Source organism: Shewanella sp. NKUCC05_KAH, assembly GCF_019345585.1.
GTDB lineage: Bacteria > Pseudomonadota > Gammaproteobacteria > Enterobacterales > Shewanellaceae > Shewanella > Shewanella oncorhynchi.
Map to the genome: position 1 here is coordinate 57672 of NZ_JAHKQZ010000004.1, position 115343 is coordinate 173014.

General features: G+C 46.0%; 101 protein-coding genes, 3 tRNA genes and 2 pseudogenes (2 of these 106 cut by a window edge). 69 read left to right on the forward strand and 37 right to left on the reverse strand.

Translation table 11 applies throughout. From position 1 onward, the window contains the following. The 10 genes from sirA to KO533_RS05215 form a co-directional block, all read left to right on the forward strand. A protein-coding gene (gene sirA, locus KO533_RS05170; protein ID WP_105250351.1) for a dissimilatory sulfite reductase SirA crosses the window boundary here: on the forward strand, positions 1-233 show its end. 1831 nt of this gene lie to the left of the window's left edge; the window shows 233 of its 2064 coding nt (coding positions 1832-2064); the start codon falls outside the window, past its left edge; it ends in the stop codon at positions 231-233. Positions 234-295: 62 nt separating this feature from the next. Further along, positions 296-736, forward strand: a complete 441-nt coding sequence (locus KO533_RS05175) for a rhodanese-like domain-containing protein (protein WP_028761786.1) — start codon at positions 296-298, stop codon at positions 734-736. A gap of 85 nt (positions 737-821) precedes the next feature. After that, positions 822-1604, forward strand: a complete 783-nt coding sequence (locus tag KO533_RS05180; RefSeq protein WP_105250349.1) for an FKBP-type peptidyl-prolyl cis-trans isomerase — start codon at positions 822-824, stop codon at positions 1602-1604. Positions 1605-1638: 34 nt separating this feature from the next. Then, positions 1639-2319, forward strand: coding sequence for a nitrite reductase (locus KO533_RS05185; protein ID WP_251073358.1), 681 nt, complete (start codon positions 1639-1641; stop codon positions 2317-2319). Positions 2320-2408: 89 nt separating this feature from the next. Continuing rightward, positions 2409-2900 (forward strand): nitrous oxide reductase accessory protein NosL, encoded by a 492-nt coding sequence (locus KO533_RS05190; RefSeq protein WP_219253156.1) that lies wholly within the window; start codon positions 2409-2411, stop codon positions 2898-2900. Between the two features lie 10 nt (positions 2901-2910). Further along, positions 2911-4200: a nitrous oxide reductase family maturation protein NosD gene (nosD, locus tag KO533_RS05195; protein ID WP_219253325.1), complete on the forward strand. Its 1290-nt coding sequence runs from the start codon at positions 2911-2913 to the stop codon at positions 4198-4200. After that, entirely contained in the window at positions 4197-5237 is a 1041-nt protein-coding gene (locus tag KO533_RS05200; RefSeq protein WP_219253158.1) for an ABC transporter ATP-binding protein, read from the forward strand. The genes nosD and KO533_RS05200 overlap by 4 nt, the downstream gene beginning before the upstream one ends. Then, a complete protein-coding gene (locus tag KO533_RS05205; protein WP_219253160.1) occupies positions 5234-6106 on the forward strand; it encodes an ABC transporter permease subunit in 873 nt (290 codons plus the stop codon). Before KO533_RS05200 ends, KO533_RS05205 begins: the two co-directional genes overlap by 4 nt. 221 nt (positions 6107-6327) lie before the next feature. Beyond that, the gene (locus KO533_RS05210) at positions 6328-7611 is read left to right on the forward strand and encodes a winged helix-turn-helix domain-containing protein (RefSeq protein WP_173496241.1); all 1284 of its coding nucleotides are present in this window, start codon (positions 6328-6330) and stop codon (positions 7609-7611) included. A 235-nt stretch (positions 7612-7846) separates the two neighbouring features. Beyond that, positions 7847-9961, forward strand: a complete 2115-nt coding sequence (locus KO533_RS05215) for a M13 family metallopeptidase (RefSeq protein WP_219253162.1) — start codon at positions 7847-7849, stop codon at positions 9959-9961. A 52-nt stretch (positions 9962-10013) separates the two neighbouring features. Here KO533_RS05215 and KO533_RS05220 read toward each other — a convergent pair whose 3' ends face one another. After that, complete coding sequence (locus tag KO533_RS05220) at positions 10014-12407, reverse strand: fatty acid cis/trans isomerase (RefSeq protein ID WP_219253164.1); 2394 nt, start codon at positions 12405-12407, stop codon at positions 10014-10016. Between the two features lie 255 nt (positions 12408-12662). On the opposite strand from KO533_RS05220, the gene KO533_RS05225 reads away from it, so the two are divergent. After that, on the forward strand, positions 12663-13292 hold the full coding sequence (locus KO533_RS05225) for a flavin reductase family protein (protein WP_012588671.1): 630 nt from the start codon (positions 12663-12665) through the stop codon (positions 13290-13292). A 417-nt stretch (positions 13293-13709) separates the two neighbouring features. Here KO533_RS05225 and KO533_RS22600 read toward each other — a convergent pair whose 3' ends face one another. Beyond that, positions 13710-15536, reverse strand: a complete 1827-nt coding sequence (locus KO533_RS22600) for a DUF4209 domain-containing protein (RefSeq protein ID WP_251073359.1) — start codon at positions 15534-15536, stop codon at positions 13710-13712. Positions 15537-15792: 256 nt separating this feature from the next. Between KO533_RS22600 and KO533_RS05240 the strand changes: the two genes are divergently transcribed. Continuing rightward, entirely contained in the window at positions 15793-15939 is a 147-nt protein-coding gene (locus tag KO533_RS05240) for a hypothetical protein (RefSeq protein WP_219253168.1), read from the forward strand. Positions 15940-16024: 85 nt separating this feature from the next. Here the strand turns inward: KO533_RS05240 and fre are convergent, their stop codons facing one another. Together fre and ubiD are read right to left on the reverse strand one after the other, a co-directional pair. Further along, positions 16025-16735 carry an NAD(P)H-flavin reductase gene (gene fre, locus KO533_RS05245; RefSeq protein ID WP_063883664.1) on the reverse strand — a complete coding sequence of 237 codons (711 nt, stop codon included), beginning with the start codon at positions 16733-16735 and terminating at the stop codon, positions 16025-16027. Positions 16736-16849: 114 nt separating this feature from the next. Beyond that, a complete protein-coding gene (ubiD, locus tag KO533_RS05250) occupies positions 16850-18331 on the reverse strand; it encodes a 4-hydroxy-3-polyprenylbenzoate decarboxylase (RefSeq protein ID WP_219253169.1) in 1482 nt (493 codons plus the stop codon). Between the two features lie 159 nt (positions 18332-18490). Between ubiD and KO533_RS05255 the strand changes: the two genes are divergently transcribed. Next, positions 18491-19300: a hypothetical protein gene (locus KO533_RS05255; protein WP_219253170.1), complete on the forward strand. Its 810-nt coding sequence runs from the start codon at positions 18491-18493 to the stop codon at positions 19298-19300. A 130-nt stretch (positions 19301-19430) separates the two neighbouring features. Further along, positions 19431-20654, forward strand: a complete 1224-nt coding sequence (locus tag KO533_RS05260; protein ID WP_219253171.1) for an MFS transporter — start codon at positions 19431-19433, stop codon at positions 20652-20654. A 54-nt stretch (positions 20655-20708) separates the two neighbouring features. Here KO533_RS05260 and KO533_RS05265 read toward each other — a convergent pair whose 3' ends face one another. From KO533_RS05265 to arfB, 4 genes are all read right to left on the reverse strand, one after another. Beyond that, positions 20709-21386 carry an SDR family NAD(P)-dependent oxidoreductase gene (locus KO533_RS05265; protein ID WP_219253173.1) on the reverse strand — a complete coding sequence of 226 codons (678 nt, stop codon included), beginning with the start codon at positions 21384-21386 and terminating at the stop codon, positions 20709-20711. A gap of 81 nt (positions 21387-21467) precedes the next feature. After that, complete coding sequence (gene accB / locus KO533_RS05270) at positions 21468-21917, reverse strand: acetyl-CoA carboxylase biotin carboxyl carrier protein (protein WP_219253175.1); 450 nt, start codon at positions 21915-21917, stop codon at positions 21468-21470. A 36-nt stretch (positions 21918-21953) separates the two neighbouring features. Continuing rightward, positions 21954-22394 carry a type II 3-dehydroquinate dehydratase gene (gene aroQ / locus KO533_RS05275; protein ID WP_219253177.1) on the reverse strand — a complete coding sequence of 147 codons (441 nt, stop codon included), beginning with the start codon at positions 22392-22394 and terminating at the stop codon, positions 21954-21956. A 288-nt stretch (positions 22395-22682) separates the two neighbouring features. After that, positions 22683-23114, reverse strand: coding sequence for an alternative ribosome rescue aminoacyl-tRNA hydrolase ArfB (gene arfB, locus KO533_RS05280; RefSeq protein WP_011787977.1), 432 nt, complete (start codon positions 23112-23114; stop codon positions 22683-22685). Between the two features lie 136 nt (positions 23115-23250). Between arfB and KO533_RS05285 the strand changes: the two genes are divergently transcribed. From KO533_RS05285 to KO533_RS05315, 7 genes are all read left to right on the forward strand, one after another. After that, entirely contained in the window at positions 23251-23616 is a 366-nt protein-coding gene (locus KO533_RS05285; RefSeq protein WP_105250333.1) for an STAS/SEC14 domain-containing protein, read from the forward strand. Between the two features lie 36 nt (positions 23617-23652). After that, positions 23653-23862 carry a DUF3012 domain-containing protein gene (locus KO533_RS05290; protein ID WP_076498649.1) on the forward strand — a complete coding sequence of 70 codons (210 nt, stop codon included), beginning with the start codon at positions 23653-23655 and terminating at the stop codon, positions 23860-23862. Between the two features lie 209 nt (positions 23863-24071). After that, positions 24072-24515: a hypothetical protein gene (locus tag KO533_RS05295; RefSeq protein ID WP_198572034.1), complete on the forward strand. Its 444-nt coding sequence runs from the start codon at positions 24072-24074 to the stop codon at positions 24513-24515. Positions 24516-24842: 327 nt separating this feature from the next. After that, positions 24843-26336, forward strand: a complete 1494-nt coding sequence (locus KO533_RS05300) for a TolC family protein (RefSeq protein WP_219253179.1) — start codon at positions 24843-24845, stop codon at positions 26334-26336. Between the two features lie 10 nt (positions 26337-26346). After that, on the forward strand, positions 26347-27612 hold the full coding sequence (locus tag KO533_RS05305) for an efflux RND transporter periplasmic adaptor subunit (protein WP_219253180.1): 1266 nt from the start codon (positions 26347-26349) through the stop codon (positions 27610-27612). Positions 27613-27641: 29 nt separating this feature from the next. Continuing rightward, the gene (locus tag KO533_RS05310) at positions 27642-30866 is read left to right on the forward strand and encodes an efflux RND transporter permease subunit (protein WP_219253182.1); all 3225 of its coding nucleotides are present in this window, start codon (positions 27642-27644) and stop codon (positions 30864-30866) included. Positions 30867-31037: 171 nt separating this feature from the next. Further along, the gene (locus tag KO533_RS05315; protein WP_025008611.1) at positions 31038-31361 is read left to right on the forward strand and encodes an antibiotic biosynthesis monooxygenase; all 324 of its coding nucleotides are present in this window, start codon (positions 31038-31040) and stop codon (positions 31359-31361) included. A 76-nt stretch (positions 31362-31437) separates the two neighbouring features. Here the strand turns inward: KO533_RS05315 and mscL are convergent, their stop codons facing one another. Together mscL and KO533_RS05325 are read right to left on the reverse strand one after the other, a co-directional pair. Further along, positions 31438-31848 carry a large-conductance mechanosensitive channel protein MscL gene (gene mscL, locus KO533_RS05320; protein WP_105250328.1) on the reverse strand — a complete coding sequence of 137 codons (411 nt, stop codon included), beginning with the start codon at positions 31846-31848 and terminating at the stop codon, positions 31438-31440. A gap of 202 nt (positions 31849-32050) precedes the next feature. Continuing rightward, positions 32051-32995 (reverse strand): LysR family transcriptional regulator, encoded by a 945-nt coding sequence (locus KO533_RS05325; RefSeq protein ID WP_173496249.1) that lies wholly within the window; start codon positions 32993-32995, stop codon positions 32051-32053. 94 nt (positions 32996-33089) lie between these two features. Between KO533_RS05325 and KO533_RS05330 the strand changes: the two genes are divergently transcribed. The 5 genes and pseudogenes from KO533_RS05330 to KO533_RS22605 all read left to right on the forward strand — a co-directional run. Next, complete coding sequence (locus KO533_RS05330; protein ID WP_219234765.1) at positions 33090-34148, forward strand: HlyD family secretion protein; 1059 nt, start codon at positions 33090-33092, stop codon at positions 34146-34148. 1 nt (position 34149) lies between these two features. Then, positions 34150-35778, forward strand: a complete 1629-nt coding sequence (locus KO533_RS05335; protein WP_173247733.1) for a DHA2 family efflux MFS transporter permease subunit — start codon at positions 34150-34152, stop codon at positions 35776-35778. A 162-nt stretch (positions 35779-35940) separates the two neighbouring features. Further along, on the forward strand, positions 35941-36396 hold the full coding sequence (locus KO533_RS05340) for a GNAT family N-acetyltransferase (protein WP_131524255.1): 456 nt from the start codon (positions 35941-35943) through the stop codon (positions 36394-36396). A gap of 99 nt (positions 36397-36495) precedes the next feature. Continuing rightward, positions 36496-36822: a putative quinol monooxygenase gene (locus KO533_RS05345; protein ID WP_113939190.1), complete on the forward strand. Its 327-nt coding sequence runs from the start codon at positions 36496-36498 to the stop codon at positions 36820-36822. Between the two features lie 28 nt (positions 36823-36850). Beyond that, positions 36851-36949: pseudogene (locus KO533_RS22605) on the forward strand (radical SAM protein); the annotation flags it as partial. Positions 36950-37223: 274 nt separating this feature from the next. Here the strand turns inward: KO533_RS22605 and KO533_RS05350 are convergent. Then, positions 37224-38861: a lactate permease LctP family transporter gene (locus KO533_RS05350; RefSeq protein ID WP_219253184.1), complete on the reverse strand. Its 1638-nt coding sequence runs from the start codon at positions 38859-38861 to the stop codon at positions 37224-37226. A 566-nt stretch (positions 38862-39427) separates the two neighbouring features. Here KO533_RS05350 and KO533_RS05355 point away from each other — a divergent pair. From KO533_RS05355 to KO533_RS05365, 3 genes are all read left to right on the forward strand, one after another. Further along, positions 39428-39664 (forward strand): thioredoxin family protein, encoded by a 237-nt coding sequence (locus KO533_RS05355; protein WP_028761824.1) that lies wholly within the window; start codon positions 39428-39430, stop codon positions 39662-39664. Positions 39665-39997: 333 nt separating this feature from the next. Further along, the gene (locus tag KO533_RS05360) at positions 39998-40867 is read left to right on the forward strand and encodes a DUF2927 domain-containing protein (protein WP_219253186.1); all 870 of its coding nucleotides are present in this window, start codon (positions 39998-40000) and stop codon (positions 40865-40867) included. Positions 40868-40984: 117 nt separating this feature from the next. Beyond that, on the forward strand, positions 40985-42424 hold the full coding sequence (locus tag KO533_RS05365) for an MBL fold metallo-hydrolase (RefSeq protein WP_173247626.1): 1440 nt from the start codon (positions 40985-40987) through the stop codon (positions 42422-42424). Positions 42425-42618: 194 nt separating this feature from the next. Here the strand turns inward: KO533_RS05365 and KO533_RS05370 are convergent, their stop codons facing one another. Continuing rightward, entirely contained in the window at positions 42619-43974 is a 1356-nt protein-coding gene (locus KO533_RS05370; protein ID WP_105250320.1) for a flavohemoglobin expression-modulating QEGLA motif protein, read from the reverse strand. A gap of 541 nt (positions 43975-44515) precedes the next feature. Next, positions 44516-44692 carry a hypothetical protein gene (locus KO533_RS05375; RefSeq protein WP_006079984.1) on the reverse strand — a complete coding sequence of 59 codons (177 nt, stop codon included), beginning with the start codon at positions 44690-44692 and terminating at the stop codon, positions 44516-44518. 324 nt (positions 44693-45016) lie between these two features. Between KO533_RS05375 and KO533_RS05380 the strand changes: the two genes are divergently transcribed. The 4 genes from KO533_RS05380 to rimK all read left to right on the forward strand — a co-directional run bounded on the left by KO533_RS05380 (position 45017) and on the right by rimK (position 50410). Then, positions 45017-47170 carry a CHASE domain-containing protein gene (locus KO533_RS05380; RefSeq protein WP_173247621.1) on the forward strand — a complete coding sequence of 718 codons (2154 nt, stop codon included), beginning with the start codon at positions 45017-45019 and terminating at the stop codon, positions 47168-47170. Beyond that, on the forward strand, positions 47167-47601 hold the full coding sequence (locus tag KO533_RS05385) for a response regulator (RefSeq protein WP_105250317.1): 435 nt from the start codon (positions 47167-47169) through the stop codon (positions 47599-47601). Before KO533_RS05380 ends, KO533_RS05385 begins: the two co-directional genes overlap by 4 nt. Before the next feature lie 9 nt (positions 47602-47610). Continuing rightward, entirely contained in the window at positions 47611-49326 is a 1716-nt protein-coding gene (locus KO533_RS05390) for a GGDEF domain-containing response regulator (protein ID WP_219253188.1), read from the forward strand. Positions 49327-49504: 178 nt separating this feature from the next. Further along, positions 49505-50410, forward strand: coding sequence for a 30S ribosomal protein S6--L-glutamate ligase (gene rimK / locus KO533_RS05395; RefSeq protein ID WP_113939182.1), 906 nt, complete (start codon positions 49505-49507; stop codon positions 50408-50410). A gap of 58 nt (positions 50411-50468) precedes the next feature. Here the strand turns inward: rimK and KO533_RS05400 are convergent, their stop codons facing one another. From KO533_RS05400 to KO533_RS05415, 4 genes are all read right to left on the reverse strand, one after another. Next, positions 50469-51161, reverse strand: coding sequence for a TorF family putative porin (locus tag KO533_RS05400; protein ID WP_105250314.1), 693 nt, complete (start codon positions 51159-51161; stop codon positions 50469-50471). 290 nt (positions 51162-51451) lie between these two features. Continuing rightward, the gene (locus KO533_RS05405; protein ID WP_006079990.1) at positions 51452-51724 is read right to left on the reverse strand and encodes an HU family DNA-binding protein; all 273 of its coding nucleotides are present in this window, start codon (positions 51722-51724) and stop codon (positions 51452-51454) included. Between the two features lie 159 nt (positions 51725-51883). After that, complete coding sequence (locus KO533_RS05410; RefSeq protein ID WP_105250312.1) at positions 51884-52681, reverse strand: response regulator; 798 nt, start codon at positions 52679-52681, stop codon at positions 51884-51886. An 82-nt stretch (positions 52682-52763) separates the two neighbouring features. After that, positions 52764-53144 carry a hypothetical protein gene (locus tag KO533_RS05415; protein WP_219253190.1) on the reverse strand — a complete coding sequence of 127 codons (381 nt, stop codon included), beginning with the start codon at positions 53142-53144 and terminating at the stop codon, positions 52764-52766. 127 nt (positions 53145-53271) lie between these two features. On the opposite strand from KO533_RS05415, the gene KO533_RS05420 reads away from it, so the two are divergent. Continuing rightward, on the forward strand, positions 53272-53781 hold the full coding sequence (locus KO533_RS05420; protein WP_219253192.1) for a DUF4240 domain-containing protein: 510 nt from the start codon (positions 53272-53274) through the stop codon (positions 53779-53781). Positions 53782-53794: 13 nt separating this feature from the next. Here the strand turns inward: KO533_RS05420 and KO533_RS05425 are convergent, their stop codons facing one another. Together KO533_RS05425 and KO533_RS05430 are read right to left on the reverse strand one after the other, a co-directional pair. Further along, positions 53795-54109, reverse strand: coding sequence for a hypothetical protein (locus tag KO533_RS05425; RefSeq protein WP_219253194.1), 315 nt, complete (start codon positions 54107-54109; stop codon positions 53795-53797). A 135-nt stretch (positions 54110-54244) separates the two neighbouring features. Further along, entirely contained in the window at positions 54245-54553 is a 309-nt protein-coding gene (locus tag KO533_RS05430) for a hypothetical protein (RefSeq protein WP_105250308.1), read from the reverse strand. 278 nt (positions 54554-54831) lie between these two features. Here KO533_RS05430 and KO533_RS05435 point away from each other — a divergent pair, with 278 nt between their 5' ends. Next, positions 54832-55356, forward strand: a complete 525-nt coding sequence (locus KO533_RS05435) for a DUF3016 domain-containing protein (protein ID WP_173247611.1) — start codon at positions 54832-54834, stop codon at positions 55354-55356. A 43-nt stretch (positions 55357-55399) separates the two neighbouring features. Here the strand turns inward: KO533_RS05435 and KO533_RS05440 are convergent, their stop codons facing one another. Together KO533_RS05440 and KO533_RS05445 are read right to left on the reverse strand one after the other, a co-directional pair. After that, positions 55400-57157: a GGDEF domain-containing protein gene (locus tag KO533_RS05440; RefSeq protein WP_131523945.1), complete on the reverse strand. Its 1758-nt coding sequence runs from the start codon at positions 57155-57157 to the stop codon at positions 55400-55402. A gap of 165 nt (positions 57158-57322) precedes the next feature. Further along, positions 57323-57631 carry a prephenate dehydrogenase gene (locus KO533_RS05445; protein ID WP_105250305.1) on the reverse strand — a complete coding sequence of 103 codons (309 nt, stop codon included), beginning with the start codon at positions 57629-57631 and terminating at the stop codon, positions 57323-57325. A 48-nt stretch (positions 57632-57679) separates the two neighbouring features. Here KO533_RS05445 and KO533_RS05450 point away from each other — a divergent pair, with 48 nt between their 5' ends. Next, positions 57680-58582, forward strand: coding sequence for a TraB/GumN family protein (locus tag KO533_RS05450; RefSeq protein ID WP_173247609.1), 903 nt, complete (start codon positions 57680-57682; stop codon positions 58580-58582). Between the two features lie 33 nt (positions 58583-58615). Here the strand turns inward: KO533_RS05450 and KO533_RS05455 are convergent, their stop codons facing one another. Next, positions 58616-59389 carry a methyltransferase domain-containing protein gene (locus tag KO533_RS05455; protein WP_173247606.1) on the reverse strand — a complete coding sequence of 258 codons (774 nt, stop codon included), beginning with the start codon at positions 59387-59389 and terminating at the stop codon, positions 58616-58618. 678 nt (positions 59390-60067) lie between these two features. On the opposite strand from KO533_RS05455, the gene KO533_RS05460 reads away from it, so the two are divergent. Beyond that, complete coding sequence (locus KO533_RS05460) at positions 60068-60898, forward strand: MaoC/PaaZ C-terminal domain-containing protein (protein ID WP_081729006.1); 831 nt, start codon at positions 60068-60070, stop codon at positions 60896-60898. Positions 60899-60978: 80 nt separating this feature from the next. On the opposite strand, the pseudogene KO533_RS22835 reads toward KO533_RS05460, so the two are convergent. Then, positions 60979-61077, reverse strand: a pseudogene (locus KO533_RS22835) (oxidoreductase); the annotation flags it as partial. 167 nt (positions 61078-61244) lie between these two features. On the opposite strand from KO533_RS22835, the gene KO533_RS05465 reads away from it, so the two are divergent. After that, on the forward strand, positions 61245-62957 hold the full coding sequence (locus KO533_RS05465) for a formate--tetrahydrofolate ligase (protein WP_219253196.1): 1713 nt from the start codon (positions 61245-61247) through the stop codon (positions 62955-62957). An 84-nt stretch (positions 62958-63041) separates the two neighbouring features. On the opposite strand, the gene KO533_RS05470 is transcribed toward KO533_RS05465, so the two are convergent. Then, a complete protein-coding gene (locus KO533_RS05470) occupies positions 63042-64700 on the reverse strand; it encodes a mechanosensitive ion channel family protein (protein WP_219253198.1) in 1659 nt (552 codons plus the stop codon). Positions 64701-64934: 234 nt separating this feature from the next. On the opposite strand from KO533_RS05470, the gene KO533_RS05475 reads away from it, so the two are divergent. Beyond that, entirely contained in the window at positions 64935-65264 is a 330-nt protein-coding gene (locus KO533_RS05475; RefSeq protein ID WP_113939169.1) for a hypothetical protein, read from the forward strand. Between the two features lie 146 nt (positions 65265-65410). Here the strand turns inward: KO533_RS05475 and KO533_RS22750 are convergent, their stop codons facing one another. Next, positions 65411-65536, reverse strand: coding sequence for a hypothetical protein (locus KO533_RS22750; RefSeq protein WP_105250299.1), 126 nt, complete (start codon positions 65534-65536; stop codon positions 65411-65413). 288 nt (positions 65537-65824) lie between these two features. Between KO533_RS22750 and KO533_RS05480 the strand changes: the two genes are divergently transcribed. The 6 genes from KO533_RS05480 (at position 65825) to rraB (ending at position 70698) form a co-directional block, all read left to right on the forward strand. Continuing rightward, positions 65825-66115, forward strand: a complete 291-nt coding sequence (locus KO533_RS05480) for an ABC-type zinc uptake system zinc chaperone (RefSeq protein ID WP_219253201.1) — start codon at positions 65825-65827, stop codon at positions 66113-66115. Between the two features lie 81 nt (positions 66116-66196). Next, positions 66197-67381 (forward strand): hypothetical protein, encoded by a 1185-nt coding sequence (locus KO533_RS05485; protein ID WP_105250297.1) that lies wholly within the window; start codon positions 66197-66199, stop codon positions 67379-67381. Continuing rightward, positions 67365-68273: a zinc ABC transporter substrate-binding protein gene (locus KO533_RS05490; protein ID WP_173913152.1), complete on the forward strand. Its 909-nt coding sequence runs from the start codon at positions 67365-67367 to the stop codon at positions 68271-68273. The genes KO533_RS05485 and KO533_RS05490 overlap by 17 nt, the downstream gene beginning before the upstream one ends. 4 nt (positions 68274-68277) lie before the next feature. Continuing rightward, on the forward strand, positions 68278-69078 hold the full coding sequence (locus KO533_RS05495) for a metal ABC transporter permease (RefSeq protein ID WP_219253202.1): 801 nt from the start codon (positions 68278-68280) through the stop codon (positions 69076-69078). Between the two features lie 162 nt (positions 69079-69240). After that, positions 69241-69984, forward strand: coding sequence for a 1-acylglycerol-3-phosphate O-acyltransferase (locus KO533_RS05500; RefSeq protein ID WP_219253204.1), 744 nt, complete (start codon positions 69241-69243; stop codon positions 69982-69984). A gap of 306 nt (positions 69985-70290) precedes the next feature. Further along, positions 70291-70698: a ribonuclease E inhibitor RraB gene (gene rraB, locus KO533_RS05505; protein ID WP_113939164.1), complete on the forward strand. Its 408-nt coding sequence runs from the start codon at positions 70291-70293 to the stop codon at positions 70696-70698. Positions 70699-70780: 82 nt separating this feature from the next. On the opposite strand, the gene KO533_RS05510 is transcribed toward rraB, so the two are convergent. After that, positions 70781-71755 carry a sensor domain-containing diguanylate cyclase gene (locus tag KO533_RS05510; protein ID WP_131523954.1) on the reverse strand — a complete coding sequence of 325 codons (975 nt, stop codon included), beginning with the start codon at positions 71753-71755 and terminating at the stop codon, positions 70781-70783. 18 nt (positions 71756-71773) lie between these two features. Next, the gene (locus KO533_RS05515; protein ID WP_028759518.1) at positions 71774-72769 is read right to left on the reverse strand and encodes a response regulator; all 996 of its coding nucleotides are present in this window, start codon (positions 72767-72769) and stop codon (positions 71774-71776) included. Between the two features lie 562 nt (positions 72770-73331). Between KO533_RS05515 and KO533_RS05520 the strand changes: the two genes are divergently transcribed. After that, positions 73332-74138 carry a crotonase/enoyl-CoA hydratase family protein gene (locus tag KO533_RS05520; RefSeq protein ID WP_131523955.1) on the forward strand — a complete coding sequence of 269 codons (807 nt, stop codon included), beginning with the start codon at positions 73332-73334 and terminating at the stop codon, positions 74136-74138. A 35-nt stretch (positions 74139-74173) separates the two neighbouring features. On the opposite strand, the gene KO533_RS05525 is transcribed toward KO533_RS05520, so the two are convergent. Both KO533_RS05525 and rapA read right to left on the reverse strand, forming a co-directional pair. After that, positions 74174-75076, reverse strand: coding sequence for a DUF3530 family protein (locus KO533_RS05525; RefSeq protein ID WP_219253206.1), 903 nt, complete (start codon positions 75074-75076; stop codon positions 74174-74176). A 222-nt stretch (positions 75077-75298) separates the two neighbouring features. Then, complete coding sequence (rapA, locus tag KO533_RS05530; protein WP_219253208.1) at positions 75299-78205, reverse strand: RNA polymerase-associated protein RapA; 2907 nt, start codon at positions 78203-78205, stop codon at positions 75299-75301. 406 nt (positions 78206-78611) lie between these two features. Here rapA and KO533_RS05535 point away from each other — a divergent pair, with 406 nt between their 5' ends. The 3 genes from KO533_RS05535 (at position 78612) to KO533_RS05545 (ending at position 86475) form a co-directional block, all read left to right on the forward strand. Beyond that, the gene (locus KO533_RS05535; protein WP_105250289.1) at positions 78612-80006 is read left to right on the forward strand and encodes a PhoH family protein; all 1395 of its coding nucleotides are present in this window, start codon (positions 78612-78614) and stop codon (positions 80004-80006) included. Positions 80007-80221: 215 nt separating this feature from the next. Continuing rightward, positions 80222-83938: a response regulator gene (locus KO533_RS05540; protein ID WP_173496262.1), complete on the forward strand. Its 3717-nt coding sequence runs from the start codon at positions 80222-80224 to the stop codon at positions 83936-83938. Between the two features lie 128 nt (positions 83939-84066). Beyond that, positions 84067-86475, forward strand: coding sequence for a zinc-dependent metalloprotease (locus KO533_RS05545; RefSeq protein ID WP_219253210.1), 2409 nt, complete (start codon positions 84067-84069; stop codon positions 86473-86475). 20 nt (positions 86476-86495) lie between these two features. Here KO533_RS05545 and KO533_RS05550 read toward each other — a convergent pair whose 3' ends face one another. Next, on the reverse strand, positions 86496-88304 hold the full coding sequence (locus tag KO533_RS05550; protein WP_105250286.1) for a protein kinase: 1809 nt from the start codon (positions 88302-88304) through the stop codon (positions 86496-86498). Between the two features lie 249 nt (positions 88305-88553). Here KO533_RS05550 and KO533_RS05555 point away from each other — a divergent pair, with 249 nt between their 5' ends. After that, complete coding sequence (locus tag KO533_RS05555) at positions 88554-88895, forward strand: hypothetical protein (RefSeq protein ID WP_105250285.1); 342 nt, start codon at positions 88554-88556, stop codon at positions 88893-88895. A 102-nt stretch (positions 88896-88997) separates the two neighbouring features. Continuing rightward, positions 88998-89654 (forward strand): thiopurine S-methyltransferase, encoded by a 657-nt coding sequence (locus KO533_RS05560; RefSeq protein ID WP_219253212.1) that lies wholly within the window; start codon positions 88998-89000, stop codon positions 89652-89654. Between the two features lie 276 nt (positions 89655-89930). Here KO533_RS05560 and KO533_RS05565 read toward each other — a convergent pair whose 3' ends face one another. Beyond that, positions 89931-90122 (reverse strand): bacterioferritin-associated ferredoxin, encoded by a 192-nt coding sequence (locus KO533_RS05565; protein WP_076498521.1) that lies wholly within the window; start codon positions 90120-90122, stop codon positions 89931-89933. A 262-nt stretch (positions 90123-90384) separates the two neighbouring features. On the opposite strand from KO533_RS05565, the gene KO533_RS05570 reads away from it, so the two are divergent. Continuing rightward, a complete protein-coding gene (locus KO533_RS05570) occupies positions 90385-91959 on the forward strand; it encodes a PAS domain-containing methyl-accepting chemotaxis protein (protein WP_219253214.1) in 1575 nt (524 codons plus the stop codon). 86 nt (positions 91960-92045) lie between these two features. Here the strand turns inward: KO533_RS05570 and KO533_RS05575 are convergent, their stop codons facing one another. Beyond that, on the reverse strand, positions 92046-92981 hold the full coding sequence (locus KO533_RS05575) for a D-2-hydroxyacid dehydrogenase (protein ID WP_219253216.1): 936 nt from the start codon (positions 92979-92981) through the stop codon (positions 92046-92048). 92 nt (positions 92982-93073) lie between these two features. Here KO533_RS05575 and KO533_RS05580 point away from each other — a divergent pair, with 92 nt between their 5' ends. Then, on the forward strand, positions 93074-93409 hold the full coding sequence (locus KO533_RS05580; RefSeq protein ID WP_131523965.1) for a DUF3392 domain-containing protein: 336 nt from the start codon (positions 93074-93076) through the stop codon (positions 93407-93409). Positions 93410-93429: 20 nt separating this feature from the next. Here KO533_RS05580 and KO533_RS05585 read toward each other — a convergent pair whose 3' ends face one another. From KO533_RS05585 to rsgA, 5 genes are all read right to left on the reverse strand, one after another. Then, a complete protein-coding gene (locus KO533_RS05585; protein WP_219253218.1) occupies positions 93430-94152 on the reverse strand; it encodes a glycerophosphodiester phosphodiesterase family protein in 723 nt (240 codons plus the stop codon). Positions 94153-94166: 14 nt separating this feature from the next. Beyond that, positions 94167-97370 (reverse strand): mechanosensitive ion channel domain-containing protein, encoded by a 3204-nt coding sequence (locus KO533_RS05590; RefSeq protein ID WP_105253001.1) that lies wholly within the window; start codon positions 97368-97370, stop codon positions 94167-94169. Positions 97371-97438: 68 nt separating this feature from the next. After that, on the reverse strand, positions 97439-98320 hold the full coding sequence (locus tag KO533_RS05595) for a DMT family transporter (RefSeq protein WP_219253220.1): 882 nt from the start codon (positions 98318-98320) through the stop codon (positions 97439-97441). A 6-nt stretch (positions 98321-98326) separates the two neighbouring features. Next, a complete protein-coding gene (gene asd, locus KO533_RS05600) occupies positions 98327-99205 on the reverse strand; it encodes an archaetidylserine decarboxylase (protein WP_028761759.1) in 879 nt (292 codons plus the stop codon). Between the two features lie 62 nt (positions 99206-99267). Beyond that, positions 99268-100332, reverse strand: a complete 1065-nt coding sequence (gene rsgA, locus KO533_RS05605) for a small ribosomal subunit biogenesis GTPase RsgA (RefSeq protein ID WP_105250279.1) — start codon at positions 100330-100332, stop codon at positions 99268-99270. A 112-nt stretch (positions 100333-100444) separates the two neighbouring features. On the opposite strand from rsgA, the gene orn reads away from it, so the two are divergent. From orn to KO533_RS05685, 16 genes are all read left to right on the forward strand, one after another. Beyond that, entirely contained in the window at positions 100445-100990 is a 546-nt protein-coding gene (orn, locus tag KO533_RS05610; protein ID WP_006080044.1) for an oligoribonuclease, read from the forward strand. Between the two features lie 190 nt (positions 100991-101180). Further along, positions 101181-101256: transfer RNA gene (locus tag KO533_RS05615), tRNA-Gly, on the forward strand. Between the two features lie 42 nt (positions 101257-101298). Further along, positions 101299-101374 (forward strand) — tRNA-Gly (locus tag KO533_RS05620). Positions 101375-101416: 42 nt separating this feature from the next. Continuing rightward, positions 101417-101492: transfer RNA gene (locus KO533_RS05625), tRNA-Gly, on the forward strand. A gap of 923 nt (positions 101493-102415) precedes the next feature. Beyond that, positions 102416-102871 (forward strand): hypothetical protein, encoded by a 456-nt coding sequence (locus tag KO533_RS05630; protein ID WP_028761762.1) that lies wholly within the window; start codon positions 102416-102418, stop codon positions 102869-102871. Positions 102872-103139: 268 nt separating this feature from the next. Further along, the gene (locus tag KO533_RS05635) at positions 103140-104624 is read left to right on the forward strand and encodes an NAD(P)H-hydrate dehydratase (RefSeq protein ID WP_219253222.1); all 1485 of its coding nucleotides are present in this window, start codon (positions 103140-103142) and stop codon (positions 104622-104624) included. Between the two features lie 102 nt (positions 104625-104726). After that, on the forward strand, positions 104727-105185 hold the full coding sequence (gene tsaE, locus KO533_RS05640; protein ID WP_028761764.1) for a tRNA (adenosine(37)-N6)-threonylcarbamoyltransferase complex ATPase subunit type 1 TsaE: 459 nt from the start codon (positions 104727-104729) through the stop codon (positions 105183-105185). Between the two features lie 8 nt (positions 105186-105193). Further along, the gene (locus tag KO533_RS05645; protein ID WP_212599647.1) at positions 105194-106651 is read left to right on the forward strand and encodes an N-acetylmuramoyl-L-alanine amidase; all 1458 of its coding nucleotides are present in this window, start codon (positions 105194-105196) and stop codon (positions 106649-106651) included. Positions 106652-106661: 10 nt separating this feature from the next. Continuing rightward, positions 106662-108578 (forward strand): DNA mismatch repair endonuclease MutL, encoded by a 1917-nt coding sequence (mutL, locus tag KO533_RS05650; protein WP_219253224.1) that lies wholly within the window; start codon positions 106662-106664, stop codon positions 108576-108578. Continuing rightward, positions 108571-109497, forward strand: a complete 927-nt coding sequence (miaA, locus tag KO533_RS05655) for a tRNA (adenosine(37)-N6)-dimethylallyltransferase MiaA (protein WP_219253226.1) — start codon at positions 108571-108573, stop codon at positions 109495-109497. Before mutL ends, miaA begins: the two co-directional genes overlap by 8 nt. A gap of 92 nt (positions 109498-109589) precedes the next feature. Next, positions 109590-109862: an RNA chaperone Hfq gene (gene hfq, locus KO533_RS05660; RefSeq protein WP_006084207.1), complete on the forward strand. Its 273-nt coding sequence runs from the start codon at positions 109590-109592 to the stop codon at positions 109860-109862. A 23-nt stretch (positions 109863-109885) separates the two neighbouring features. Beyond that, complete coding sequence (hflX, locus tag KO533_RS05665; protein WP_028761769.1) at positions 109886-111193, forward strand: ribosome rescue GTPase HflX; 1308 nt, start codon at positions 109886-109888, stop codon at positions 111191-111193. Between the two features lie 36 nt (positions 111194-111229). Beyond that, complete coding sequence (gene hflK / locus KO533_RS05670; protein WP_028761770.1) at positions 111230-112369, forward strand: FtsH protease activity modulator HflK; 1140 nt, start codon at positions 111230-111232, stop codon at positions 112367-112369. Positions 112370-112372: 3 nt separating this feature from the next. Beyond that, positions 112373-113266: a protease modulator HflC gene (hflC, locus tag KO533_RS05675; RefSeq protein WP_105250275.1), complete on the forward strand. Its 894-nt coding sequence runs from the start codon at positions 112373-112375 to the stop codon at positions 113264-113266. A 370-nt stretch (positions 113267-113636) separates the two neighbouring features. After that, positions 113637-114227: a ubiquinol-cytochrome c reductase iron-sulfur subunit gene (gene petA, locus KO533_RS05680; RefSeq protein WP_006080059.1), complete on the forward strand. Its 591-nt coding sequence runs from the start codon at positions 113637-113639 to the stop codon at positions 114225-114227. Then, positions 114227-115343 carry the 5' portion of a cytochrome bc complex cytochrome b subunit gene (locus tag KO533_RS05685; RefSeq protein ID WP_105250274.1) on the forward strand. Its footprint extends 98 nt past the window's final position, so 1117 of the gene's 1215 nt are visible here — the first part of the coding sequence; it begins with the start codon at positions 114227-114229; the stop codon falls past the right edge of the window. The genes petA and KO533_RS05685 overlap by 1 nt, the downstream gene beginning before the upstream one ends.

The following is a 115343-nucleotide window of genomic DNA, read 5'->3' on the forward strand; positions in this document are numbered from 1 at the left end:
TTATTAGCATCGATAAGTCGCCCAATATGGCGAAGTTATCGGTAGAAGATAAGACACAAGTGCTGTTGTTGACCGATAAAGCTCAAGATGTCCTCAAGCTGATTAAAGCCGATGGTTCATGGGGGGTTCATGGTGCGCGTTACTCACAAAAACGCTTAGATGCCGCCTTGACCTATGTGACCCAAGCCCAAGCCATTATTGATGGTAATGCGCTGAGTGCGAAGAAAATATAGTTTAACTTGAGTCCTAGTCATCCCCGACACCTTTGGGTGTCGGGGAATATGAGAGCCTAATTATGCATAACATGCTTCGTCAAAGTGTAAGCCGAATATTGATGGTGTTGGCCTTAGGCGTGACTGCGATGCCAGTCATCGCCGGTGGTGGCTCAGAAATGTCTGAAGTGCCCTATAACGAAATCCAATTAAATCCCATTTCGATGATGGAAGCGGAAACCTTAGTCGGCAAGCAAGGCGTTTATTTTTTCGACGTAAATACACTGGAGATATGGGCAGAAGGTTTTATCCCCGGAGCAGTTTTTTTCAATGTTCAGAATTGGAGAGAGTTACTTCCAAAGAATAAAGATGCAGTCATGGTGTTTTACTGCGCTAACCGCCTTTGCACTAGCAGCAATATGGCGGCGAGAGAAACCATGAAGCTAGGTTACACAGGTGTGCGTCATATGGCCGATGGTATTTATGGCTGGCGTATGTCAGGTCGAGTAACAGAAAAACCTTAGTAACACACAGAACCGATGTTTTATCGGTTTGGTTTGCAGGGCCAAAAGGCGAAACCCACAGGGTTAACATTGTAGAGAACATAAAATGAAAACACGTATGCCAACTTCTTTTATCCCCAAAAGCATCACAGTGGCGACCTGCGCCGCATTATTTGTTTCGGTAGCCAGTTTTGCCGGCACAAGTCTGAAAACCGATGCAGATAAAACCTCTTACAGCATTGGCGCTTCCATTGGTAATTACATTTCTGGTCAAGTCTACAACCAAGTTGAATTGGGTTCAGAGGTGAATGTCGACTTAGTCGTGCAAGGTTTTGTGGATGCGCTTAAAGATAAACAGCAATTAACCGACGAAGAAGTGCTGACCTACCTGAACCAAAGAGCAGAACAACTCAATGCCGCAAGAACTGTCGTTGCTGAAAAACAAATGGCAGAAACTAAAAAGGCAAGTGCAGCATATCTTGCTGAAAATCAAAAAAAGTCTGGCGTTAAAGTTACCGCCTCTGGTCTTCAATACGAAGTCTTAACCCAAGGTAAAGGTCATAAACCCAATCCAGAAGATGTGGTCACAGTGGAATATGTTGGCACTCTTATCGATGGGACTGAGTTTGAAAATACGGTTGGGCGTAAAGAGCCCACTCGGTTTGCATTAATGTCGGTGATCCCCGCTTGGGAAGAGGGATTAAAGTTGATGCCTGTGGGGTCTAAATACCGTTTTGTGGTACCAGCAAGCCTTGCCTATGGCACTGAAGCCGTAGGTATTATTCCTCCTGAGTCAGCACTTATCTTTGAAATTGAACTGAAAAATATTGAGAAACCCAGCGAAATGAAAGAGATGAAAAATAAAAAGATGATGCCTGCACACGGTTAATCAGGCTCCTAAAACGAGTTGTTTGGAGAGTGAAATGGAGACTGGAATGGTGAGCTTAGGACTAGGCATTGGCATCAGTTTACTGTTGTTTATTGCTTACATTTACTGGCAGCACATGCGTCTAAACCTAGTCATGGGAATCGCACAGTTGCCAAACATGTCGAGCAAGGTGCCCTTTGCGATGGGAATCGTCCTAGTGCTGCTGACCCTTGCTATCTACAGTCAAACAGGCCGTTTTAGGGATTGGGATCAAGGTCGGATTGATGAAAATATTGATTATTTAGTCGCGGCCGAGATCACCAAAGCCAGTCGTTGGGCTCAGAGTGAGCCGCAAAACACCTTGGCACTTATGTCATTAGCTCTGGCTTACAATGCGGGAGGTTTGTACTCAGATGCGGTGCTGACCTTGGATAAATTACTCGAAATAGGGGGAGAAGATGCCGAAGTGTTAGGGGCAAAAGCTAACGCGCTTTATTACCGCGAGCTTCGGCAAATGACACCTGAAACCCAAGAGGTGATTGCCAAAGCATTAGCACTCTCTCCCTTTGAGCCTCAAACCCATATGTTACTCGCGGGAGATGCTTACTTGCATGCTCGTAACCAAGAGGCCATTGACCATTGGCAGCTCCTGCTCAAACACAATGGCGACAGTATCAACCGTGAAGCAATCGATAATGCGATTGCAAAAGCACAAAGCAAAATGAATGAAAGATGAAACCCGTTTCTATCAACCCTCGCCGTAAAGATCTGTCCCTGCAAGGAATCTGGCGAGGCGTTGATATTTTTAATAAAAGGATAAATAGGATGAAGAAATACTATGCATTGTTGCTGTTAGTGCCCTTGCTATTTGGCTGTAATAAAAGCGAGGCCACAGACCATGTTCATAAAGCCGAGATGATCCACGAGCATGACCGTTGCCATTTATGCGGCATGGTGATCACTAAATATCCCGGACCTAAAGGGCAAGTGCATCTCAAGGCTGAGAAAACGGTACCTAAGTTTTGTTCTAGCCGCGATATGTTTAACTTTGCATTACAGCCTGAAAATAAAAGACAAATTGATTACATGATGGTGCATGACGCGGGCACGACCGATTGGGATCAGCCTGACGATGGCGCCTTTATTGATGCTCAAAATGCCTTCTATGTTTACGGTACGACTAAGAAAGCTGTGATGGGACCTGCCGTTGCCCCTTTTAGTACCAAAGCTGCCGCCGAAGCCTTTGCTAAGGAATACGGTGGCCGAGTGCTGAGATTTGATGACATCACCCTAGAACTGCTCGCGGGTGATAAATAAGGTTGTGATGATGAAGCTGCATCTCGTCCTTATCTGGCTGCTGTGCTTTGCCTCTTTCGGTACTTGGGCAGCACTCATTCGGGTAACAGATACAGATTCACTCACCCTTGCTCTTAACAAAGCTCAAGCAGGTGACACCTTAGTGCTAGCCACTGGGGTGTATGAAGGCTCCTTTAAGGTGACGCAATCCATTTCGCTAAAGGGGGAAATAGGCGCGACATTAGATGCACTGCGCCAAGGCAGTGCGTTGGTCATTGAGGCGCCGCAGGTGAGTATTGAGGGGCTCAATATCCGCCACTGGGGACGGGATCTGTATTACCGTGATGCCGCCATTTTACTCAAAAAAGGGGCGGATAATGTGCTGATTAAGGGAAACCGCTTGGTGGGTGAGGGTTTTGGTATTTATGGCGAACAGCTAAACTCGCCCACCATCTCGGACAACAGTATTAGTGGCAACGGCGCCATTCATGTGCTTGATCGGGGTGATGGCATTTATCTTAAGCATGTTAATTCGCCACAAATTGACCGAAATCAGCTGATTTTTGTCCGTGATGGTGTGTATTTAGAGTCCGTTACCCACAGCCGCATTTATGAAAATCAATTCACTAAGCTGCAATATGGTATTCACTATATGTATACCCAAGCCGACGAAGCGTGGCAAAACCAAGCGATTGCCGTCGATGGCGGTTATGCCCTAATGAATTCAACCCATATTTACCTGCACCACAACCGTGTGACTCAGGCGCGGGACTTTGGCATTTTGCTCAACATTACGGAGGCATCCCATGTGCAAGCCAATGTTGCGAGTCAAATCCATAACCCTAAGGGCACTGTGGAGCTTGGCAATGAAGGGAAAGGTATTTTTATTTACGCCGCTCAACATAACCGTATTCAAGATAACGAGTTTAGCCACAGCGATACCGGGATCAGTATGGCCATGGGCGGAGAGGAAAATCGCCTTTGGCATAATCGTATTATGGCCAATCAAACCCAAGTCAAATATGTCGGAGAAACTCAACTTGAATGGAGTTATCAGGGGCAGGGGAATTACTGGTCGGAATATCAAGGCTGGGATCTGAATGGCGATGGATTCGGGGATATTACCCATAGGCCGAATGACAGTTTAGATAAACTGTTTTGGCTTTATCCTGAAGCCAAACTGTTGATGGAAAGCCCCGTTGTGTTGTTACTGCGCTGGGTGGAACGCCAATTTAAGCCACAAGTGACGAGCGGTATAAGTGATAGTTTTCCCCTAATGCAAAGTGGCGCGCACGTACTGATTGATGGAGGTTCGCGATGAATCATCAAACTATGACCTGCTCAGCAAATAAGCCTGTAGTGAATGCTGATGTGGTTGTTAAAGCGACAAATATCAGTAAATGCTATGGCAAGTTTAAGGCACTGGATGATGTGAGTTTTGAGGTGTTAGCGGGTCAAGTGATCGCACTCCTTGGGCATAATGGTGCGGGTAAATCTACGTTACTCAAGCTTATTTTGGGATTACTTACCCCCACAAGTGGTCTGCTCCAAGTTCAAGGTCATAGTGTGAGCTCCCAACAAGTGCGGCAGAGTTTGTCCTTAGGCTATTTACCTGAAAATGTGAGTTTTTATGACAATATGACCGCCAATGAGCTACTGCGATATTTCGCTAAGCTTAAGGGCGTTGCCTTGCCTAAAGTACATGAATTACTTGCTGAATTTGGTTTAGAGGCCGCTAAAGATAAGCGCTTGAGTACTTTTTCTAAGGGGATGCGGCAACGTCTTGGATTGGCGCAGGCGATATTGGCTGAGCCTAAGGTACTGTTACTCGATGAACCGACAGTTGGCTTAGATCCCTTGGCATCGGCCTTCCTGTATCAAAAAATTGCTCAGCTCAGGGCGCAGGGCTGCGCCATTATTATCAGTACCCATGAGTTGGGATTAGTACAAGATCAGATGGATCGCGCTTTGATCTTAGGTCGAGGGCGAATGTTGGCTTCGGGAAGCTTAACCTCCCTGAGGGCGGCGACTCAGTTGCCAAATCATATCTTGTTGCATTTTCTATCTAATACTCAAAGGCAAGCATTGTTAGCGGATCCTATTTTAGCGGTATGTGTTAAGACAAATGCGGGGCAGGGACTCATGCTCGTCGTGCCACAGGAGCAAAAGTCAGCCGTGTTAAATCACTTATTACAAAAAGTGCCCGCGGGGGATTTTTCTATTGAACCTCCTAGTTTGCAGAGTGTGTTTCATCATTACATGGAAAGTCTTTGCCCCCTTCAGTCGTCAAAAATGCCCACAAAGACTATTAACAGAACAGATATAAATCAGGCGATTAATTTGGAATCAGTCCTATGAACCGTTCCGAGGTTTTGCACCATCGTTTAAGTGCTCTGAGCATAGTGAGCACCATAGCCGCCAAAGAGTTTAAGGATAATTTACGTAATCGTTGGTTATGGATGATGGCGGGAATCTTGTTGCTGCTATCTCTGTGTGTGAGTTTTATGGGCAGCGCAGTGTCCGGCAACTTAGTGGTATTTGAGCCTGCCCAAATCCTTTCTGGGTTAGTCACTTTATCGGTATTTATGCTCCCTTTAGGTGCGATTTTGTTGAGTTATGACAGCTTTGTTGGTGAAAAAGAATCCGGCACTCTGTTGTTACTGCTGACCTATCCATTAGCACGTTGGCATCTGGTGTGCGGCAAGTTTTTAGGCCATGCCTGTGTGATGACCATTGCCTGCATTTTGGGCTTTGGTTTAACAGGATTAATACTGATATCACTGGGCGATACTCAGGCCCAGCTATCCATAGCGATCGGGTTTACCCATTTGATTATGAGCAGTATTTTACTGTCATTAGTGTTCGTGCTCTTGGGTTATTGGGTTAGCTTGTGTGTGCGAGAAAAAGCTAAGGCACTGGGGATATTACTCATTTTATGGTTTGTGCTTGTGCTGGTTTATGATCTGATTTTACTCAGTGCAGTGGTTGGAATGAGTGAGATGTTTAATCGTACTGTATTCAATCTACTGATTTTGTTGAACCCCACTGATCTGTTCCGTGCTTTAAATTTACTCGCGACTCCCTCGGATACACTCGCGGCTAAAAGTAGTCTCACTCTGCTTGCTCAAACTGGGCTTGGCTTACCCTTAATGTATGGTTTGCTGGGTGGCTGGATTGGTGCATTACTTTTGTGTTGTTCTTGGATCTTTAAATACCAAGAAATCTAGTTTAGCGACCTCTGTATTAGTCTAACTTTGTACTTATTAAACAATGACTAAACTGAGTATAGAGTCACACTCTTATATGTTGTTAAAAGGTAAAATTAACCATCTTGACTTGGTGATTGCATATCATCGTTTTCTTGGAAAGAAACAATGTCACATGATGATTGCATGTTGTTAGTGTAATCAAACTTTATCAGTATTGGCTGATCTTTCAGGCGTTTAACATGCATAAAATCACATCTTATTTAATGTTAGATGAACAGGCTAAGGAATTAGTCGATCATGTGAATGGGACAACCATCAGCCTGACTTTTTCCGAAACGGCCTTATTAGTGCTGCTGTTATCATCCACGAATGCCATTTTTACTAAGGAAGAATTGCTGCAGGTCGGCTGGCCTGAAAGGGTGGTTGCTCCTACCTCTTTAACACAATGCATCAGTACCTTACGTAAAAAGCTCGAACCCTATACCGAAGTGCAGCTTAAAACCGTGGCACGCCGCGGTTATCAATTGCATATCTCTGAACAATCCCATGTAAAGATGCTGGCGATCAATGATGCGAATGCAATTCGTGATGCCTTAGTGGGGGTGTCGGTTTGGACTAAAGTTGCTGGTATTGCCCTCTTGTGCGCTATCTTGGCAATCGTTTGGTATGTGAGCGACCATCATGCGGTGGTTAAACAGGTGGCTAAATGGCATGCCGATAAATATATCAGCCTCAATATTGGTGGCACGCTGGGGACGGCGCGAACCTTCTATATTGGTGATGAGGATCGTTTACATCCTTCATGGTGGCAAAAACATTTAGCGCCAGAGGGAAATCACATCAATAACCTTAATTACTTCAGTGCATTTACCTCAACAGATGGCAAAAATTATTCGATGGCGATTTGCCCTGAGCTGGACGCCGATGCCTGCAGTGGTCACGGCATCATCAATATCACGGCGATAGATGCAAAACCCGCAGGATTAAATATGGCGGAGTTTATTCCGCTGAGCCAAATAATGGAGCAGCGCATTCGCTATAACCGTATTGTCCTCCCTGCGGATGATAAAGGAATGGGTGAGTTACTTGAGCATAATTACCATGCGGATATTTATTTTCCCGTCGCGGGCGAACTCTTAGTTCGTAACGATCTCAGTATGTCTCTGGTCTATGAAGGGCAAAATAAGGGTAAGTTTTATTCAACCTCCTGTATTACAGATCAAGATTGTTTAACGACGCCGATTAAATACACTATCCGCGGTGAGTTTGAGCAGTACCAGACCACAATTGATGACCTTAAAGTCGATGTTTTTCACGTTAAAGTGTTACAAAAAGAACTGACAAAACCGGATGAAGTCAGCCATTCTGCTATGCAGTTCTACCGTGAAATTCGTAAGCATGATATCCGTGATGAAGATTTATTTTATTATCGTGTTTATCAAAATGAGCACACGGCAGTATGGATCATTCCTCAGATGGGACAAGTGCTTGCGTGGACTCAGTACACTCAGATCAAATTATAAAGTAGTCGTTAGCCAAACTTGATTAAGCCGACATAGCGTCGGCTTTTTTGTGCCTGCAGTTGAGCGCGGTCGTGATGATGCTAAGCTGCGTGTTTAAGCGTCTGGCTCAAATTGTTTGCATTAACTTTCTATCATAAAAATTGGCTTTGTTTTACTTCTTCATTCAGTGCCAGTTACACTGCCAAACTTAGCAATCACACTATAAATACAATAATAAAAAAGAGAGGAGTCATTCATGTCGGACCGTCTTATTCCCGTGCTGTTACTGTCAACTTCAGTATTGGCTGGGCTCACTGCTTGCAGTGATAACACCACAGAAAACACCGTAAAAACCAGCGAAAATGCACCAAAAAGTCAAGACATTGCGGCTCAAATGCCGATTGGCATTAATGTCGCGGCTATGACGCCAACGGTAAAACCAGGGGATGATTTTTATACCTACGCCAATGGCGAATGGATGAAAACAACGATGATCCCAGCAGATCGCTCCAGCACTGGCGCTTTCCTCGTTGCCTTTGAAGCAACCGAAAAGCATAAAACCAGTTTGATTGCCGATCTGGTGAAAGCGCAACATGCGGTGGGGAGCGACGAAGCGCGTATCGCCGATTTCTACAAGGCTTACACAGATACCGCCGCTATTGATGCCGCAGGAATGAAGCCTGCCGAGGCGGATATTGCCCGTTATGAGGCCATTGCGAGCAAGCAGGATTTATCTGCGGCGTTAGGCGGAAATCTGCGCGCCGATGTCGACCCTCTCAACGCGACTGACTTTTATACCGAAAACCTATTTGGGATCTTCGTCACCCAAGGTTTAGCCACGCCTGGCGAAGTCTTACCTTACTTTTTACAGGGCGGTTTAGGCTTACCTGAGCGTGAATATTACCTGTCTGCCGATCCTAAAATGGTCGACATTCGCACCGCTTACCGCGCTTACATTGAAACCTTGCTCAAAGATGCGGGTGTGAGCGATGCCGCTGTCCGTGCCGATCGTATTTTTGCCCTTGAAAACAAGATTGCCGCAGCCCACGCCAGCCGTGAAGCAAGCGAAGATTTTACTCAGTCTTCGGGTGTATGGAGCCGTGCTGACTTTGATGCCAAAGCACCGGGCATCGATTGGACTGCCTTTCTAGCGGCGGCGCAACTGGGCAATCAGCCTAAATTTGCGGCCTACCATGCAACGGCGATTACGGGACTTTCTGCGCTTGTGGCCTCTGAGCCTTTAGAAGCATGGAAAGATTGGCTCGTGTTCCACCATATCAACAGCCATGCTGATGTGTTGCCATCGGCTATCGACAACGCTTCGTTTGCCTTTAATGGCACTAAGCTTTCTGGCACGCCAGAGCAGCGCAGTCGCGATAAACGTGCCTTAGCGGCACTCGACCAATATTTAGGTGATGCCGTAGGCCATGCCTATGCCGAGCAATATTTCCCCGCTTCGGCCAAAGCAGAAGTCAGCGCTATGGTGGATAACATAGTGGCCGCCTTCGGTCAGCGAGTGGAAAAACTCGATTGGATGGACCCTTCAACCAAGAAAGAAGCCCTTGCAAAAGTGGCAACTATGGCGGTGGGCGTGGGTTATCCCGATAAATGGCGCAATTACGACAGCTATGCAGTGACTGCGACCAATGCCTACGCCAATGCCATCAATGGCGAAAAAGTAGAGTACAGCCACCAGTTAGCCAAGATTGGTAAACCAATGGATAAAGGCGAGTGGTGGATGACGCCGCAAGTGGTGAATGCGGTGAACTTACCGGTGCAAAATGCGCTTAACTTCCCTGCGGGTATTTTGCAACCGCCATTCTTCGATGCTAAGGCCGATGCCGCTTACAACTATGGCGCGATTGGCGCTGTGATTGGCCATGAAATCAGCCATAGTTTTGATAACAATGGTGCGGCCTTTGACTCGACTGGTGCTATGCGTAACTGGTGGACGCCCGCTGACTTTGCTCAATTTGATAAGCAAGGCGATGCGTTAGTGCAGCAGTTTGATGCTTATGCGCCTTTCCCTGATTTACACGTGAATGGCAAGTTGACCTTAGGTGAAAACATTGCCGACGTAGCAGGTTTAGCCGCCGCTTATGATGCTTACCACGCCTCGCTTAAAGGCAAAGATGCCCCAGTGATTGGAGGCTTTACGGGTGATCAACGCTTCTTTATCGGCTTTGCGCAAACCTGGGCCACTAAGATGCGTGACGAAGCCCTGCGTGCTCGGGTGGCAACCGATGGACATGCCCCCGGCATGTATCGCGCGCTGACCGTGCGTAACTTAGATGCTTGGTATACTGCATTCGATGTTAAGCCTAGCGACAAGCTGTATTTGGCTCCAGAAGATCGCGTTAAGATCTGGTAAGTTTACTGGGTTGATTTGAAAGGAAGGGGAACGCTAGCGTTCCCCTTTTTTATTAACGATTTTGCAGTCGGTTGTAATCCAGCCACCCACTTTCTATCGGGTGATTGTCGAAAAAGATCTGATTGAGTTCGTCACTAAAGGCCCAAAACTTCGGATCAGTACGGCGTACACCCACCATATCTAACAGTGCCTCATAGTCTTTTTCAGTTTGCATTTTCTCAACTGTCGCCACGACGTTAGGCAAGTCCTGTTCTTTCACTCGCCAAAATGCCTCAGGATAACTGCCCAATAAGCCATGCACTAAAGTGACGTCATCTTTAGCGGGTTCGCGGTTACTCGCCTCATTAAACAGGCTAGAAATATTCCGATGGGCGCTATTGCGAACTAAGGTAAATATCTCAGCTTTACCCGCTTTTTCAGGTTCGACCATGATCATGGTTAGTTCAGGTAACAGGGTCGCTTGTGTGCCTTTTAATCGATCTAATGTGTGTAAAAGTGCTTTGCTATGTATTTGCAAGCTGCTGTTTTCTATGTGATATCGATTGGGTTGAACCTTAGCAACCTTCTGTCCGAGTTTTTGATACAGCTCGCCCTTTAGATCGTCGCTAAAGTAGAGTACGCCTGTAGGCTGATGAAAGGTGTTGATATCCCCTGCGATAAAGGCCGTGAGCTGAGTACCAGCCCCTTGATACCAATCACTCAACTGCTTGCGTCTTTCCTCCTGCGGCAACAGGGTCAGGAAATTCGATTCCCCCTCCATGCGTAAAAAATCCATGTATAAGCGAGTTAATAGCTGGTGGCCGTAGTTACCATAAACATCGAAACCCGCGACCAATAAATAGTGGATACGCTCCAGCAAGGCATAATCGATAATCCAAGCCGTTTTGGGCGGTTCGCCGACTAAGCCTTTGACCACAGTGGCATTGTCGAAATGGCGAAATACTGTCAGGCTGGCATTATCATTGGTGTCGTCGCCATCCCAGAGTCCGTCTATGGTAAGGTGCTGACCGTTTTTGAATTTCTCGTTCAAGAACTGATTACGCGCCCGCATATATTTGCCTTGCTTGGCGGCATATTTCACCCAAGTTACTGCGAGTGCAGTGCTTTCTTCCTCTGCAGGCATACGTAGGTTTTCAAGTTGGGAATGGTAAAAAGCGCTAAAGTCAGTGTCGTCCATATAATCTGGAGTCACAAAGTACACCCAGAATCTATCGTTAATGACATTGAGCGCCACCTGACCACGGCACACTGGGCCTTTGATAAAGCCCATAATGGTATCTTGGGCGCGGGTCAGCATAAATCGATAGCGCGCACTGGCAGGAATTTGAATAAAAGCTTCAAAGGGATTGGCCGCAACGCTCGGCTTGTAGCTCGGCAGTTGAGTGACTGAGTAATCCGCATCAATAAACCATTGTTGCCAGTTATTGAGCAAGCCGGTATTCAAAGCGTAGGGGATATGGGTTTTATCGACTATGGTTGCCCGATAAGGCCGAAAGCGGTAATAGACTCGCTCCACCTTAGGATCATCGAAGGGACGACGGGAGGCGATAATATCTAGCGCTTGCCCCGGCGGCGTCCGAGAACGCACTAACTCGAAGAATAAAGGCTGGGCGTTCGGTTGATTTAAAGACTCAAAATATAAGTGGAAGGCAAACAAATGCTCATAGATGTAACGTGCACTTAATTGGCTTTTTAAACTGTCGCCGTTTAAAAATGTCTCCCAGAGGGTTATTTCTGCAATAAATTCAGGTGTAAGCGCTTGTGCAAACGGCAGTGGCGCACCTTGCTCGAGCCAGTGCATCAACACTTGATGTTCATTCGCATTCAGTGCTGGCAAGCCATAAGGCATACCTGCAAGGGGCTGGCTTTGCTCGTATTTGTCCATTTCCTCTAAGCTGGCGCATTGCTGAACTCTGTCTAGGCTGAAATCAAAACGCTTATCTAAAATCTTGTCTTCGGGCAGGGGGTGCATTTGCTTAAGCGTGAGCATTCTGGCTAATACTGAGGCTTGGGTATTGGCTTCTGGGGTTTGATCGCGCTCGTTTAGCATGGGGTAAAACCCGCGTTGACGCCAAGCTTCTGGGGTAAAGGCATCGACAAGTAAGCGATTAGGTGTGGCAGCGACTAAGCGTGTGCCTTGGTAAACCTTTTCCTTGCTCGCCCCACGCTCTATACCTTCGCTCGAGGTCATTTTTAACTGACAGGGGGCATCGTAACAGGCATGACATACCACGCAGCGGCTATTGAGAATAGGTTCAACTTGTGTGTGCACAAACTCGGCTTGTTGAATAAATTGGTCGTTCAGCTGTGCATTTTCGACACGTTTTTGCGGTGAGCTAGTGCCAAACAGAGCATTGAAATCGATTTGCGCTACGCTGGCACAACCCGTCGCCAACAGCACTGCGACCAACAACAACCTCTTCCATCCCCCTTTTATCGCGTCCATTCACCGCTCCTTCATTTGCCGCATGCTATTTAGCAGAGTTAGGCTTTTTAGCCCACTGATAAGTATCACTTTAGCAGAAGAGTGTGTTGGATTTGAAATTTGCAGCCAGATGTTGTTCAAGGAGCTGACTTAAGTTGCCCTACAGACTTTTGGTCGCTGCTCGAAACTTGGGTAAGATAGCGGCTATAAAAGCGTACCTGTGATGGCTGTATTAATTGCACCAGTATTGTTGTGGCAATAACAAAAGGATGAAGTATGACTGCTGATAACCGCTATTTTTACGAACCGAGCAAAGGCCATGGCCTTGCACACGATCCTTTAAATGCGATTGTGGGGCCTCGACCAATTGGCTGGATTTCATCGCGGAATGCCGAGGGGCAACGCAATCTCGCACCTTACAGCTTTTTCAATTGTTTCAACTACAAACCACCCATCATCGGCTTTGCCAGCACAGGTTGGAAAGACAGTGTCGCCAATATCGTCGAAACAGGGGAGTTTGTGTGGAACCTCACCACTCGCGGCTTAGCCGAGCAGATGAATCAAACCTCCGCCATGCTGCCACGCGGTCAAGATGAGTTTAGTTTTGCAGGACTCACGGCTAAAGCTGGCACCATTGTTAAGGCCGATTTAGTGGCTGAAAGCCCAGTAAACTTCGAATGCAAATTGTCCCAATGTATTCAACTCACCGCCGCCAATGGCGACAAGATTGATACTTGGTTAGTGTTAGGTGAAGTGGTGGCCGTGCATATTGCTAAGCATTTACTCAATGCCGAGGGGATTTATCAAACTGCCCTTGCCGAGCCCGTATTACGTGCCGGCGGCCCATCGGCCTATTATGGGATCTGTGAAGATCTGCGTTTTGATCTACATAGACCACAAGTGTAAGGGGCTGCTCAGGTGCCGCAGGGCTGTGGGTTTCCAAACTTCGTTTGAGTTTTTGACTTATGAGTTTTGGTATCTCATGGCAGAGCAATCTAAAGCTTTTTTTAAAATCAAAGTCAACGTCGTGGGGCTTCACCCCACACCCGACCAAGGAGGACTGCTCGTCCTATCCTCCTTGGATTCTCCAAGACGCCCTTAGCGAAGTTACATGCATTAGATGCTAGCTTCGTGCTTATTCGAAAATAGCTAACGCTTCCGATGGGGCGTCCCTTCCCCCCGAAAGCTACGCAGACGTCCTGTCTGCGTCACGCTATTTTCTTCAACGCCCTTCAGCAACTTCGCAGGGAAGGTGTATCCCTTGAAATCTGGCGTTGTCTTCTATTTATTAAAGCAAAAAGAGTTGTGAGTTTCCCGTCTATTCTATGAATTTTCAGAGCTTAGAAGTAAAGATTCGACAACTAACTTTAATGTTCTCCACCATACATAAATTGCGGCATTACTTGATGATGAACCATCACACAAAAGTCCATGAGCTAGATCATTTCTCAAGTTTGGGCCTCTTGGATCTGTTAATAAAACTTTAAACTCAAAAAGTAAGTTTTCATCAAAAATATCCGTAGCCTCCTTTTTGTCTAATAATGTGCTTAGCCCAACTTCCATTTCTATACCATTCAGATCTAGAGTTGTCGTTAATATGTCATGTGATTTAAGGATAACTCTAACCAAGTTTTCTAATTGAGGGGTCAAAAGATATATTGCTGATGAGAAATCGAATTCAAATCCTTCGTGCAAAGACTTCGCAAATAAATACTGTCTATTACTAGGTATTAATGGTGATTGATGACACAAGTCTAGCAGTAAACCAAATGGTATTCTATGCTCACTTAAAAGTGTTTTTAGTGCTGGTAATATCTGTATGTCGATAATAAAGTCAATTTTATTGTATATATTTTGAAATACTTGATTCATAACTGAATCATCTGAAGATTCGCTATCCTTGCAAAATTCATAAGCTGTTGTTTTTGATATTATTCTCGCATCATTTGAGAACAGTGTACTTGGCATTAGGCTTGTAAGTATGTTTTGTGACATAATTTTTTTTGTTTCATCAATAATATTATTTCTTTTAAAGCTTTCTGCAATAGTTACAAATTTATATATAGCCTCTACTACACTGTCAACATTACTTACATAACTTGAGCATGTGCTTGCAATGCTAGACATCTCATGAATATCTTCTTGTGAAAAAGTATGGCTTATCCTAACCATCTGGTTTATAGCATTCGTATTAGCTTCATTAATGCCTAATCTAAGCTTGTTTATTTCATATTCAACACCTAATTTATCACGATATATAATTGGTATTTTTCTAAGGACTTGAATCGCATTGTTGTAAAATTCACTAGCAATAGCGCCTGAATCACTGAGCCTATTATTACCTTCTTTTGCCCATGATTTCGCAAGATGAAATAAGGAGTTATTTGATTTTTCTGATTGATCAGATGATGCATATAATCTTGATGATAGCTCTAAGTATGCCCTTGCTGAAAGGTGGTTAGAGAGAGCTAAATATTCGAGACCTTTTGAATATGTTTTATCTGCAAAATATTTTATTCTTGAGTTATTGAAGCCAAGATCTAAATAAAAGTCACATAGCCAAAGATACATAAATCCGTCTTTTTTCTCATATTGTAACAAGGCTTTAATTAGCTTTTCTTCAATTACAGATAACTTGTCTTGACCACTGCTTCTTAACTGGATAGCTAATCTTACTCCTCGTTCATAAAAGTGGTTCACTCCAAATTTCCATGATTTTTCATCAATTTCTCCTGAAGAGTAACTATCTATAGCATCATAGGCATAAGTTAAATTTTTGGGGCGAATTAAAAGCCATAAGATATCAGTAATTCGAGATTTTAATTCTGGGATTACAATGGGTTTCAATAAGTATCTTAATAAAGTCAAGTCATTATTGGTTAGGTTTTCTATGCTAAATGACTGATTGAATAGTGGGGCGTATGGTGCATTTATACTGTTTGGTTTGAGTTTTAATGAACTGATAGAACCTAATAGATATAGTATTTTTGCAGATCTTAGATCTCCTTCTTTTTCCGCGCATTCTGCTAATTGATATAATTTGTAATACTGTGAATCGATTATTATATTTTTAGGAATGATTTCAAATTTGAAATTATCAATAAATTCGCTAGATACATCTAGCTCGTCTGCATATTTACGAGTGTCCATTCAAGCAGTCTCTATATTTTTCTATTTATGATCTAGCTAGACTTTATCACAATCTTGCTTTAATCGTATTTAAATAGAAGATACAGTTACTGATAGTATTGGCTGCAGGTTACACCAATCCCCTGGGAAGTTGCTGCGGGGCGTTGGAATAAATTGCGTGAGTCCGGTCATGGATGACCGGCTAGCTTCCGTAGGTACAGGGACGTTGCCTTCGGAAGCGATAGCAATTTATCCATAAGACCAAGGCTAGTATCTAATGCATGTAACTTCGCTAGGGGCGGCAAGGGAGTTCCAAGAGGGGATTGCTGTTGATCCCCTCTTGGTCGGGTGTGGGGTGAAGCCCCACGACTTTAATCCAAACGAAGTTTGGGTAAACTCAATCGACTGCCATCTGCAAGATTGAAAAACAAAACCCCAGTAAAAACTGGGGTTTATTATTTAAGCCTATGCTGGCAAACGTTAGCCAGCCAAGCTAACCAATTATCGCGTTATTTGATAAACGCGAACGCATCACCGTAGAGATGCGCTTCCTCTACACCAATCTCGCGGAAGATTTCCCGTGCTGCACCCACCATATCGAAACGGCCGGCGATGTAGATGTCGTAGCCATTTAAGCTGACAAAATCTTGTTTGATTTGCGCTAACAGATTGGCGGTTTTGCCTTGCCAATTTGCGGGCGCTTCTTCGATGACTGGGACGAAGTGTAACCAAGGGTGAGCGTCGTGCCACTCGCGGGCGATGGTTTCAAAATACATTGCATCTTGGGTGCGACAACCCCAATACAGCATAGTTTCAACTTGTTGGCCGAGGGCGATTTGGTGCTCGATGATACTTTTAATGTAAGAGAAACCTGTGCCGCCGGCGATTAACAGACGAGGGCGAATGCTTTCGTGACGCAGGTGGGCTTCGCCGCCTGGGGCTTCGATGTCGATAGTGCTGCCATCAATGGCGCAGGCTTTCAGGCGCTCGACCACTTGCATTGGGTAGCTTTCACTTACAGCGGCGCCAATGTGTAATTCGATCAGCTCGGCGTTTGGCGCTGATGCGATAGAGAAGGGGCGTTTATCTTTTTCACCCATGACAACACATAAGTATTGCCCCGCTTGGAAATCGAAGGCGGTTTCAGGCCTTAACAATACTTGATATACGGCATCGTTAAATGGGTTAACTTTCTCTATCTTACAACGTATGGTTTTCATCAAACTTCCTTTGCACCTTTCTTCAACAGTATGTGTCTAGGTGTCGCTTTAGAGGCCTGTTATTGGCCTATTCTCTTGGCTTAAGCCGATACTTGAGTAATGGCTTAAGCTGAATTATAGGGTTGGGCTGTCGTCTATGCCTAACTCATCCCAGATTGAGTCGATCTTTTGTTTTACTTTTGGATCCATCACGATTGGCGTGCCCCATTCGCGGTTGGTTTCACCTTCCCACTTATTGGTGGCATCGAGTCCCATTTTTGAGCCTAAGCCCGCAACGGGTGAAGCAAAATCGAGGTAGTCGATCGGGGTGTTTTCGATCATCACAGTATCGCGTTTAGGGTCCATGCGGGTGGTGATCGCCCAGATCACATCCTGCCAGTCACGACAGTTCACATCTTCATCCACTATGACAATAAACTTAGTGTACATAAATTGGCGCAGGAAAGACCAAGCGCCCATCATCACTCGTTTGGCATGTCCCGGATATTGTTTGCGAATGGAGATCACTGCCATGCGGTACGAACAGCCCTCAGGTGGCAGATAAAAATCAACGATCTCAGGATATTGCTTACGCAAAATCGGCACAAACACTTCGTTTAATGCGACCCCCAGCATGGCGGGCTCATCCGGTGGACGGCCAGTGTAAGTGCTGTGGTAGATGGCATCTTTACGCTGAGTGATGTGAGTAACGGTAAATACTGGAAACTTATCGGTTTCGTTGTAGTAACCCGTGTGATCGCCGTAGGGGCCTTCTTCCGCCAGTTCCTCAGGATCGATATAGCCTTCGAGGATGATTTCACTGGTGGCGGGCACTTCTAAGTCACAGCTTAATGCCTTACAGACTTCGGTACGTTCACCGCGCAGTAAACCGGCAAAAGCGTATTCGCTCATGGAATCGGGGACTGGGGTGACGGCACCTAGAATGGTCACAGGATCGGCGCCGAGTGCGACCACAACAGGATAACGCTCACCGGGGAATTGTTGTTTAAAATCAGCAAAATCTAACGCGCCGCCACGGTGGGACAACCAGCGCATGATCAGCTTGTTTTTACCCAGTAATTGTTGGCGATAAATGCCTAAATTCTGACGACTCTTGCGCGGGCCTTTGGTGATGGTTAAGCCCCAGGTCACCAGTGGCGCGACATCGCCAGGCCAGCAATGCTGAATAGGCAATTTAGTTAAATCGACCTCATCGCCGGTTTTGATCACTTGTTGGCAAGGCGGATTACGCACTGTCTTTGGCGGCATATTCAAGGCTTGCTTGAACATAGGGATCTTAGCGATCGCGTCTTTAAAACCCCGAGGTGGTTCGGGTTCTTTTAAAAAGGCTAACAGTTCGCCTACTTCGCGCAGGGCTAATGGGTCGTCTTTGCCGAGTGCCATGGCCACACGTTTTGGCGTACCAAACAGGTTTACCAACACGGGCATGTGATGATTTTTGGGATTTTCAAATAATAGCGCAGGGCCTTGAGCGCGTAATACGCGATCGGCGATCTCTGTCATTTCTAAATGAGGATCAACTGGGTAGCTAATGCGTTTGAGTTCGCCATTGGCTTCTAAGTGATCAATAAAGCTGCGTAAATCCTTAAAACTCATGTGGAAATAGCCTCTGCAGTGAAAATCCATGTGGCGCGCACTATAGCATTTTTCTGTTTTAGGGTTAACCAATTCAGTGATCTTCAAGCTTAGGAAGCGTAAAATGGTTACCAGTAAGTCGCGATAGATCTCGCTTACGCCCTTTATTTCGAGGTTTATATGAATATTCCTGTATGGTTTGCTCAAGAAAAGTGTGTTCAAAGTCAATCACATGGCGCGCATAAGCGGTCGCTAAAGTGCTTGGTTTTATCGCTTGCCGTGGGGATCTCACTTTTGGGGGCGCTCAGTGTGCCGACTGTGGCGGTGGCCGGAAATAGAGGCTATTCGGATCAAGACGAACGTCACGGTCATCGTGATAGCCACAGTCGTGGCGATAGTCATTACAACAATCGTCATGACAATTATTACGACAACCGCCATGTGCGTAAAGATAATCGCCATTATCGTCCCTATTATCGACCTTATTACCCTTGGGGTTTAGGACTGGGTTTAGGGCTCGCTACGGGGTGGGGATCGGGTTGGAATGTCGGTTATGGTGTGAACACCCATTGGAACAATGATTGGGGTTGGAATACGTCGCGTGACGCCTACGCTCGAAATTACTGGAACTCGCCCTATTCGGGCATAGGTTTGTCGATTCCTATGGCCTACGACGATGAACCTGTGGCCATTTCTGCACCTGTACGGGTAACAACCAGTATGCAGTATTCTGCGAGTGAAGGCCGTATGGTGTCGAGTATGCCTGTAAATATGGCCGGACAATCGACTGGGCAACTGGTGTCGCAAACTAGTAACGGCACAGGCAAAACAGCTGCGACTCCGCGCCCACGCGCACCGCACAGTGTGTCTAGCTTGCCGAGCAATGCTAGGGTTGTGCAGCAGGATGGTCGTACACTTTACGAGTGGCAAGGCACGCTTTACGCCTACGACTGGAACAGTCAAACCTATCAAGAACAGTTAGTCAGATAGATTTACATTACGTAAATGACTGAGAAATTGGAGCCCCTTAGTGGGCTCCAATTTATTTATCATCTTTTATTATCTTTTTATTAGTTATTTATCAGCTAGTTGTCGTTTTATAGCATAGCGGAGAAGAGGTTTGAATACTGTTAGAAATCAGGCTACCCAAAATCAGCATAAGGGCGCCAGTACATTATGGGTGTTACTTGCTTTAGCACTCGGAACATTCGCTTTAGGCACCACAGAATTTGCTTCCATGACCTTAGTGCCTTATATCGCGAGCGATTTAGGGGTAGAGGTTGCCCATGTGAGTTATGCCATTAGTGCCTATGCGTTGGGGGTTGTGGTCGGTTCGCCGATTATCATGGTGCTGGCCGTTAGGGTCAGACGGCGAACACTCTTGATTGCCTTAGCCGGTTTAATGGCGGTGGCCAATGGCTTAAGTGCGTTAGCGCCATCATTGAATTGGTTAATCTTTTTTCGTTTTCTCAGCGGCTTGCCCCACGGCGCTTATTTCGGCGTGGCTATGTTGCTCGCCGCCTCTTTAGTGCCGCCAGAAATGAAGGCCCGCGCCGTATCGCGGGTGATTATTGGTCTTACGCTGGCGACGATTATCGGTGTGCCGTTTGCGACTTGGATGGGGCAAACTGTGGGCTGGCGCTCGGGCATTGGCATAGTGGCGATTTTAGCGACCATTACCGCGATAATGGTGTATTTTTTAGCACCTAATCAAGCCGTGCCCGCTGATGCGAGTCCCAAAAAAGAGCTACAAACCCTTAAAAATCGTGAAGTCTGGCTGACGCTAGGCATCGCGGCCATTGGCTTTGGCGGTATCTTCTGCGTGTATACCTATCTGGCTGAAACCTTAATCCAAGTGACGCAAGTCGAGCCGTTTAAGATCCCAATCATGATGGCGGTATTTGGTATTGGCGCAACACTTGGGACCTTAGTGTGTGGTTGGGCGGCGGATAAGTCGGCCTTAGCGGCGGCGTTTTGGTCGTTAGTGTTAAGCACTGTGGTGTTGGCGATTTACCCGAGTTTGACCGGACATTACTGGGCGCTGATGCCCGTGGTATTTTTTGTCGGTTGTGGGTTAGGGCTTGCCACTATTGTGCAAGCCAGATTGATGGATGTGGCACCTGATGGACAGGCCATGACAGGCGCTTTAGTGCAATGCGCCTTTAATCTTGCCAATGCAATTGGGCCTTGGGTAGGCAGTTTAGTGATACTGTCTGGACAAGGCATTGCCGCGACAGGTTATGCGGCGTCTTTGTTGTCATTGGGAGGACTGCTGATGTGGTGGTTGACCCACAGAGAAAGCCGTCGCGTCGTTACTCTAAACACAGCGAACTGCGCCGACTAGCGAGTGCTAAGGAAGAGACGCAGTGGTCATATTCTGCGTCTCGAATCCGCACATTTAGCCCCTTTGTATGGTGATATCGGCGATATAACCATGCTCTGTGGCAACTAAGGCTTGTTTGAGCATGCCTGCCGCTTCATCGGCGGACATAAAGCTTGAGGTATCTAAAGCCTTACCGCTACTGGGCCAAAAGCCTGTGTCCATGCCGCCGGGATACACGGCAATCAACTTCATTGGGCTTTGTTTAAGCTCTAATCGCACCGACTCGATAAATCCCCGTACCGCCCATTTTGCCGCGCAGTAAGTGGATTCTCCCGCCTTGGCGGCCAGTGCTGCGGTGGACATGACCACAACCACAGTGACCGCTTGATCTTTATAGCGTTTCACTAATTCCCGCACTAACAGAATCGTCGAGGTGACATTGTTATTGAGTAGGTTTTGGATATCGCTCGCCCCTTGGGTTTCAATCGCACCAAAGTAGCCGCTGCCCGCACAGTGGATCACGGTCTTAGGGGCTTGCGTTAGGCCATCGAACAAGGCTTCGAGACTCGATTGACTGGCGAGATCGGCGGTGATCGCGGCGATCGTTTTGTTGGAGAAGGGCGTTAATGCATTGGCGACGGTTTGCAGGCGCTCGGCATGGCGACCTGTGAGTGTCAGTGCTTCATTCTCTTTGGCGTAGAGCGATGCGAGCGCCGCGCCTAAACCACTGCTGGCGCCGGTAATTAATATCATAGTGACCTCGGTTAATGCTGTCTTGGTTTGAAAACCGCATCTTAAATCTAAGTGCGCTTCAATTCATGGGAAGGCGAGCGGTTAGATTAAGGTAAATAGTGGCTGATCGAATGCCACTTCATCGCCGTCTTTGGCCCAAATAGTGCTGACCACGCCATCGCGCTCGGCTTGGATGGGATTCATCATTCTCATCGCTTCGATAATGCAGATCACTTCACCTTGGCTCACTCGTTGACCGACTTTAACCAGCGGCACATCATCGAGTTCTGCCGCCGCATAAAAAGTGCCGACCATAGGCGAGACTTGTACAAAACCTTCTGTACTTGGCGAAATGCCTGTTTGCTTTGCCTGTTCACTCAAAGGCGCGACTCGTGCTCTGGGTAGCGTTTGCTGTGATTGCACATTGGCTGGCATAGGGCTGTAGCGGGTGATGCGAATTGATTCTTCACCTTCAGTGATCGCCAGTTCTGCTATGTCAGATTCTTGTACTAACTCAATGAGTTTTTTAATTTTACGAAGATCCATTGCCATTTATCTGCCCTTGCAAAGCACGCTATTGAATAGAATTTACTGTGGCTGGTTGAGCCGCTTAATGGCCGCCGCCAGCGCAAACTCATAACCCTGTGAACCGAAACCGCAAATCACACCTATCGCCTTATCGGAAAAATAGGAATGGTGGCGAAAGGCTTCACGGGCGTGCACATTGGATAAATGCACTTCAAAGAACGGAATCGCGACGCCAAGCAGGGCATCACGCAGGGCGACGCTGGTGTGGGTAAAGGCGGCGGGATTGATAATAATCATCTGGGCATCAGTCGCATGAATCGCATTGATTAGCTCAAATTCGGCGTTGGACTGAATATGCTCGAGCTTAACTCCCGCCTGTTGTGCTTGCTGGTTTAACTCCGCCACTATGTCGGCTAAGGTCTGATGACCATAAACGCTGGGCTCGCGGCGGCCTAAGAGGTTGAGATTGGGGCCATTGACGAGCAAAATTTTGTGACTCATTGCGCTTTCCTTTACGACATGCCTTGGGATTAATGCTGGGATTAAAGTTGGAATAAATTTATTTCAGTTTTCTACATAGGCCACTAACTTAACCTGTTCAAATCGATTTTGCATTATCCGTTAGTCGATTGTGTGCGAGCTGATCATGTGCGAGCCGATTATACCTTTGGCATCTTGTGCCATTGTTGGCTGGGTTCAACTGCGGTTATTTCTCTGGTACTGAGTTAGCAATTGCCTAAGTTGGCTGTCAGTTGAGTTCATTGTCACCTAAGTTAACTATCATCTAAGTTAATAGTCACTCTTCTGTTGACGCATGGCCTTAGTGGCACCTTTTTGTTTCTTGGTCTCTAATCGTCGCGTTTGGCTGCCTTTAGTGGCGCGGGTGGGGATGCGTTTTTTCTGCACTTCACCGACACTGGCGACTAAGGCGATAAATTGCTCCAAGGCTGTTTGGCGGTTGGCATCTTGGCTGCGACTCGCTTGGCATTTGATAATGATTTTGCCGCTTTTAGTGATGCGGTGATCTGCCTTGTTGAGCAAGCGTTCTTGGTAAAACTCGGGTAATGATGAGCTTTTAATATCGAAAATCAGCTGCGCAGCGGTGGACACTTTATTTAAGTGCTGGCCGCCTGCACCACTCGAACGGATAAATTGCCACTCGATTTCATTTTCCTGAAGTTCCACACGGTTTGAGATTTTTATCATGGCAAACTTAGGCATTTTTCAGCATGGATTGAGAAGCCATCAATAATGACTTATGGCTTTCCAATAGATTTGTTATCATCGGGCGCATTCTTTGCCGCTGCATTGGCTAAAGCCATTGCCTGCAAAAGTGTTCTCGATTCGGAGTGCCTCTATGTTATGCCAAATCCCCGATATTGCTAAGGGTGTTATCAGTCTTTTTGCCAGTGGCCGACTATCCTCCACCGATTATCGGACCCGTTTACAGCCTGCGATTAAGAGTTATCGTAAGGATTGGGGCCAAGTTTGCCTGTATATTGAGGCGGATGTGTTACTCGAAGGCTGGGAATTTGAGTCGCTGACCGGTAGTGGTGAAGTCCAGTTACCGAATTTTGAAGCCTTAGTGTTTGTGGGCGGCCCTGATTGGGTGGGAAATGCGGTGCGCTTACTCGGGCCTTTTATGCAGGGCGAAGTGGCTTGGTTTCCACTCGAACAGAAAGCCAAAGCGATTGCTTGGATCACTAAGCGTTCGAATATTTAATGGTCTAATTTAGGCCATATTTACAAGGAATTAAGTATGTCATTATTGAAATCGGGCTCTGTTTCTTCGCTGACCGTTTCTAAGGTCAGTGCGATTGCGTTAGTGTTGGCATTTACCGCTGGACTGAGTGCCTGCGCGCCAGAAGTGGGCAGTGATGCTTGGTGTAAACAGATGAAAAATAAACCGTCTGGCGATTGGACTGCTAACGAAGCCGCTGATTATGCTAAGCACTGTGTGTTTAAATAAGCACTGGGTGTTTAAATAAGCACTGAGTGTTTAAGTCAGCGTTAGCCTTTAGAGATCACAGCTTGAAAGACTTTGCTTGCGAGCTGTGAACTTATGTTTATCATACGGGTCAGATGTTCCGTTATTCGTTATCCGTTATCCGTTATCCGTTATCCGTTATTTGCTATAGGTGATATTTGAATTCTACCGCTAAGCCATTTTTTACTCGAATGGTGACCCTACTGATAGCCATTATCGTGCTGCAATTTGCTGGCGCGAATTTGGGTGCGCATCAGTTACATGCGGGCAATGGTGCGGAAGAAGCTGAGAATCATCCCCATCTGCAATTTAGTGCCCAAGTGACCACTTTGGCCCAATGTGTCGATTGCGTTTGTCCAAGCGAGCAAGCCTTAGGCTTTGCGGACTCCACGGGTGTCACCAGTAATCACGCGGGTGAGAACCAAAGCAACGGATTTCATTCCCACTTAGTGAAAACCACTGAAATACAAGATTTTGACTTATGCCTCGACTGCCAATGCCATGGCGGTCATGTAGCGCTGTTATCTCAGGCAGTGAGTCAGCCTGTACAGGCGCTAGAAAGCGTCTATCTGCCTACCGATGTATCCTATTTTCCGCCTGAAAATTTACCTAAATACCGCCCTCCTATCGCTTAATTTCCAATATTTGGCTTATTTCTCGGCCTAGGACGATTGATTCATCTGATTGGATCTCATTCTATTTTGCCGCGTGATAAGCCCGTTATGTTCATCCCCCAAAAGATACGCTTGAACTGATGCTCGCAGCGTTAACTGTTGGAGCCGTCATTGGCTTTTTAGCCGTAACTGTATTGCTTGGCGGGATGATTCGATCGGCGCTTATTTGCCATGTCCAGAACGATATGATTGCTTTGCATTGAGCTATTTAAATGAAGCTCACATCTAGCCGTTTCGCTTTGGGCGCAAAAGCCAACCGATCCACATTCGATATTGTTAGGATTTGCGATGAAAAAAACGATTCTCGCCCGTACTTTAGTTTGTCTGTTTAGATCGGGCTTGTTTAGCTGCGGGTTAGTATTGGCCGCCGGATTGGTAGCCTTTGCCCTCGCGGCAGAAAATGACTCTCTTGAAGTCAATGTCCTTGAAGTCAAGGTCCTTGAAACCAAAGCCTCTGAAGCTAATGCCCCTGAAATCAATGCCTCTGAAGTTGAGGCATTTAAGGCGCAATCACTGGGTTTACCCGCCAAAGAAACCGACACGGCACATGTCAACTTTGGCCAATGGTTGCCTGAGTTACTCACACAGTTCAATCAGTTACCTGAAGTTCAGGCGCAACTTGTAAGGCAGCAACAGGCCAAACTGGCCATTCAGGCGGCAGATCGCGCTGTGTATAACCCAGAACTTGGGCTTAATTATCAAAATGCTGATACAGATGCCTACAGCTTAGTGCTGAGTCAAACCCTCGATTGGGGCGACAAGCGCGGCGTGGCGACACAGCGTGCCGAGCTTGAAGCACAAATCCTGTTAGCGGACATAGGGTTAGAGCGTAGCCAAATGTTGGCCGAACGCTTACAGGCCTTGGCAGAACAGGCGCAAAGCCGTAAGGCGCTGACCTTTGCCGAGCAGCAATTAAGGTTCACCAAGGCGCAGCTTAATATTGCTGAGCAGCGATTGGCGGCGGGGGATTTATCCAACGTCGAGCTGCAATTGATACAACTCGAAGTCGCCTCTAATACTGCCGACTACGCCTTAGCCGAGCAGGTGGCCTTAGTGGCCGATGGCAAAGTAATTGAATTACTTGGGGATAATAATTTCGCTTTTAGTGAGTTTATCAAGGAGATCCATTTCTTTGTGACTCAGGCTAAGCAAGCGCCAGCGGCCGAGTTGGGCACTTCTAAATCAGCCTTGCCAGCCCTGGCGAGTGCTTATCAGCAAGTGCTGCTCGCCAGAGTTAATGTCATGCAAGTCAAAGCGGAAGCTTCAGCTGACCCGACTATTAGCCTAGGCGCTGAAAAGGAAGGCACGGACAATAAGCTCGGTGTCGGCGTGTCGATTCCTCTACAAGTTCGCAATAACTACAGTGAGTTGCAAGCCGTAGCCGATAAGGGCATCGCTATCGCGGAGCAAGGCTATCTTGCCCGTGAGCGAGTGCTTACCGCTAAGCAGAAACAATTCCTCTATGCGTTACCGCGTTTACTCGAACGTTACCAAGACTGGCGCGAGTTAGTGCAAGTGTCAGGTGCTAAAGCCGCTAAATCCTTAAGCCAACAATGGCAGGCGGGGGATGTGAGTACTAGCGAGTACTTACAGAGCCGTCGTCAGTTAGCCGCCAGTTATTTGGTGGGCTTAAACCTAGAAACGGCTATCTATCAAAGTTGGTTAAATTGGATGGGCGAAAGCGGCCAGCTTATGCCTTTTATCGAAAAGCTCATTATAGAAAAGCTAAATGCAGTCCCTTCGATAACATCTAATACCGCCGTACGCACAGTAAACCCATGAGGTCACAATAATGAATTCAAATACTCACCATGAAAATGTCCTTCAACTGGATGCTGTAACGACGTCTGAAAAGCGTCGGTTTAACCTATCAAAAATCGCTCTCGCATTATTCGTGCTGAGCACGCTGGCATTTCTCGCTCAGCCTGTATTGGCTGGCGGTGATCACGCCCCCGTCGCTAAGGAAAGTGGCGATTCGGTAACGCAAATGGCGTCGACGGATGAACACGGCGAACAGGCGCTGAAATTGACCGAAGCGCAGCAAGCCTTGGCGGGGATTAGCTTATTACCTTTGTCGAGCGATAGCTTGAACCTAGCCAATTTGAATCTCGATATTAGGGCGACGGCGACCTTAGTGGTGGATCGCGATCGAACCGCGACCCTTGCGCCGCAGCTCGATGTGCGTGTGTTGGCGCGCCATGTGGTGCCGGGACAAGAAGTGAAAAAAGGTGAGCCTTTACTTACCTTGGGTGGCGCCGCCGTTGCGCAGGCACAGGCGGACTACATTAATGCCGCTGCCGAATGGAGTCGAGTCAAACGCATGAGTGAAGGTGCGGTTAGCGTCAGTCGGCGGATGCAGGCGCAGGTGGATGCCGAACTTAAACGGGCAATTTTAGAGGCCATTAAGATGACGCCCGCGCAAATTCGTGCACTGGAATCGACGCCCGAAGCCATAGGCAGTTATCAACTCTTAGCGCCAATTGACGGCCGAGTGCAGCAGGATATCGCCATGCTAGGTCAAGTGTTTAGCGCGGGCACGCCCTTAATGCAACTGACCGATGAATCCTATTTATGGGTCGAGGCGCAGTTAACCCCAACTCAAACTACGCATATCCAGGTTGGCAGTTCAGCTTTAGTGCAAGTAGGGGATAAGACGTTGGCAGGTAAGATTATCGGTCGCTCCCATGAACTCGACAGCGTAACGCGCACCGAGCAAGTGCTGGTGAGTATGCCCAATCCTGATCATGTGTTGCACGCGGGGCAATTTGCCGAACTTTACTTTGCTGGCTCTACTACCGATCCAAACGGCAGTGGCATAGTGCTGCCCGATGCAGCGTTGACCCGTGGCGGCGATGGCGATTGGCAGATTTTTATTCAAGATGAGGATGGCTTCGAGTCCATTGAGGTAGAAGTGGTGCAGCGTCAACGCGGCTTGAGTCTAGTGCGTGGACCTGAGCTTGAAAAAGCCCAACAGGCACAGCTCAAGGTTGTGGTGGCTGGCGCGTTCTTCTTGGCATCCGAGCAGGCGAAAGCGGGCTTTGATATTCACGCCCACTAATATGAGCGCCCTCATTTTGGAGATTTTCTATGTTGCAAAAGTTAATCGAAGCCGCGATTAAAAATCGGCTGTTAGTGGTATTGGCTCTGCTCGCCGTGATTGTGGGCTGTGTGGCCATGTTGCCTAAGTTGAATCTCGATGCCTTTCCTGATGTGACGAACGTGCAAGTGACCATCAATACTGCGGCCGAAGGCTTAGCCGCTGAAGAGGTAGAAAAACTCATCAGTTATCCGGTGGAATCGGCCATGTACGCCTTGCCAGCTGTGACTGAGGTGCGCTCGTTATCGCGCACTGGCTTGTCGATTGTGACTGTGGTATTTGCCGAGGGGACGGATATTTACTTCGCCCGTCAGCAAGTATTTGAACAGTTACAGGCGGCGCGGGAGATGATCCCAAGCGGCGTTGGAGTGCCTGAAATCGGCCCCAATACCTCGGGATTAGGGCAGATTTATCAGTATATTCTGCGTGCAGAACCTGACTCTGGCATTAATGCCGCCGAATTGCGTAGCTTAAATGATTATCTGGTGAAGTTGATATTGATGCCCGTGGGCGGCGTGACTGAAGTCTTGTCTTTTGGTGGCGATGTGCGCCAATACCAAGTGCAGGTCGACCCGAATAAACTGCGTGCCTATGGCTTGTCTATGGCGCAGGTGACCGAAGCGCTAGAGAGCAATAACCGCAACGCTGGCGGTTGGTTTATGGACCAAGGCCAAGAGCAACTTGTGGTACGCGGTTACGGCATGTTGCCCGCAGGAGATGCGGGATTGGCGGCGATCGCGCAGATCCCTCTGACTGAAGCCAGGGGTACGCCAGTGCGTATTGGCGATATCGCTCAGGTGGATTTCGGTAGCGAGATCCGTGTCGGGGCAGTGACTATGACGCGCCGCGATGAATCGGGCCAAGTGCAAAATCTCGGTGAAGTGGTGGCTGGTGTCGTGCTCAAACGCATGGGGGCAAACACTAAGGCGACGATTGACGATATTGGTGCGCGGGTGAGCCTTATTGAGCAGGCATTGCCCGATGGCGTGTCCTTTGAGGTGTTTTACGACCAAGCGGATCTGGTCGATAAGGCTGTGACCACAGTGCGCGATGCGCTGCTAATGGCCTTTGTGTTTATCGTGGTGATCTTGGCGTTGTTCCTCGTCAATATCCGCGCGACCTTGCTGGTGCTGCTGTCGATTCCAGTGTCTATCGGGCTCGCACTTATGGTGATGTCCTATTATGGTCTGTCGGCAAACCTAATGTCGCTCGGCGGTTTAGCTGTGGCGATTGGTATGTTAGTCGATGGCTCTGTGGTGATGGTAGAGAATATTTTCAAACACTTAACCCAACCGGATCGCCGCCATTTACCTGAGGCGAGGGCGCGTGCCGATGGTGAGGACGATCCCTATCACAGCGAGGAGGATGGCGCTAAAGCCAGTGGTGATGTCAGCGAATCGAATATGGTTATTCGGATAATGCTCGCGGCAAAAGAGGTGTGTAGTCCAATCTTCTTCGCCACCGCCATTATTATCGTCGTATTTGCGCCGCTGTTTGCACTCGAAGGCGTTGAAGGCAAGCTGTTCCAGCCGATGGCGGTCAGTATTATTTTGGCTATGATGTCGGCGCTGCTGGTGGCGCTGATCGCCGTGCCAGCCCTTGCCGTGTATCTGTTTAAGCGCGGTGTGATGCTTAAGCAAAGTGTTATTTTAGCGCCACTGGATGCCGCTTATCGCAAGTTACTGACGGCAACGCTTGCTAGGCCAAAGGTGGTGATGTTCAGCGCCTTGGTGATGTTCGGCTTGAGTCTATTATTGCTACCAAGGTTGGGTACCGAATTTGTGCCTGAACTGGAGGAAGGCACGATTAACTTGAGGGTGACGCTGGCACCAACGGCGAGTTTAGGGACTTCGCTCCAAGTCGCACCTAAGCTTGAGGCTATTTTGCTAGCATTTCCCGAGGTGGAATATGCCCTGAGCCGCATTGGTGCGCCTGAACTGGGCGGCGATCCCGAGCCTGTGAGTAATATTGAAGTCTATATTGGCTTGAAACCGATAGCAGAGTGGCAGTCGGCAAGCTCGCGCTTGGAACTGCAACGCTTGATGGAGGAAAAACTCAGCGTGTTCCCCGGACTCTTGTTGACCTTTTCGCAGCCGATTGCGACTCGGGTAGATGAATTACTTTCGGGGGTAAAAGCCCAGCTAGCGATTAAAATCTTCGGCCCTGATTTAGCGGTATTGTCACAGAAAGGCCAAGCACTTACTGATCTCGTTGCGAAAATCCCTGGTGCCGTGGATGTGTCGCTTGAGCAAGTGAGCGGCGAGGCGCAATTAGTCGTGCGGCCCAAACGCGAGCTATTGGCGCGTTACGGCATCAGTGTCGATCAAGTGATGAGCCTCGTCAGCCAAGGCATTGGCGGCGCGAGTGCAGGGCAAGTGATCGATGGCAATGCCAGATACGACATCAATGTGCGACTCGCGGCCGAGTTTCGCCAAAGCCCTGATGCGATTAAAGACTTATTACTCAGTGGTACAAATGGCGCCACAGTGCGCTTAGGGGAAGTCGCCAGCGTCGAAGTGGAAATGGCGCCGCCGAATATTCGCCGTGACGATGTGCAGCGCCGTGTTGTGGTGCAGGCCAACGTGGCGGGGCGCGATATGGGCTCGGTTGTAAAAGATATTTATGCCCTAGTGCCAAAGGCGGATTTGCCAGCGGGATATACAGTGATCATTGGCGGCCAATATGAGAATCAGCAGCGAGCGCAGCAAAAGTTAATGCTAGTGGTGCCGATTTCTATCGCCTTGATTGCCTTGTTGTTGTACTTCTCCTTTGGTTCATTCAAGCAAGTGTTGCTCATCATGGCGAACGTGCCCTTAGCTTTGATTGGCGGCATAGTGGCCCTGTATGTCAGTGGCACTTATTTATCTGTGCCTAGCTCTATTGGCTTTATCACTCTATTTGGGGTTGCGGTGCTCAACGGTGTGGTGCTGGTGGATTCGATTAATCAGCGCAGGCAAAGCGGCGAAGCACTCTATGATTGTGTTTATGAGGGCACGGTTGGGCGTTTGCGACCCGTATTGATGACGGCACTGACCTCGGCCTTAGGTTTGATCCCGATTTTATTGTCATCGGGTGTCGGCAGTGAGATCCAAAAGCCCTTGGCAGTGGTGATTATCGGTGGCTTGTTTAGCTCGACGGCGCTGACCTTACTTGTCTTGCCGACCTTGTATCGCTGGCTATATCGCGGCGATAAGCGCATTGATGAGCTCGGTTAATCACAAGTAAGCCGTCATCGTGGGCAATAACTTATTATGTTTCGGGTTATTGCCTTTCGTTGTAGGCAGGGTTATCACATAGACTAAAACTCTAAAAATCAGTGAGCTAAAGAGTGATAGATGGGCTAGTCTTAGAGTCGACATTAAGGACATTCATTTCTGGAGAACATTATGATTGCGGTAATTTTTGAAGTCATCCCGACAAAGGAAGGGAAGGAAGAGTATCTGCACGTGGCCGCTGAAATGCGCCAATATTTAGAAGGCCGCAAGGGATTGATTTCGATCGAACGTTTTCAGAGCTTAACCGACGATGGCAAAGTACTGAGCCTGTCGTTCTGGGAGGACCAAGCTTCCATCACCCAATGGCGTAATCAGATGGCCCACAGCATTGCTGAGCAAACGGGTATAGTGCCCTGTTTGTTTAACTCTTATCGCATTCGGGTGGCAGAAGTAGTGCAAGATTACAGTGAAACTGTGCATGTTGAAGCTGAGTAATCACTTATCTCGCTGATGTAAAAACAAAACCCATCTCTAGAGATGGGTTTTTTATGCGTGACACTTAAGTTTGAGATTATTTTTCTTGTTGAGCTTTCAATAGATCGCGGATTTCAGACAGCAACTCTTCTTCTTTGGTCGGTGCTGGTGGCGCTTTTGGCGCATCTTCTTCCTTGCGTTTTAGGGTGTTAATGGCTTTTAAACCCATAAAAATGGCGAAGGCGATAATCGTAAAGTCGATAATAGTCTGAATGAATTTGCCATAGGCAATGACCACAGAAGGCGCATCGCCTTGAGCTGCCTGTAGCACTATGCTCAAATCACTAAAATTCACACCACCTAGGATGATACCAATCGGTGGCATGATGACATCAGCCACGAAGGACGAGACGATTTTGCCGAATGCGGCACCTATGATGATACCAACGGCCATGTCGATCACATTGCCACGGGACGCAAAAGCCTTGAACTCTTTAATTAAGCTCATTAGGTTTCCTCCAAAATTGAGATTAAATGTTAAATTTTATTGTGCAAACTGTATCAGGAAAACCTAAGGTCTTTTGCAGCCTGTTACCTTGCCAAGCTTATAGGGGCTTATGGATTAAGGCAATTCTGACATAGAGGATTTTCCTCAAGGCAATGATTTTCACTTTACAAAGTAACAATTGTTACTGTTTTGGGTGTTCGATTTATTCATCTAGATCGGCATGGCCGATAAAATCAGGGACTTCTAAGACTTGCGATCCCCAACGTTTAAATAGGGAGCTATAGATGAATTCGATAAAGACGCGGTATTTTCGCGGTAGATATGCCCGCTGTGGATAGCTAAGCACTACCTTAGTTTGCACCATTGGATAGTCATCTAGTAGCGGGATTAAATCGCCTTTTTCTAATGCGACTTGGGCTATGATGGATGGCACCGCTGTGATCCCAAGCCCCGCTATGGCTGCCTCGCGAGCGAGGGTGACATTGTTTACCGTCAGTTGAGTCTTAGGCTCGGCGACAATCCAAGTTTTGCCATCGAATAATTTCCACGCACCTTCAATATGCGCCGACTGCAAGCGAATCGCTTTATGTTTGGCTAAGTCCTGTGGCACCTTGGGCGTTCCATGGGCAGCTAAATAAGCTGGGCTTGCCATAAGCGATTTATGGGCGTTGACTAAGGCATAGCTTTGCAGACGAGTGTCGCCAGAATCGGCAATTTGAAATAACAGATCTATGCCTTCTTCTATCACATCAACCTTTCGATTGGTGAGTTCAGCCTCTATGGTGATTTCGGGATAAAGCGTTAAAAACTGCGCGAAAATCGGCCCTAAAAACAATTGGCCTAATTCAATTGGGCAGACAATTTTTAGATTGCCTTTAATCAATTGCTGTTGGGCGCTGAGCTGATTTTCTGCGCTCTGCAGATCGGTGAGGATCTTATTGATCCTGTTGTAATAACTCGATCCTGCTTCGGTGAGTTTTAGGGCTCTGGTGGTGCGAAACAGCAGTTGTGTGCCGGTATCGGCTTCGAGCTCGGCTATCTTGCGACTGACGGTTGCCTTAGTGAGCCCAAGGGCTTTAGCTGCGCCAGTAAAGCTACCTTGCTCGACCACTTGAGCGAAAATTTGCACGCGATTGAGATCCATCATTGTTACACCTGTGAAACAGTGGGTTGATTTTTTACTGACTAATAAACTTGGTGAGACAGTAGTACACTAGATATCACTAATCAAGGAGTCATTCATGTCCAAAAGTAAACTCATTATCGCCGTTCCACTGTTACTCGCTGCAGTTGCGGGAGGCGGTTATTACTGGTGGACACAGGTACGTTTTATCGAAACCACGGATAACGCTTATGTTGAGGCCGATATTTCCCATATCAGCGTTAAAGTGCCTGGCTACGTTGTGTTAAGCGATGTAACCGATAACCAGCATGTGCAAAAGGGTGAGTTATTAGCTCAGCTGGAAGATAACCAATTTAGTGCCAAAGTAAGTCAAGCCGAAGCCTCACAGGCGAGTGCGAAGGCGGACTTGCAAACCTTAGCCGCAAAGGTGGAGTTGCAACGGGCGTTAATCACTCAAGCCAGCGCAGGCGTGGTAGCGGCAAAGGCCGATAAAATACGGGCACAGCAACAATTGAGCCGTTCGAAAAAGCTTAAAGTCAGTAATTACAGCTCCCAAGATGATGTCGATCAACTGCAAGCAGGATTTGATTCTGCCGCCGCCCGTCTCGATGAAGCTCAAGCCGTGTTAGTGGCAAAGCAACGTGAGTTAGCGGTTTTTAATGCCCAATTAGATCAGGCGGGTTCTGTGGTTGAACAGGCCAATGCGACTTTAGAACTGGCGAAAATTCAGTTAAATGATACCCGCGTGACCGCACCTTTTTCTGGGGTGATTGGTAAACGTGGCGCTATGGTGGGGCAGTACGTGCAGCCCGGCCAAGCACTCTACAGTTTGGTTCCGGATGGGGCTGTGTGGATCACGGCGAACTTTAAAGAGACCCAGATCCAACATATGCAACCAGGACAGTCGGTGCAGGTCAGTCTCGATGCGTTTCCCGACAAAACCTTTATAGGTGTTATCGATAGTCTGTCACCGGCGTCCGGAGCCAAATTCAGTCTACTGCCTGCGGAAAACGCCACAGGTAATTTCACTAAAATCGTGCAGCGTATTCCCGTGCGTATTCGCTTAGATTTGTCTGAGGAAGAAGCACACATGCTACCGGGCTTAAGTGCGGTCGTGAAAGTGGATACGGCGTCGGGTACTGCAATATCGGCAATCGCTGCAAATACAGGTCGTTAGTATGAGCGCAACTGGCTCTATCACTGCGTCTGCCGATATGGAGGCGCAGGGCATCAGTGTACCTAGAAAGCCTACCGATTATGAGCGTGGCAGTCGCCGTTCATGGATTGCGGTATTTGGTGGTTTGATCGGCGCCTTTATGGCGATCCTCGATATTCAAATCACCAATGCATCGATGAAGGAGATTCAAGGCAGCCTTGGGGCAACGCTCGAAGAAGGCAGTTGGATTTCAACCGCGTATCTGGTGGCTGAGATGATCGCGATCCCGCTTTCTGGCTGGCTCAGTACGGGATTGTCGGTCAGGCGTTATCTGTTATGGACCACGGCCGCCTTTATCTTTGCTTCCGTACTTTGTTCTATGGCGTGGAACTTAGAGGCCATGATCGCCTTTCGGGCGCTACAGGGCTTCTTTGGCGGTGCGCTTATTCCGCTGGCCTTTAGGCTTATCCTTGAGTTTTTACCCGATAACAAACGTGCCGTCGGCATGGCGTTATTTGGCGTGACTGCCACATTTGCGCCTTCAATCGGCCCGACCTTAGGCGGTTGGTTGACTGAGCAATTTAGCTGGCATTATCTGTTTTATATCAATGTGCCACCGGGTTTGTTGGTGATGGCCATGTTGGCCTACGGTTTAGAGAAGCAGTCGGTCGTTTGGGATAAGCTAAAGAATGTCGATCTGGCGGGCATAGTCACTATGGCGCTGGGGATGGGTTGCCTTGAAGTGGTGCTCGAAGAAGGTAACCGCAAGGACTGGTTTGGTTCAGAACTCATTCGTAATCTGGCCATTATTGCCGTCGTGAATCTGGTGTTATTTGTTTGGATCCAGTTAAGGCGTAAAGAGCCGTTAGTGAATTTGCGCCTGCTCGGTAAGCGTGATTTTGTGCTCTCTACCGTGGCGTATTTTTTACTGGGCATGGCATTATTCGGTGCTATTTATTTGATCCCGCTTTACCTATCACAAGTCCATGATTACACACCGTTAGAAATTGGTGGTGTGATTATGTGGATGGGATTTCCGCAGCTATTGGTCTTGCCCTTAGTGCCGAAACTGATGGAGCGCTTCGATAGTCGTTATCTCGCTGCCTTTGGCTTTTTAATGTTCGCTATTAGCTATTACATGAATAGCCAGATGACCGCAGATTATGCCGGACCGCAGATGATCGCCTCGCAAGTAGTGCGGGCATTAGGTCAGCCTTTTATTCTGGTGCCAATTGGAATGCTTGCGACCATGCATTTAAAACCCCATGAAAATGCCTCGGCATCGACGGTATTAAACGTGATGCGTAACTTAGGTGGTGCTTTTGGTATCGCGCTGGTGGCGACCCTGACTGACACTTTGTCGCGCGGGCATTTGGCTCATATTAAGGAATCTTTACCCGCAGTGAGCACACAAGCACAGGATTATTTAACCCAAAGCGCAAGTATGTTGCAGGCGGGAGGTTCAGATCCCTATACCGCCGCCGCGCAGGCGAAAGCTTTGCTGGGCAAAACCATGAGTCAGCAAGCCTATATTCAGGCCTATAACGATGTGTTTTACATCATGGGCGCTCTGCTACTCATCGCCGTATTCGCTGTGCTGCTGATCCGTAAACCGACAGGGCCAGTGGCCCACGATGCCATGGTCGAGTAATAACGTTTTTCGTTATCCTGTTGTCGCCATAGATTTCCCCAGATCTATTGGTTTGCGCAACAGCTTTGCGCCTTAGTCCTCACGGATTAAGGCGCTTTTTTATGGTCTTTATGCTGTGGTAGACTCAAAGCTCTTTTTCGATGATTTGCAGAGGGATATCGTTTGCAGTGGCAAAATCTTACATTCAATCAATTAAATGCCAATAGGCTATACGACATATTGAAGCTAAGAGTCGATGTGTTTGTGGTAGAGCAGGCCTGTGCGTATCCAGAGCTTGACGATAAGGATAGGCATCCAGAAACCCAGCATTTGATCGGTTTATCGCCAGACGGGGAACTGCTTGCCTACGCGCGTATTTTGCCGCCGGGATTGAGTTATCCAGAGGCGAGTATCGGTCGTGTGGTGGTATCGCCAGCGGGACGAGGCAAAGGGCTAGCCATGCCTTTAATGCAGCACGCCATTGAATCGGCACTGACGACTTGGCCCGATGCGGGGATCCAAATCGGTGCTCAAGATTACCTCAAAGCTTTCTATCAAAAACTCGGCTTTGTCGCCTGCTCTGAGATGTATTTAGAAGATGGTATTCCCCATTTAGATATGCGCTACCAATCAGCATAAGCGGCTATCAATATGAGTTATCTACATCAATTATCAACATAAGCGATCAACAAAAGCTTGGCACATAAACATTCAACATTAAGCCAATAAGGAACTGAGATGTCGACTTCAACGGACTATAGAATCAATCAACAACAAATTGCCTGCGTGGCGAGTTTTCTGGCTAAAGAGGGCAAAACCGAAGCGCTAATCGCTGCGCTCGCGAGCCTTATTCCTGATACGCGCCGCGAAGCGGGTTGTATTCGTTACGAACTCAATGTGAGCCGTGATGAACCACGTCGCGTGACGTTTGTAGAGAAGTTTGTCGATATTGCCGCCTTTGATGAGCACTGCGCTAAAGATGCAATTCAACACTATTTCCACCAAGTGATGCCCGAATTAGTCGAGTCATACCATGTGGAAACCTATCATCAAGTGATTGTTTAGCCATGAGATAAACGATTAGGAGCTTGCAGTGTTGATTAATGCTATCGAGCCAGTATTTAGATCTCTATCCGAATGGATCTCATTGATACTGCAAGTGACTAATGGCCGCAGCTGGAACCATTGCACTTTAACTCTTTAGTGCTAAAAGGCGTATTAGGTAAGGATAAGGCGAAATTGCTGGCTTAAGTTGCATTTGTCATCAATGTACCTGGTATTTATCTACGACAAGAATGACAAGCTGGACTTTGATTGTTTGACTTCACTGGGATTAATAAAGCTGCCTTGCTACTTTGCTTAATTGAACCCATTTTAACTTCATCGCAGAGTGAGTTTTATATCCATTCCAATCTAAAAAGCCGAGTGGTTTATCACTCGGCTTTTAATATATCTTAGATATCGTTTTATTTAGTGAAAAACACTAATGTCCAAGGGACTACGTATGCTTGGAGTACTGTGATCACGCCAATGAAAGTACAGAAAAATAGACTGTGCTTTAGCGTAAAGCGGAAAAGATCTGATTCTTTACCCGCCAATCCCGTTGCAGCGCAAGCAACGGCAATAGATTGTGGCGAAATCATTTTGCCCGTTACTCCTCCCGTAGTGTTTGCGGCGACTAATAACTCCGGTGTTACACCTATTTGGTTTGCTGTATTGGCTTGCAGCGCACCAAATAGGGCATTTGATGAGGTGTCTGAACCTGTTAAAAACACACCTAACCAACCTAAGAATGGCGAAAAGAAGGGGAATGCTACGCCAGTGCCTGCGAGCACGAGTGCTAAGGTTGAAGATAGACCTGAATAGTTTGCGACAAAGGCAAATGCTAATACTAATCCAATTGACAATATCGGGAATTTTAATTCAATTAAAGTGTCTTTAAAGGATGTCAGTGCATTACTTACTGACATTTTAAGGACCACAATTGAGATCATTGCTGCGATTAAAATTGCTGTTCCAACAGCGCCTAATAAATTAAGTTTATATATTGCTGCATAAGGGGTTTCCTTAGCGACAATAGGTGCACTTTTGATAACGAGATTATGTAAGTAAGGTACTTCAATACTGATAGTGGCAAAACTTAATGCCAGTTGTACATCTTTAAGACTCCACAGGGTTACAATCGCTGTGAGAATAATAAAGGGAGACCATGCTTTAAATATCTGGCTATTAGAAAAAGTAGATTTAGGGGTAGTAACTCTTTGTTTCATGCCTGAGAAAGTGAATATTTCTTTTGGTTGCCAGACTTTTAAAAATAACGTTAAACAAATTAGACTGACTAACGCCGAAGTAATATCGGGTAATTCGGGGCCGATAAAGTTTGAGGTTAAAAATTGGGTGATCGCAAATGAAACGCCTGCTACTAATGTTGCGGGCCAAGTTTGACGTATTCCCCTGATGCCATCCATCATTGCGATGAGCCAGAAGGGGACAATAATCGATAATATTGGCAACTGACGGCCAGCGAGTTGTCCAATATGGAATGGGTCTAGTGATGAAACCTGACCTGCTACGATAATTGGGATACCCATAGCTCCAAAGGCGACGGGTGCCGTGTTTGCGATTAAGCAAAGTCCTGCTGCATACAATGGATTGAATCCAAGCCCGACAAGTAACGCAGCTGTAATAGCAACAGGTGCACCAAAACCAGCAGCACCTTCGAGGAAGGCTCCAAATGAAAAGCCAACCAATAGCATTTGTAATCGTTGATCTTCCGTGACTGAGATGACTGACGAGCGAATAACCTCAAATTGACCTGTTTTAACGGTGATTTTATATAAAAATACTGCGGTAATAATAATCCAAGCAATTGGCCATAGCCCATAACTAAAACCATATATAGCAGAAGCAAGCGCGATACTAATAGGCATTTTGTAGGCGAGTATCGCGACTGCTAAGGCTATTAATAAGGTTAATGCCCCAGCGATATAGCCTTTAATTTTTAACACAGTTAAGGCTAGGAAGAAAAACACAATAGGCAGTAAAGCAACCATTGCGGTTAGCCACAAGCTACCGAGTGGCGTGTATGTTTGGGTCCAGGTCATAGGGAGGTTTCCGTATTGTTATAATATGTTGATAAATCGTATTGCAGTCGCAACATAGCAGATACTAGTGTTTAGTGATGTAGGATCAATCTTAAATGTTGTAATAAGTGATATGAGTCACGAGATGTGTGGATAAATGATGACGGGGAAATACCTAAATAATAATAAAGTAAAATATTGACTGTTTTAGCTATATTCACCAAACATCTAATTTAGGTTGTATTAATATTTATTGTGTTATCAAGATTATTTTTTTGAGTCGTGAAATTAACTAGAGTATTGAGATTTTATGAAAAAATAGGCTGTACTTTTTTAGTTTTTTGGTAGTGTTTATAACAGATGGTTTATAAATATTTGTTTATATTTATATATAGAAATTAATAGCAATCAATGTAATGCAACTAATAATGCAGTTATCTTATTGTGGCCTGAATTGAGCTATAGATGTTGCCATACTCTTGTCTATGAGTTTGCTTGGCTGGAAATTTACCTTGCTATATGTGGCTGCGAGTATGACAGTAGGTTGAAATTTTTAATTTTGCAGCACAGTTCGTTAAGGAAGTAACATGAAACAAGTCAAAGTATTAGGCAGTGGTTGCGCTAAATGTAGCAAAACCGCTGAGATGATTGCGGACATATCAGAAGAAATGGGTGTGGATGTGATTGTAAAAAAGGACACAGATCCTCAAAGCCTATTGAAATTTAAAGTGATGAAAACCCCTGCGGTAGTGATCGATGGTGAGCTCATACATAGCGGCTCAGTACCGACGCGCGATGAAGTTGAGGGGTGGTTAAGGGACTAGCTGTTGTAAATACAGGCTTATATTAGGTTAGAAAGCGCTTAAGCTAAAAATGCACACCATTGTCATCCTGAATCCTTGGCAATGGTGGTGTAATATCATCAGTATACGATTAATGATATTAAATATAATGTTTTTAAAAACAATGCATTGATGCTTTGTGTAGTAATTTTATTATGGGGTTTTATTGGCAACGGTTTAGTCGGCATTGCATTATCTGGGCGAGTTTATTAAGTCTATGTCGTAGGAGATTGTTTGCAGATTTCGACTTCTTTTATCAGTATCACTGCTATGATTTTGATTCAGTGACCTCGTCAAGTTGCGGGATGAGTGCCAATGCAAAAGTGGCTTAGGGTATTAACACGTTTCTACAGTTGGTTATTTTTTACTGCACGTCTGTTTCGTTTAGGGCTTTTTCTAACGCTAAGTTTATTAGCTTTACCTTTATTTGCTGCTCAAACATCTCCCGGATTAACCCAAGTATTAACGCCCGCTACGGATTGGAAAAACTCCGCTTATATCACCCAAGCATTTAGTGAAGTCGCCCTAAAAAATGAGTATGACCTTACTAAACATAGCGTGCGTAAGTGGCGCATACCGGTACGAGTGTTTATTGAGCATCAAGTGGGTGATAAGGCGCTGCACACTCAATTAGTGTTGATGCACTTAACACACTTAGGCCAGATCACCGGCCTCGATATTCAACGGGTGGATACGCTCTCTGAGGCGAATCTGCACTTAGTGTTTACCCGTCAATCCCTATGGGCAGGTGAGGTGATGCGCTTAATGGGACCGAGCTCGGCGAAAAATGTCCATGGTTCTGTGTGTATGGCAAAGTTTGCTCTCAATTCACGGCAAGAGATTGAACGTGCTTGGATTATTATTCCTGTAGATCAAGCCAAAATGCACGGTAAGTTAGTGGCTTGCGTAGTGGAAGAGATAACCCAAGTGCTTGGTTTACCCAATGATTCAGAGAAAGTATTTCCCTCCATCTTTAACGACAAAACCCCGCAGGACTTACTCACTGGGCTCGATTTCATTTTGCTTAAATTACTCTATAGCCCAAGTATTAGCGCTGGAATGACGGCCGCAGAGGTCAAACAGCCTTTGCAGATTTTGCTCGAACAATGGCTGCGCGATGGCACTATTGCTAACGCTGGCAAAACGGTACGTCAAGGTCAGTTGTACCCATTGTTAGGTTATTGATGACTAAGCATTACAGCTAAAGTTGACATTGCTCGCACGTGACTAATTAATCCTTTTTGTTTTAGGAATAAGGGCATAGTCTATCTTTATATGAGATAAACACCTTGGAGGGACACCATGCGAATGACATTGCAGTTTTTAGGGGCGACAGAGGAAGTGACGGGTTCGTGTCATTTACTCTCGGTTGATCATGAACACTTATTGCTCGACTGTGGTTTGATCCAAGGCGGTAAATCTGATGAGTTGCGTAATCATGATCCCTTCGCATTTGATCCTGAGTCTATTTCTGCTGTCGTGCTTAGCCATGCCCATATCGATCATTCTGGGCGTTTACCACTCTTAGTCAAAGCGGGTTTTGATGGGCCTATCTACACCCATAAAGCCACGGCAGAGCTGTGCGCCATCATGCTCAAAGATGCGGCTATGCTGCAGACCCGCGATACCGAAAGAGTCAATAAAAAGCGTGCTAAACATGATCTTGAACCCCTAGAACCGCTATTCACCGTTGAAGATGCTGAACTCGCGATAACTCAATTTGTACCATTGGAATACGGTCAAGTGACTCGGGTTATTCCCCATGTGGATATTTGCCTCTCAGATGCAGGGCATATTTTAGGCTCCGCCTTAGTCGAGTTGTGGTTAGGTGAGGGCAAATCACAGAAGAAAATCGTCTTCAGTGGCGATCTTGGCCGTGCAGGTATGCCGATTTTACGTAATCCTACCTTAGTGGATTCGGCAGATTTAGTCTTAATGGAAAGCACCTATGGCAATCGTTTTCACCGCAGTTGGACGGATACCTTAGCCGAGTTGAAAGCCATTTTTGCTAAGACAGTCAACGAGAGCCAAGGCAATATATTGCTCCCCGCTTTTTCGGTTGGACGAGCACAGGAGTTATTATATCTATTTCATTTATATGCTAAAGAATGGGATCTCGGCCGTTGGAAAATCTGCCTAGACAGCCCGATGGCAATTGAGGCGACACGCGTCTACGTTAATAATTATCCGCTGATGGATGAGGACTTTAAACGCTTTACCCGCCAACATCCTGGGCAGCATCCGCTGTTGTCGAATGTCGAATTTATCCAAACGACCGAAGAGTCGATAGCGCTGAACGATGTGCATAAGGGATTGATCATTATCGCAGGGAGCGGCATGTGTAACGGTGGACGTATTCGTAGCCACTTAGAGCATAATTTATGGCGCCCAGAATGTGATGTGATTATTTGTGGTTATCAAGCGCTTGGAACACCGGGGCGTGCCCTCGTCGATGGCGCTGAGGAACTGTCTATTCATGGTAACAGCATTAAAGTCGCGGCTAAGTTACACACAGTGGGTGGACTTTCAGCCCATGCGGATCAAGCAGAGTTATTACGTTGGTATCACCATTTTGAAGGCCAGCCGCCGTTAATTTTAGTCCATGGAGAACCCGAGGCGCAGCATGGATTAGTCGATGTGATTAACCAAGATCCTCAGACTAAACCAAAGGCTATAGCAATCGCGACCCAAGGTGACCGATTGGATTTAAATGCACTGCCGCAGTTAGTGTGGAAGCCTTAAAAGATTTGAAAGTGCAAGTTCAAAAGTTGGGTGGAAATGCCATTATCTTCTACACGTGTGGCAAAGCGAGCTCGCGATGAGTTGTATTTTGAATGTAATGGTGAAGGTTTTTCTATCGAAGATTAGCGTTTAGTTTTATAAAAAAGCTCACATAGTTGTGAGCTTTTTTATTTTAAATCAATCAGGTTACTGTATTAGTCCGAGTTGTTGTCAAATTCAGTATCATCGAGTAACTCAAAGGTCGGGACGACATTCGGTACGTCTTTAAATAAGCGTGTGAAATGGCGCTGTACACCTTTCAAATCGATTCCTGCTAAACCTGATGCAAAACCAAACCAAGCATAAAGACCACTAAAGTTATCAAACATGGGCGGTAGATATTTAGGCGTAGTCAGAATGCCCTCTTGGCAAGCTTGGTATAACACGGGGATATCTTCAATCGCCAATTTACCGAGGAATAGCATAGGGATGAGTTCAGGAAGGCCTGAGGTGATGGCGCTGCGGATAAAGTTAATGTTTTCCACATAGCCACGCACATAGGAAATATCCTTAGTGAAGAAACTGCCGCCTTCCACCATACCACCACGGAAAACCCTTTGGGTGACACGGTAACTGTCTGTCGCACTTAGATTCAATCCTCTGAAATAATTGAATACCTCTATAAAGTCAGCACCATTTTCAGCCATATCGACCGCTGCAACACGGTCACTAATTCGCCGAGCTCGCCCCGGATTTGAACTTAGCGTCAGCATTTCCAGTAAAACGGCTAGACCTTCTTGGGTTGCTGCTACGCGGGGAGAACCGACACTGAGCCAAGTGGCGTGGGGTTGAGCTCGGCCGTTTAGCGTCGTGCCGACATGCACCCAACCTTCGTGAACTTCATATACATTAAGATCCGATTCGCTGAACATTGCTTTGCTATTGAGCTTAACGGTATCGCCACCGACTGCAGCGTCAGAGACGATACCGTCACTAAGGCGTACACGCATATCATCGCTATGGAAGTATTTTTCTAAACGTTGGCTGAGCACGTTAACCGCTTCTGGCGCGCTAATAATTTTAGGGTGATGTTTATTCATGTGCCTCGCCGCGGGCAACGAGAAAATGTAGCTGAGTTTATCACCTAACTGGCGCAAGGTATGGCGATCGCCATGCAGTTTATGGCTAGCACTGCCGTACAATTCTTGGCTGAGCTTACCAAAGGTTGGCGTGCCTCTGTTCCCCAACATATCGATGACAAGGCGATACTGATCGACGTTTGCCACTAATATTTTGCCGAGTTTGTCTCGTTTACCCAAACGTCTATGGATGTCCTGCTTTAGGGAGGCTAGCTCAGCTTGGGTTTTAACAGGATCAAAAGGTAAAGCAATGTTTTGATAGAACTCTTGCTTGATAGCCGGAAGTACCGTGCCCTTATTGGAGAGAAAACGTTCCTCCATTTCCCGCGGCCATTTAATGGCATCTAAGATTTTTATTGGCGTTTGAATGCGAATTAATTCATCGGAAAAACGGCGTAGATCTTGTTGATATTGGGCTAACGACTCAGACATTCCCGTATATCCTGCAGGTAATTTCAGCGAGAGAGATGTGGCTAATCATAGCCTTAAACCTCATTTATTCATATTGATTCGCAGGCTAGCGGAGGAAATATACCGATTAAATAAATTAGCTGTTATCGATTTTGTGAATCATTTTGGTGTACTTGTTACAATTCTAGCGCTATGTCTATGGGACATAAATAAGTAACCATCTGTTTAATAATATTTTATTGATATGGCATTCAAGCTGCTTTGTTCTTGATATAGAAATAGATTGATTGGAGCAAAACATGACAGCGATGAGTTATTTGAGTGTGCTAAGGCTGAATGCTTGTTAATCAAAACTCAAGCTGACAAGAGTGGTAAAAATGACCGTGATGACGCGATATTAAATCTGGAGGTTAGTGAGCTAAAGCAGAGTAACACCCAGCATTATTGACTGGGTGAGATATTCGATTTTAGTGGGCCAAAACTCAGTGAGTTCGAAACAAATGATCACCGACTGAGATCATCATCCCATCATTTTGACCACTAGATAGCGAGATAGAATTGGCTAGAAAAAATCGTCATCTCCTAATGCACGTTTTAACTCCGCCCGCTCGAGGTAGTCTTCTAAACGCTTTTTGACTTCGCGTCTATGCTGCATTGCCTCGGCGGCTTTGCTGTTTCTTGGTGTGGTCATTGCCTCAAGTTCAGTATCGTTGGGCACGACTTCAGTAATATGAGCCATAACGAATTCCTCTTGTTGTTCCTAACGACTTTCTAACTAAAAAGAGTATGGTAGAAAAGCAAATAATTTTGTGAGTTAGGGTGAAAAATTCTTCCCGTGAGTCGGATGATTCAGCTTACTGCTGTTTGGCGTAGGCACTAGACTGCAATTGAATATTTGATTAATTTAGTTTTTGCTTATTTTGTGATTAAGAGCACGGTATAGTCATAGATATATTCGCGTTAATTCCGAGTTAAATAGTAGGATAAACTTGAATTTAGTCATAATTACAACAACACTTGTACCTGTGTTTGTTGTTAATCGTTTGCTAGGGAATTGGCTTACATGGACAAGGATCAGTTTTCTAAATCACTCCCCCCATCTAATAATATCTACTTTAGCGTGCTGAGCTCTAGCTGGCTAATGATAGTGGCTGCCTTACTTTTCATGGGGATCTCTTGGTATGTGCTTGAGCAATATCTTAGGGATAGAGGTGAAGAGCGTTTCGAAAATAGCGTTCAAGAATTAACAGAAGCCGTGAATCGCAGAATGCTTGCCTATGAGCAAGTCTTACGTGGTGGCGTTGGCTTATTATTATCCTCGAGTAATGTGACACGTCAGGAATGGCAAACTTATGTCATCAATGCTCATTTATCTGAGTATTACCCAGGTTTTCAAGGTTTTGGCTATGCTCAGTTACTTCAACCTGAAGCATTAAGTGCGCACATCCAACAAGTTCAAGCTGAAGGTTTTAAAGACTATAAAGTTTACCCAGAAGGAACGCGTGATCAGTATTGCGTGATTGTGTACTTAGAACCCTTTGATTGGCGTAATCAAAGAGCCTTGGGTTATGACATGTGCTCCGAGTCTAATCGATATAAAGCCATCACTCGCGCTATTACCACTGGACTGCCGACAGTTTCTGGCAAAGTCGTATTAGTTCAAGATACTTCTGATGATGCGAAAGCGGGCTTTTTAATGTATTTACCGCTTTATCAAGGCACCACAACAACAGAGGCTGAGCGTAAACAGCACGTGTTTGGACTTGTGTATGCAGCGTTTAGGATGGATGACCTCATGCAAGGGATTATGGGGGAGCGATTCTCAGGCTTGAAACTTGCCATTTATGAAAGTCCGCAGGCAAGCGCTGACAGTTTAATGTTTACCAGCAGCAAAGTGGCCCCGAATGAGCAGGATGTGTTTTATCACTCGCAGACTGACTTAGTTGGAGGGCAGTTGTGGCGTTTAGACATTTCATCACAATCGCGTTTTATCTCGAGAGCGGAACAGACCCAAGGTATGTGGCTCCAATTTATCGGTTGTGGTTTTATTTTGGCATTGTTTTACTCAGTGTTAATTATGGCGCGTAATCGATATAAGGAGTCTTTACTGACTTCAGAGTTAATTGCTAACGAAAAACGCTTTAGATTAGTAATTGAAGCCTCTCCAAGTGCGCTATTTATGGTGGATAAATCTGGATTTATTACTTTAGTGAATACCCATGCTGAACGTTTGTTCGGTTATACCAGAGACGAGTTACTCGGTCGTTCCATCAATATGTTATTGCCCGAAACCCTAAGGGATGCTCATCAGCAGCACATGAGTAACTATTTAGTGCAGCCTATTGCGAAAAATATGTCGATGCGGGATGACCTGTTTGGCTGTTGTAAAGATGGCAGTCGACTCGCAATTGAAGTGGGGTTGACGCCTATTCATTTTAGTAATGGCATTTCTATTCTCGCGACAATTAACAATGTCTCTGAACGTAAACGTATTGAAGTTCAGCGTGCAGAACATATGCTTGAGCTTGAGCGTATCAATCAAGAATTAGACAGGTTCGCCTATATTGCTTCCCATGATTTGAAATCCCCCTTACGTGGTATCGAGCAGCTAACCTCTTGGTTATCTGAGGATTTAGTCGATAACACCAATGAAAATGTACAGAAATACCTAGGGCTTATCCAAAGTCGTATTCATCGAATGGTATTATTACTCGATGGACTATTGATGTTTTCTCGGATTGGTCGTGTCGATACCGAAACCACTGAAGTGAAAAGTCGGCAACTGGTTGAAGACATGTTTGCGCTCGTCGCGCCGCCACAGGGATTTGAATTAGTCCTAAAAGGTGAATTTCCGAATTTTTATACCGTAAGACCATTGTTGGAATTAGTTATACGAAATTTAATCAGTAACGCCATAAAACATCATGACTTAGGTACAGGTGTGATTACGGTTTCATGTGAGGCGGTTGATCAGCAGTATCGATTCAGTGTGATAGATGATGGTCCGGGGATATCAAGCTCATATCATGAAAAAGTCTTCGAGATGTTTCAAACACTTAAACCAAGGGATGAAGTTGAAGGCAGTGGTTTAGGCTTATCACTTGTGAGGAAAACGGTTGAAAGTTTAGGTGGAGAGATTCAGCTCAAATCGCAGGGCCGAGGTTGTTGTTTTTGCTTTAGTTGGCCTAAGAAAATAGTGAAAAAGGAGCTTCTATGAGCGCAGCAAATCACTATCAACAGGTCACCATTTTATTGGTTGATGATGATGACGTGGATTACATGGCCGTGCAGCGGGCGATGAGACAATTGAGGTTACTCAATCCCTTAGTGCGTGCTCGGGATGGGATTGAAGCATTAACTATTCTAACGAGTTTAGACACGATCAAAGGTCCGTATCTTATTTTGCTCGATCTTAATATGCCAAGAATGAATGGGTTTGAGTTCCTTGAGCGAATACGTTCAGATCCTTCTCTTTCTTCGTCTGTCGTTTTTATGCTCACCACGTCGAGTACCGATGAAGATAGGATGAAAGCCTATAGCCATCATGTGGCTGGTTACATGGTTAAAACTGATATGAAAGACGGTTTTAACAATATTTTTAATATGCTTGAAGGTTATTGGCGAATAGTGGAGCTCCCATCCGCATAAGGTGAGTATATGGATTTACTACTGATCGATGATGATGAAGTGGATAGAACTGCGATCATCCGAGCACTCAGACAGTCAAAGTTGACTTTTAATGTGGTCGAAGCAAATTGTGCATTTGATGGTTTAAATCTCGCATTAGAACGTCATTTTGACGGTATTCTATTGGATTATTTATTACCCGATGCTAATGGCTTAGAAGTGTTGATCAAGCTCAATGCCATGACGCAAGACCAGACCGTAGTCGTTATGCTGAGTCGCTATGAAGATGAGAAACTGGCTCAGCGCTGTATTGAACTAGGGGCACAGGACTTCTTGCTTAAAGATGAGGTCAACTCGCGGATACTAACTCGTGCAATTCGTTATGCGAAACAAAGATCTTCAATGGCGTTGGCGTTACGTAATAGTCACCAAAAACTAAAAGAGCTAGCTGAACACGATTCGTTGACTAAGCTGGTTAATCGCTATGGTTTTGAACTTTGTCTTAATCGAGCGATAGCAAGGGCCAAACGTTGTCACGACTATTTAGCCGTTATCTTACTCGATTTAGATGATTTTAAAGCGATCAATGACACTCTAGGCCATCAGACGGGGGATATTCTTTTAGTTAAAGTAGCCGCTCGATTAAGTGAAGTACTAAGAGATGGCGACATTATTGCCCGTTTAGGTGGGGACGAATTTGTCGTGCTAGTCACTGATAATGATTATAAATATTTCCCTATGATTGTGGCTAATCGATTGTTAAAAGTGTTTGAGGACGTGTTTTGTCTCGGTGATAACGATGTGCTTATTGGTGCCAGTATCGGCGTGGCTTTTTATAATGAAGCGGCTTCGAATAGTTCTGAGCTGATGAAATGTGCCGATATCGCTATGTATCGCGCTAAAAAAATGGGCCGAAACCAGATTCAGTTTTACTCAGAAGCTTTAGATAAAGAGGTGCGTTACCGTAATCATATCGAGTCGAGTTTGCGTACTGCCTTAAAAAGAAATGAATTTAAGGTTCATTATCAAGCGCAAGTGAATGCGAAAACCCATCAGCTGGTGGGGATGGAAGCCCTTATCCGATGGCAGCATCCTGTAGACGGCATTATCACCCCAGATCAATTTTTACCCATAGCCGAAGAAATTGGATTAATGGAGGACATTGATGATTGGGTGCTTGAACAAGCCTGCACTCAGGCACAGGTTTGGTTAACCCAATTACAGCCAATAGGGAGAGAATTTACCATTGCCGTTAACCTGTCTGCATCGCAAATTGGAAATGAGAACCTGTTTGATAAAATAGCGAGTACGCTGACTAAGACAGGACTTCCTGCTGTAGCATTAGAGCTTGAAATTACTGAAAATTGCCTTATTGAAGATCCCCATGAACATGCCAAAATGCTCGATAGAATTGCCGAGTTAGGGGTGCGTTTTGCCCTTGATGATTTTGGGACGGGTTTTTCGTCCTTAGAACATATCAAATTGTTTCCCATTAGCGTGCTGAAAATCGATAAAAGCTTTGTCGCTTCCTATGATAAGGATGATAAAGACACTCGTTTGCTCGCTGCATTACTTAACTTCGCCCATGGGTTTAATGTCATATCAGTAGCTGAGGGCGTTGAAACAATTGAGCAGGCTGAGTTTTGTACTTCTCGCCATTGTACTGTATTACAAGGTTATTTGTTTTCTCGTCCCTTAGATGCAACGGAGTTTGAGGCTAAGTATATTCTGCCGCTGTTAATTTAAACGAGTTCCGAATGTGATAGGTCTTGAAGTATTTCATTAGCATAATGATTTCGTCTGGTGAGGAATATTTTCTTGCTTTACACTGAGCAATAGACAAATATCAGCCCCTTTTTCTGTCGCTGTGCTTTTGGTGCCGCAGAACGGTTTATTCACTCATGCTTAAGTTGGTCACTCAGCAATGAAAATAGGTATTTTATCCCAATTCCCCCAGTTGTATTCAACACAACGCTTAGTCGCGGCTTGCCAAAGTCGTGGACATGAAGCGGTCGTGATCAATACGCTGAATTGCTACATGAATATTAATTCTATTAAACCTAGCATTCATTATGAAGGTACTGAATTAGTTGGGTTTGATGCCATCATTCCGCGTATTCATGCTAGCGTGACTTTTTATGGTTGTGCCGTTGTACGTCAGTTTGAAATGATGGGTGTATATGCCGCGAATGATTCAATCTCTATTGCGCGTTCGCGGGACAAATTGCGAGCACTGCAACTACTTTCCCGCAAAGGGATTGGCATGCCAGTGACGGGTTTTGCCAATAAGCCAAATGATATCCCAGATCTCATCAATATGGTTGGCGGCGCTCCGTTAGTGATTAAATTACTCGAAGGCACTCAAGGGATTGGTGTCGTACTCGCTGAAACTAAAACGGCTGCTGAGAGCGTGATTGAAGCATTCTTGGGGCTCAAAGCGAATATCTTAGTGCAGGAATACATTAAAGAATCCAATGGTAGTGATATTCGTTGTTTTGTTGTCGGTGACAAGGTGGTTGCTTCGATGAAGCGTCAAGGTCCCGAGGGCGATTTCCGCTCTAATCTGCATTTAGGGGGTTGTGGTGAGGTGGTAAAAATCACCTCTGTTGAGCGTAAAATGGCTATTGCCGCTGTGAAGGCGATGGGATTGGTTGTCGCGGGAGTAGATATTTTACGTTCTAACCGTGGCCCACTGATCCTTGAGGTTAATTCGGCGCCAGGCATTGAAGGGATTGAGCAAACAACAGGGATTTCAGTGACTGAGCCTATTGTTGAATATATTGAGAAAATGGTTGCGGCCCGTAAAACAAACCGGTCAATTATTGCCTAGTAGGTGATGGTGATAAAACGACGCCACTTTTTAAGGTGGCGTTTTTTATGTTTAGAGCTTATAGATCAAAACTGTAGGAATATCCGAGTACTAGTTTGGCATCATCATCGGTGAGATCGGTATCTGAGACCATAAATGACACTGTGCCTATGCTGGTATCTGCGCTGAGAGTCACGTTATAGTCGGCATAATTATCTTCGCCAAACCAAGATTGGACGACATCACCGTTTGAGTAACCATAGTGCACTGATAAACTGAGCTTTTCAGTGAGAGGAACGGATACCGTCGCGGCAAGATAACTGAGATCTTTATTATCTAAAGGATCGGCGGCCAGATCGTCACCGGCATTGATGACTTGGGAGTAAGCCAGTTCGAGCCATTTCCACGTGACAGCAGCATGGAGCTCACCAAAATCAATACTGCCCGGTGCGTCTGGATAGGCGTAGTAGAGATAGCCAAAGTCGTAGCTGATGTCTTCGGTAATACTGCCGCCATAACCTGCATATAGATCAAGCTCGTAGCTAGTATCATCACCAAAATCCACATTCGATGCCCAAGTTCCCGCATAAAATCCAGAATCGTGGCTGTAGTCAAGGCCACCTTGGATTGCGACTGCATCTTTAGTTTGGGTCGCACCGCGCCATAGGTAATTAGAGGTACCGCCAATGTTGCCTGATACGGCTGCAAAGGCGTTGCCTGCCAGTAACATTCCCGTCGATAAGGCCAAAACGCTGTACAGTGATTTCTTCATGCTCATCCCCTCGATTGACTTATTTATCGATTCACCATTGGCACACTCAAAGTCAGCTGTGTTCATTAGTGCATCTTGGTTTTTTCTAAGGAAGGATTTGCTAATCACATGCCACTATTACAATGCCATGTAAAACAAAGGATTAGAGCTTGCAATGTTAATGAAATGTTTTTATTTGCCAGTTTGTGGGGCAGAGGCGCACTTTTGTTGTGCAAAAAATATTCAGTGCTTCACTGGGATTGGGCAAAAAAAACGCCTCACAATGGAGGCGTTGTATTGAATTTTATAACTTAGTTTACGCTGTCACGTAGGGTTTTACCCGCTTTAAACTTAGGCACTGTCGCTTCAGCAATTTGAATTTCTTTACCAGTTTGTGGGTTACGGCCAGTGCGAGCGGCACGAGTCGCTGTTTCAAAAGAACCGAAACCTACGATGGAGATTTTGTCACCATTTTTCATTGATTCGGTAATAGCTGCTTCAAAAGACTTCAATGCGCGTGCTGCTTCTACTTTCGTTAGATCGGCATTTTCTGCAATTTTGGCGATTAGTTCAGTTTTGTTCATTTTTATTGTCTCTTCTTTCCGTAGATTTATTTGAAATAAGCGTGCCTAACATGCCATAAGGTTTAACACTTGGAAAGCCTTTTGCGTCTAGCGTGCAGCAGGATGTTCAGTAAAGCGCAGAATATTTACTCAGTTCGTGACTTAAGTTTTATTCTGGTTTTATTCTTCTAACAGTTGATAGAGTAATTTTTTAACAAGTTTGGGTTCAAAGGGTTTGTCACATAAGGCATTTACACCCGCTTGGGACACATTGCTGAGGTGGGTATCGTTGGCTTCGGAAGACACCATCAAGATGGGAATGTGCGATTGTTGGCTTTCATTGCGGATAAATTGTGTCAAAGCTAGCCCATCTACACTCGGCATATTGTAATCAGTGATCACTAAGTCGAACATATTGTGTTTCATTAACGCTATGGCTTGCGCGCCATCCTCGGCCTCGGTAATCAGCTTCATCCCTAAGTTACCAATCGTACGTTTAATGACGTTTCTTGCCATACGGCTATCATCGACCACTAATACACGCACATCTTGTACATCGAAATTACTGAGGTCGAGTTCATCGTGGCTGAGTAAATCAATCGTGGCATTCAATGCTGTACCTAAATGGTCGGCACTGAAGGGTTTAGGTAGAATCGCTACTACACCCGATTGGCGGAATATTTCAAGTTGTTCACGGCGGCACTCACTCGAGACCAGCATAAATTGGATATCTTTGCAGTCAGCGTTGGCCCTTAAGTAGCCCAAGAGATCGATGGCAGTGCCATCATCGAAATGCATGGCGCTCGCAATAAGGTCAGGTTTATGGCGAGCAATAATATCTTTAGCCGCTTCTATGTTTTCTGCGGTTTGAATGCTGAGAATGCCTTCTTGTTGTAAGCGCTGAATAATAATTCGACGCTGTGTCTCTGAAGGTTCTACTAAAAGAATGGAAAGTTCGCTGGGCGATAAATGGCTCATAGTCTACTTCAAGTTAAGAGTCGTAAGTATTTTACTGGGTCGCTAAGCTACGCTATTGATAACAGCTTAGCAACAAAGTCCATTACTGAGTTTGGCGGGCCAAATAGTGTCTCGTGACCTTAGAAAATGCGATCCAATACTGCACGAGTAAAATAACAATAATGCTCACTGTGAGTGGCAACATAGGAATGTTGTGGCCAGAAACAACCACTTTTACATCCTCAGGGGTAATGCGATAGGCAATAATTGCTGTAATCCCCAGTGCCGAGAATCCTAAGGTTTGCATGCCAATATAAATTTTCAACACTAAGCTAGACCACGGCGCCCGTATGAGTATGCCAACGAGCACGGGGAGGACACCTAGGGTGAATACATCAAGGGATTGAGTCATCACAGTACGCCAAAGTGCAGCAATGCTGAAGAGGCAATATAACGTGATCAGTAGTATAAGACGTTTAGGCATAGATTGAAGTGCACACCAGTAGCAAAGAAGATGAGCAAGTGTAGGAAATGCCCTAATCCGAGTCCAGTATAACCGTAATATCGTGTAGAATATGCCTTTTTGCTAGAGGCTTTAATAGGTGACGTTTATGACAGAAGTTGAGTTTTGGGGTTTAGTCACGCGAACGGAAGCGGCGCAATCACAGGAGTCTTTGACTCAAGCACTGAAGCAGAAACTTGCCGAATTGAGTAATGAAGAGTTAAAAGCTTTCGATAAAATCTTTGGTCAGCAGATGCGCCGTAGTTATCTGTGGTCTGTTTGGGGGGCGGCTTACATTATTACGGGTTGTGATTCTGAATATGCTTTTGCCGAGTTTAGGTGTTTTTTGATTTCACTTGGTAAAGAAATTTTCGAAGGTGTGGTTAATCAACCTGACACCCTAGCACGTTTAGTCGCTTGGCCAGAGCGAGATGCCTATGCTTACCCTTTTGTAGATGAATACGACCTTATCGCAGGGCAATTATACGAAGATAGAACCGGTGAGGAACTGCCCTTTATGCCATCGGGCAAGGCGACGCCCGCGGGTAAAAAATTTAGCACTAAGCCCAAGGATTTAAAGCGGCAATACCCTGAGCTGAGTGCCCGTTTTCCATTTTAGTCTTGGCAATACCTTATGAGCGTAAGCAAGCGTTGGTAGTGACATCGAAGGTCATGCCGTATTTAGGGCAGATGTCGCTCATAAACTCATGTTCTTGCGCGGTTAATTGTTGACTAAAATCTTGCTTAAGCTGCTCTGTCATTTGATGTTCAGCCGCATTTTGCGCCTGAGCCAATTTGCTCAAATGAGTGTTAACTGCCTGTTGCTGGCTGATGGTCAATGGCGCAGCTTGGCTTGAAATACTTACGCTAGTTCCGATTGTCAGCAGTGCCAATAAAGCGAGTTTTCGTGAATATGGGTTGAATAGATAAGCCGTTTTTAGGTTCATAGGTAAGCTCCAAGTTAAAAATTACGTTTAACACGTTAGTTCTAAATCGTGCATCCTTAGACGGTAAAGAAAACGAGTTGTACTGTGAGGAGCTGAGTTTATTGTATAAATATTGAACCTATGCTGAATGGTTAGTTAGTGCTCATTCTTCATTTCTTCGCATTGAAATCCTTGCTTACGAGTATCGAACTGGCACATAGATCCACATTCCCAAGGCACATTGTCGTAGAAGGCAGATTGTTCGCGTGCAAAATCGCGGCAAGTATTATAGCTGTCAAAGTTATCGGTTTTTTTATATTTTCCTGAATCATAGCCATGGTTGTAGATAAAGGCTGACCAAGTTTTAGGGCCAGTATTTTTGTCACTCGGGGAGATAAACCAAATCGCACTTACGACGCAGGTAAACAGGATAAGAATGAACACAGGTACAACAGGGAATTTCATTTTTTATTAAGTGGGCAATGTAAACAATAGCGGAAGGATAACGCTTTTTTTGTCGTTATGCGCGTGAAATGTTCACAAATTGATAACTATGCACTTACTTGGTGCAATTTCGATACAAAAAGATACGTATCGGTTGTGGTGGTTAAATAATATTTACTTAATTATACAAAAGCTTACGACACATTTGCTGTACTTATATCAGTTTTGCGTTAAGCTCTAGTTCAGGTTAGATTTTGTACTGTGGTTCTCAGAAAGTTATCTAGGCCTTGGAGGCAAACATGAAAATTCAGTCCCTTTTACTCGCAGGTGTATTAAGTTGCAGTGCGGCTTGGGCGGCCGATGAAGCGCCTGTGGATCCCGTCACCGAAGATGGTGTGGTTAAAATTGTTTGGCAAAGTCCTAAAGATTATCGCGATATAAAATCATCAGGGGAGCTCCAATCCCGTTATGAGAAGCGCTTATTTGAAACCTTAACTGAAAACATCAATAAAGAAGCTGCAAAGATTTTAAAGCCAAATCAAAAGCTTGAAATGACCATTACCGATGTTGATCTGGCGGGTGATATGCGTCCAACATTTGGTGCGACCGCCAATGATTTACGCATTATCAAAGACATTTATCCGCCGCGTATGACTTTTTCTTATCAAGTCATGGAAAACGATAAAGTGATTATCGCGGGCGATGAAAAACTGTCGGATATGGGGTTTATGGGTGGGATCCAATCTTTAAATGATAAACCTTTTATTTACGAAACCAAAATGTTAACCGAGTGGTTAAAGAAGACGATTGCACCACAACTTTAATGACCCATATCGGTCGCTAATGCTGAGTATTAAAGCTGTTTAGCTATGCCGTTAGTGCCTGAGTGTCGATAATCAGATGATTTTCTAACAGGTAAAATCCGTTATTTGCGGATTTTGCCTGTTTTTTTGCCCTAGCGCTTAAGGTCGATAGACTATGTTCATGGGCGTTAAAGGTGAGTGCGGGTGGTAAAATGCCTACACACAGACTGATCAATTGATGGTAACAGGCTTCACCTTTTCTATCGTCGGCGAGCATTTCTTGGGCCAGCCAGTGCTCGGCGCTATAAAACAAATGCTTATGGGTTTCAAAATCCGCTAGAATTCGCTGGCAACGGCTGATCATATGCTCACAGGTGCTGATAATTACAAAGTCATCGCCGCCGACATGGCCAACAAAGCAATTGTCGCTTTTATACTTCAGTAACAGATTCGCCACTTCACAAATCACTTCATCGCCACGGCAAAATCCATAAATATCGTTATAGGGCTTAAAGTTACACAGATCAAAATAGGCTAGATAAAAATGTTTCTTTTGGATCTTAAGGCGTTTTAATTCCTCTTGAATGGGCACATTACCCGGCAAATCTGTAAGAGGATTCGCATGGCGCGCCATCTTAATTCTGTGCTCTGTGATCCTTTGTAGCAAATCCTTGGTATGGCCTATGCCGAGTAGTTTACCACGGCGAAGGATAATGAACTGTTGCGCTACCGTATTAGCACTCTCTGAGGTCAGTAATTGACTTACGGTGGATAACGGTTCGTTGGCCTCAATCTGGATGACTTGCGGGTCCATTACTTCACTCACAGCATGATTTTCATGTAAGGCGCGACCATAGGGTGTGCTGAAGAGTTCAAGTAAGGTCGCGCGGCTGATAATACCGAGTGGCAACTGGTTATCGACCACTACAACCGCCTGTAATGCAGGTTGCGAGATAAAGGTGTCACTTAAGAATTTGAGTTTAAGCGTGGGCACTACGGTTATGGCACTCGTGCACAGGCTCTCGGCCGATTCGCTGTATCTAGGTTGAATTTGAGTATTGCTCGGCACTAAGGTCGCTTTCATCGCGCGGCAGGGTAGTACTTCTGGACGGCCGAGTAAGTAGCCTTGGCAATAGACGATACCCAGTTGTTTGAGTACGGCTAATTCCTCTTGCGTTTCAATTCCTTCGGCTATCACTTTGCAGGTTAAACTTTGGCATAACTCCACAATCGAGCGGACAAATTCCTGTTTGACGGGAGTCGAATCAATCTGATGGATAAAGTGACGGTCGATTTTGACATAGTCGGGTGACAATTCTGACCAGAGTCTCAGACCCGAATAACCTGCACCTAAGTCATCGATCGCTGTTAAAAAACCTTGGCTACGATAGTGATTCAAGCAGGATTTGAGTAAATCGATATCATCGGCGGGATATTGCTCTGAAAGTTCAATCACAACCTGTGATGGCGCTATGCCAAGTTGTTGCAGCAGTTGTAAGGTCATGCCCTTGGGGTGGGCAGGATCTAATAATGCCTTGGGCGAGATATTGATAAACAGCTTGCCTTGAAACTGACGCAACTTAAATTGCTCGAGTGAAATACGGCGACAAAGGGTTTCTAGCTCGCTTAATTTACCTTGATGTTCGGCTGTCTGAAATAGCGGGACTGGGGAGTATAACGGGCTGTGTTCAGGGCCACGGCTTAACGCCTCAAAACCATGAATTTTATGTTCTAATATATTGAAAATTGGCTGAAATAAGGGACTGATTGCAGCTTTAGAGATTATTTTATCGAGCTCTTTAGCCAGATCTAAACTTGTCATTACGTCAGCCCCTTCGTCTATGTGAGCGGAGTCTATGACTTAGAAATGACAAAATGATGACAGTTTTGGGGAAGCTTAGTGCTATCTATCTGTGTTGGTGGGCTTGATTAGATATGCTATGGAAAGAGCTGAAATCTAAGGTGAGTTTCAGCTCCTAATCTCGGTTTAGCTTTGCTTCTTAAAGGCCTGCAATGTTTGCAGTAATGCGCCTAACTGACGCACATAGGTTTCGAGTTCTTTAGGATCGAGCGTTTGATGTTCTTCCATGCGAGTTAAGTCATCGACCAACTCTTGCACATAGGGCAGAAAGCGATTACTCGAAGCGATAAAACCTTGTTCTGCCGTGAATATGCTGGTGAAGTTTCCATGGCCAGCTTTCTTTAGCTCATCTAACTTAGCGTCGGCGTCTATGGCTTGGCGATAGGCGATTTGAAGATTTTCTTTCAGTTGCTCTATAACCTTGGTATGTGGCATAACAGCGTCTCATTGCAAAATTTGCAGGAATTATAAGGGGCAAAGGATATGGCAACAAGCCAATGGCGACTAATTGCATCAATCAGTTTTCTGGCGTTAGCGGGTTTGAGCACAAAAGTGGTGGGTGCAGAAACCGATAAACCACCATTTTATGAAGTGCAATGGCAAGGCAAGAGCGCGTATTTGCTGGGTTCGATTCATATTGGACGTGCCGACTTTTATCCTTTACCCACCCAAATTGAAACCGCGTTGGGTAAAGCTAAGGGCTTAGTTGTAGAAGTCGATATCAATAAAGTCGATAGCACAGCCTTACTGCAACAATACGGCCGCGCCGATAAAACTAAGGGTTTAGATTGGCAGAGCCGAGATAAGCAAACGGTCGAGAGCATGACGCCCTATTGCGCGGCCACGGCAAATGTTTGTCAGTCGATACAATCTTTCGCACCTTGGTTGCAGGCTACTCAAGTTAACTTATTGCGTTATAACGACTTAGGTTACAGCACGGATTATGGCGTTGATATGCAGTTGATGGCTCTATATGCGACTTTGCCTGTGTATCCGTTGGAAACCGCCGAGTCACAATTTCAATTGTTAGCGTCTTTTAATAGTCAAGAGCAGTGGTCTATGGTGCGTGAGGCGATTAGCGCATCGGATGCGGAGCTTTTATCGTTAATAACGGCTTGGCGTTCAGGTAATGAAACTGAGCTTGATTCCATAATGCAGGAGCAAATGGGCGGCGAGGGCGACACTAAAATGCTAGAGAAAATCCTCTGGCAGCGAAACCATGCGATGGCCGATGGCATTATAAAATTAATGGGCTCGACTGATGTGGCTTCACCTTTGTTTGTGGTGGTTGGTGCTGGCCATGTGGTGGGGGATAAAAGCGTGGTGCAATTGCTAGAGCAAGCAGGCGCCAAAGTGAGCGCCTGCTGGAAACAGACTTGTCAGTAATCGTTTAGGCAGCGCGTTTGTAACGACGCGCGTTCACACTGCAGAGCTTTGCCCTAAAAAGTGCACATATCGGCCGAGGGAAATATAGGGTTCGCGTTGCGAGTACTCCAGCTCCATTTGTAGCAGCTTGTGATAGTCGAAATCCGCAGGCTGACTCTTTTTCAAATAGTCGTGGATTACACGTACGCCAGACTGGCTGATGAGTGACATTTGCCATTCGCTAAACCAATCTTTAACTTCTTGAATATAAAGCGGATGAGTGGGAGTTAGTCGCACTTTCTTCTTCACTTTTAAATCAGCGGCGACGTAATCGAAATTGCCCGACACTAAAGCATGAAAGCGCATGGCTTCTTTGTTGTAAAACATCAAAGAGAATAATCCGCCGGGTTTTAGCATAGTAAGTAAACCTGCTACAGTTGGCTTAGCATCCGTTAACCATTCAACGACCGCATGACACAGTATGATATCGAAATAACCATGGTTATCGACCGATAATGCTTGGATAGGCGCATGGATAAGCTGGATAGCTAATGGTTCAGGGGAGGCATCAATTTGTTCTTTGGCTTGAGCCAGCATCTCAGCAGAGATATCGCAGAGTACAACTTCGTGGCCGAGGCGCGCTAATCTTTGGCTAAAGTAACCAAAACCACCGCCCGCATCTAATACTCTGAGTTTTTTATCCCCCAGTTTTGCCAGCGCGGGGACGAGGTCGCGCCATAGCACTGCGGCACGAATTTCGCCCTTGGGCGTACCATAGATGTTTTTCGCAAATTTTTGCGCGAGCTTATCAAAATTCTTATCTTGCACGTGATAACTAGGTTAAGGAGAGTGGAACGATAGTGTGGCACAGTCGTAAATTTTTCGCACTCTGGAGATGTTATTGCCGAGTTGAGATGGATAAATTTGCATCGTTAATTTTTAATCTATTGATTTTATTTGTAGTAATTATTCCTACTAAACTTAGGGATACACAGAACTCAGTGCTCTGGGTTATAATCACGCCGTTTTCGCCAAACCTGACTCTATATACCCAAGCGACCTGAAGATACGAGTTTCAGAGCGCCTAGGGTGCTTCAATTCAAGGCGCATCAATGACAGAATATCGGCCACCTTTTGAATTGATGCAACACGGAAGTGAAGTGCCCTAGGCGCTCCGTCCCGGCGGGTTTTAACGCACTTTATGCTGTGTTGGTTATTTTGAACTTAGTCCACTAGGTCCGCAAATAACCGCCTTGCCTAAAGTGCGTTAAATTCCCGCTGAATCCTGCATTTTCAGGTTGTTTGGGTATAGTTGTCCATTCGGAGAGTCAGCATCAGCCCTTATTAAGACGCAGCACTGCCTGTTTTACACTCGTTATCAGCTTGATTGATCAGACGTTACTCGTCTGTGCGGGGTAATTTATGGCAATGTATTTTTGTGCCAAGGGATAGTTAATTAAAAGGTACTCAGACTTGAATAATGCATATTGTGTTGAATTGAACGCGATGCCGTCGCTGTTTTCTCTTTATCGCAAGATCTTCTTTGGCCGTAAGCCTGGTTGGGATCAACAGCCGTTGCCCCAAATCAAGGTGACCGCGCCGCATGTGACTGTGTCTGAAGCTAAAGTAAGCCAATATGCGCAGGTGTGTGGTTTTCAATTTGACGGTAAAGTTTTACCGCCAACCTATCTCTACGTGATGGCATTTCGCCTGCATGCGGTGATCTTTACCCACGATGGGATCACTTTCCCACTGCTTGGGATGATCCACCTTAAGAACCGCATTCAAGTGTATCGGCCTGTGACGGTTGACGAGACTTTCTCCCTCGAGTGCGCCTTGACCACGAGCCGCGAGACGGATTCTGGCTTAGAGTTTGAATTTGTGTCTAAGGCGTTTGTCGGTGAAGAACTCGTCTGGGAATCGTTATCCACCTATTTATATCGTATCGATGTGGCTGGACGTCGCGTTCGCCCACCTAAAGCCATTGATATGGCATGGGAAACACCACAAAGCTGGAGTTTGAGTGAAGATTTAGGTCGTCGTTATGCTAAGGCATCTGGCGACTATAACTTGATCCATCTGCATCCCGTGCTTTCAAAGCGTTTTGGCTTTGATCGAGTGCTCGCCCATGGCATGTGGTCTAAGGCCCGTTGTTTAGCAGAGTTGATGCCAAGTATTGGCGATCGTCCATTCACTGTGGATGTGACCTTTAAGCTGCCACTTTTGATGCCTGCCGATGTTGGATTTGGCTATGAGCAGAATGCTAATAATATGGTATTTGAATTACGTGACAGCAAAGGCCGTCGCCCCCATTTAAGTGGCGATGTGCAGTTTTAAGCCGCACTCAATAATACATACAACAACGGCGCCTTCTGGCGCCGTGGTTGTTTATGGTTGTTGCTTTTGAGAAACAAAAATCAAGGTACGCTGTGACCCATAGATGCCTGCCAGATACTGAACCATTGCTGGCGATCGAGCTGGATCTCATTTGAGGCAACGGCACTCTTGAGCCGCTCGGACGCAGGGCAGATTATTTGATGCAGATTAAGGAATCGCTCATTAACCCTTTCGACGGCTATATATCTTAAAGCCAATCACCTAATATCCGCCCTATTCAATGAGTGTTGTGCTTAGCAACCCCTCATACTAAACCAAAGCGTATTTGAAAGGGAGAAATCGACGCATGTTGACAGATATGGATATTTCGAATCGCGCTAGCCTAAAAGACATTAATGAACTGGGCGCCGACTTAGGTCTATTACCCGAAGAGATGATGCTATTTGGTCACACTAAAGCCAAGGTCGAGCTCAGTGTGTTGCAGCGTTTGGCTGGGCAGCGCAAAGGCAAATTGATTATCGTCACCGCAGTTACGCCTACGCCACACGGCGAAGGTAAAACAGTGACGAGCATTGGCTTAACGCAATCGTTAAATGCCATAGGCAAAAAGGCCTGTGCCTGTATTCGCCAGCCCAGCATGGGGCCTGTATTTGGGGTGAAAGGTGGCGCTGCGGGTGGCGGTTATGCGCAAGTGGTACCCATGCAGGAGATGAATTTGCATCTCACGGGTGATATTCATGCCGTGAGCAGTGCCCACAATTTAGGGGCTGCGGCGATTGCGGCGCGGCTATTTCATGAAGCGCGCTTAGGTAAGGCGGAATTTGAGGCGCAATCTGGGCAAGCGTTTTTGGATATCGATCCCAGTGAGATCCGTTGGCACCGAGTGGTCGATCACAACGATCGCTGTCTTAGGCAAATCCAGGTGGGCTTAGGCGATAATAATGGCCCAGAGTACGCATCCAGTTTTGATATCACCGCCGCCTCTGAGTTAATGGCGATTTTAGCCTTAAGTCATAATTTGGCAGATATGCGGGCGCGAATCGGTCGTCTAGTGCTGGCGTTAAATACCCAAGGGCAAGTGATTACCGCCGAAGACTTAGGTGTCGCTGGTGCGATGACGGCCATCATGGCGGATGCGATAAAGCCGACGTTAATGCAGACTTTAAATGGTTCACCTTGCCTGATCCATGCGGGACCCTTTGCCAATATAGCCCACGGTAATTCATCCATTATTGCTGATGATATTGCCCTCAGACTGGCGGATTTTGTGGTGACTGAAGCTGGTTTTGGCTCAGATATGGGCTTTGAAAAGTTCTGTAATATCAAGGTGCGTCAATCGGGTCAGGTGCCCGCTGCCGCTGTGCTGGTCACTACTTTAAAAGCGCTGAAGGCCAATAGTGGTTTGGTGTCTGAGTCAGATATCAATCTACCAGATCATGCTCGACTCGAAGCAGGCTTTGCAAATGTAAACTGGCATATCAACAATGTGGCTCGCTATGGTATTCCTGTGGTGGTTGCCATTAACCGTTTCGCCACTGACACTGATGCCGAGTTGCAATGGCTAACTGCGGCTGTTAACGCGAGCAGCGCCTTTGGCTGTGAGGTCAGCGATGCTTTTAGCCAAGGGGAGGCGGGCGCTGTCGCCTTAGCGCAGACTGTGATTCGCGCCGCTGAAACCGAGAGTCAGTTCAAGCTGTTATATTCAGATGAAGCCTCATTGGAGGCTAAGTTATCCACCTTAGCCGAAGTGGGGTATGGCGCAGCGGGCGTTAGCCTTTCTATCGAGGCCAAACAACAGGCGCAGCAGCTGACCGTATTAGGTTATGAACATTTGCCCCTGTGTATGGCCAAAACGCCGTTATCAATTAGTCACGATCCTAGCTTAAAGGGCGTTCCTCAGGACTTTGAGATCCCAGTGCGGGGTTTAGTCTTGCATGCTGGTGCGGGGTTTATCACCGCCTTGGTGGGGAATGTGATGACTATGCCAGGACTTGGGCTGAAACCGGGTTACTTAAAAATTGATATTGATGCGCAAGGTGAGATAGTCGGCTTAGGCTAACACTTGATGCAGAGATTTATAGGCCAGAGATAAAAATAAGGGCGAGCTCATTGCAACGCCCTTCTTCTCTCATTTAACGCTGGTTTAAAGCGGTGATTTCGTAGTTTGATAGATATGCACATCACGCTGTGGGAAGGGAATACTGATCCCTTCGGCGTCAAAGCGCATTTTCACTTCGCGGGTAATGTCCCAATACACTTCCCAGTAATCTTCCGGTTTTGCCCAAGGGCGAACGATAAAGTCGACCGAAGATTCGCTCAATAGATGTAGTTTAATCGTCGGTTCTGGCAATGGTTGTACCTTAGGATGCGCTTCGACGATGGACTTGAGAATCGCTTCAGCCTGTTCGATGCTGTCGCTATAACTGATCCCAAAGGTCATATCGACTCGACGTTGATGCTCAGCTGTGATGTTGTTAATTGTGTCACCCCAAATCTTATTATTAGGAATAATAAGACGTTGGTTATCCATGGTTTTAATCGTGGTGGAGACAAGGCTCATGTGACTGACGCGTCCGGTGACGCCAGCGGCGTTGATCAAATCGCCCACATCATAGGGACGGTAAATTAAGATCATCATGCCTGAGGCGAAATTCGACAGGGTATCTTGCAGGGCAAAACCAATAATAACCCCCGCGATACCAAAGCCTGCGAGCAGGGGACCAAGTTCGATCCCAAGCTGTGAAAGGGCGATTAACAGCCCGATAGTAAAGACGGCTTTACCTGATAGCGAGGTGAAGAAGTCTTGTAATAACTTACTTAAATTCAACTTAGAATTGCTAACGGTATTTTTCACTATCTGTTTGGCTAACTTGCCGGCGAGACCCGCAATAAACAAGATCAAACAGAAAACAAATAACTTAAACACGACGGTTGGGCCGTGATTAATCGCTTGTTCTTGTGCCGTATTTAGCCACTGCTCAACGAGGCTTGATGCCACATCAAAGTTCAACACATCTTGAGTGATATCACCTGAAACACTAAAGAGTGTCTTTTTCAGCGCGGCGGTATCATGGCCTAAGGCGTCGAGTAGGCTGATGTCGATATTTAAGCTCTGACTATTTTGTGCTAAGCGTTCCTTTAGCATCATTACTTGGCTGGTTTGCGCCGAAGTGACATCTTTACCTGCATTGGTTGCGGTATCGATTGCTGCTTGTAGTTGTTGCTGGGTATAAGTCACTAAACTTTCTAGCGTATCGGCACGAGCAACTAAAATTTGCATCAGTGATTTTTGTGCTTCGCTAATATCTTGGCCAACTTGTTCGAGCCAAGTGAGCGTCTCGAGTTGTTGCTTGTAATAGGTGTCTTTTTCTAATTCGCGCTTTGATATTTCCAGCAGAGTCGCATCATCTGTGCTCGAACCTAATTGCTGTTCCAATTTACTAATGTTGTCATCGATATAAGCATCAATTTGTTGGATGTAGTTAAGTTGTCCTTGGATTAATGGTTGTAGAAAAGCCTTGTCGATTGGCGTTGCTTCGAGCAGATCTTTAATCTTATTACGTAACTGTAAGGTTTTGTTTTGAATTCGATATTCAACAATTGTCTTCAATTCGCCTTTGGCATTTTTTAGTTTACGTATATCCGTATCGATAGCCTGTTGCAGCATTGCCAGTTCTGCCTTGAGCGTTACAGGAGTGCTTAATGGGCTTTCGGTTGCAGCGACAGGTTCAGTTTGCGCTTGGGATGAAAGGCTCAGTAGTGGTATTAGCAGGGCAAACACGAGAGCGAGGTAGCGGTGCATAGGAGTGATCTTAAGTAGAAATATGTCTGAGTATGATAGATGTTGCCGGATCTACTGTAAAATATCTGCGAGTGAAATAGCCCTTGGAATTAAACTTTTTAGGGAAGGGTTGATTTGAGCTTAACCTTGAGTGCGGTGCTTTATCTGCTTTTTCCGACATTTTGGGTATTTACAGGCCGAACTCTAGTCGGTATCTGGTAAACTTGCGCATCGTTATTTAGGAATCGTGTTTTCATGTTGTGTTCCCATTGTAATCAGTACATCAAGGTCAGTGACATTAGCCAGCAAAGAGGCAAAGGTTTCGACGCTCAAGTGCGTTGTCCCCATTGTGCGGCTTGGTTAGGCCGCAGTCCAACATTGGCTAAACTCAAGTTATTAGGATTTTATTTGAGTGTGTTTACGGCGGGATACAGTTACTTTGATGCCTCTGTGCGGTATTTTGCGATCCCTGTAATGATTTTTTCGTTGATGTTGTTGTTTGTGAGCCATTTTATGGATCAAGTCATCACCATTGAAGCGCCCGAGCAAGTCGATGATAGCGATCAAAGACAGAAGTATCGTTAGGCTAATAAGTGGATTCGTCATGGATAGGAAAATCAGCGGTACAATTTTCCAGAGATGAACATCATTTGAGCGCCTTTAGCAGGCGCTCAAAATGCAACTAAGAGGATTTAAGGGGCGAACTGCAGGCGCGCTTAATGAGTCTTTGTTTACTGCACGACTTGTTCTTGACTCGTTAAGGAGTGCTCAACGTAATAAATACCACCAAATATCACCGCGCTGAAGATGACTATCCCTAAGATAAGCCCTAAGTTTTCACGAAAAAATGCTAGCATAATAGTTGCCTTTAGGTGGATAAAACGGAGCCATATCGAGCTTGATTTCGTCATTGTGCTCGCAGACATAAAAACTAAATACACTATAGTTACACTCACTTAAGCTAATCTTAAATGCGTTTTTTTACCTGAGTTCTCGCAAGATCCTACCGCTATTGATACAAGGAGTTATTGGTAAGACTGGGTACCTCAAATATCTTGTAACCTTTTGCAAAGCGATTACCTTATTGCAACTTGCTATGGCACTGACATAGACTTATGCAACTTTTTAACTATGGGGACGACTGAGTGAGACTTAAAAGTCACATTAGACGCACAATTTCGATATGGCTTGCTGCCGTACTGATATTGCTGTCTCTTGCTGCCTCAGCCCATAGTGTGACCCATCTTGATGATGGCGCTAAGACTCACTGTACCCTGTGCTTCCATCAGCACCAACTCAACAAGATTTTATTGACCCATCCGCTGACGCTGAATTTAGCTATACAGCATTTCGATGTGGTCGAATTTATTTTACCTTCCTCTATTTTTGAACACGTCAGTGTTTATCGCAGTCGTGCGCCTCCCCTCGCTCTCTAAATCAACTTAAAATTTTAACTTATTGTATTTCTTGATGACTTTATATCGGTCGTCGAGTGCTAGTTGTATTTTGGAGATATCATGACTGTTTTAAATACCCGAATTTCTTTGGTGGCTTTGGCGTGTGCGCTCGTTTCGCCTAGCTTATTTGCAGAAGACTCGAGCTTGACCAACCCTAATATCAGTGGTGTGCTAAATGGATATTATCAGACGGGAGAACGCCCATTAGCCGAGAGTCCAGATGGCTTTGGTTTAGGTGAAACTGAACTGGCGATGAGTGCCAATATCGATGATATGTTTTACGGTAAAATCACCGCAGTAGTTGAAATGCATGACGGTGAGACGGAACTGAATCTGGAAGAAGCCTTTATTCAAACCATGGCGATGCCAGCGGGGTTTTCTATCCGTGGTGGTCGTTTCTTATCGGACATTGGTTACCTCAATAACCAACATTTACATACTGATTCTTTCACCGACCGTCCTGTGGTTTACCGTGCATTCTTAGGGGGACATTATTTTGATGACGGTATACGTTTTAACTACGTAGCGCCGACGGACTTGTATTGGACCATGGGTGTTGAAGCCTTTAAGGGCGATAGTTTACGTGCTGCCGATGAGCATGGTGAGCGTGAGTTTAAGAAGGTCGGCGTTTATACCTTGTACTCAAAAATTGGTGGCGACATAGGTGATAACAGCTCATGGCAAGCGGGGTTGAGTTACTTGCGCAACGAAAATGGCCAAGTGACTGCCCATGAAGAAGGGGAACATGAAGATGAGCATGCCCATGGTGATGAGCACGAAGGTCATAGCCATGCCGCATCTTACACAGGTAAAAATACCTATGGTGCTGATTTTGTTTATAAGTGGGCGCCTAACGGTAACTACAAATATCAAAATCTCACTGTGAGCGGTGAGTACTATCGCGTGAGCGATTTTACACCTATCGATTTACATCCTGAGGATGCTCCGAGCCAAGATTACCACCAAGGTTGGTATCTGAGCAGTGTGTACCAATTCACGCCGAGCTGGTCAGCGGGTGTGCGTTACGGTGAAGCTGATACGCAAGAGCTCCATGGCGATCATTTTCATGGGCAAAAGTTGAAGGAATCTGAGGTGAGTTTGGCTTGGCATTCTAGCCACTTCTCGACGGTTCGTTTCCAGTATACCAATCAAAAGGGTACTAATTTCGATGGAATAGAAGACGATAACATCTTCACTATTCAATACATTATGTCTCTGGGGGCTCACGGTGCGCATCAATTCTAATTTAGCTAAATTGGCCGCAGTGGCCTTATCTGTCACTTATACTGGTTTGGCCCATGCCGAGCTGAATGTGTTTGCCTGTGAACCTGAATACGCGGCATTGACCAAGGAGCTTGCTCCAACGGCTAGCATCTATTCGGCAACGACGGCATTACAAGACCCTCACCAAGTGCAGGCGCGTCCGAGTTTGATCGCTAAAATGCGTCAGGCGGATCTTGTGGTGTGCGCAGGTGCCGATCTTGAAGTGGGTTGGTTGCCTATGCTGCAGATGAAGTCGGCAAACGCAAAAGTGCGCTCGACCGAGCAAGGCTTATTTTTCGCTGCCGATCAAATCGAGACCTTAGATAAACTGGCCAGTGTCGATCGCAGCATGGGGGATGTGCATGCTCAAGGCAATCCACATATTCATTTTGACCCGACGCGACTGTTAAAAGTCGCCACGGCATTGAGTGCTAAGCTGACTCAGTTAGATCCTGCTGGTGCGGCCGATTATCAACAATCACTGGCAGATTTTACCACTCGCTGGCAAGCAGCTGTCCCGCGTTGGGAAGCGCAAGCTAAGGGATTACAAGGTAAAAAAGTGATCGCTTACCACTCAAGCTTCAGATATTTATTCAACTGGATTGGTATCGAGCAAGTGGCGGATTTAGAGCCTAAACCGGGTTTAGCTCCCACTAGCGGCCACTTAGCGAGTCTGCTGACGCGCGCCGAACAAGGGGATATTCTGGCCGTGGTTGTAGCATCTTATCAGGATGAGCGCGGTGCAAAATGGCTGGGTGAAAAAGCGAACTTGCCCGTGGTAATGCTGCCTATGTCTGTGGGGGGGAATGATAAGAGCCAAGATTTATTTAGCCTGTATGACAGCGTGATTTCCCTCTTAAATGGAGTGAAATAAACCTATGTTTGATCTTGAGCTGATGTCGATTCTGTTACCTGCATTGGCAGCGGGGATCTTAGTGTTGTCGACGCATATTGTACTTGGGAGACAAGTGCTTAAGCGTGGCATCATCTTTATCGATTTAGCGATAGCGCAAGTTGCAGCCTTAGGTGCCATCGTCGCTCACATGGACCACAGATTAGAAGACATGCCGTTTGCTAATGTGTGGATGCCCGCTGTATTTGCCCTTGCTGGTGCAGGTTTTATCGCTTGGTTAGCTAAGCGGATGGCGGGTGAGTTAGAGGCTATGATTGGCTGCTTTTACGTCTTGTCTGCGGTAGCCGCAATGCTGTTGCTGGCAAACGACCCACATGGCGCCGAGTTGTTAAAGCAATTGATGTCAGGTCAGATCCTGTGGGTGAGTTGGTCACAACTGATTTTGCCGGCCGTAGTGTATTCACTGGTGTTATTAGCGATATTCCTACGCCCCCAGATGTTGGACGGGGCAGGATTTTATCTGCTATTTGCGCTAGTGATTACCTTATCGGTTGAATTAGTAGGTGTTTATCTGGTGTTCAGCACCTTGATATTGCCAGCTTTAGCGTTGAACAAGTACCGTGGTAAAGGTCGGCTATTTTACGCTTACCTCGTAGGTTTACTGGGCTATGTTTTGGGCTTAGTTCTGTCGGCGACATTAGATCTCCCTAGTGGTGCGGCAATTGTCGCGACTTTGGCCGTGAGTGCCTTAGTGATCCGCTTTGTGTTAAGTAAAGTCTCACCTCAGGCAACTGAGCCTGAAATCCTACCCAAGCACCACGCTTAGTTCGATATTAATCTTAAAGCCCATCGATACACTGGAGGTTCAGTATATCGATGGGCTTTTTTTGCTTGCTTGTTAGCAAGTCAGCTTACAGATGTAAACAATATATTGAGTCCCAAAGCCATGGTGGCTATACTGTCGCCACTTTTACAGTCGGAGTAAATCGTGCTTTTAATCGTCAGATCTATGTTGTTGGCGGTATCTTTGTTGCTTGCCTTTATTTTTGGTGGCTTAGTGTGTTTATTAAGGCCTCGCCATCGCGACAATGTACATATGTTCGCCAAGATCTTCTCATCGGTTGCGCCAATCCTTGGGATTAAAGTGATTGTTCGCCGGCACGAAGATGTGCAGGACGGCCCGTATATTTTCTTAGCAAATCATCAGAATAACTTTGATCTCTTTACTCATACGACAGCAGTTCCTAAAGGTACAGTGAGTTTGGGCAAGAAGAGTTTGGCGTGGATGCCGCTGTTCGGCCAAATTTATTGGCTGTCGGGAAATATTCTTATTGACCGTAAAAATCGTCACAGTGCCTTCGATACTATGGCCAAGACAGTTGAAAAAATTAAGCAAAGTCGGTTGTCTGTGTGGATATTTCCCGAAGGAACCCGCTCACGTGGGCGGGGTTTATTACCCTTTAAGGCTGGCGCTTTTCATACCGCAATCGCGGCGGGAGTGCCAGTGGTACCAGTGGTTGCTTCGTGTCAGAGCCATATTAAGTTAAATCGCTGGAATAATGGTGTCGTCATCATCGATATGATGGCACCTGTGCCTACCGCAGGTTTAGATAAAGCCGATGTGAAAAACTTCTCTGCGCAAATCCATGCCAGCATGTCGGCGAGATTTGCTGAGATAAATCAAGAAGCGGCAGCACTTATGGGTAAAACTCTCGCGAGTGATGACGTATAATATACCCAAGCTACCTGAAGATACGAGTTTCAGAGCGCCTAGGGTGCTTCAATTCAAGGCGCATCAATGAAAGAATGTCGGTCACCTTTTGAATTGATGCAACACGGAAATGGAGTGCCCTAGGCGCTCCGTCCCGGCGGGTTTTAAAGCACTTTATGCTGAGTTGGTTATTTTTAACTTAGCCCGCTATGTCTGCAAATAACCGCCTTGCCTAAAGTGCGTTAAATTCCCGCTGAATCCTGCATCTTCAGGTTGTTTGGGTATAATGCCAATTTGAGCCAGATTTACCTTAACGGAGACAAATCCATGTCTATTGAAAGTCAGTTAAAAGCCCAACTTGCAGAGAATCGTGACATAGTGCAAGCCTTGCTTGACGATGGCTCAGAGCCTGATGCGGAATATGTTATTGAGCATCACTTTTCATCGACCAATTTTGACCGTCTTGAAAAAGCGGCTGTGGATGCCTTCAAATTAGGTTTTGAGGTGAATGATGCCGAAGAAATGGAACTGGAGGATGGTTCAATAATCTTCTGTTTCGATGCTGTCGCACACCACAAACTGGATGTTGAATTACTGGACAAAGCGGCCGAGCAATTGCTGCAATTAGCAGTAAAGCAGAAAGTGGAATATGACGGTTGGGGTACCTATTTCGTCGGCGATGAAATGGATGACGAAGAAGATGAAGACGAAGAAGATGATGGTTTTCCTCATTAATTCGTTAGCGGATCTCGAGTTTAATCTTCACTTGTTTTAAATAAAAATGCCCATCATTGATGGGCATTTTTATTGGGTATATTTAGGATTTACTTGTTTTACTCGTATGTAAAACACTGCAGTTACGGCCTTTTTGTTTCGCTTCGTACAGGGCTTTATCGGAGCAGGAGATCCAGCTAGAACTGCTGGTAATATGGGAGCCAATTTCACATACGCCTAAACTTACCGTTACAGTAATCTTAAGGCTTTCATACACTATGACGGATGCGGCGATTTTCTCTCTGAGTCGCTCGGTAAAGTTCATCGCATCTGCGCCGCTGGTTTTAGGCAATACAACCGCAAATTCTTCGCCGCCATAACGCCCTGCACAGTCGGTATCACGTAAGGATTGGCTGAGTAAGTGCGCAATATGCTGAATGACTTTATCACCCGCCACATGACCATAGCTGTCGTTGATATGTTTAAAGTTATCGATATCTATCATGACTAAACTTGCTATACCTGAGTAGCGGGCATACAAGTCGTACTCGTGGTCTAAACACTCTTGCCAATGACGACGGTTGTGTAACTGAGTTAGACCATCGGTTTGGCTCAGGCGTTCGAGTTGCTCGTTGGCAGCTTTAAGTTGCAATTTGTTGATGGCGATATCTGTCACGTCATAAATAATCACACTGATATGGGTCACTTGTCCCGTGAGCGATGCCAGTGGCAGCAGGGTCACGTTCTGGTACATATAGTCTGCACGGCCTGTAATCGGGCGATAGTTTTTAAATTGGAAAACGTACGGACGTTGTTCCCAGCTGATAAAAGCACGGTTTTTAAGCATGAAAACCGATTCCATTTTCTGCTTTAACCAAGTGGCAGGCAGATCGGGGAAGCGGGTAAATAGGTTTTGACCTTTGATTGAATTAGGGGAAACACCGCTGTGATTCTCCATAAAACCGTTCCACAGCTGGATATTGTAATGGCGATCTAATACCACTAATCCCACCTCTATGGTTTGTACCATATCGATGAGCCAGTGTAGTTCGTTCATTGCGCTTTGGTCATTTGACATAGGATAAAATCCAACTGGTTAATCGAGTAAATAGCCGAGTTTATAGCTAAGTGTGGGGATAGAATCCTCGGTGAAGAGCAGTAGCAAATCGCATTGAATATTATGATCTTCAATCCGATAGTTGATCTCCATTGCCAAAGTTCGGTGCCATTTCTCTGAATTATCATGGATCAGATCGTTAACCGTGCAGTGCCGTCCCAGCACGACAGGGTGAGCCTGACTAAATTTCATATCGAGCTGTTCAGAAATGCCGTTAAGGAAAGCGCCTATCAGCACGTTTCCAGTATCGATCAGGACTTCTATCTCAGTATTTTTGTCTTCTGGATTAGCTAATCCCATCAACTTGGCCATGTCTTTAAAGCTGGAATCATGGAACAAAAGCAGGGCTTCTCCCGCAATACCCGCACCGATAAAACCTTGGCAGAGCGCTGATACAGTTGAGCTTTCTTCCGTGGCTTTGAGCGCCATGGTTAACTCACTGACTTCAAGCACGTTCACATTAGGGATAGGTAGTAACACGAATACATCGAGTAACTTAGCTAACAGATCGGCGGCGCGTCCCATGGCAACGTTGGCTATTTCTTGGCAAGCGTCGCGCATGTCGACTTTGATCATCGGGACTTCGTCGGTGAGATCTTTCTGCGTCAGCGTTAAGATGCCGTAATCTTGTAAAATGTTGCTGATGGCATCGGCGCTCACCGGTTTTTGAATAAAATCTAACGCACCCAAGGCTTTAACCCGCTCGTGAGCTTTGATTTGAATATCGCCGGATACCACAATAATCAGCGCGGGTAAGTCCTGTTGCTGCACGGTTTGCAGTACTTCATAACCGTCCATTACAGGCATGTTGAGATCGAGAAACACCACTTCGCCTTTTCCAGCGCGGATGGCATCAAGGCCTTCGGCACCATTGGTCGCATAAGTTATTTCCACATCCCACTCTTTGGGGAGTGTGCGGGCCATTTGCTTACGTGCCATGGCGGAATCGTCACAGATGAGTACAGATATTGACATGCTGACTAGTGATCCTTATTTGCCCATTTATTGAAGATAACACTTATTTTTTAGGTCTGACTGACGAATTGCGTTCTTCGGGCAAGTCTGATTAATATCTTTTATATGTAAATTATAGATATCATTGATAAATTTATATTTTCTGATGGCATTAAAATTTGAATCATTGTTGAATCAAATCATGCAGAATCTTAAATCGAACTAGCTAATGTTTAGTAAATAACAAGGATATAGTGACTAAAAAAGGACTATAGAATCCATATATTGCTGCCCAATCATCCTTCGCTGCAGGTAGCATTGCGATACTGGTGTCGGTTATTAGCAGTTAAATAGCTAGCGGTTAAATACGCTTAATTATTGAGCTTGCTAAGGCTATCTAATCGAAAAATACATTAGGATTACTGCACGTAGTGATGACAGCCTAACATAAGTTACCTTCAATCCATGATGGAATTGGCAATATTTTGACTTAAGTCAAAAAACAGGCTCATGTTATATCTTTTAGTGAATTATGCCAAACGTGTTAACATTTATTCTGGACTGACCAGTAACGGGATATTTCATGAGTGGCCAAAGTGTACAAGTTAAAATCGATGATGGTATCGCCTACGTGTTGCTTAATCGTCCTGAAAAAATGAATGCTATTAACTATTTAATGTTTAGTGAGCTTGACTGTGCGATTAAAAGTATTAAATCCAATCGTGCGGTGCGAGCCGTGATCCTCTCGGGAGCGGGTGGGCATTTTAGCTCTGGGCTCGATGTCAAAAGCGTGATGTCGGCACCTATGCAGGCAGTTAAGTTACTGTTTAAGGGTTTGCCGGGGAATGCGAATTTGGCACAGCGGGTGTCACTAGGTTGGCAAACCTTGCCTGTGCCAGTGATTGCCGTGCTTGAGGGCTGTTGCTATGGCGGCGGTATGCAGATCGCTTTAGGCGCAGATGTGCGTATTGCTAGCCACGACAGTAAGTTATCTATCATGGAAGCGAAATGGGGACTCGTGCCTGATATGGCGGGTTTAGTCGCATTAAGGCAAATTATGCCTAAGGATCAAGCCATGTTACTTAGCCTGACGGCAAAAGTGCTGGAGAGTCATGAAGCGCTGGCCTTAGGACTCGTGACACAAGTGAGTGAGACGCCCATGGAAGCCGCTGAGCAATTGGCGCGGCAACTGATGCAAACCTCACCGGATGCGGCTGCGGCCATCAAACTTAGCATTAATCGCAGTTGGACTGCTTCTATCCGTAGTCTACTGTGCCGCGAGTCTATTAGTCAGATTCGGTTATTGTTAGGCAAAAATAGCAAGATAGCGGCGACGCGTCAGCTGAAAGATCCGCAGAAACCCTATCGGGATCGCCAATCGGGTTGGTAATGCTATTTTGTCTGAATTAGTTTGAATCGCCGTTTTTACTGCGCGCCGCTCATTCGGGCTGAAAAGCCTTTAATCGCATTTAAGCAATTCTGCCATGCGCTCTCGTTATCTAAATTGAGCGCTAGGGTAGTTTGGCGATAGTTAGGGCTTTCTAAGGTCACCGCGAGTTTTTTGCGATTGTCGGCCGTCTCCAATGAGGCTGGGTGACCGTCTGGCGATTGAATATCTAAAATGGGCAGCGTAAGTTTTGCTAGTTGTTCTGCGAGTGCTTGATTACGCTGTTCGTCCTCACGATAGGGATTGATGACAATCAGCACATCAGGATCGGCAATCTTCTTCTGGCTTAATAGGCTAATCAATAATCCTGCACTTTGGTCGGCGGTGATCAAAATACGTTTTCCCGCATAATCTGCACCGACGGCATCTAACTGCGACATGCTTTTGACGAGAAAATCTTCCTGCTCTTGCTGGTGCTTGCTGTTATCTTCGGGCTTGATTTTAGGGCTTGGTTTGTTGGACGGTGAGCTTAATTGCGCGGCGCCAGGCGAGGTCACTTCAGTAGCGGCGGTAGCAAAGTTAGCTGTGGGCATTTCAGTTGGCGGAGTTAAACTTAAGCTGGCCCAACCGGCAGGATTGATATTGCGGCGTACAAACGCCATCAATCCAGGCGCGTCTGCGGTACCATTGGTGGCGGGCAGGATTATCGCCGCACCGAGTTTCTTTTTACCTTCCCATGGTCGCACTAACAAATCGTAGGGCTGATTATCAATCGTGATTTGTTTAATTTCATTTGTGGGTAGATAGCTGTTATTCGACTTTTTGGCACTGATTTCGGCTGGCGCAGATGTTGGCGGAGTGGTTGTCGTGTCTGCCGCGTAGGTAGCGATGGTTGTGATGCCGAGAATGAGGCAAAAGAGGAGTGAAAGAATGCGCGGCATAGAATTGATAACCACCTGTGTAGTCTCATAAATTCATCAGTGTTTGAGTATAACCTGAACAATTACCAAAAAGTGAATTTTCCTCGCCAAAGAATTGCGCCTGCCACTGAGTATAAAAGCCACTGAGTCTAAAAAACCACTTGTTAGAGAAAGTTTTTGGGCATAAAAAAGCCCAACGCTGAGGCTGGGCTAATTGATGGAAACCTGCTGTTCCGCTTGGGTCTATACGTGGCTAACGAGGACCATACGGATCGCATCGAGTTGTAACTGGCTGGCATCTAGATAAGTGTTTAACTCTTGCATCTGATTGCGCAGGTATTCCAATTCTTCCTCACGGATATTGGGGTTCACAGCCTTAAGTGACTCTAAACGATCAAGCTCTGCGCTCAGTTGCTGAGTCATTTTCTCTCTGGCTTGGGCGACCATTTCATCGACAACTACTTGAGCATATTCTTCACCCTTAGCAAATAACGGATGCAGAATTGGCTGAGATGCTGTGACTAACTTGCCGCCAATGTGACGATTCACCGCGCTTAATTGCTTATCGAAACTGGCGTAATCCACTTTAGCCGATAGATCGTTACCGTTTTTATCCAACAACACGCGAATGGGGGTAGGCGGTAAATAACGGTACAACTGGCTCGACTTAGGTGCTGAGGCATCGGCCATGTAGATGAGTTCTAAGAATAAGGTACCTGCTGGCAGGGCTTTATTCTTTAGAATTGCGACGCTGGTGGTGCCAGTTTCAGAACCTGTGATCAGATCGAGTCCCGTTTGCACCAGCGGATGTTCTTGGGTGATCAGCGCAATATCATCGCGTGATAACGCTGTGTCACGATCAAAGGTCACTGTTACGCCATCTTCTGGCAAGCCAGGATAAGTTGGGAACATCATGTGCTCACTCGGGCGCAGAATAATCGAGTTTTCACCCTTATCTTCTTGATCAACACCGATAATATCCCACAGACGGATCACTGAGCCGATTAAATGAGTATCACCGTCACTTTGGGCAAGGCGGTTGACGATTGCCAGTGCCTTCTCGCCGCCGTGTGAGTTGATTTCCAGCAGCTTGTCGCGGCCTTGCTCCATGGCGTGCTTGAGTTCTTTATAACGGCTCTGGGTGTGATTGAGCAGGTTTGTCAGCTCGTCGCTGTCGTCACCCACAAGCACGTTTAGCAGATCTTCGGCAAATTCACTGTAAAGCACATGACCACTCGGACAAGTGAGTTCAAAGGCGTTCAGCCCTTGGTGATACCACTGCATCAAACGTTCTTGGGCGGTATCTTCAAGGTATGGCAAGTGAATTTGGATATCATTTTTCTGGCCGATACGGTCTAAACGACCGATTCGCTGTTCCAATAGATCGGGGTTTAGTGGCAGATCGAACAGCACTAAGTGGCTGGCAAACTGGAAGTTACGACCTTCAGAACCAATTTCAGAACAGATCAGCGCCTGTGCGCCGCCTTCCTCTTGGGCAAAGTAAGCGCCGGCTTTATCGCGCTCGATAATCGACATGCCTTCGTGGAATACCGTTGCTTGAATCCCTTCGCGGGTACGCAGGGCTTCTTCTAAGCTCAGGGCGGTTTCTGCTTGGCTGGCGATGATCAGCACTTTTTTGCTGCGGTGGGATTTTAAGAACTCGATTAACCAATCCACACGGGGATCGAACTTCCACCAACTGGCGCTGTTATCTTCAAATTCTTGATACAGTTTTTCAGGGCTCAGGGCTTGCGCCGCTTTCGCCTCTAATGACTTGTGTCCGCCCATCATGCCGCTGACGCGTGCGGCAGTTTGATATTGATCTGGCATGGCATGGGGATAAGCGTTAAAGAAACGCTTTGGAAAGCCTTTTACCGAGGCGCGGCTGTTTCGGTATAACACGCGGCCAGTACCGTGACGGTCAAGTAATTCTTGCAGTAATTCGCTGCGGGCGGCCTGTTGTATTTCGGCATCAATACCGTCGGCTTGGATTAAACGAATACTTGGGCTGATGTCTTTCTCGCCCAGTAATTCGGTCAAGCTGTTGATGGCGGTATCGGGTAATTTAGCGTTACCAGCCAAGGCTTCGGCGGCAATGGCGACGTCTTTATAACTGTCTTCTTCAGCTAAGAAAGCATCGTAATCGTAGAAACGATCCGGATCGAGCAGACGCAAACGGGCGAAGTGACTCTCATGGCCAAGTTGATCCGGCGTTGCGGTTAACAGCAAAACGCCTGGGATGACTTCGCTTAATGCTTCAACCACTTGATAGGCGCGGCTTGGCGCTTCTTCGGTCCATTCTAAGTGGTGCGCTTCGTCAACCACTAACAGATCCCAATCGGCATCTAGGGCTTGATCAAGACGTTTTTTCTTACGCAGTAATTCGAGTGAACAAATCACTAACTGTTCTGTGTAGAAAGGATTGTCATGATCGGCATAGGCTTCCACACAACGGTCTTCATCGAATACCGAAAAACGCAGATTAAAGCGGCGCAGCATTTCCACTAACCACTGATGGCGCAGAGTATCGGGCACGATAATCAGAATGCGTTCGGCGCGGCCGGTCAGCAGTTGTTGGTGAATAATCAGACCTGCTTCAATGGTTTTACCTAAACCCACTTCATCGGCTAACAGTACACGCGGTGCATAGCGACGGCCGACTTCATGGGCAATCCACATTTGATGCGGAATAAGTCCAACACGTGGACCTTGCAGACCCAGCAAATCCGATGAGGCCAGTTTGTGGCGCAACATTTGGCATTGATAACGCACACCAAAGCGGTCGAGGCGATCGATTTGGCCAGCGAATAAACGGTCTTGGGGTTTGTTGAAACGAATATTGTGGTTCAGCAGGGTTTCACGCAGTGTAGCTTGCTCGCCTGTCTCACTGTGAATGCCGTGATAGATCACTATCCCGTCTTTCTCGGTCAATTCACTGACCGCAAGGCTCCAGCCTTCATGGCTTTCAACCGAATCGCCGGGATTGTATATAACGCGTGTCAGAGGGGCTTCTGCTCGGGAGAACATACGGTTCTCACCCGTGGCAGGGAATAATACAGTGACCATACGGCCTTCTACTTGAACCACAGTTCCTAAACCAAGCTCTGACTCGGTATCACTTATCCAACGTTGACCTAAGGCGAACGGCATCTTAAATTCTCATTTCTAGGCGGACTCTAACAAAGGGCGCGTATGTTATACCAATACTCGTGATATTTAAATCGCCCTCTTACCCGTTAGAGCCTAATTCCCAGAGTGCTAGATTACAAATTGTACAAGCGACAAAATTGTCATGCCAGTACATGAAACTGTCACGCTAATGTCACATCCGCGGTTATACACTGCTTCGAGTCTGTAAGGTAAACAATGGTTGCTGTATTGTTATCTTGTGAGTTTGGTGCCAATATCAACTTAAGGTTTAAGTGCGAGTAAAGTGCTATCAACTTGAACCTTATGATCATTCTTTGCCATAAGCTTTGCCAGTAATAGGAGCCGTGTAACTTTTATTGAGACTCAAAAGTGTGTTTAAACTTTAATGAAGCACTCTGGAGGCGCCATGGAACAAGACGACAGAAAGTTGTTTGTACTGGATACCAATGTGTTACTACATGAACCTTTGGCGATCTATTCGTTTAAAGAGCACGATGTGGTCATTCCGATGACAGTGCTAGAAGAGTTGGACCAGATTAAAGATCGAAAGAGTGATGTGAGTCGTGATGCTCGGGTTGCTATCAGGGCATTGGAAGATACCCTAGGCGGTGAAACTACCCCTGAGCAGATTATCAATGGCGTCCCTTTACCCAGCCGAGAGGGTCATGCCGATGCCGTCGGTTCGCTCTCAATTTTCCCTGATCACCTTGTCGATTTTACCTTAGGCGCACTGCCAGGAGATGGAAACGACAATCGCATTATCAATACCGCGCTACATCTACAAAACCTACATCATCCCCGTACCGTTGTCTTAGTCACCAAAGATATCAATATGCGCCTTAAAGCCAAAGGTGCGGGTATTCAATTGGTTGAGGATTATCGAACTGACCAGTTGATCGATGACATTCGCTTCCTCAGCAAAGGTTTTTACCAGTTTGAAGGTAATTTTTGGGAGCACTTGAACAAGGTCTCCACCGAGCGCCACGGTAGACATACAGTGCATGAAGTACCGCTCAAAGACCTCGAAAATGATAATTTCTATATCAACCAATATCTTATCGACACAGAGTCTGATTTTTGCGGTCGTGTTATCGAGCGCACAGACACCCATTTACATATTTTAGATTTAGGCCGTGAGCGGGTGAAAAACCTCGAGGCATGGGGTGTTAAACCTAAAAACGTCTATCAAGGCATGGCACTGCAGGCACTGCTCGATCCCGATATCGATCTGGTGATCTTAACTGGCCCTGCGGGTTGCGGTAAAACCTTGCTCGCCATGGCGGCGGCATTGGAACTGGTGGTCGAGCGTAATCGCTACGACAAAGTGATCGTCACCCGTAACACCCCTGAAATCGCCGAATCTATCGGCTTCTTGCCCGGCACGGAAGAGGAGAAGATGATGCCGTGGCTGGCCGCGATTACTGATACGCTCGAAGTACTGCATAAGAATGATGTGAATCCCACTGGCAGCATGAACTACATCATGGAGAAGGCTAACATTCAGTTTAAGTCGATAAACTTTATGCGCGGGCGGTCGATCCAAAACTCCATAGTGTTATTAGATGAATGCCAAAACCTCACTGCCTCGCAGATCAAAACTATGATCACCCGTATGGGCGAAGGCACAAAACTGATTTGTTGCGGTAACTTAGCGCAAATCGACTCTAACTACTTAACTGCTGTTACCTCAGGTTTAACCTATATTGTCGAACGTTTTAAAGACTTTGAAGGCAGTGCCAACGTGTATCTGAATGGCGTGGTGCGTTCACGCTTAGCGGAATACGCCGAAGAGCATCTGTAAAGCAGGTCGGTTTAATTTTGGGTAATGACTAAGGCCTCTGATATGGAGGCCTTAATTTTATGGAGTAGTAGATTTTTAATCGACTTATCAGTGGTATGAGTAGGCTTTATCTAACAATTATTTTATGTGATTGGCAGTTCCTTCCTGCTACTATATGGAGCTCATAGTTTTTGCCGCAGTAGGCTGAAATTAAGCGCTGCAATCAAGGGTAGTGGATGAAATCGAGTGAGCCGGATCTCCAACTAAAATCGCCGATCCAGAAGAACTACAACCGTGCCGTTTTTTATACGTACATCGGCGTTATCGTCATGTCTTTGTTGACCGCATGGATGTTTTTCGACCGCCAAAAAGCACAGCAGATGGAGCAGCGTGAAGAGCAGGTTCAGCGCCATGTATTGCAAATCGATCTGCTACTTGAGTCGAGCATTAGAGCGGTAAAAAGCTTACGCAACGTTGCTGTGGATCATTTACGTTTGGGCGAACTCGTGCGTAAAGAACGCTTACCCCAATACGGTAAATTCAACGAAAGCGGCCAGTATTTTACCTTAGAACCTAGCTACGCCCAGAGCGGTGAGCCTTTTACCAACATGGGGAGGATTACTGGCGCGGGTTCCCTCGACGGCCGCGACGACAAGTTCTATCAAGAACTTGAGATGTTGTTTGAGCTGTCACTGTCCTTCCCCGTCGCCAAAGAAGCCGCCCCGAAAGCCTCGGCGATCTATTACCTGTCGAAACGTAGGATCATGTCCTATTTCCCTTGGTCGAATGACGATCAACGTTTTAGGGACGAATTACTCAACAAGAAACAGTTCCAATACGCCACCCCAGCAATGAATCCGCAGCGCAGTGTATTTTGGAGTGAAGCCTATGTTGACTCCACGGGCAAAGGCTTATTGACCACTTTAGGCGTGCCCATTTATTTGGATGATGAGTTCATTGGCTCAATCAACTTAGACATGACGCTTGCTTCGTTAGCGCGGCAAATTCGGGTTTACTTTAAGATGCCGGGCACAGTGATTTTGCTCGACCAACAGAACAATATTTTATCCCACAGCGATTTTGATAGCTCAGATATCAATCGGGTCTATCACATCAGCCAACGTATTCCCTCTGAGCTGCATTCTTTACCTGAGTCGGAATTGTTCGATGCCCACGATGGCATCATTCGTAACGGCTATTACATCCATTCGGTTGCCCTGCATAACGCGCCTTGGCGTTTACTGTATTTGCAGGATGAAGACGACCTATTCCAAGACTCGTGGGAAAAACTGCAGCTGACGTTTATTTTAGTGGTTATCGCCCTGTCAGTGTTGGTGACCATAGTGCATTGGCAGACGCGTCGATCTTTTGTGAGTCCAGCCTCGCGACTACTGTCGCACCTTGAGGGCTGCTCCCAAGAGCCACGTAAACCACCGGAGAAAATCACCCGCGGCTGGGAACCTTGGTTCTTGCTAGTGAGTCGGATTTTTGAGGAAAACAAACAATATACCCACCATCTGGCTGAGCAGAATAAGCGGCTCGATAAGCTAGTGGCGCGGCGTACTGAACGCTTAAAAGACACTACAGAGCGGCGTGAGCGCGAATATGCGCTACTGCGATCCCTGCTTGACTCGATTCCTGAAGCGATTGTCTTTAAAGATAAAGAAGGCAACTATTTAGGTTGTAACAAGGCGGCTGAACGCATGCTGGGTTACACAGAGAGCGAGATGATAGGTTTATCATCTGAGGATCTGACCTCGCCTGAAATGGGCATACGTATCCGCGCCGAAGACGAACAAGTCTTAAAAGATCGCACGCCGCTGCGCTACCAAGAAAAGGTCGAGCTTGCGGGTAAACCTGTGCTGCTTGATACCCTCAAACTGCCTTTCTACAATCGCCGCGGCGAACTGCAGGGATTGATTGCCGTGTGGCGTGATGTGACGCGGGAATACGAATCCGCCGAACAATTACGCCTGTCCGAAGAGCGTTATCACTTAGCCATGGATGCGGTGGAAGATGGCCTGTGGGACTGGTATTTAGACTCTGAACAGATTATTTGTAACCCAGCCTATTATTCTATGTTGGGTTATAAAACCAATGAATTCCCAGCTTTAGTATCAACGATTGATGAATTATCCCACCCCGACGATCGTATTCGCGTCGAGGAATACCGTGCTCAGTATCTTGCTGATCCCGTCGGTGCTTTCGAAATTGAATTCCGTATGTTAGGTAAAAATGGCGGCTATCACTGGGTGTTATCCCGTGGTCGTGTGGTGGAGTTCACCGCCGAAGGTCAGCCCAAACGTATGCTTGGTACCCATAAGGATATTACCCGCCATAAGAGTAACGAAGTGGCGTTGCTTGAAGCCAAGCAAGACGCCGAACTCGCTAACCTCTACAAGAGTGAATTTTTGGCCAACATGAGCCATGAGATCCGCACGCCGATGAATGCCATTATCGGTATGTTGCAGTTGGCGCAGCGTACTTCGTTAACGGCGCAGCAGAAAGATTACCTCGAAAAAGCTGGTTTCTCGGCACAATCGCTGCTGAGGATCATCAACGATATTCTCGACTTCTCTAAAATTGAGGCGGGTAAATTGGAGCTTGAGCGGGTGCCGTTCCCGCTGGATAAAGTGCTCGATCACGCTCTGGATCTCAATGCGCTCAAGGCACAAGAACAAGGCGTCGAGTTACTCTTATATGCCCCTGTGACGGCGGGACTCATTCTTAAGGGCGATCCGCTACGTTTAGGCCAAGTGCTGATTAACCTGTTATCGAATGCGGTGAAATTTACCCAATCTGGCGAGATTGAGCTCGGCTGTGAAGATGTCGGCGAGCGGGATCATCGGATTACCTTGAAGTTCTGGGTGCGCGATACGGGGATCGGCATAGGTAAAGATCAACAGGATAAGTTGTTTGATGCCTTCGCCCAAGCCGACGGTTCGACCACTCGTAAATACGGTGGCACTGGCTTAGGTTTGTCGATCAGTAAGCATCTGGTGTCTATGATGGGCGGCAAGATGCAAGTGCAGAGTGAGCTTGGGGTCGGTAGTACTTTTAGCTTTACCATCAGTTTTGAAATTGCCGAAGCCGCTAAGATTGAGCCTTTGGTCGTGCCGGAAAAACTCAATAGTCTACGCACCTTAGTCGTTGACGATAACCCGACGGCACTGCAAATCTATTCGACCTTGATGCGAGATTTCCACTTCGACGTCGATACTGCCGCCAGCGGCGCAGAAGCGCTTTATAAACTGTCGCGGGCACCAATCGATCTGTTATTGCTCGACTGGATGATGCCAGAAATGGACGGTAGCGATGTGGTCAGCGCCATAGATACTATGGTTGCCGAAGGCCGCTTAGCGAAACGGCCTGTGATTATCATGATGACGGCCTATGCGGCAGAGCCCTTGCAGCATGAAGTCGATAGTGCCAATGTGTTTGCCGTACTGCAAAAACCGTTTAAGGCATCGAGTCTGTTCGATGAGATCATTGCCGCCTTTGCCGATGAACCGAGATTGAATGTGGTTCAGCCTATGGTTGAAGTTCAAGTTGAGGAAGGGGAGCACACAGGTTTAGTGCTGCTGGTGGAGGATAACTTTATCAACCAGCAAGTGGCCACTGAACTCCTTAAGAGCGCTGGCTACGAAGTGGTGCTGGCCGACAATGGTCAAGTGGCGCTGGATACCATCGACTCGCGGCCGTTTGATGCTGTGTTGATGGATATTCAAATGCCAGTGATGGACGGGTTAACTGCCGCAAGGGCATTGCGTGAGCGTTTTAGTGCCGATGAACTGCCTATCATTGCCATGACAGCCCATGCCATGTCGGGCGACAGGGAAAAGAGTTTAGCAGCAGGGATGAATGCCCACATCACTAAACCCATAGTGCTCAACGAATTATTTGAAACATTAAATCACTGGATCAAACACAAGAACCAGCATCAGAATCGTTAATTTATTTGCTCGGGGCCAGTGATGGCCTCGCATTATTTACTTTAAATCAATCGCTTGAGATAAGCAGTTATCAAAGATGCCAATGACTTATAAGGTAAATAACGCAGCCAGCCGAATCAGGAGGAAAGATGAAACCCCAAAGTGTAGCCTTAGCCTTATTTATAACGCTGTTAGGATTTTCCACCGTTACGGTCGCGGCAGCCGCGCCTAGCGCCAAGATCATTAAGCAGGGCCAAGAGGCGAAAGGGTTTCTTAATCTCTATTACGAGGAGTCTGAGGGAGAGTTATATCTTGAGGTCAATCGTTTAAATCAACCTTTTATCTTAGTTACTAGCCTGCCACAGGGCGTAGGCTCAAACGACATTGGTCTCGATCGCGGCCAACTGGGTCAGACCCGTATGGTGCAGTTTGAGCGCCAAGGTCCCTATGTTTTACTTAAGCAACTCAATACCCAATATCGTGCGAATACCTCTGATGCCGCCGAGCAAAGAGCGGTTGAAGAAGCCTTTGCCGATTCTGTGTTATGGCAAGGCAAAGTGATTGAGGGCAAGCCTGATTTGGTAGCGATCAACGATCTGGTGCTCAATGATTTACACGGCGTGTCTTCCGTATTGCAACAAACAGAGCAGGGCAATTATCAGCTCGATTTGAGCCGTTCTGTCATCTTACCCAAAGGGATTAAATCCTTTGAGAAAAACGCCGATGTGGATGTGCAACTGACGTTCAAAGGCGATGTTGCTGGCGCGCAGGTCGCACAGGTAACACCCGATGGCACCTTAATGTCGGTGCGGATGCGTTATTCCTTTGTTGAGCTTCCCGATGCGGATTACCAGCCGCGGGCTTATCATCCTATGAGCGGTTATTTGTCCGATGAGTATCACGATTATGCCATGCCCTTTGACCAACCTTTAGTGCAGCGTTTTATCCTGCGCCACCGTTTACAGAAAGTGCATCCAGGCCCAGCGCCAAGCGAAGTCGTTAAACCTATTACTTATTATCTCGATCCTGGTGTGCCAGAACCTATACGATCGGCGTTGCTCGATGGCGCGCGCTGGTGGGAGACGGCTTTTACTCGGGCGGGATTTATCAACGGCTTTAAAGTTGAGTTATTACCTGTAGATGCCGATCCGCAGGATATTCGCTACAACATGATCCAATGGGTGCACAGGGCGACGCGGGGTTGGTCCTATGGCGCCGCACTGACCGATCCTCGCACAGGTGAAATCATTAAGGGTCAAGTCACGCTCGGCAGCTTGCGTGTGCGTCAGGATTACTTGATTGCTAAAGGTTTAACCGCAGGCTGGCAGGATAGAGTGGCGGCTGAGAAAGCGGCGACAGCCTTGTCGCTGGCACGTATTCGCCAACTGGCTGCCCATGAAGTCGGCCATACCTTAGGGTTAGATCATAACTTTGCCGCTTCGACCAATCAGGATGCCTCTGTGATGGATTATCCCCATCCGAAAATCCAGCTAAAGGGCAATGATATTGATATTTCAGCACCTTACACTACAGGTGTTGGTCCTTGGGATGATTTTGCTATCGCCTATGGCTATAGCGATCAAGGCGATGCTCGCACCCAACAAGCGTTGCAAGTCGACTTGTTGGCCGATGTCGCCAAACGTGGCTTACGTTATATCGGTGAGGCCGATTCCCGCCAAAAGGATGCGAGTCAGGCCTATGCCAGTTTGTGGGATAGTGGTGACGATCCGATCGATCAGCTGGGTAAGTTAGATAAAATTCGCACTAAGGCGATTGCGGATTTCTCCAGTGCGGCCTTGTTACCCAATGAGCCATTGGGCGAGCTAGCCGATGCCTTTGTGCCAATTTATTTACTGACGCGTTATCAAATCGATGCGGTCGCGAAGTTTATTGGTGGCACTGACTATAACTATCAATCTATCGGTGAAGGCAGCCGCTGGAGCTATATTGCGCCGCAGTTGCAGTTAACGGGCTTAGACGCGCTACTTAACACGCTCGATGCGGCGAGTTTAACTGTGCCGCAATCCTTGCTCGACAGTTTAGTGCCAAAGGCGGGGAATTATCATGCTACGCGGGAATCCTTCGACTCAGGTCTAGGTGCAATTAATGATCCTCTCGGTATGGCTGAAGTGTTTAGCCGTCATACTGTTAGCTTGTTATTGATGCCTAAACGCTTGAATCGTGTCAGCCAAGCATCCATGGCAGATAGTGAGCAGTTATCGGTGACGACATTACTGGATAAGTTATTTGCGGCGACCTTGTATCAAGAGGATAAGCTCGCGCTGGTCGAAGGCGTATGGATGCGAGTGAACGCTGTGGTGATTGATGAAGTGCTGGCAACGCTGCACGATCCTCAAACCTCACCAGAAGTGAGGGCAGCGATCAACGATCGCGCTCAGTTTGTGATTAAGCAATTGAAAGCGAAGTCGAATCGAGCGAATGTGAGTCTTGCGGCGCACTATACTTGGTTGCAACAGGGTCTTGCTGCAGGTTTGACCGATGCTAAGGTTAAGCTTATTCCTAAGCCGTTAACCTTACCGCCGGGATCACCGATTTAACCCGATGAACATAGGTGCCATTAGGCGCCTATTTCTTTTGGATTTTTCGGATAAAAGTGATCAGCTTTACGCTCTAGATGAGTAAAGCGGCGGGTGTTTTTGTAGGGCAGTTTCATAAAGCCCGATACGCCGTGACCTTGGATTTTTCCGACATGATGCAAGATGCGATCGAGACTTGCGCGAAACGCCGCTTGCTTACGCGGATTGAGCAGCTTCAAGTAACTGTGAATTTTTAAGTGATTCGGCAGCGCCTCAAAAATGATGCAGCCTGTGTGGTGAATTTGGTTGATGCGGGCTAATTCTTCCATGATTTCATGGGGTAATTCGAGGTTCTCATCGGGATCTTTACCGTCTTCAAAATAAGAATGTAAGCGCGACTTATCTTCTAAGGTGGGTACGTCACCGACTTCGAATGGCAACTGCAGTGCGGCACTGGCGACAAAAGGCTCGCTGGTGTCAGCTCGTTCGATATGCAGTGTGTCTTTGGCGTTAAAGAAGCAGGCCTTAAACACCCCTATACGTTTAATTCCCCGTGCAAGATCCACCATATTGTTGACTGCAATGATTAACGCACTTTTTTGCTTTGCATCGTAAATCGCAAGATTGGAGTCGATAAACACGCCGGTTTCCTGCCAATGAATAGCCAGACCACCCACGATCGGATATTGCGCTAAACGACCCACTGCGGCGATAAAGCCTTTTTCGGTATCGCCCATGCCAGCGAGGAAGTTGCGGTAATATTTTTCGAGCTGAATATCATCCATCTTAGCGATGGGATCTTGGGCGTTGTGTTCCTTTAAAAAGGATTTACGCGAACTGTAGCTGACAGTTTCAACATCTTTGTCGCGGGATTGTACCCATACAGGAATTTCACCCTGTAAATCAGCTTTGGGCAGTTCAGGTAAATGTAATCTGTGGCTGTGGCGCATACTTTTTAAAAAATAATCGCCGGCGATATTACGCTGCTGTGGATCAGTGCTGAGCATGCCCTCTAAGGTACGGGCTAATTCTATCGGTAAGCCAATGCTGGTGGGCGAGATCACTTGTGCACCGAAGCGACTTGCTTGCCCTGAGGCGAGGGCATACAGAGTCGCGGCAACTCCTTGCTCGTCAAAGCGCGGGCTGGAGAGTGCTCCATTGAGTTGCTCTTCGCCGATAAAGTACACATCACCCATGCGGGCGTTGGTATGTTGTTGATCGCTAGACATTAACGCCATCACATTGTCTTCGACGGGTTTGTTATGTTCATCCCGCTGCGCAAATACCGCTGAGCCCCAATCGATTAACGATAAGTGTTGTTGTTCAATATCGTAAACCAGATTCGAAGGTTTGATATCGCCATGCACTAAAGGCTTGCCCGTGCGCAGGTAATACAAGATATCGGCGAGTTGGCGGGCGATGCTCATGACCATAGCGGTCGGTAGGGCGCCCATGCGGCGGCAAAGTTGGTCGAGATCTTCCCCTTTTGCCCGTTCCATCACGAGTATGCCTTGCTTACCTACTCGCTCAAATTTGATCGCCCCCGGCACATTAGGGTGCTTGAGTAAGGAGAGCATAAAGGCTTCTTCTTCGAGCCGATCTTGAATATGTTGTGGCAAATTAATCCGTGAAAACTTAAACACATGGGCATCGCCCGCTTGATTGATACCCGCAAACACGAAACCGTAGGCGCCTTTACCGACCAATTCGATATCGGTATAACCTAACTTGCTCAGCTGTTGTTTACAGAGGCGGATCCATGCCTTGTGTTTACGGGCATCATTGGCTTTGAGCAAGTAAATGGATTGCTCTTCAGAAATATAAAAATGCTGCAGCTGCGGTGTTTGCAAATTGTGCTCCTTGTTTTGTTCATTTAACCAGTAAGCAGGGGAGATAATCAAATAGCGGATGGCTTTATTTTAGTATTTTGAATGGCATTGATGATCAGCGTCAGGCGCGGCTTACCTATACGATCATTTCGTCACTGACTTTGACTTACATCAAATTAAATCCTCGCGACTATAGGTAATCTTTGGGGCATTAGATGGAATCAATTTTTGTTAATTAACCCACAGACAAAGTGCAGCTAAGGAGGGCGTATGCCCACCCAATATAAAGCCTTGTTGATCGAACTTTTGGAATATCCGCGTAAGCGTATTTTACAGTCAATGGAAGTGACCCATTGCCCGCATGCGGTATTTTTTAATGATAGAGACGAGCAATGTTTAACGTGTCATCAGGGCATGGAATGTATCTGGATGAACCAGAATGACGAGCTGGTGGCCGTGAACGAAAAATCGATTGCCGAGTTAAAACAGCAGTTGTTGATCGCCGTGGACTTTATCGATTCATCTTTAAGCCCACATCATTTATCACGCCGTCAATGCCAATGCGATAACTGTGTTTGGCTGCGTAAAGTGCAAGCCACGTTAGATCAGTAAGTTAGTCTTTACATTGCTGAGTTTGCCGAATGGCAGGAGGCTTTGCATCCACTTTAAAATGTCATTAGAGTAAGGACAACATTAGCGAATAGAGATAAAACCATGGAACCCGGTTTTTGGCATGAAAAGTGGCAGCAGCAACAGATAGGTTTTCATCAGCAAGACATCAATCCTTTCCTCGTTAAGTATTGGCAGCAGCTTGCATTACCCGCAGATACCAAGGTTTTTGTGCCCTTATGTGGTAAGTCGCTAGATATGTGTTTCCTTGCAGAACAGGGGCATCAGGTCATAGGTTGTGAGTTGAATGAATTGGCAGTGCAGCAATTTTTCAGCGATAACCAACTTGATATGACGCAAACGGCCGTGGGTGAACACCAGCATTATCAAACCGAACAGATCAGCTTGTATCAGGGTGATATTTTCACCCTACCTAAGGCTATCACTCAAGAAGTGACGGCATTTTATGATCGCGCGGCTTTGATCGCATGGCCAGAGAGCATGCGTGCACAATATGCCAAGCAGTTAGCGAGCTTATTACCTAGCGGTAGTGTCGGTTTATTAGTGACTTTAGATTATCCGCAAGAATCCCTTATCGGCCCGCCTTTTGCGGTATCCCCTACTTGGGTAGAGCAGCATCTGAGTGAGGATTTTGATATTGAAGTATTAGCGTCGCAAGATGTGTTGGCCGACAATCCCCGTTTTATTAAGAAAGCCGTGCCTTGGCTTAATGAAGCGGCCTATTTGTTGAAACGTAAGTAGGCTTGACTCGGAAGTTGGATCTGTAACCCCATTGAATTATTCGCGGCTTTCGAGCTTGGAGTTCAGTGGGGCTTGTCATTAAAACATCATATCTAAAGTCTAAACTGGCAAGATTATTTAAGACGAAGTGGCGGATAGAAGGCTTTGTTGTCGCGGGACTTTTTTGGATTGAGTTTGCTTGAGCTGGATTAAGTTTGCTTGAGTCAGCGTGGTTTTAACTTGTCGGAACTTTGTTCGTGAGTGAGTTACCCTTTACCACACTATTCGCGATGAACTCTATGCGACTTCGTAATAATTAGGCTCAAGTTCTAGTTGATTTTGAATTATCTGCACCGCCATTCTGGCGCATTTACCACATTGATCGGCAACACCTAAGCGCTTTTTTACGTCAGCAAGCGAGCTATCGCCCTGGCTTACTGCGTTTTTAATTTGCGTATCAGTGATCGCATGGCAAAGACAAACGTACATATACTAGTCTCCAATCGAATTGCGCTAATTCTAAATGAAAACGCTTATCAAATGCAATCATGTTTTTTTGGGTGATTTTTATACTTTAACGCTTTTGTTACATGGCGCACGTTTTATCGTCTATGCTAGGTGTGTTTTAGCACTAAAAAGCTAGGCAGTTTTAGAAGTAGGTTTAGGAATACAGAGTCAGGGTGATGATGCCTCACGGATGGATAACTCATGGATGAATAACGAAGAATTAATCAAAGATCCATAAGGTTTCATGAGAACAAATCTACCAGTTACACAGCGAGAATATGATTATCCAGCGGATTGGATTTTATTGTCGACCACGGATACTCAAAGTCATATCACTTACGCCAATCAATCTTTCTGTACCGTTGCCGGTTACGACCTCGATGCCATGCTAGGCAAGCCCCACAACATGGTGCGTCATCCAGATATGCCTCCGCAAGCGTTTGAAGATCTGTGGCGATGTATCAAAAAAGGCGAGCCTTGGAAAGGGATAGTGAAAAACCGCTGCGCCAATGGCGATCACTATTGGGTCGATGCCTATGTCTCACCGATTTCAGTTAATGGCAAAGTCGTCGAGTTTCAATCTGTACGCACTAAACCCACACGCGATCAGGTTAAGCGTGCAGAAATAGCCTATGCAGAGTTGAACAAAAAGGGCAGCGTCAGCGCGTTAAAACGTACCTTGGATATGCCAGTTAAATTGCTGTTACTCGCATTGGTTGCCATGCTACCTATGTTTTACCTTGCTCTGCAAATTGGCTTAATGGGCTTTATTGCCCTAGCGATAAGCGTTCTAGTATTGCTGGTGGGCGGCAATCTGGTGCTGAGTCGCTATTACGCGATAGTGGCTAAGGCAAAGCATATCTACGATAACCCCTTGATGGCGCATATTTATAGTGGAAGCAGTGATGATCTTGGCGCGATTGATTTAGCACTGCAAATGCAGAATTCAGAGCTTAAGTCGATTCTTGGGCGTGCATCGGATTCCTGTTATAACGTGTCAGAACAGGCCAAAATATCTGCCGCCAAGGGCAAACAAATCCAGAGTACCAGTCAGGCTCAACTATCTGAAATAGAACAAGTTGCTACAGCGATGCAGGAAATGACCGCCACATTAGGCGATATGTCCTCCAATTGTGCCGATGCGGCGAGTGCCACACAAATGGCATCCGCTGAAACCATCAATGGTGATAAAACGGTGTCGAGTACTATTCGCTCGATTCAAGCGATGGCGGAGCAACTGCAACAAACGTCAAAAGTTATTACTGAGTTAGAAGCCCACAGTAAAGATATTGGCACAGTGCTCGATGTGATTCAGAGTATTGCGGGGCAGACGAATTTGCTGGCATTGAATGCAGCAATTGAAGCGGCTCGAGCGGGTGAGCAAGGTCGTGGCTTCGCTGTCGTTGCCGATGAAGTACGGGCGCTGGCACAGCGTACTCACGATGCCACCAAAGAAATCCACAGTATGATTAATCTGTTGCAGCAGGGGACGAATAAAGCTGTTATCAGCATGCAGCAAGGAGTGGTTGCCGCTTCCGAATGTATTTCAACGGCGGATTTAGCGGGTACGGCATTACGTACGATTCGTGAGGCCATTTCGACCATTACCGATATGACGCACCATATTGCCAGCGCGGTTGAAGAGCAATCGAGTGTGGCAAATGAGATGAATCGCAGCGTGGTTAATGTGTCGCAATTTACCCATTCTAGCCATCAACTCGGCAGTGAAATGGTCGGCTTGAATGACGAAGTGACTCGCGAGATGGATTCTCACTCGGTATTAGTCGAGCAATTCTTAAAGCGCAGCTTTAGGATTTAACTGACTAAAATTTAAGATAAAAAAGGCAATAGTCTGACTATTGCCTTTTCTTTTTCTGTTCACTAACTCAATTTCTTATCTCTGATCTAATAACCTTTACTAAAGTCGACTCGATTCTGCAGTGGCTCACCCATGATGTAGCGGCGATAGTTTTGGCTAAAGATATCGACGATTTGTGCAGGATGGCTTGGCGCCGAAATATGCGGCGTGATCACGGCATTTTCCCGTTCCCAAATAGGGTGGCTATTGGGCAAAGGTTCCTGAGCAAATACATCGAGGATCGCTTGCTGACTAGGATTAGCGATAAGTTGGATATTGAGTGCATCGAGATCGAGTGCATCACCGCGGCCAACATTAAACAGCACTGCATCCGTTTTTAACATAGCTAACATGTCAGCATTGAGAAGATTATGTGTTGCAGGAGTGCTTGGCAGTAGATTTGCAACCACATCGGCCTGTGTCAACACTTGGCCTAAATTGGCCATCGCTTCTATGGCATCAAAACCTTCTACGGTATTACCACTTCGATTGATCCCTGTGACATGCATGCCAAAGTGCTTTGCTGTCTTTGCGAGATGCTGGGCAATTGAGCCAGTACCGAGTAAGAGTAATCGCATTCCCTGTAGGCTTGAATGGGGCTGCTGGGGTTGAATCAGCCACTGTTTTTGTCCTTGTTGCTGGCGATAAAAACGATGGCCGCGGATATGCGCGAGTAAATAGCCGAATAGATACTCGCTCATCAGCGGGCCGAAAATGCCTTTAATATTGGTGAGTAGATAGTCTTTTCTGCCCCTTGGACTCATTAGGGCATCTATGCCAGCAAAGCTTGATTGTAGCCATTGCAGATTTTTAGCATGGGGCAATAGGGGGGCGGCGAGTTTCGGTTCGGCTAACCAAATATCTGCTTCAATTATGCCCGCTGGATTATCATCGAGTATCTCTAAATCAGGGAGTTTCTGCGCCTCAATCAAATCGCGGTACTGTTGATTTGCCTTTGTTAGCAAGAGTAACTTGTGCCCCATGGCGTCTCCCTTTATGCTTGGTTATTGTTATTTTTCAATACGCTGTCGCGGCCACTCAGATGGATTGCGCTGCATCTTTTTAGGTTAAGTCTATGTTTGATCAATTAGTCGCCATTGTTGCCCAGTTAGGTAATATGCTTCGCCCTTGGGCCTTCGATATTGCTACCGCTATGGTGGTGTGTCTTATTTTGGTTTTTTCAGCGGATGTAAATCGTATCTTAAGGCGTCATTTGTTGGGGCATTCTTTTGTGCTGCGAACATTTGTTTTTATTATTGTGAATGCCTTTGGCTATGGACTATTGATCGTGAAAGCCACGCCTTGGGTGGCAAGACACATAGTGGCTATGCCATCCCATTGGATGTTTCTGTTAATTGTGGCCATGTTTATTTTTATCGGTTATTGGGCTCAGCGAAATAGCCAAGCTTAATATCATTATTATTTTTGCCGTTACTCAAAGTAGCCAGAGTAATCGGCCATTGCCTTTTGAGTTAAGGCTTGCATGGCGCGATCGGGGTAATTGCTGAACACGCCATCGACGCCTATCTGCTTAAGCGCATGAATATCATCAATATGATCGACAGTATAAACATAAACCTTGGCACCTCGGTTATGGGCGTCATCTACTAGCGCTTGGCTGATAAAACTCACATCTAAATGCAATGAATAGGCATTTAGGTCGCTTACTACCGCAGCCCCATCGAGTGGAATACTGGCAAGCAACGGTGCGACTAAAGCATCCGGCAACGCCTGTTTAAGTTCATGTAGATAGGGGTGATTAAAAGAAGAGATCAGTAACTGCTCCTTATTAAAACCAAGCAGACTCAAAGCCTTTGGGTATAAGTCGATTAACGGCGTGACGGTATTAATGCCTTTTAACTCTATATTGACTATGCAGCGCCCCGCAATCAGCTCAAGTACTTGCCATAGCGTCGGAATGGATTCACCTTTCACATTGATGCTTGCTAGATAGTCCTTGCTCACTAAGTGAATGACGCCTGTGCCCGAGCTTTTATTATCGAGTCGTCTGTCGTGAAACACGACTAACTCACCTTCGACATTATGTACATCGAGTTCGACGGCTTGTGCACCCAATTCTAACGCTTTAGCCATGGCGGCTAAGGTATTTTCGGCCTGATAACCGCTGGCGCCGCGGTGAGCAAAAATAAGCATGGTCTGCGATCCTATTAGCTTCTAATAATGCCTTGTTGCTCGCGATTTTGACCATTCTTAATATGGATTTCCATCTGCGGGTAGGCGAGTTCGAGATTGTTTTCTTTGAGTTTTTTAGTCACTCGTTTATGTAAATCATGGCGCAGTGGCCAGCGTGCCGACATATCTTTTGCATAGGCGCGCACTTCATAATCTTGGGTATGTTTACCAAAGCCGGCAAACCAGACTTCAGGTTCTGGGCTGGCAAGTGCATCTTCACACTCTTGCACCGCTTGATACAGGGTCGCTTCAACTTTGGCCGGGTCTGAATCCCGCGCCACCGACACATAAACAATGACCCGAGTAATAGGATCTGACAAGGACCAGTTGATCAGCTGCTCTGTGATAAAGGCCTTGTTCGGGATGATAATTTCCTTTCTATCCCAATCAATAATCGTTGTCGCCCGAATTTGGATTTTACTGACAGTCCCTGTTAAATCACGAATTGTCACTGTGTCGCCAATACGCACGGGTTTCTCAAACAAAATGATCAGACCCGAAATAAAGTTGGCGAAAATTTCTTGCAAACCAAAACCTAAACCGAGAGACAGTGCGGCAATCAGCCATTGCAACTTAGACCATTCCATCCCGAGATTAGAGAAGCCGATTAATAGTCCGAGGAAAACCACCAGATAACGACTGACGGTTGTGATTGCAAAACCCGTTCCAGGCGAGAGATCAAGCCTTTGCAGGATCATTAGCTCAAGTAGGCCGGGTAAATTGGTGGCAATCATTAACGAGAAACCCACCACTATCAGTCCAAACATCAGTGACTTCATGGTAATGGGCAATTGTTGCTCTAAGCCATTCACACTGGTATTGGTCGTCCACAGCGTAATGCCATCGAGGAAGGAAAACAGCGCTGTATGGGTTTGAGTCCACAGACCAATCAAACTGGCTAAAAAGGCCAATAACAAGAGTGAACGCACTAGACCAAGGGATTGGCTCGAAATGGTTTCGAGATCGACTACGGGTTCTTCGTAGGTATCTAGTCCATCGACGGAAGGGTGATGCGTTTCGCCTTTTTCCCTTTGTGCTAAGCGTTCGGCACGTTTTGCCTTAGCGCGATCGAAGGCGATACGGCGGCGTTCGATTAACATCCACCGTTTGATCAATTGGTATAAGAGCAAGAAACCCAGACCCAGCACGATCGATAATTGCAGTTGTAACAGCATTTGGAAAGCGGTGAAGTAGTAACCCCTAAAGGCTAACACTGCGCTTAAAAGCGGCACAGAAATCAGCAAGGTCCAGAGCATTTTCTGAATGAGTTTTTTGTTTTTACCGTCTTTTTTTGCATCTGAGTTTTTACGGCTCAGGATTAAAATATCTTTGTATAACAAGAATAAAACGATACAGAAAATAATGAATGCGCCGCGGCCTATGCTATTACGCACCAGTGATGTGTCGAGTACTTCGGTAAAGCCCATCAGACCCAATAATGGGCTAGCAATCAGCACAAAGTGTCTGAGCCGTGATTGTCCCGCTTGGATGAGTTTTGAGGGGCGTTTGAAATGGCCCACGAGTACGCCTTTGTCGAGCGTCAGAATAAAGATGAAGCGATATAAGAGATACACTAAACCAATCGCCAGTATGCCCATACCCACTGCTTGCACAAAATTGCGATCGGAATGATAGAAAATCAATCCCGCCATGATCACTGGGAAAGGTTTTATCAACGCATAGCTGATACTGCAGGCGAGCGCTTTGAGAGTGTAAATGAATTTATCTTGGGTCACATTGCCCACATAAGTAGTGTAATGATTTAGCAAGCGATTGAATTTAGGAGTGATCAAGTCTTGTACGACTAAACACAGTACCAGCAATATGATCCACCAAGACCAATAATCGTTTTGTTCATCCCAGGCTTTTCCCAGTTCATCCCACTGTGCTTGTTGCACAAGCCAAACCGTGCTGCGCTCAAGATCCGTAAGCCATAACTTACTGATACTTGCAGCGTTAGGCACCCAGAACAAATGTTCGTTAAGGGTATTTTTGAGGGTGAGATTCTGTTGGCTCAGTTGTTGGTAATTGACCTTCAGCTTGCCTAATTCACTCAAATATTGGTCATAGCTTTGCATCAACTGCGATATCAAACTCTGTTGCGAGTGTAAGAGCTTAATCTGCTGCTCATTGTATAAGCCGGGTTGTTCTAATTCTTGCTCATTGAGGGCTTGTTGCTGCTCTAAATGGTATCTGTCTAAGCGCGCATCGGCGATCAGCGTTTGCAGTTTTTCGTGATTCGGTGGTTTAGGCAGTGATTGCAACATCTGCAAAAAGCGCTCACCAAAGGCGGAGTTCATTTTGACCCAAGTGATCTGCTCTTGGATGTTTGCCAGTTGTTTAGCTTGGGATTGATATTGGGTTTCTGCCTGTTCCTGCTGTTCGACCACATTATTGATCTGCAAAGTTAACGTTTGCAGCTTTTGGCCGTAAATCTGGTTAGTGTCGGCAATATTACGGGTGATAGGATCGATGACTTTTTCGGTATTAACTAAGTTTTTGGCTAGGGTGGCATCCGTTTGTTGCTGACGTTGTTTATTGATTGCCTTGTTGATGGTTTCGATCAAGGCTTCTTGCTGCACCAGTTGTTGGCGGACTAGCTGTAATTGTAATTGCGTCAGTTCAATGCGTTTTTGGCTGCTGGCAAGTTCTGCTTCATCGGTGGCAAGGCTTTGTTCAAAGAAGAGTCGTTGAGTTTGCTGTAACTCTCCCGTAGGGGTATCTAGCGGGGCGAGTTCTGCTTTTTTGTTTTGGGCGACAGTTTGCCTCGCGCTGGCGATAACTGTAGGTAAGTCATTGTGACGTAGCAATAAATCGTTAACTTGTCGGCCAAGGGTGGATTCGCTTTCTTTAAGTTCAGACAAGCGAATATAGGCCATGGAAGCCTGCTGGCTGAGGTCAGTACCTTTTTCCAGAGATAAAGGCTTATAGGCATCTTTCAGTGCTTGGTTAGTGCGCTTCTTATGTTGCTCAAAATCAATCTGCGCTTGTTGGAAACTGGCTGCGTTGGCGGCGAGTTTTTCTATGTTAATTTTTAGTTCGTTAATTTGTTCGTCAATGCTGAGATTTTGTTGCTGATCTTGCTTGTTCATGCCAAGACGTTTGTCCAACTGCAAAGGCGAATTGGCAAGTGCGGAAAATGTGAAAAAAGCAATAATGAACAATAAAATACGTGGCATATAGGCTAAAGACATTTAGGGGCGAAAGACGCTCCATATTAGCCAAATTGCGTTGAGATTGGTATGTTTCAGGCGTTCTTTTTTCGCCGCTGTGATTGGTGCGATTGATGGGTTTCGAAGATGGCGGTAGCGACTATGATAGTGCCACCAATTAGGGTGTTGAGATTGAGCTCTTCACCTAAAATGATCAGCGCTAACATGGCGCCATAAAAGGGTTGTAAGCAAGAGACTAGCCCAACCGTTTTGGCGCTGAGTTGCCTCAGCGCAGAAGTAAATAGCGCATGTGGCGCTGCGGTAAAGACGACGCCGAGTAAAATAATTAATCCCCACACTTCTAATGAGATACTGCCCAGTTCCGTTTGGTGCCACGGCATCAGGAACATCACAGCGACCAAAGTTTGATAGAACATGGCATGGGGGCCGCTGTACTGGGAAAAGTAGCGTTTGTGCAATAAGTTACGGGTGGTGAACAGCATGGCGGACACTATGCCGATGGCAATGCCCAGCGTAGTGTCGTTACCTAAATTGGCTTCAGGGATGAGTAATATCACCCCAATCAGCACTAACACGCCACTGAGCATATCGTGTAATTTTATCTTATTACCTGTCAGCAACGGCTCGGCAATTACTGTCATCACCGGATAGGTGAAAAATGCAATCATGCCAATGGCGACCGACGATAATTGCATGGCCGCAAAATAAGTCACCCAATGCAGGCTGACGATAACCCCAAGCCCGATGGCGACTAGATAATCTTGTTTGCTTGCCAGCGTTAAACGTTTGCGGCTGAATTTGACTAGCAAACCTAACACAGTGGCGGCGACGATACAGCGTAGGAAGGTGATGTCGAGGGCGTTGAGTGGGATTAATTTAGAAAACAAAGCTGTGCCGCCAAATAGCAGCACAGCCAGATGCAATTCAATTAATCCCGAAGGTTTAGCAGAACTCAAGAAAGCTTAATCCGCTTGCTTAACGTCTTTCAGGTTAGCGAAGGCTTGTCCCATACGTGTCACTGCTTCGGCTTCAACACCTTCAGCAAAGGTCGCGATAGCGTCTTTGGCAAACAACATCACTACAGTACTGCCTAACTTGAAGCGACCCATTTCTTCACCTTTGTCTAAGGTGATGGCATCTGGGCCTTGGGTTGGATATTCCCAAGTGAAGACTTGCTTACCTGTCGGCGGCGTGACTGTGCCAGCCCAGACGGTTTCGATACTGGCAACAATCGTTGCGCCAACCAACACCATAGCCAGTGGACCTAATTCGGTTTCAAAAATCGCCACAACGCGTTCGTTTCGGGCAAACAGACCGGGTACGTGTCTCGCTGTTAACGGATTCACCGAAAACAGTTCGCCAGGTACATAGGTCATTTTTGATAATGTGCCTTTAATCGGCATGTGGATACGGTGATAGTCTTTAGGCGCCAGATAGATAGTCGCAAAATCACCGCCTTCGAAGCGTTTAGCATCTTCGGCTTGATCGCCAAGCAAAGTTAACGATGAATAGTGATGACCCTTAGCTTGGAAGATGCGACCGTTTTTGATTGGGCCTAATTGGCTTACGGCACCATCGACTGGATGCACCATGATATCGGCGTCCATATCTAACGGACGAATACCGGGTTTAAGGGCGCGGGTAAAAAAAGCATTAAAGCTTTTATAAGCTTCTGGTTCGCTCTGCGCCGCTTCGCTCATGTCGATTTTATATTGTTTGATAAACCATTTGATGGCGGCAGTGGTCAAGGCGCCCGCTTCGGCTGCAGCGAGTTTACCCACTAAACGAGATAATAAGTGTTTCGGCAGCATGTACTGCAGCGCTATTTTGACTTTATCCAATTTCAATTCCTTTTCTTACTGCTCAATCTTTGCTGAGACTGTTGTTATTTATCAATAAGTCGTTATTCGTCAGTGGCCGCGCGGAAATGGCGGGCATGACGTTGTTCATCTAAGCTGGCGATAATTTTATGGTAATTATTAAAGCGATCTGCGCTGATCTTACCTTGGCTCAGGGCTTCTTGCAGTGCACAGCCGGGATCGTCACCGTGTTTACAATCGCGGAATTTACACGCGCCAAGATACTCGCGAAACTCGATAAAGCACCAGCCGACACGTTGTGCAGGAAGATGCCATAGGGCGAATTCGCGCACGCCCGGAGAGTCGATTAAATCGCCGCCACTAGGCAAGTGCAACAGCTTAGCAGTGGTAGTAGTGTGTTGACCTAAACCTGAGTTATCGGAAACATCGCCGATAATAAGCTCTGCATCGGGTAGTAATGCATTGATGATCGATGATTTCCCCACACCAGATTGGCCGGCAAACACGCTGACTTTATCTTTGAGTATGCCTTTGATGGTATCGATACCATCGCCAAGCTTGCTGCTGACCTTATAAACCGGATAGCCAATGTCTTTGTAGCGCTGTAGCGCTTCGTCGATTGCCTGCGCTTCATCGGGATTGAGCAAGTCAATTTTATTCAAAATGATGATAGGCGGAATATCGGTATCTTCGGCAGCCACTAAATAACGGTCGATGATCTGGGTGGTAAAGCTGGGTAATACCGAGGAGACAATCAAAATTTGGTCGATATTCGAGGCGATAATTTTCACGCCATCGTATAAATCTGGGCGTGTAAGTGATGAGCGACGTGGATGAACGGCTTCAACAATACCTGCGATGCCGCTATTGGCTTGGCTCTCAATGGCTAATCGTACGATCACTTTATCGCCAGTCACTAAACTGGTGACGGCACGGCGAATATTACAGCGCACAATTTGGCCGCTTTCAGTTTCTATGTCGGCATGTTGGCCAAAACGTGAAATCACAGTACCGGGCTGTTCTTGCCCCAATGAACTATCCTGTAACTCTGGCGTATTTTTATCGCCACTATCACGATTGAGTCGCTTCTCGTGATTAGCGCGCATACGGCGTAATTGACCTTGGCTTAGGGGTTTCTTTTTACTCACTGATTCGTCTTCGTCAATTAGGTGATTTTTTGTGTTGGAAAAAAGCAGTATGATACACGCTCTTGAATAAAAAAGCCTGAATTTAGGCTAACTGACACGATAAGGCTGATTTATGACGGCAGATGTAAATAATCTCATTTGGATCGATTTGGAAATGACAGGGTTAGAGCCCGACGTCGACAGGATCATTGAAATTGCCACTTTAGTGACAGATCAAGAACTCAATATTATCGGTCAAGGTCCGGTTATCGCGATTCATCAGTCAGATGATGTGCTGGCCGCCATGGACGATTGGAATCAAAAGCATCATGGTGAGTCTGGGTTGATTGATCGCGTTCGTGCTAGCCAAGAAACCGAAGCGCAAGCCGTGGCTAAGACGATTGCCTTCTTAGAACAGTATGTTCCTAAGGGTGCTTCTCCAATGTGTGGTAACAGCATTGGTCAAGATAGACGCTTTTTAAATCGTTATATGCGCGAGCTGGAAGATTATTTCCACTACCGCAATGTGGATGTCAGTACGATTAAGGAGCTAGTGAAGCGTTGGAGTCCAGAAACTATGGCGGGCTTTAAGAAGCAAAATACTCACCAAGCACTGCAGGATATCCAAGAGTCGATCGCTGAATTGCAGTATTATCGCAGCAAAGTATTTAAAATTTGACCGATCAGTAGATAAATATGCAAGAAGGGGTTGCAGCCGCATGAATTTTTCATATAATGCGGCCTCAACTTTTTGATGCGAACAGAGATGTACGGTCATTTAGATTGAATGCGACATTGGCTCAGTTGATAAAGGTTGATAGGCGATACCTTTGTTAATGTTGAAGGCAAGTGTAGCAGCGATACAAAAGGCGACATTAGCTCAGTTGGTAGAGCGATACCTTGCCAAGGTATAGGTCATCGGTTCGAACCCGATATGTCGCTCCAAATTAAAATTTAGTGATTTGCCAAATCATTAATACAGATTATGCGACATTAGCTCAGTTGGTAGAGCGATACCTTGCCAAGGTATAGGTCATCGGTTCGAACCCGATATGTCGCTCCAAATTAAAACTTAGTGATTTACCAAATCATTAATACAGATTATGCGACATTAGCTCAGTTGGTAGAGCGATACCTTGCCAAGGTATAGGTCATCGGTTCGAACCCGATATGTCGCTCCAATTTCCTAAATATTCCACTATCAGATTACTCAATTGACATTAGATCAGTTGTGGACTTGATATGGCGATACCTTCTTTTTTACCAAGGTATAGGTCATCGGTTCGAACCGCTCTTGATCAAAATCATGCCGCTCCAATTCCCTAAATCTTCCATTATCACATTACTCAATTGACATTAGATCAGTTGCGGACTTGATATGGCGATACCTTCTTTTTTGCCAAGGTATAGGTCATCGGTTCGAACCGCTCTTGATAAAAATCATGTCGCTCCAATTTCCTAAATATTCCACTATCAGATTACTCAATTGGGATTAGCTCAGTTGCGGACTTGATATGGCGATACCTTCTTTTTTGCCAAGGTATAGGTTATCGGTTCAAACCGCTCTTGATCAAAATCATGTCGCTCCAATTTCAATAAATCCCCCAAAAACTACTTTAGCTAAGATCATTTCAATCGTGTAGCTCATATTGCTATTACTTACAATGCTTAGCCGTTGACTAAGGCATAGATCATTGCTCGAATCTCTCCCTATCAAAATCATTTCGCTGTACTTCCGTTAAACTCTCTAACAATGACTTTTTCGTGTCATTCCCTCAATTGGCTCATCTATATTTGTTTTGATTCACTGCCATCTACCTCAAGCACTCTATCTCAGATTCACCATGCACAACCAAAGACTTACGAATACCCTTTGGGAAAAGTACGTTGAGATCTCTTTTGGCTTTTCTCTTTTATACAAAACAGTGTGATAGGATTTAGATGCGTGATCTATAGCGTGTTTCTTCAAGTTTTCCTAAATTAGATAGCTGCGTGAAAGTTAAATTATGACCTTGTTCAAATATTCGTAACGCTTTTACTCACATAATGGAATTAGACAAAATTAATAGCGCCAAGTAGTTGGCCTGACAATGGAGTGCATTATATGCGTATTCAACAATTACGTGATCTACTCGAGTATGTGGCAAATTGCCGCTTAGATATGGCGCAACTCTATGGCCGACTCAACAATCAAGCTGACTCGGCTCGTGTGAAAATGATGTTGGAGTATTTTGAATCACACCAAAAAACCATGGCAGAAAAACTGCGTGATTATATGGATGAAGCACCACATCGTATTCTTGATACTTGGTATAAAGACTTCACTTTTGAAGACTTTACTAAGCGTTGCCAAGATACTATGTTGCCCGCAAACATGAATGAAGATGATGTGCTCAACTTACATTTAGACCTAGAGAATCGTCTGATTGGTTTGTTAGAAAAAACAGTTAACTCAACCACGGCGGAAGATGCGCGCAATGCGTTGGCCAATTTGATCCGAGTAGAGAAAACTCAGCAGCAACGTCTAGTCCATAGTACGATTCGGATGGACGATATCTAAACCGTCATTTCTTCTTGATTCTCAAAGCCAGCCCAGCGCTGGCTTTGGTTTTTATGTCGACTTTGTATCGGCAACTTTTACTCTACTTTGCTCCATTTGGGCGGGTTTCTGCGCCTGAACTGATTTACGTCATAATTTCTCGCTGCTTTTTTTGCTACTTTCTTGATCTATTGGCTGATTTTTATTGGCCTTGCTCAATTCTGCCAAGACTTCTATGGTGAGATTACTCATTGTGAAATGGAGTCATTGGTGTCTAAGGAGATCCTTCATGGCACAAGATCTATCGCAATTTCCCAAAGCTCTATACACCCAAACACAAGTTCGCGAAGCGGAACTGAGTGCAGTGTCTCAGGGAGTATCTAGTCTCTATGAATTGGTCGAGCGTGCTGGCGCGGCGGCTTTTGAGTGTTTAGCGAAACATAGCTCCAAAGTATTACCTGTGTTAATTCTTGCTGGCAGCGGTAACAATGGTGCCGATGCTTTAGTGTGCGCCCATCTAGCCCGTGCCAGTGGTATGGACGTTTCTGTGATGATGACGTCAGTGTCAGGCACGCCTGAGTGTCAGCAAGCATTGACCCATTATCTTGCTGAAGGTGGAAAATTACTGCCGTTAGAGGTTGAACCTATTCTCGCAGCGAAAATCATAGTCGATGGTCTGTTAGGTACAGGTGTACGTGATGCTGTGCGCGACGATATGGCTAAATATATCCGTGCCATCAATGACAATTCGGCTTGGGTATTGAGCCTTGATTTACCCTCTGGAGTCATTGCTGATACAGGCGCCGTAGTAGGTGTTGCTGTGATGGCGGATATTACCTTATGTTTTGGTGGTGTAAAGCAAGGTGTGTTAACAGGTAAGGCGCGGCATTACAGTGGCGAGCTTGAATTTGCAGATTTAGGATTAACGCCTTTCTTTGCTGAAGCGAGCGCACAAAGAGTTGGAAGAGAGACTCTTAAGGACTATTTTGCCGCCCGAGCACGGGATAGCCATAAAGGCCAATCGGGCAAAGTCACTGTCATCGGCGGTGATATAGGCATGGCTGGGGCTGTGAGACTGGCAAGTGAGGCTTGCTTACGTGCAGGCGCGGGATTAGTCACTGTGATCAGTCGACCTGAGCATCAACTGACGGTGAATGTCTCCCGTCCTGAACTGATGTTTTGGGGTTGTGATTTAGTCGATATGGAAGTGTATCTGCGCCTTGGTTGGGCGCAGGTTATCGTGCTTGGCCCTGGTTTAGGTAAGCATGACTGGGGGTATAATTTGTTTAAAGCCGTGGGCTTGAGCGATAAGCCTTGTGTTTTAGATGCCGATGCGTTGAATCTGCTCAGTAATGAACCAAGGCGCCAAGCGAATTGGGTACTAACACCACATCCGGGCGAGGCCGCGCGTTTACTTGGTTGTACCGTGGTCGATATTGAACTGGATAGATTTGCCGCTGTTCGCGCTATACAGCAAAAGTACGGCGGCGTTGTATTGCTAAAGGGCGCAGGAACGGTCATTTTTGATGGTCAGCAAATGGTAGTTGCACCAGTCGGCAACCCTGGGCTTGCCAGTGGTGGGTGTGGCGATGTGTTATCTGGTATTATAGGCGCGCTCATGGCTCAGGGAATGGATAATATGCAGGCAACTGTGCTTGGCGTAGTCGTACATGGTTGCGCCGCTGATCTTGCGGCAATACAGGGAGAACGGGGTATGTTAGCGAGCGATTTAATGCCTTTTATTCGCCAATTAGTGAATAGTGATTTACTCTAGGCGGAATGTGAGACTCAAGCGGGGCTGGACTTTGTTATGTGCCCTGAGCTTTTTTAGGATTGAGTCGCTTCTCCATCAATAACAGCAGTGATATAAGCGGATATGACAGAGTTAACTTTTTTCTTAGACAACGAAGACGACACTATTGCGGTTGGGCAAAAATTAGCCCGCCATGTCCAAGCGCCTTTGACTCTGTATCTTACGGGTGATTTAGGAGCCGGTAAAACGACGCTGAGTCGTGGCTTAATTCAGGGATTAGGCCATAAAGGTGCAGTTAAAAGCCCGACTTACACTTTAGTTGAACCATATGAGCTAGAAGGTGTCGAAGTTTATCATTTTGATTTGTATCGTTTAAACGATCCGGAAGAACTCGAGTTTATGGGGATCCGCGATTACTTTACGGATAAGAGTCTGTGCATTGTTGAATGGCCAGATAAGGGAGAGGGTTTACTGCCCGCTGCCGATGTCCATATGCATTTAAGTTATCAAAATAGTGGGCGAGAAATACGCATAGAGGCCTTGTCTGAGCCAGGTGAAAAGTTATTAAAAGCGATAAAATAAAAACTAAAATGATAAAAAATAACCCGTATTTTCAAATTATTATTCTTTCTTTGTGTTCTTTTTTCTCTGTGGTGGCCCATGCTGCTAATCAGTTAGAAAGCGTACGTATTTGGGCCGCGCCTGAGTCAACTCGAATCGTGTTTGACTTGAGTGGAGTGCCTGATTACACCTATTTCTCTTTAGATGGCCCTAATCGTTTAGTGGTGGATTTAAAAAAGACCACTGCTAAAGTTGTGCTTAAAAATCTTGAAAACAACAGTAAGTTAGTTAAGGGCGTTCGGATCAGTAAGTCACCGACTAAAGGTGATTTGCGCTTAGTGATCGATCTCGTAAAACCACTGAATGCAAGCTTGTTTTCTTTGCCTGTTACTGCGCCCTATGGCAATCGTCTAGTGGTTGATTTAGAAGATAAAACGTTAACTACGGCAACGGCTATCGTGTCATCTACACCCGTCAAAACTGTCACCCAAGCGGCGCAATCATCCCGCGATATTGTCATTGCTATTGATGCGGGTCATGGTGGCGACGATCCTGGCTCCATTGGTCCTTCTGGTGTTTATGAAAAAAAGGTCGCCCTAGAAATCGCCAGACGTGTTTCCAGCAAAATCAATGACACGCCAGGCATGCGTGCTGTGATGATCCGTACTGGTGATTATTTTGTGAATTTAAATAAACGCTCTGAACTGGCGCGCAACAGTAAGGCAGATCTGCTGATTTCTATCCATGCGGATGCCTTTACCTCGCCCAATCCACGTGGCGCCTCCGTATGGGTGCTATCAATGCGTCGTGCTAATAGTGAAATTGGTCGTTGGTTAGAGCAAAAAGAGAAGCATTCTGAGTTGCTGGGCGGCGCGGGTGAGATTATCCAAAACACGGATAATGAACAGTATTTGGCTATGACGCTGCTCGATATGTCAATGAACAGTTCGATGGCAATTGGCCATTCTGTAGCGGGGGATATTTTAAAAGATTTAGGTGGCGTGACTCAATTGCATAAAAGTCGCCCTGAGTCCGCGAGTTTAGCCGTGCTGAAGTCACCGGATATTCCTTCAATCTTGGTTGAAACGGGCTTTATTTCAAACCCTAAAGAAGAGCGTTTACTGTCGAGTAGTCGCCATCAAGAGAGCATTGCCAATGCTATTTATAAGGGTGTGAGCCGTTACTATCACAACAATCCGCCAGCGGATACTTTGCTTGCCCAAAGAAGGGGAGGAAGCTCTAGCAGTGCTAAGCCGGCCAAAACCACAGCAAAAGCATCAGCAGAAAGAACCTCAACAGAAAGAACGCCTACAGCCTATGTTGGTGATGCGGTATCGACAAAGGTTAAACATAAGGTCCGTCGCGGAGAATCTTTATCTGCAATCGCGCAACGTTACAGTGTGCCTATGTCCAGCATCAAACAAGCGAATGGAATGAAGTCCGATGTGGTGCAGTTAGGGCAAACGCTAGTCATACCCCAGAGTTAAATAGGAAAGCATGATGGGCATTCAGATCCTGCCTCCGCAATTAGCCAACCAAATTGCGGCGGGGGAAGTGGTTGAGAGACCCGCTTCCGTAGTCAAAGAATTGGTCGAGAATAGCCTCGACGCAGGAGCGAGCCGAGTCGATATTGAAATCGACAAAGGCGGCAGCAAGCTGATTAAAATTCGCGATAACGGCTCTGGCATACCTAAAGATGAACTCGCGCTGGCCTTATCGCGCCATGCGACCTCAAAGCTGCACACTTTAGACGATCTTGAAGCGATCCTTAGTTTTGGTTTCCGTGGTGAAGCGCTAGCCAGTATCAGCTCAGTCTCACGTTTAACTTTAACGTCACGCACGGCTGAGCAAACTGAAGCGTGGCAAGCCCATGCAGAAGGTGCCGACATGGCAGTTAAAGTGATGCCCGCCGCGCATCCAGTAGGTTCGACGATTGAAGTGGTGGATTTATTCTTTAATACACCGGCTCGCAGACGCTTTTTAAAGAGTGACAAAACCGAATTTACCCATATCGATGAATGGTTAAAGCGCATTGCATTAGTGCGCGGCGATATCCATTTCACGCTGACGCATAACGGTAAGATAGTACGTAATTATCGTCCCGCCGTGAATGAAGCCCAGTATTTACAGCGTTTGACGCAAGTGTGTGGCCGTCCATTTGCCGAGCAAGCGCTTAAGATTGAATGCCAACACGATGATTTGCGCCTCAGTGGCTATTTGCAGTCACCTTGGTCACCGGTTATCAGCGATACCCATTACTTTTATGTCAATGGACGCCTTATCCGTGATCGCTTGGTCAATCATGCAGTGCGTCAAGCCTTTGCTCAAAAAGCAGAACTTGAACAACCCGGCTACGTGCTGATGTTGGATATCGATCCCCATCAAGTGGATGTTAACGTGCATCCCGCTAAGCATGAGGTGCGATTCCATCAGAGCCGCTATGTGCATGATTATATTCTGCAAGCATTGCAATCGGCGCTGGAAGAAGCAGGAGAGCTCAACTTCGTTCACTCTAGCTCTTTGGGTGAGGTTGAAGATGTGTTTGTGGATGCCCCGATAAGCGCAGCTGAAATATCTGCTCCTTTTGCACTTGGCGCTGATTCAGCTCAAGTTAATGCGCAAGCTGATACACTTGAGTCTGCTCAAGATTCAGTTACCCCTGCCGTTCAAGTAAAGTCTCTAGTCGCAGGACGAGAAGGCGCCAGTTTGGGCACTCAAACCAATGCTTTTGGCAGCATGACAACGCCAAGAGACAGCAGCCGTGGCAGTTATTCTGCAGGTGAATCTCGACAACGTACTGAATTACCGTCAAAGGCGGCAATAGCAAGTTATGGTGCTTTACTGCAAACCCCTTCTTACAGTGTAAAAGATCAAGATTATCAGTCTGTGTTACCTATGCCATCGATATTAGATGGGCAATATTGGGTGATGACGTCGGAAGATAAACTCAGTCTATTATCAATAAAATCAGTAGCATTGGCGACGCGATGCCAAGAGATTGAAGCTAAGCTAGCGACGGGGTTAATTGGTCAGCCTTTATTGATGCCAGTGTCTGTCGCGGCTGATGCGGATTGGCAGGCTGTGCTGACTGAACACGACACGCTGATCCGCCAATTAGGTTTAGAACTAACAATTCGTTACCAGCAGTTGATTATTAAAAAAGTGCCCCCATATATCAGAGAGAGCCAGTTAGCCAAAGTGATCCCTGAGTGGCTACAATCGCTACGTTTTGAAACACCTGCGCCGAGCGCATTGGCATTTTGGTTGGCAAAACACAGTTTAACGGGATTCGTTTCGGCACCAGAAGTCTGGGCAGCATTTTCGCAGTTAGCTGAAGAGAAAAAACAGCTTATTGCCAACAAAGCGATATTCTTACCTTGGCAATCGTGGCTAGAAGAGCAAGCAAGTGAATAAAGAATTACAGCCTAAAGTGTTATTTTTGATGGGGCCAACGGCCTCAGGTAAGACAGCTTTAGCATTAGAATTGGCCGAAAAGCATAACTGTGAAATCATTTCGGTCGATTCGGCATTAATTTATCGTGGTATGGATATTGGCAGTGCCAAGCCTTCAGCAGACGAACTGGCTCGTGGGCCGCACAGATTAATTGATATTCGTGATCCCAGTGAAAGCTATTCGGCAGCCGACTTTAGAGCCGATGCAATAGCCCAGATAGAAGAGATTGTCAGCATGGGGAAAACGCCAGTATTAGTTGGCGGAACCATGATGTATTTCAAAGCGTTACTCGAAGGTTTGTCACCTTTGCCGAGTGCGGACGACGCCATTAGGGCCGAGATCCAAGCGGAGGCGGATGAAAAGGGATGGGAAGCACTGCATGACCAATTAAGGGAGATAGATCCCGTGTCGGCAGAAAGAATTCATCCTAATGATCCACAAAGACTTTCAAGAGCGCTGGAAGTCTATAGAATAAGCGGCAAGAGCATGACTGAGTTGACTCAGACCAAGTCAGCCCCCTTGCCCTATGACGTAGTGCAGTTTGCTATTGCACCGCGCGAGCGCAAAGTGTTACATGACTTAATAGCGCAACGTTTTGCGCTTATGCTCAAACAGGGCTTTATTGAGGAAGTCACAGAGCTAAAAGCCCGTGGAGACTTGCATTTAGACTTGCCTTCAATGCGTTGTGTCGGTTATCGACAGTGCTGGCAATACCTAGATGGTGAGTTTGACTATGATACTATGGTCGAAAAAGCAGTTGCTGCTACTAGGCAATTGGCTAAGCGTCAATTAACATGGTTGCGGAGTTGGCCAGAGTTGAATTGGCTTGAAAGTGGTGCTGAGGGGAATTTAGTTATACTTATGCGTCAATGCCGCTAGCTTATTAGCCCTTGCTGTATAATACTAAAACTAAACAAAAAACTATCACTGATATCGATTTATTTTATATAAATTAAAAAGGAAATAATAAAATGGCTAAGGGGCAATCTTTACAAGACCCATTTTTGAACGCATTGCGTCGCGAGCGCGTTCCTGTATCAATTTACTTGGTTAACGGCATTAAACTCCAAGGACAGGTAGAGTCGTTTGATCAATTTGTCATTCTGTTGAAAAATACAGTGAGCCAAATGGTTTATAAACACGCTATTTCTACTGTCGTGCCAGCACGCCCATTCAACGTTACTGGTCACCAAAATGCCCAAGGCGGATATGGTGCTCAAGATGATGCGCCTAGTGGCGAATAAGTATTATCTGAGGAGTTTGCTTCTTGTTTGATCGTTATGAGGCGGGAGAAACTGCGGTTCTTGTCCATATCGACTTTTCCGATGAGGAACGCCGAGAAGATTTAGTCGAGCTGCAGCTATTAGTAGAATCAGCTGGGGCAAGATCAGTCGGGGTGATTACTGGAAGTCGACGTTCACCGGATCGCAAATTTTTTGTGGGTTCTGGTAAAGCCGAAGAGTTAGCTGCATTAGTGGCGGCGACTGAAGCCAATGTGGTGATTTTTAATCATGCATTGAGTCCAGCCCAAGAGCGTAATCTTGAGCAAGTGTGTCAGTGTCGAGTGCTCGACCGTACGACACTTATTCTCGATATTTTTGCCCAAAGAGCGCGAACTCACGAAGGTAAGTTACAGGTGGAGCTAGCGCAATTGCGCCATATGTCGACTCGCCTGATCCGTGGTTGGACGCATCTTGAAAGGCAAAAGGGCGGTATTGGTTTACGTGGTCCAGGGGAAACCCAGCTCGAAACCGATAGACGTTTGCTCAGAGGACGGATTAAAAATATCAACAAACGCTTAGAGCGAGTTGATAAGCAACGTGAACAGAGTCGACGTGCACGTAAGCGTAGTGATTTGTCGACAGTTTCATTAGTCGGCTACACAAACGCGGGTAAATCAACGCTGTTTAATGCCCTAACATCATCTGATGTTTATGCTGCAGATCAGCTATTTGCCACACTCGATCCTACGCTAAGAAAGTTAGATTTACCTGATGGTGCCGTGATATTAGCAGATACTGTCGGGTTTATTCGTCATTTGCCCCATGATCTCGTTGCTGCATTTAAGGCAACCTTACAAGAGACAAGGCAAGCTGAGTTATTACTACACATAGTTGATTGTGCAGATGAAAACATGGCGGATAATTTTGATCAGGTTCAATCTGTACTGAAAGACATCCAAGCCGATGAAGTCATGCAACTCGTGGTCTGTAACAAAATCGATTTACTCGAAGATGTGACGCCAAGAATTGAATATAACGACATAGGCAAACCCGTTCGAGTTTGGGTGTCAGCACAGAAGCGTTTAGGATTTGATTTGCTCTTGAAAGCCATCACTGAGCTTATTGGTGAGGTGATTAAAGAGCTAACACTTAGAATTCCGGCAACTGCTGGACATTATCTTGGCCAGTTTTATCGACTGGATGCGATACAGCAGAAAGAGTACGACGATCTGGGGAACTGTATTTTGTCTGTTCGTTTATCGGACGCCGATTGGCGCCGATTAACAAAACAGAGTCAGGGTGAGTTAGAAACCTTCATCTTCGAAGATTCGATAGATGAAGCTGTTTGTTAATAATCTAATTTATTTCATCCACTTATGGAGTGCTAAATGGCTTGGAACGAGCCCGGTAACAAGGGTAATGATCCTTGGGGAAATAAAGGTGGTAACGACAAAGGACCACCGGACCTTGACGAGGTTTTTCGTAATCTTTCAAAGCGCTTTGGCGGCAAAGGAAATGGCTCAGGCCAGTCTTTTAGTTCGTTTAGCCTAATCATCATTCTTGCTGTTGCTGTAGTTGTTTGGGGACTTTCGGGTTTTTATACAATTAAAGAAGCTGAGCGTGGTGTGGCACTGCGATTTGGTAAACACGCTGGCGAAATTGGCCCTGGACTTCATTGGAAAGCCACATTTATCGACCAAATTTATCCCGTCGACATTCAATCGGTTCGCTCTATTCCTGCGTCTGGTAGCATGCTGACATCCGATGAAAACGTCGTGAAAGTTGAGCTTGATGTTCAGTATCGTATTTTAGATGCTTACTCATATCTATTTAGTGCCGTCGATGCGAACGCCAGTTTGCGTGAAGCGACTGACAGTGCACTGCGTTATGTCATTGGACATAACAAGATGGATGATATTCTGACTACGGGCCGTGATGCTATTCGTCGCGATACGTGGAAAGAGTTAGAGCGCATTCTTGAACCGTACAAATTGGGTCTTGCTGTTGTTGACGTTAACTTCTTACCGGCACGTCCGCCAGAAGAAGTGAAAGACGCCTTCGATGATGCGATTTCTGCCCAAGAAGATGAACAACGTTTTATTCGTGAAGCTGAAGCTTATGCCCGTGAAATTGAACCAAAAGCTCGTGGTGAAGTTGAACGTATGGCGCAACAAGCGAATGCTTATAAAGAGCGTGAAGTCTTAGAAGCTCGCGGTAAAGTGGCTCGTTTTGAGTTGTTATTACCAGAGTATCAAGCTGCGCCTGAAGTGACTCGTAAGCGTTTGTATCTTGATACAATGCAGCAAGTGATGACAGATACGAATAAAGTGCTGATTGATGCTAAGAACAACGGCAACTTAATGTACCTACCGCTAGATAAGTTAATTCAGCAGAAGCCTGCGACAAATGAGCTGGAAGCTAAGCCACAGCAAAATGTTAATTCTTCATCTGTATCAACGACTCGCGCGAATGAGCCTTTGAGTGGACGTCCATCCCGCGATGATCGTACTCGCCAAGGGAGGGAGTAATCCATGGGTAGATTAAGCGTTATTCTTATCGCCGTGCTCTTAGGTATTGGTTTGTCATCTTTAATGGTGGTGAATGAAGGCGAGCGCGCTATTGTGGCGCGTTTCGGTGAAATTTTAAAAGACGACGTTGACGGTAAGCAAGTCACCCGCGTCTATGATCCTGGTTTGCATCTCAAAGTGCCTGTGATCGATAAAGTAAAATTACTCGATGCCCGTATTCAAACACTTGATGGTGCCGCTGATCGTTTTGTGACTTCAGAGAAGAAAGACCTTATGGTCGATTCCTATGTGAAGTGGCGCATTATGGATTTCGAAAAATATTACCTGTCTACAAACGGTGGTATTAAGTCCAATGCAGAATCGCTATTACAACGTAAGATCAACAACGATTTACGCACAGAGTTTGGTCGTCGCACTATCAGAGAGATTGTTTCTGGTAAGCGTGATGAACTGCAAAATGATGCGTTATCCAATGCCTCAGAAAGTGCTAAAGACTTAGGTATTGAAGTTGTTGATGTGCGTGTAAAGCAAATCAATCTTCCGGCTAACGTCAGTAACAGTATTTACCAGCGTATGCGTGCAGAGCGTCAAGCTGTGGCAAAAGAGCATAGAGCGCAAGGTAAAGAACAGTCTGAAATTATTCGTGCAACGATAGATGCCAATGTGACGGTGAAGATTGCCGAAGCTGAACGTAAAGCCTTAACCATTCGAGGTGAAGGAGATGCGTTAGCAGCGAAGATATATTCTGATGCTTACAACAAAGATGCTGAGTTCTTCGGTTTTGTTCGTAGCTTAGAGGCTTATCGAGCCAGCTTCTCAGGTAAGTCCGATATTATGGTGTTAGAGCCTGATAGCGAGTTCTTCAAGTATATGAAGAGCACTGCACCTAAGAAGTAATGCATTAAAAGTATTGATTTAATAGGTCCTGTTACTCAGGGCCTATTTTTTTATCTGGCGATTGTTAACTTAGTTTGAAAAGTCTGGGCTAATTTATATTAGCGATGCATGCTTTATGCCGATATCACAGACAAGAAGCTTAAAATATGATCCAAATGAATTAAAATGGGTTAATAGTTGGGTCTTTTTTAGGCTTTTTTTAAAAAACACGCAATCTCCCTAACTTACTTGCGTGTTTTCACTATGATCTGCTTCTAATTTTTAGCTATAATGAGCCCCGCTTCAAACTTCGATTTTTGACCCTAGTGATGACTAAGGGCTGAAAGTCTTTGAAATATAAAAATTCCAACACCCTCTGGGAGATAAGTGGATGAGCAATGCGCCAGTCGATACCGGACGTCGCAGATTCCTGACAGCCGCAACCGCCGTAGTAGGTGGTGCTGGTGCCGTCGCTGTAGCGGTTCCTTTCATCAAGTCATGGAATCCGAGTGCCAAAGCGAAAGCTGCAGGTGCACCGGTCGAAGTAAATATCAGTAAAGTAGAGCCAGGTCAGCTGATCCGTGTTGAGTGGCGTGGAAAACCTGTATGGGTTGTCCGTCGCACAGATGCTGTGATCAATGAACTGCCAACACATGATGATAAGTTAAGAGATCCTGCTTCTGCTGAGATGCAGCAGCCTGATTATGCAACAAATCCTTTGCGCTCAATTAAGCCAGAGTATTTTATTGCTGTCGGTATTTGTACCCACCTCGGATGTTCACCTACTTATTTGCCAGATTCATTTGGTGAGCAAGTTGAAGGTGTCACTTCTGGTTTCTTCTGTCCATGTCATGGCTCTAAGTTCGATATGGCTGGTCGCGTTTTCCAAGGCGTACCTGCTCCATTGAACCTAGTTATCCCTCCACATCAATACGTTGATGATGGCACCGTGATTATCGGTGTAGATAAAGGAGTGGCGTAATGGTTAAGAATTTAATTAATTGGATTGATGCGCGTATCCCAATGACGGCGACTTATAACCGTCACGTGGGCCAATACGCTACGCCAACTAACTTTAACTTTTGGTATTTTTTCGGTTCGCTAGCGATGTTGGTATTGGTTAACCAATTACTGACAGGTATCTGGTTGACGATGAACTATGTACCAACAGCAGAAGGCGCATTTGCCTCTGTTGAATACATAATGCGTGATGTTGAATACGGTTGGTTGCTGCGTTATATGCACTCAACGGGTGCATCAGCCTTCTTCGTTGTGATCTATCTGCACATGTTCCGTGGTTTAATTTACGGTTCATATCAGAAACCTAGAGAACTACTGTGGCTGTTCGGTATGTTAATTTTCCTCGTGTTGATGGCCGAAGCCTTTATGGGTTATTTGCTGCCATGGGGTCAAATGTCATATTGGGGTGCGCAGGTAATTATCTCTCTGTTCGGTGCGATTCCAGTTATTGGTGACGACTTAACCCTATGGATCCGTGGTGACTACGTGATCTCTGGCGCAACGCTGAACCGTTTCTTTGCGCTGCACGTGATTGCACTGCCGTTAGTATTAGTCGTACTCGTGTTTTTACACTTAATTGCGCTGCATGAAGTGGGTTCTAACAACCCTGACGGTATCGAAATCAAGAAGAACAAAGACGAAAATGGCTGGCCAGTTGACGGTATTCCATTCCACCCATATTACACTGTAAAAGACATCATGGGCGTCGCGGGCTTCCTGATAGTGTTCTGCTATGTGTTGTTCTTTATTCCTGAAGGCGGTGGTTACTTCCTTGAAAAGCCAAACTTTGAAGCGGCTAACTCGATGAAGACTCCTGAACACATTGCACCCGTTTGGTACTTCACTCCTTTTTACGCCATTTTACGTGCAGTGCCTGATAAATTGGGTGGCGTGATAATGATGGGTCTGTCGATTGCAGTACTGTTCGTATTGCCTTGGTTAGATCGCTGTAAAGTGAAGTCAGTTCGCTACCGTAGTACGCTACATAAGCTGAACATTGCTCAATTTGCTATATCTTTCATAGTATTGGGTTATTTAGGGGTAGTGCCTGCCACGCCGACGCTGACGATAGTTGCAC

What these genes read in the sequence shown, in the direction of transcription:
- KO533_RS05175 (WP_028761786.1), top strand. Translation starts at nt 296, where the DNA reads ATGCATAACATGCTTCGTCAAAGTGTAAGCCGAATATTGATGGTGTTG.
- KO533_RS05180 (WP_105250349.1), top strand. Translation starts at nt 822, where the DNA reads ATGAAAACACGTATGCCAACTTCTTTTATCCCCAAAAGCATCACAGTG.
- KO533_RS05185 (WP_251073358.1), top strand. Translation starts at nt 1,639, where the DNA reads ATGGAGACTGGAATGGTGAGCTTAGGACTAGGCATTGGCATCAGTTTA.
- KO533_RS05190 (WP_219253156.1), top strand. Translation starts at nt 2,409, where the DNA reads ATGAAGAAATACTATGCATTGTTGCTGTTAGTGCCCTTGCTATTTGGC.
- nosD (WP_219253325.1), top strand. Translation starts at nt 2,911, where the DNA reads ATGAAGCTGCATCTCGTCCTTATCTGGCTGCTGTGCTTTGCCTCTTTC.
- KO533_RS05200 (WP_219253158.1), top strand. Translation starts at nt 4,197, where the DNA reads ATGAATCATCAAACTATGACCTGCTCAGCAAATAAGCCTGTAGTGAAT.
- KO533_RS05205 (WP_219253160.1), top strand. Translation starts at nt 5,234, where the DNA reads ATGAACCGTTCCGAGGTTTTGCACCATCGTTTAAGTGCTCTGAGCATA.
- KO533_RS05210 (WP_173496241.1), top strand. Translation starts at nt 6,328, where the DNA reads ATGCATAAAATCACATCTTATTTAATGTTAGATGAACAGGCTAAGGAA.
- KO533_RS05215 (WP_219253162.1), top strand. Translation starts at nt 7,847, where the DNA reads ATGTCGGACCGTCTTATTCCCGTGCTGTTACTGTCAACTTCAGTATTG.
- KO533_RS05220 (WP_219253164.1), bottom strand. Translation starts at nt 12,407, where the DNA reads ATGGACGCGATAAAAGGGGGATGGAAGAGGTTGTTGTTGGTCGCAGTG.
- KO533_RS05225 (WP_012588671.1), top strand. Translation starts at nt 12,663, where the DNA reads ATGACTGCTGATAACCGCTATTTTTACGAACCGAGCAAAGGCCATGGC.
- KO533_RS22600 (WP_251073359.1), bottom strand. Translation starts at nt 15,536, where the DNA reads ATGGACACTCGTAAATATGCAGACGAGCTAGATGTATCTAGCGAATTT.
- KO533_RS05240 (WP_219253168.1), top strand. Translation starts at nt 15,793, where the DNA reads ATGCATGTAACTTCGCTAGGGGCGGCAAGGGAGTTCCAAGAGGGGATT.
- fre (WP_063883664.1), bottom strand. Translation starts at nt 16,735, where the DNA reads ATGAAAACCATACGTTGTAAGATAGAGAAAGTTAACCCATTTAACGAT.
- ubiD (WP_219253169.1), bottom strand. Translation starts at nt 18,331, where the DNA reads ATGAGTTTTAAGGATTTACGCAGCTTTATTGATCACTTAGAAGCCAAT.
- KO533_RS05255 (WP_219253170.1), top strand. Translation starts at nt 18,491, where the DNA reads ATGAATATTCCTGTATGGTTTGCTCAAGAAAAGTGTGTTCAAAGTCAA.
- KO533_RS05265 (WP_219253173.1), bottom strand. Translation starts at nt 21,386, where the DNA reads ATGATATTAATTACCGGCGCCAGCAGTGGTTTAGGCGCGGCGCTCGCA.
- accB (WP_219253175.1), bottom strand. Translation starts at nt 21,917, where the DNA reads ATGGCAATGGATCTTCGTAAAATTAAAAAACTCATTGAGTTAGTACAA.
- aroQ (WP_219253177.1), bottom strand. Translation starts at nt 22,394, where the DNA reads ATGAGTCACAAAATTTTGCTCGTCAATGGCCCCAATCTCAACCTCTTA.
- arfB (WP_011787977.1), bottom strand. Translation starts at nt 23,114, where the DNA reads ATGCCTAAGTTTGCCATGATAAAAATCTCAAACCGTGTGGAACTTCAG.
- KO533_RS05285 (WP_105250333.1), top strand. Translation starts at nt 23,251, where the DNA reads ATGTTATGCCAAATCCCCGATATTGCTAAGGGTGTTATCAGTCTTTTT.
- KO533_RS05290 (WP_076498649.1), top strand. Translation starts at nt 23,653, where the DNA reads ATGTCATTATTGAAATCGGGCTCTGTTTCTTCGCTGACCGTTTCTAAG.
- KO533_RS05295 (WP_198572034.1), top strand. Translation starts at nt 24,072, where the DNA reads ATGGTGACCCTACTGATAGCCATTATCGTGCTGCAATTTGCTGGCGCG.
- KO533_RS05300 (WP_219253179.1), top strand. Translation starts at nt 24,843, where the DNA reads ATGAAAAAAACGATTCTCGCCCGTACTTTAGTTTGTCTGTTTAGATCG.
- KO533_RS05305 (WP_219253180.1), top strand. Translation starts at nt 26,347, where the DNA reads ATGAATTCAAATACTCACCATGAAAATGTCCTTCAACTGGATGCTGTA.
- KO533_RS05310 (WP_219253182.1), top strand. Translation starts at nt 27,642, where the DNA reads ATGTTGCAAAAGTTAATCGAAGCCGCGATTAAAAATCGGCTGTTAGTG.
- KO533_RS05315 (WP_025008611.1), top strand. Translation starts at nt 31,038, where the DNA reads ATGATTGCGGTAATTTTTGAAGTCATCCCGACAAAGGAAGGGAAGGAA.
- mscL (WP_105250328.1), bottom strand. Translation starts at nt 31,848, where the DNA reads ATGAGCTTAATTAAAGAGTTCAAGGCTTTTGCGTCCCGTGGCAATGTG.
- KO533_RS05325 (WP_173496249.1), bottom strand. Translation starts at nt 32,995, where the DNA reads ATGATGGATCTCAATCGCGTGCAAATTTTCGCTCAAGTGGTCGAGCAA.
- KO533_RS05330 (WP_219234765.1), top strand. Translation starts at nt 33,090, where the DNA reads ATGTCCAAAAGTAAACTCATTATCGCCGTTCCACTGTTACTCGCTGCA.
- KO533_RS05335 (WP_173247733.1), top strand. Translation starts at nt 34,150, where the DNA reads ATGAGCGCAACTGGCTCTATCACTGCGTCTGCCGATATGGAGGCGCAG.
- KO533_RS05345 (WP_113939190.1), top strand. Translation starts at nt 36,496, where the DNA reads ATGTCGACTTCAACGGACTATAGAATCAATCAACAACAAATTGCCTGC.
- KO533_RS05350 (WP_219253184.1), bottom strand. Translation starts at nt 38,861, where the DNA reads ATGACCTGGACCCAAACATACACGCCACTCGGTAGCTTGTGGCTAACC.
- KO533_RS05355 (WP_028761824.1), top strand. Translation starts at nt 39,428, where the DNA reads ATGAAACAAGTCAAAGTATTAGGCAGTGGTTGCGCTAAATGTAGCAAA.
- KO533_RS05360 (WP_219253186.1), top strand. Translation starts at nt 39,998, where the DNA reads ATGCAAAAGTGGCTTAGGGTATTAACACGTTTCTACAGTTGGTTATTT.
- KO533_RS05365 (WP_173247626.1), top strand. Translation starts at nt 40,985, where the DNA reads ATGCGAATGACATTGCAGTTTTTAGGGGCGACAGAGGAAGTGACGGGT.
- KO533_RS05370 (WP_105250320.1), bottom strand. Translation starts at nt 43,974, where the DNA reads ATGTCTGAGTCGTTAGCCCAATATCAACAAGATCTACGCCGTTTTTCC.
- KO533_RS05375 (WP_006079984.1), bottom strand. Translation starts at nt 44,692, where the DNA reads ATGGCTCATATTACTGAAGTCGTGCCCAACGATACTGAACTTGAGGCA.
- KO533_RS05380 (WP_173247621.1), top strand. Translation starts at nt 45,017, where the DNA reads ATGGACAAGGATCAGTTTTCTAAATCACTCCCCCCATCTAATAATATC.
- KO533_RS05385 (WP_105250317.1), top strand. Translation starts at nt 47,167, where the DNA reads ATGAGCGCAGCAAATCACTATCAACAGGTCACCATTTTATTGGTTGAT.
- KO533_RS05390 (WP_219253188.1), top strand. Translation starts at nt 47,611, where the DNA reads ATGGATTTACTACTGATCGATGATGATGAAGTGGATAGAACTGCGATC.
- rimK (WP_113939182.1), top strand. Translation starts at nt 49,505, where the DNA reads ATGAAAATAGGTATTTTATCCCAATTCCCCCAGTTGTATTCAACACAA.
- KO533_RS05400 (WP_105250314.1), bottom strand. Translation starts at nt 51,161, where the DNA reads ATGAAGAAATCACTGTACAGCGTTTTGGCCTTATCGACGGGAATGTTA.
- KO533_RS05405 (WP_006079990.1), bottom strand. Translation starts at nt 51,724, where the DNA reads ATGAACAAAACTGAACTAATCGCCAAAATTGCAGAAAATGCCGATCTA.
- KO533_RS05410 (WP_105250312.1), bottom strand. Translation starts at nt 52,681, where the DNA reads ATGAGCCATTTATCGCCCAGCGAACTTTCCATTCTTTTAGTAGAACCT.
- KO533_RS05415 (WP_219253190.1), bottom strand. Translation starts at nt 53,144, where the DNA reads ATGCCTAAACGTCTTATACTACTGATCACGTTATATTGCCTCTTCAGC.
- KO533_RS05420 (WP_219253192.1), top strand. Translation starts at nt 53,272, where the DNA reads ATGACAGAAGTTGAGTTTTGGGGTTTAGTCACGCGAACGGAAGCGGCG.
- KO533_RS05425 (WP_219253194.1), bottom strand. Translation starts at nt 54,109, where the DNA reads ATGAACCTAAAAACGGCTTATCTATTCAACCCATATTCACGAAAACTC.
- KO533_RS05430 (WP_105250308.1), bottom strand. Translation starts at nt 54,553, where the DNA reads ATGAAATTCCCTGTTGTACCTGTGTTCATTCTTATCCTGTTTACCTGC.
- KO533_RS05435 (WP_173247611.1), top strand. Translation starts at nt 54,832, where the DNA reads ATGAAAATTCAGTCCCTTTTACTCGCAGGTGTATTAAGTTGCAGTGCG.
- KO533_RS05440 (WP_131523945.1), bottom strand. Translation starts at nt 57,157, where the DNA reads ATGACAAGTTTAGATCTGGCTAAAGAGCTCGATAAAATAATCTCTAAA.
- KO533_RS05445 (WP_105250305.1), bottom strand. Translation starts at nt 57,631, where the DNA reads ATGCCACATACCAAGGTTATAGAGCAACTGAAAGAAAATCTTCAAATC.
- KO533_RS05450 (WP_173247609.1), top strand. Translation starts at nt 57,680, where the DNA reads ATGGCAACAAGCCAATGGCGACTAATTGCATCAATCAGTTTTCTGGCG.
- KO533_RS05460 (WP_081729006.1), top strand. Translation starts at nt 60,068, where the DNA reads ATGCCGTCGCTGTTTTCTCTTTATCGCAAGATCTTCTTTGGCCGTAAG.
- KO533_RS05465 (WP_219253196.1), top strand. Translation starts at nt 61,245, where the DNA reads ATGTTGACAGATATGGATATTTCGAATCGCGCTAGCCTAAAAGACATT.
- KO533_RS05470 (WP_219253198.1), bottom strand. Translation starts at nt 64,700, where the DNA reads ATGCACCGCTACCTCGCTCTCGTGTTTGCCCTGCTAATACCACTACTG.
- KO533_RS05475 (WP_113939169.1), top strand. Translation starts at nt 64,935, where the DNA reads ATGTTGTGTTCCCATTGTAATCAGTACATCAAGGTCAGTGACATTAGC.
- KO533_RS22750 (WP_105250299.1), bottom strand. Translation starts at nt 65,536, where the DNA reads ATGCTAGCATTTTTTCGTGAAAACTTAGGGCTTATCTTAGGGATAGTC.
- KO533_RS05485 (WP_105250297.1), top strand. Translation starts at nt 66,197, where the DNA reads ATGACTGTTTTAAATACCCGAATTTCTTTGGTGGCTTTGGCGTGTGCG.
- KO533_RS05495 (WP_219253202.1), top strand. Translation starts at nt 68,278, where the DNA reads ATGTTTGATCTTGAGCTGATGTCGATTCTGTTACCTGCATTGGCAGCG.
- rraB (WP_113939164.1), top strand. Translation starts at nt 70,291, where the DNA reads ATGTCTATTGAAAGTCAGTTAAAAGCCCAACTTGCAGAGAATCGTGAC.
- KO533_RS05510 (WP_131523954.1), bottom strand. Translation starts at nt 71,755, where the DNA reads ATGTCAAATGACCAAAGCGCAATGAACGAACTACACTGGCTCATCGAT.
- KO533_RS05515 (WP_028759518.1), bottom strand. Translation starts at nt 72,769, where the DNA reads ATGTCAATATCTGTACTCATCTGTGACGATTCCGCCATGGCACGTAAG.
- KO533_RS05520 (WP_131523955.1), top strand. Translation starts at nt 73,332, where the DNA reads ATGAGTGGCCAAAGTGTACAAGTTAAAATCGATGATGGTATCGCCTAC.
- KO533_RS05525 (WP_219253206.1), bottom strand. Translation starts at nt 75,076, where the DNA reads ATGCCGCGCATTCTTTCACTCCTCTTTTGCCTCATTCTCGGCATCACA.
- rapA (WP_219253208.1), bottom strand. Translation starts at nt 78,205, where the DNA reads ATGCCGTTCGCCTTAGGTCAACGTTGGATAAGTGATACCGAGTCAGAG.
- KO533_RS05535 (WP_105250289.1), top strand. Translation starts at nt 78,612, where the DNA reads ATGGAACAAGACGACAGAAAGTTGTTTGTACTGGATACCAATGTGTTA.
- KO533_RS05540 (WP_173496262.1), top strand. Translation starts at nt 80,222, where the DNA reads ATGAAATCGAGTGAGCCGGATCTCCAACTAAAATCGCCGATCCAGAAG.
- KO533_RS05545 (WP_219253210.1), top strand. Translation starts at nt 84,067, where the DNA reads ATGAAACCCCAAAGTGTAGCCTTAGCCTTATTTATAACGCTGTTAGGA.
- KO533_RS05555 (WP_105250285.1), top strand. Translation starts at nt 88,554, where the DNA reads ATGCCCACCCAATATAAAGCCTTGTTGATCGAACTTTTGGAATATCCG.
- KO533_RS05560 (WP_219253212.1), top strand. Translation starts at nt 88,998, where the DNA reads ATGGAACCCGGTTTTTGGCATGAAAAGTGGCAGCAGCAACAGATAGGT.
- KO533_RS05565 (WP_076498521.1), bottom strand. Translation starts at nt 90,122, where the DNA reads ATGTACGTTTGTCTTTGCCATGCGATCACTGATACGCAAATTAAAAAC.
- KO533_RS05570 (WP_219253214.1), top strand. Translation starts at nt 90,385, where the DNA reads ATGAGAACAAATCTACCAGTTACACAGCGAGAATATGATTATCCAGCG.
- KO533_RS05575 (WP_219253216.1), bottom strand. Translation starts at nt 92,981, where the DNA reads ATGGGGCACAAGTTACTCTTGCTAACAAAGGCAAATCAACAGTACCGC.
- KO533_RS05580 (WP_131523965.1), top strand. Translation starts at nt 93,074, where the DNA reads ATGTTTGATCAATTAGTCGCCATTGTTGCCCAGTTAGGTAATATGCTT.
- KO533_RS05585 (WP_219253218.1), bottom strand. Translation starts at nt 94,152, where the DNA reads ATGCTTATTTTTGCTCACCGCGGCGCCAGCGGTTATCAGGCCGAAAAT.
- KO533_RS05590 (WP_105253001.1), bottom strand. Translation starts at nt 97,370, where the DNA reads ATGCCACGTATTTTATTGTTCATTATTGCTTTTTTCACATTTTCCGCA.
- orn (WP_006080044.1), top strand. Translation starts at nt 100,445, where the DNA reads ATGACGGCAGATGTAAATAATCTCATTTGGATCGATTTGGAAATGACA.
- KO533_RS05630 (WP_028761762.1), top strand. Translation starts at nt 102,416, where the DNA reads ATGCGTATTCAACAATTACGTGATCTACTCGAGTATGTGGCAAATTGC.
- KO533_RS05635 (WP_219253222.1), top strand. Translation starts at nt 103,140, where the DNA reads ATGGCACAAGATCTATCGCAATTTCCCAAAGCTCTATACACCCAAACA.
- tsaE (WP_028761764.1), top strand. Translation starts at nt 104,727, where the DNA reads ATGACAGAGTTAACTTTTTTCTTAGACAACGAAGACGACACTATTGCG.
- KO533_RS05645 (WP_212599647.1), top strand. Translation starts at nt 105,194, where the DNA reads ATGATAAAAAATAACCCGTATTTTCAAATTATTATTCTTTCTTTGTGT.
- mutL (WP_219253224.1), top strand. Translation starts at nt 106,662, where the DNA reads ATGATGGGCATTCAGATCCTGCCTCCGCAATTAGCCAACCAAATTGCG.
- hfq (WP_006084207.1), top strand. Translation starts at nt 109,590, where the DNA reads ATGGCTAAGGGGCAATCTTTACAAGACCCATTTTTGAACGCATTGCGT.
- hflK (WP_028761770.1), top strand. Translation starts at nt 111,230, where the DNA reads ATGGCTTGGAACGAGCCCGGTAACAAGGGTAATGATCCTTGGGGAAAT.
- hflC (WP_105250275.1), top strand. Translation starts at nt 112,373, where the DNA reads ATGGGTAGATTAAGCGTTATTCTTATCGCCGTGCTCTTAGGTATTGGT.
- petA (WP_006080059.1), top strand. Translation starts at nt 113,637, where the DNA reads ATGAGCAATGCGCCAGTCGATACCGGACGTCGCAGATTCCTGACAGCC.